The following is a 115,343-nucleotide window of genomic DNA, read 5'->3' as shown; positions in this document are numbered from 1 at the left end:
AGATCGATACCAAAGCTGAGCAAGAGATCTCGCTGCGCTGTAGCAACTTGCTGCTGCATGTCGCTGACTTTTAGCGAAAGCGGAACGAGCAGTGGCTGCATTCTCAGTGGCTGACCTTTCGGATCCAACTGAGCAAACAGCTTATAAAACTCCGCCCTGCGCAATGACACCAGTGCGCAGCACGGCTCTGCTTTCACCAATACGTATGTCGCATCCACCATAGTGATTGCTTTACCAATGCGCTCAATCTCAATCGATACAGGGGCGGCATCTTGCTTGAGTGGCGAGACCTCCGCTATTCCCGCTTCCGGCTCTACTATATCGGGTGTTTGCATCAGCTCTTGGTACACGCGAACTTCTTCTGCCGTCGGCGCCGCTTCTTGTGCTTGCGGCTTGGCTTTCGATGCACTAGCTTTTCGACTCGAGTTCCATTCATTACGAGCGTATGGCTCTTCTACTCTGTGGGAAGAGCCATTCGGCTCACTGTATTCACGTTGAGTGCGCTCGCTTGCTGACTGAGTACTTGGCGAAAGAGTACTTGGTGAATCCGTATTTGTTGAACGTGTATTTGGTGAATGATAATCAGCACGTCCCGGATAAGCGGGGATGCTCTCCACCGCATGTATCAATGACTCGGACACACTCGCACCACCAGAAGTCGCCGAAGACACTGGCGGCTGCGCTTGTGTCATTTCAGTAGGCACATAAGAAGAAGCTGATTCGACTTGGTCTGACGCAGTTATCGGCTCAACATGACTGAATGCCGAGTTAGACGTCACCGGCGCATCAATGGATTTCGCTTGCACCAGTGCGTCGCTCAGCGCCTGATAAATAAAGTCATGCACTAATCTTGCTTGATGAAAACGCACCTCGTGTTTGGCTGGGTGCACATTCACGTCAACCTGATGTGGGTCGATATCGATAAACAAGATATACGCTGCGTACTGATCGGCTGCCAAACTGTTCTCATAGCTCTGGCGAATTGCGTGGTTGATGAGCTTATCCTTCATCATACGACCATTCACATAACAGTATTGCAGATCACTCTGCGCGCGTGCGCCTTCTGGCGTAGTGATCCAGCCATGCAGCTTAAGGTCATTGTGCTCAAGCTCAATTTTAAGCATATGACGAACAAACCCGGCTCCACATACTGCGGCTATGCGTTTTTCTAACTGAGGTTCTGTTTTCGCTGCGCGGTACTGACGCACCAGTTTGCCGTTGTGTTTGAGATTGATCGACACGTCAAAGCGGCTCAGCGCGATACGCTTCAACAGCTCATCAATATGATTAAACTCCGTCTTTTCTGTTCGCAAAAACTTACGGCGTGCTGGGGTATTAAAAAACAGATCCAACACTTCAAGCGTGGTACCAATCGGATGGGCAGCAGGGTTTAGCTTCACCGCCATGTCGCGTCCTTCCGCGTATGCACTCCAAGCTTGTTCTTGAGTTGCAGGACGAGACGTCAGTGTGAGTCTTGCTACCGAGCTAATACTCGCCAGCGCCTCACCACGAAAGCCCAAACTCATGATGGCTTCTAGGTCATCAAGGGTATGAATTTTCGACGTCGCATGTCGGCTTAACGCCAATTGCAACTCGTCTTTAGGAATGCCCTTACCGTTATCTCGAACACGGATAAGCTTGGCGCCCCCCTTTTCGATATCAATATCGATACGAGTGGCACCTGAGTCTAGGCTATTTTCAACCAGCTCTTTGACTACGGACGCTGGCCTCTCAACCACTTCACCTGCGGCGATTTGGTTCGCCAATCTTGCAGGTAAGATCTTAATCGTCACAACGCTTCTCCGAATCCATCAATTTGAACATCCATCACTTGTGCGGGATCAGCAGCACTTGCCCCACTGCAAGTGAATCAGAGCGCAGCTTGTTAGCTTCACGAATACTACTGACGCTCACGCCATATCGAGAGGCAATTTTGCCTAGGTACTCTCCGCGCTGAACTTTGTGCTTACGCAGAGGCAGATCTTTTAAGCTGACGGTTATCTTCAGCTTTTGACCCAACTTAAGTACGTCCGATTTTAAGCGGTTCTCACGCTTAATATCCGCCACCGACACTTTGTATTTACTCGCCACTTTCCCTAAGTAGTCACCTTTGACCACGGTGTGTGTAAGCGTCTTGGTTTCTACCGTGTTTACTTTAGAGCTCACTTGAATCGGGGCACTATTTCCCGGAATAACCAAGGTCTGGCCCACAGCCAGAGACGTACTTTTAAGGCTGTTCGCACTCTTAATAGCCGAAACCGACGAGCCATATTTCTGAGCAATCACCGATAAAGATTCGCCACGTTTCACGGTGTGCTTACGCTGCTGACCACGATTAGCAAATAAGGTGCCTTCTGGTGGGTTCGCTTCGAAGTATTGAACAATCGCTTTTGCCAACGCGCGCGCTAATTTGTCTTGGTGACTTCTTGTCGTTAGTAGACGCTCTTCGCTTGGGTTAGAAATAAAGCCCGTTTCGACTAACACGGACGGAATATCTGGCGACTTCAATACCGCAAGACTGGCATTCACTGGCTCTTTCTTATGTAGGTGTGCGACCTTACCCATCTCTTTGAGGATCTTGGTTGCAACCTTATAGCCTTCTTTTTGTGAATGGCTAAACTGCAAATCGAGTAGCGTTTGGCTTACGTTTCTATCGTTAGTGTTTTTAGCGAGCACTTCTCCCGCGCCACCAAGCAGTTCCGATTGCTGTTCATGATTCTCAACCCAGCGGGCAATTTCAGTATTTGCACGGCGTGTGTTCAATACAAACACAGAGCCACCACGAGGCTGCGGCGTTCTAAATGCATCAGCGTGAACAGAGACCAAAAGGTGCGCACCATTCTTACGAGCGATGTTGGAGCGCTTGTTGAGGTTAACAAAGTAGTCACCGCTACGGGTTAATACTGCCTTCATTCCTGGAATCGCATTAATTTGAGCTGCCAGCTTTTTCGACACGCTCAATGTAACGTGTTTTTCGTATTTCTTAGTCGGGCCAATTGAGCCTGGATCTTCACCGCCGTGGCCGGCATCAATTGCCACAACAATATCGGCATTACCCCGTAGCTGGGAAGCATCACGGCTGACCTCCGTTTTGCTCTTCGGTGTACTCGATGTCGCTTGACTGGTTGCTTTGCCATGTGGCAGGTCAATCACCAATCGATGGCCGTACTGACCACCTGGAGTAGGATTGAGCTTAAAAAGCTGTGGAGTCGCGGACTTCTTTAACTCAAACACGAGGCGATAAGTACCTTTGTTAGGAGGTGAGCTCTTGCGGATCTTACTCAACACGGGGCTATCAGATACGCCGATAGGTAGTTTTGTGTTTAGCGAGGTGTTTTTAAGGTCAACGACAATTCGCGAGGGACCACTCAATGAGAAATAACTGTAATCCGCTTCGGACTTGAGGTCGATCACCACGCGCGTTTCATCCGGAGAAGGCCAAACACGAATACCCTCTAGCGCATTAGCAAGAGTGACGGCAGGAAACAGTAAACACAAAGGCAGCATGATTTTCATCATGCTGCTAAGAAAACGACTGATCAATTTAACTCCAACTGACTAATTAACTCTTTTCCATAATCGCTATTTGCCGTGAAGGCGATTTCCCTTGCGTCTCCAACGTACCGGATATCAATATCTAGATCAGCAGAAGGCAGAATGCCTTGCCCCTTCTCTGGCCACTCTACCAAGCAGATGGCATCTTCAGAGAAGTAGTCGCGAATACCCATAAACTCCAGCTCTTCTGGATCCGCTAAACGATACAAATCAAAATGATAGACGTTCCATCCTTCAAGTTGGTACGGTTCAACCAAGGTATAAGTTGGGCTTTTTACGTTGCCTTGATGGCCAAGACTTTGAATAAAGCCGCGACTAAAGGTGGTTTTCCCCGCTCCAAGGTCACCGTGCAAATAGATTGTTGTTTGTTTTGAACAAAGATTTGCTAGTTTAGTTCCAATTAAAATCGTTGCTGATTCATCTGCTAAGGAAAATTTTTTAGTACTCATCACATTTTTCTCTGAGTGGTGCCTTTGAGAGCCGAAATAGTAAACTGTGTCGCTTTTCACAGACAAGTGATCTTCTGTAAGTAATCAGAAAATTTACCATTATTTTCAATTTATCCCTACTGTGAAAGTACAAAATAGTCGTCGAAAGTTTATACAAAGCAATGAGACGCTTTTCTGGCCAAGTGGATCCACGCTTTTTTAGCGTTCATACTTGGGTCGCATTGCATTTGAGTATAGAATACGCGTCCTTTTCTACTTGGGTAATCGTGATGGACTTAGACAAGCTGGCCAGCGACATTAAAGTTTGGGCACAAGAACTCGGTTTTCAGAAGGCTGGTATCAGTGATATCGATCTTCTCGATCAAGAGGCGATACTCAAGCAGTGGTTAGAAGCGGGTTATCACGGCGACATGGCTTGGATGGAAACTCACCAAGACCTACGCATCCATCCCGACAAGCTACACCCTAATACCTGTCGCATCATTAGCGTTCGTATGGATTACCTTCCTGAAGAAGCAGGCTTTGCATCCAATTTAGAAAACCAGCATGCGGGTTACATTAGCCGCTATGCGTTAGGTCGCGACTATCATAAGTTGATTCGCAATCAACTCAAAAAGCTTGGACAGCGAATCGAGAAAGAAGTCTCGGAGCTAGGCTACCGACCTTTTGTCGACTCTGCTCCTGTGCTTGAGCGCCCTATTGCTGAAAAGGCTGGCCTGGGTTGGACAGGTAAACACTCACTTCTACTAGATAAAAACGCCGGCTCTTGGTTTTTTCTTGGTGAACTGTTTGTCGATCTGCCGCTACCTGTTGATACGCCGCTAGAGAATCAGTGTGGTAAGTGCAGCGCATGTATCACGTCATGCCCAACAGGTGCCATACTTGAAAATGGTGTTGTCGATGCGAGACGCTGTATTTCCTATCTCACGATTGAATACAAAGGCGTGATACCCGAATCCCTTCGCGCAGCGATGGGGAATCGCATTTATGGCTGTGATGATTGTCAGTTGGTTTGTCCGTGGAATCGCTTTGCCGAACTTGGCCAGCAACCAGATTTTCAAAGGCGCCAGGCTTTCAACGATACCGATCTGTGTGTTTTGCTTAATTGGGATGAAACGACATTTCTTAAGAACATGGAAGGGTCTGCTATTCGACGTATTGGGCATGAGCAGTGGCAGCGCAACATCATTATCGCAATCGGTAATGCGCCCTATTCTCTGCGCTACATCGATGCACTAGAACAAGTGCAAGGCCAGTCTGTACTGCTTGATGAACATATACACTGGGCTCTTCAGCAACAAACAAGCCAATTGCCCAACTTTTCAGATCACACACTAACATCCAAAAACCAGCGTTTGATTCGAATCGTTCAGAAAGGCTTACCTCGTGATGCCTAGTCGCCAATGGACTCAGAAAAATCAAATTAATTTTCTTGACTGACATCCCAAAATTGAATTTGTGGAAAAACTACATTTTCATCGACTGTTAGTCGTTGAGAAAACAGGTTAAACACAGATTGAATATATGACTAGGATCAAATAAATGTCACTTGGTGATCATTTTATTGTCAAGTAAAAAGTAAAAACAAAATGATATATCCGATAAAAAACAACAACTTAAAGCCATTCGACTCATGAGTCGACTGTGTGTATTGATGTAAAGATCTTTCAGTTTATTCTCTTCATACCTATTCAAAAACAATTTATCAACCAACTTATCCACAATTTAGCAATGTGGATAACTCTGTTAATTTAAGTGTAACTGACCCTCAGCTAAGGCAATAACCTACTGCGTTGGCGGCGTGTAGAAAATAGAGTACACAGCAAAAAATTCGACGATGTAATCCAATGATATCGACGATGATTTAGCTTTAAATTTTAGGGAGTGATGCTTCTCAGCATTAGGAAAGAGCATGCGGTAGTGGGACTAAGTTTCTCAACTTTGCTATCTCTACGAGATGACCGCGTCTTTGTCCATTTCTAGGGGAAAATGGAGCGACACACGAGGTTCGAACTCGTGACCTCAACCTTGGCAAGGTTGCGCTCTACCAACTGAGCTAGTGTCGCATATCAACAGCAAGTGCTATTGACTAAATTTGGTTGCGGGGGCCGGATTTGAACCGACGACCTTCGGGTTATGAGCCCGACGAGCTACCAAGCTGCTCCACCCCGCGTCCGTATTGTGTCACCGTTAAGTACGATGAAAACTATMTTTTCCACCTTGAAGAAAAGTGGAGCGACACACGAGGTTCGAACTCGTGACCTCAACCTTGGCAAGGTTGCGCTCTACCAACTGAGCTAGTGTCGCATATCAACAGCAAACGCTATTGATGAAATTTGGTTGCGGGGGCCGGATTTGAACCGACGACCTTCGGGTTATGAGCCCGACGAGCTACCAAGCTGCTCCACCCCGCGTCCGTATTGTGTCACCGTTAAGTACGATGAAAACTATTTATTTGGAGCGACACACGAGGTTCGAACTCGTGACCTCAACCTTGGCAAGGTTGCGCTCTACCAACTGAGCTAGTGTCGCATTGAACGTCTTTCGTCGTTCAGGGCTGCGAATTATAAGAGCATTTTTTTGTGATGCAAGTCCTTATCAGTAAAAAAATGATCTTTTTTCTCGTTTGATGAAAAAGCACACAATTTTTCGATAATCTTCTCTCTATCGCAGCCCAAAGTCCTTGTTTTTAACAAGTATTCAACGATCAAATCGTGAAAATAGTTTCACGGTAGTACTTGAGTTCGGCAATCGACTCACGAATGTCATCCAAAGCTAGGTGCGTACCCTGCTTGGAAAAACCATCCAGAACTTCCGGTTTCCAACGACGAGTCAGCTCTTTAATCGTGCTGACATCAACGTAACGGTAGTGGAAGTACTCTTCAAGCTCAGGCATATGCTTGTATAAGAAACGGCGATCCTGACCAATACTATTACCACAAATAGGCGACTTACCCTTAGGCACCCACTTCTCCAAAAACGCGATAGTCTCACGAATGGCGCTCTCTTCATTGTGCTCACTCGTTTGAACACGTGCCACCAGCCCGCTTGCGGTATGGGTGTTCGTGCACCAATCATCCATTTTCGCTAGTTCCGTTTCAGGTTGATGGATGGCAATAACCGGTCCTTCAGCCAAGATATTCAACTCGCTATCGGTCACAATGCTCGCGATCTCGATGATTTTGTGTGTCTCAGGATCCAGTCCAGTCATCTCTAGATCGACCCAGATCAAATTGTCATCGCTGAAAGACATAACGCCCTCGTCTATTTGTTTTCTGTCAAAAGAGGTACTATACCGAAATTAAATTCAGTAACCAAAATGGTTTGATGCGATTCGCATCAATGAAATATCGTGGCGAAAAAGAAAAAACTGACCAAAGGTCAAGTGCGTCGAGTACGCAGTAATCAAAAGAAGAAACTAGCAAAAGAAGAATCCATCCAGTGGGATGAGACTATGCTTGGCGGTGTTAAGCAGGGGCTAGTGATCACTCGATTCGGCCAACATGCGGATATCGAGGACTTAGAAACCAAAGAAATCCACCGCTGTAACCTGCGCCGTGGTATCGAATCTTTGGTGTCTGGCGACCGCGTAAAATGGCGCATTGGTCTGGAATCAATGCATGGCATATCTGGTGTTGTTGAAGTAGTAGAGCCTAGAACATCGATGCTAACTCGCCCTGATTATTACGATGGCTTAAAACCTGTTGCTGCCAACGTTGATCAAATGGTGATTGTGTCTTCGGTTGTGCCAGAGCTTTCACTAAACATTATCGATCGTTACCTGATCGCATCAGAAACCCTGCAAATTGCACCATTAGTGGTACTTAACAAAATCGACTTGATACCAGAAGACGAGCGTGACGTCTTCTATCAGATCCTCGATGTATATAAGAACATCGGCTATACGGTGCTTATGGTAAGCAAGGAGTCGGGCGAAGGCATTGCCGAGCTAGAGGCGCACCTCAAAGACAAGATCAACATCTTCGTAGGGCAGTCCGGCGTGGGTAAATCCAGCTTAGTGAATGCGTTGATGCCAGAACTCGACGTAGAAGAAGGCGCAGTCTCCGAAAACTCAGGTTTGGGTCAGCACACCACGACCGCAGCAAGACTGTATCACTTCCCATCGGGTGGCGATCTGATTGACTCGCCGGGAGTACGTGAATTCGGCCTTTGGCACTTAGAGCCAAGCGAAGTCACGGAAGCGTTTGTTGAATTCAAGCCCTACCTTGGCGGCTGTAAGTTCCGTGACTGCAAACACCTAGATGACCCAGGCTGTCTACTGCGTGAAGCCGTGGAAGAAGGAAAAATCGATCCAGTTCGATTCGATAACTATCACCGCATCATCGAGAGTATGGGTGAAGGTAAAGCCAACCGTCAGTACTCACGCAGCAAAAAAGCCGATCTGTAATTCTTAGAACGTTCTGCCATTCTGACAGAGTCGGACAGGTTTAACAGTCTGTCCGTCTGCTTGTCACAATTTGCTGACATTTGAAGCGATTTCCATTAGTATCTCGCGCCCTGAAGTAATATCAATCAATTAACGTTGGAATTTTAGACAATGGATAAAATTAAAGTTGGACTGCAATACTGGATACCTCAACACGGCCTAACACGCCTAGTAGGTAAACTGGCATCAGCAAAAGCAGGCGGTCTAACAACAGCGATCATTCGTTGGTTTATCAAACAATATAACGTCAACATGGATGAAGCGCTGCACAGCGACCCAAAGCACTTCAAAACGTTTAACGAGTTTTTCGTTCGTGAGTTAAAGCCGGGTATGCGCCCTATCGCCGAAGGCGAGTCTGTTATCGCTCACCCAGCGGATGCATGTGTTAGCCAATTTGGTCCTATCACTGACGGCAAGCTTATCCAAGCGAAAAACCATGACTACACCGCTCAAGAACTGCTTGGTGGCAGCCCTGAGCTTGCAGCAGAGTTTGTAGAAGGTGAATTTGCGACTCTGTACCTATCACCTCGTGACTACCACCGTGTTCACATGCCATGTGATGGTACTCTGCGTCAGATGATTTACGTACCAGGTGACCTATTCTCTGTAAACCCACTGACGGCTGAGAATGTTCCAAACCTATTCGCACGTAACGAGCGTGTGGTTTGCATCTTCGATACCGAGTTTGGTCCTATGGCACAAGTGCTGGTAGGCGCAACCATTGTTGGTGCTATTGAGCTAGTTTGGGCAGGTACTGTGACGCCACCACGTGGTAACACCGTATACACTTGGGATTACCCTGCAGAAGGCGATAAGGCTATCATCCTTAAGAAGGGTGAAGAGATGGGCCGCTTTAAGCTAGGTTCAACGGTTATCAACCTGTTTGCTAAAGACAGCATTCGTTTTGATGACAGTATGAAAAACAATGCGCCAACGGTAATGGGTACGCCTTTCGCGCACGCTCTAGGCCTTGAATCTGAAGCTTCTGAGACTGAAGCTTCTGAGACTGAAACCGACTCTAATAGCTAATCAACTTAGCAAGCTTAATCATTGAGAACGGCGCCACGGCGCCGTTTTTTTTGCCTGTAACACATCCACCAGCAGCATCACGTCATGATTACCGTATTGATTCTTGACGCAAAACAAAACACGCTCCAAATCTTCCCTCGACTTTTCAAAACTTTAACGCCTGTCCAAGACCGAGCGGCGTTTATATTTTAACCTATGCGGCAGTCTCACTTTTAACCCAGGTGCCGCCCCATGCCAAAAATGAATAGCGGGACACTAATTAGGCTGCTTATCTGCTTTTTAGTGCCCTTTGGCGTCTTGATGATGCCGATTGATTGGATACCCATCGACGATCTCACGCTGATCCAACACCGTTTGTTGGCCATTTTCCTGCTCGCTGCCTTACTTTGGGTGCTGGAACCCGTACCTGTCTTTGCTACGTCAATATTGATTATCGCCCTTGAACTAGTGATGATTTCAGACAAAGGGCTGCATCTGTTCCGTACGCCACCTGCAGGCCATGATATCGGTGAGCTCCTGGTGTATACCGACATCTTCAGCGCCTTTTCCTCGCCGATAATCATTCTATTTATGGGCGGATTTGCACTGGCGATTGCGGCCTCCAAGTATGAGCTTGATAACAACCTAGCTCGAGTCCTGCTGCGCCCTTTTGGCAACCAACCTCGCTTTATCATGCTTGGTTTAATGCTGATTACTGCTGTGTTCTCGATGTTCATGTCCAATACTGCCACTACAGTAATGATGCTGGCGCTGCTTGGTCCCATTGTGGCCTCTGCGCCAAAGGGAGACTTAGGTATTAAAGCCTTGGTACTATGTATTCCTATCGCTGCCAATACGGGTGGTATTGCGACCCCTATCGGAACCCCTCCCAATGCCATTGCTCTGCAGTACCTAACTGGTGAGAACAGCATCGACTTCCTGCAGTGGATGATGATGGGTCTACCCTTTGTGATCATTCAGCTCACTATCGCTTGGTTCCTGCTGCAAAAGCTATTCCCTTCTTCAGAAGACAAAATGGTGCTCAAGCTGGAAGGGAAATTCCAGCGTAACTGGCGTGCTATGGTGGTGTATGCCACTTTCGCAGCGACCATCTTGTTGTGGATGACCACCAAACTGCACGGCATGAACACCTACGTGGTCTCTATCATCCCACTTGCAGTGTTTACCCTAACCGGCATCATGGGTAAAGAAGAGCTCAAACTGATCAACTGGGATGTGTTATGGCTGGTTGCCGGTGGTATTGCCATTGGTATCGGCCTCGATAAAACTGGACTCGCCGAAGCGCTTGCTCATGCCATTGACTATGAGTCTTTGTCACCGGTCGCGGTCGTCATTACTCTGTCGATTGTTTGCTGGTTGATGGCCAACTTTATGTCCAACACCGCGACCGCCAACCTACTTATGCCCATTGCCGCCGCCATTGGTGCCTCTATGGAGAGTTTGGCCGCCATAGGTGGCTTACAAGGCCTATTGGTTGTTGTCGCGTTCTCAGCCTCTCTCGGCATGATTCTGCCCGTCTCTACCCCACCTAACTCATTGGCCTATTCAACTGGGCTTATTGAAAGTAAAGACATGGCGAAAACCGGACTTATCATCGGTCTTATTGGCCTAGTTCTCGTCTACGCGGCGATGCTGATCTTTACCTAGTCCCCGAAGTGGAATCCTCTTGCTAAGGTGAGAGGATTTCAATTGCACTTTCTAAGACCTCATAGTAAAACCTAGTTAAATCATCGAATAATCAATGGTGCTCGCATCGCAGCACTGAGCAAGGACTAGGGATAGCAATGGGATTTGAATGGCTGGCACTGATCGCTGCCTTTTTGTGGGCGGTTTCAAGCATTATCTCGGTTAAGCCAGCCAAACATTTGGGCTCATTTTCCTATAGTCGATGGCGAATGGGCTGCACTGCCCTAATACTGTCTTCAATGGCCGCCATCACTGGAGGCTGGACAAGCGTCGAATCCGCTCACATCACACCAATGATGCTCTCGGGTTTAATCGGCATCTTTATTGGTGATACTGCACTGTTCGCGTGTTTGAATCGAATGGGACCAAGACAGGCAGGACTGCTGTTTTCTTGTCACGCAGTATTCTCTGCCGTACTAGGTTATTTTCTTTTCTCAGAGACCATGTCACCCATTGAGCTTGTAGGATCTGCATTGGTTTTCTCTGGCGTCGCTACCGCAATTTTCTTTGGCCGCAGAGGCTCAAACAACAGTAAAACGAGTGAGCTTGAAACCATCAAAGGCAATGTTTGGTTTGGAGTGGGTTTGGGGGTCACTGCCGCACTGTGTCAGGCGCTAGGCGGCATTATTGCCAAGCCTGTGATGCAAACCAGTATCGACCCCGTCGCGGCCTCAGCGATTCGTATGATCACCGCATTTGTCGCCCATAGCCTGTTCTTATTGACCGGCGCTAAGCACGCAAAAAGTTTGAACCCTATTAACTGGTCCATTTTTGGTATTACCGCGCTCAATGGCTTTCTCGCCATGGCAGTCGGCATGACGCTTATTCTGTTTGCTTTGCAGACAGGCAATGTGGGCATGGTCGCGCTGCTCTCATCAACCACACCGATTATGGTATTGCCGCTACTTTGGATTTACACCAAGCAAAGACCCAATAAGTACGCCTGGCTTGGTGCCGCGTTTGCTGTCATCGGCACCAGTATTTTGGTGAGTTAGGCTCTCGGGAAAGGAAAAGCGACAACCTCATCAATATGACTTGCTCCCAGAGCGAGCATAATTAGCCTATCGATCCCCAGCGCTACACCAGCGCAAGCAGGCAGACCCGCTCTTAACGCCTCTATCAAATGATGATCGATCGGCTGAGGTGCAAGACCCATTTGTCCCCGCTTTTGATTGTCTTCTTCAAAGCGCGCTAATTGCTCTTCCGGGTTGTCCAGCTCATGAAACCCGTTCGCCAGTTCAATACCTTTAAAATAGACTTCAAAGCGGTCAGCAACGCGCTCATCTTCTGGGTTCACTTTGGCTAGTGCGGCTTGTGAGGCTGGAAAATCGTAAACAAAGGCAGGCGCGTCTTTGCCGATTTGAGTCTCAACTCCCATGCTAAACAGCAGCTGTAATAGCGTATCGCGATCTTGCTCTTTATCAGCGATATCACTCAAGCCTAGCGGTGCTGCAGCTTCTCGTAGCGCAGACATCTCTGCACTCAAAGGACAAACGCTAAGGTGCGTGATAAACGCCTGCTGATAAGTCATACGCTCAGCACGACCACAGCCGAGAACCATCATCAGTAACTCGTCCATCTCATCCATCAACTGATGGTGATCAAACCCAACGCGATACCACTCAAGCATGGTGAACTCTGGATTGTGATGACGACCGCTCTCTTCATTACGAAATGCTTTGTTTATCTGATAGATAGACCCACTTCCTGCGGCAAGCAGTCGCTTCATATGAAATTCGGGGCTGGTCATAAAATAAAGCTGGCGTCCATCAGCATAACCCGGACCAACAAACTCGGTTTTAAAGGTATGTAGATGCACATCGGTCACCGTGGCATGACTCATTGCAGGAGTGTCGACTTCCATTACCTCTCTTGTCATAAAGAAGCTACGAATAGACTGAATCAGCTTGGCACGTTTTTTAAGTAACGCTATAGACGCTGTGGGCTGCCACTGGTTGGTAATCATTATCAAACTCATTAGTTAATGTTATTAATTATTGTAAGTGCGGACTCAAAAGTTCTCAATCACAAGTGATATTAATCACACATCATAGAAATACTATGCCTCGCCATGCATTACCGGAGAAAAAACCTAACTCAGTCAATTTTTTTGCCACGACGCTTATCTAAACTGATTGCCTTGATAAAAAAGCTTTCAAGCCTTTAACTATAACTCGCGAGCAAAACTCGCTCTCACACACTGGAGGATAACTGTGAAAACAATTACCACAGATATCGCAGTCATCGGCGCAGGCGGCGCTGGTCTTCGTACTGCCATTGCAGCAGCAGAAGCTAACCCAGAAATGGAAGTAGCTCTGATTTCTAAAGTCTACCCTATGCGTTCACATACCGTGGCAGCTGAAGGTGGTTCTGCGGCTGTAATTAAGGATGAAGATAGCCTAGATAACCACTTCAACGATACCGTTGGCGGTGGTGACTGGCTTTGTGAACAGGATGTTGTTGAATATTTCGTTGAAAATGCCACACGTGAAATGATCCAGATGGAACAATGGGGTTGTCCATGGAGCCGTAAAGAAAACGGTGAAGTGAATGTCCGTCGTTTCGGTGGTATGAAAGTAGAACGCACATGGTTTGCAGCGGATAAAACCGGCTTCCATATGCTACATACTCTGTTCCAAACGTCGATGAAGTACGAGCAAATCAAACGATTTGATGAGTATTTTGTGGTTGACCTACTTGTGGTTGAAGGCGAGGTTCAGGGCCTGATTGCAATTCATATGTCTGAAGGTGAACTGGTCACTATCAAGGCAAAATCAGTTGTCCTAGCAACCGGCGGCGCGGGTCGTGTTTATCACTGTAATACTAACGGCGGCATCGTGACTGGCGACGGTATGGCGATGGCGTATCGTCACGGTGTTCCACTACGTGATATGGAGTTTGTTCAGTACCACCCAACAGGTCTGCCTGGCACAGGTATTCTAATGACCGAAGGTTGTCGTGGTGAAGGCGGCATCATCGTTAACAAGAACGGCTACCGTTACCTACAAGACTATGGCATGGGCCCTGAAACACCGGTTGGCCAGCCAAAAAACAAATACATGGAACTGGGTCCTCGTGACAAAGTTTCTCAAGCATTCTGGCATGAGCAGCAAAAAGGCAACACCATCAAGCACCCACTGGGTGATGTGGTGCACCTTGACCTTCGCCACCTTGGTGAAGAGTACCTACAAGAGCGTCTACCGTTCATCTGTGAGCTCGCAAAAGCGTACGTCAACGTTGACCCTGCAAAAGAGCCAATCCCAATTCGTCCAACCGTGCACTACACCATGGGTGGTATTGAAACCAACGGTACTTGTGAAACTCGTATTCAAGGTCTATTCGCTGTTGGTGAATGTGCGTCCGTCGGTCTTCACGGTGCGAACCGCCTAGGTTCTAACTCTCTCGCTGAATTTGTCGTCTTCGGCCGCGTTGCCGGTGAGCAAGCGGTTGAGCGCGCTAAAGCGTTCAAGGGCTGGGATGACAGCGCTATCGAAGAGCAAGTGAAGGCAGTAGAAGCACGCATTGCTGCACTGATGAATCAAGAAGGCGATGAAAACTGGGCAGAAATTCGCACCGAAATGGGCCACACCATGGAAGCAGGCTGTGGTATCTACCGCCAAGAAGATCTGATGCAAGCGACGCTTGATAAGATTGCGGAGCTGAAACAGCGCTATAAGAAAATCAGCATTAAAGACAAAGGTAAAGTATTCAACACTGACCTGCTGTACGCCATTGAGGTGGGTTACGGCCTAGAAGTGGCTGAAGCTATGGTTCACTCTGCAATCTTGCGTAAAGAGTCTCGTGGTGCGCACCAACGTCTCGATGACGGTTGCACTGAGCGTGATGATGAGAACTACCTAAAACACTCGCTAGCCTTCTTTAACGAAGACAGTGCGCCAAGCATTGACTACGGCAACGTCACCATCACTAAGTCGCAGCCTAAAGCGCGTCTATACGGTGAAGCAGCAGAAAAAGCAGCAGCAGAAGAAGCGGCGAAGCAAGCTAACAAAGATCAAAATGCGGAGGAGCAAGCATAATGTCAGCAAACCGTATTCAGAAAGTGGAAATCCTGCGCTACGACCCAGAGAAAGACGCAGAACCGTATTTCCAAACCTTCGAAGTACCGTTCGATGAGACCATGTCTGTGCTCGATGCGATTGGTTACATTAAAGACCACCTAGACAAAGACCTGTCTTACCGCTGGTCTTGTCGTATGGCGATTTGTGGCTCTTGCGGCATCATGGTGAACGGCGTGCCAAAACTGGCGTGTAAGAGCTTCCTCCGTGATCATCAAAATGGTCTGAAGATTGAGCCTCTTGCAAACTTCCCAATCGAGAAAGACTTGATTGTCGACATGACGCCGTTTATCGAGCGCCTAGAAGCCATCAAGCCATACATCATTGGTAACGACCGTAAGCCAGAAGATGGCACTAACATCCAAACCCCGGAGCAAATGGCGAAGTACAAGCAGTTTGCTGGTTGTATCAACTGTGGTCTTTGCTACGCGGCATGCCCTCAGTTTGGTCTAAACCCTGAGTTTATTGGTCCTGCTGCACTGACACTGGCGCATCGTTATAACCTCGACAGCCGTGACAATGGTGCGGCTGAACGTATGAAGATGATCAACGGCGAGAATGGCGCTTGGGGCTGTACGTTTGTGGGCTACTGCTCTGAAGTGTGTCCGAAGAACGTTGACCCAGCAGCGGCAGTAAACCAAGGCAAAGTGGCGTCTTCACAAGACTTCGTTATTGCCATGCTTAAACCACAGGAGGCATAGAATGAGTAACAGAAAACCTTATGTTCGTGAGATGAAGCGAACTTGGTGGAAAGATCACCCATTTTATCGCTTCTACATGCTACGTGAAGCCACCGTACTGCCACTGATCCTATTCACTGTCTTCCTGACATTTGGTCTAGGTTCGCTAGTGAAAGGCCCAGAAGCTTGGCAAGGCTGGCTGGACTTTATGGCTAACCCAATTGTTATCGCGATCAACATCGTGGCGCTTGCGGGAAGCCTGTTCCACGCGCAAACCTTCTTCAGCATGATGCCACAGGTCATGCCAATCAAACTGAAAGGCAAGCCAGTAGAGAAGAAGACCATTGTCCTAGCACAGTGGGCAGCTGTTGCAGCTATCTCACTAGTTGTTCTCATCATTGTATAAGGAGTGAATCGTGATTAATCAAAACCCAAAACGCTCTGACGAACCCGTATGGTGGGGACTGTTTGGTGCCGGTGGTACATGGTTTGCCATGATCACCCCTGTCACTGTACTTGTGCTGGGTATCTTAGTACCAATGGGCATTATTAGCCCAGAGGCGATGAGCTATGAGCGAGTGGCAGACTTTGCGACTAGCATCATCGGTGCTCTATTTATTATCGCTACGCTAGCACTGCCAATGTGGCATGCAATGCACCGCCTACACCACGGCATGCACGATCTTAAGATCCATGCGGGTGTGGTTGGTAAGATTATTTGCTACTTTTTTGCAGCACTCATCAGCGCACTATCGATTATCTTCATCTTTATGATCTAGTCATACTCGAGCAAACAAAAAGGCAGCGAACTCGCTGCCTTTTTTAATGTGACCTGTTCAGAAATCGGACACACCCTTACATTGTCGCCCTCTCTCTATCGATAGAATCATCAGCAATAAATAACAACAAGAGATGTAACAATGAAAAAGTCTATTTGCGTACTCATGATTTCCGGTGCGCTATTTGGGTGTGGTTCTACCGTAACAATGGAAAAGTCACAAGCGGTTTCTCAGCAGCCTGAATTGCTGCTTAAAACCGATGGCACTTTTTGGGGCTTTGGTCCTGAGGGAACGTTCGATATCGCAGGTCGCTACCACGGTAAATACTCGCGCAGTGCTTCTACTAGCTCTTGGTTCAATACCATCAATACCAAAGACGGAGAGATGGTTGCTGAGGTGACGCGTAATGATAATGGCGAGACTTGGACGCTAGTATGCAGCGGTGGTGGCACCAGCGTCGATATCGGCAGTTTCTCATTTGGCGGTAATGACCCGTATATTTGCCAAATCAGTGAGGCTGGTAAGAGTGTTGGCGAGTACAAAATGGAACGTAAATCGGAAGCCATCAGCTTATCGACCGCCAAAAAAGAACAAGGCTTTATCCGCTTGAACAGCACTCACTTCAACGTCGCTTCCGTGCACGATGGTGAAGGGCTGATGATGAGTGTTGATAACCCACTGGGGTACAGCTTTAGTCGCGGCAGTGTCGAAGTCGCAGCTGCACAAACCAATGGCGGTATCACGCTACAAACGTTAGCCGATTTGCCAGAAGCAGAAATGGACACTCTAGCATTAGGTACTGTTGCCAGCGCACTTAGTTGGCGTCCTGAAGAGTAACCCCTACTCCCACACCAGAAACAAAAAAGGTCGCCATTTGGCGACCTTTAGAATTTTTCAGTTTAAGATGATTACTTAACGCGACCTACGTATTCCGCAGTACGAGTATCAACTTTGATCACTTCACCAATCTGGATAAATAGTGGTACACGTACCACAGCGCCAGTTGTTAGTGTTGCAGGCTTACCACCAGTACCTTGTGTATCACCTTTCAGACCTGGATCCGTTTCTGTTACTTCCAGCTCAACAAAGTTAGGCGGAGTCACAGTAATTGGGTTACCATTCCAAAGAGTAATCATACAAGTGTTGTTTTCTACCAACCATTTCGCGTTGTCGCCAACCGCTTTAACGTCCGCAGCGATTTGTTCGAATGTTTCGCTGTTCATAAAGTGGTAGAATTCACCATCTGTATATAGGTAGTCTAGGTCGATGTCCATCACGTCAGCAACTTCAACAGTTTCGCCAGACTTGAAGGTTTTCTCTAGAACTTTACCAGACAGTAGCTTACGAATTTTAACGCGGTTGAACGCTTGACCTTTACCTGGCTTCACGTATTCGTTTTCTAGAATTACGCAAGGCTCGTTGTCCAGCATTAGTTTAAGACCGCCTTTAAATTCATTGGTGCTAACAGTAGCCATTGTATCCTCTTAGTGTTCTTCGAGTTAAATTTAATGTCGCCTATCATAACCCGAAATCTTGTTTCTGTTGAGCAAAACTGGCTCAAACAGCTATCGAATGCGATCTCAGACCCTTACAAACTGCTTGAGCAGTTAGAAATTGAGGCGACCCCTTGGGAAAACGGACTCAAAGCAAGACGCTTGTTTCCCATGCGCGTTCCTCAAAGCTTTGTCGATCGCATGGAAAAAGGCAACCCGTACGATCCTTTGCTAAGACAGGTACTGCCTCTTAGCCAGGAGTTTGAAATCCATGATGGCTATTCAACCGACCCACTCGAAGAACAAGATAGTGCTGTACCAGGCCTTCTGCACAAATACCGCAATCGCGCTTTGATGATTGTAAAAGGTGGCTGTGCGGTGAACTGTCGCTACTGCTTTCGCCGCCATTTTCCGTACGATGAGAACAAAGGTGGCAAAAGCAACTGGCAACTGGCTCTCGACTACATCGCAAATAAACCTGAGATTGATGAGATCATCTTATCTGGCGGCGATCCATTGATGGCCAAAGATAGTGAACTTGCTTGGCTGATTGAACGTGCTGAACAGATCCCACACCTCAAAACACTTCGCATTCATTCTCGCCTTCCGGTCGTGATACCAGCGCGAATTACTGAGCAGCTTTGTCACTTGCTCGCAAACACTCGTCTTAACACTGTGCTGGTTACTCATATCAACCATGCCAACGAGATAGATAATGAGCTCAAGCTAGCAATGGCGCGTATTAAAGCTAGCGGTACGACACTTCTCAACCAAGGCGTACTGCTTAAAGGAGTCAACGATAGCGTGGATGCTCAGTTCGAGCTCAGCCACGCGCTGTTTGGCGCAGGAATTCTGCCGTATTACCTGCATGTACTCGATAAGGTACAAGGTGCAGCGCATTTCTACATCAGTGATGAACAAGCGAAAACGATCATCCAAGGTTTGATTGCTCGCGTGTCGGGCTACCTTGTGCCTAAGCTCACGCGAGAAGAAGGCGGTAAGGCGAGTAAAACGCCGCTTGATCTGCATCTCGAGTAATTTTTTCCGTCTCGACAAAATGATTTTGTTCGATCAGGCGGTCTTTTAGTCAGATACTGCGCTTTTTAGGAGGCAATGTGGAACTGACACAACTACTCGATATGGGGCCGTTCTCATGGCAAGCGTTGGGGGCCTGTGTCCTCAACGGCGCCCTGGTTGGTCTTGAACGACAGACTCGTGGTAAGCCGGTAGGTATTCGCACCGCTATCTTAATCGTATCAGGTACTTACCTGTTTATGTCCATGGCGGTATCACTATCCCCTAACACGCTAGATCAAGCGCGAGTACTCGGGCAAATCATTACTGGTGTTGGCTTTTTGGGTGCAGGGGTGATGATGACTCAAGATGGCAAGATCCATGGGGTGACGTCAGCTGCGGTGATCTGGGTGTTGGCCGGTCTCGGCATGATGATAGGGCTGGGGCATCACAAAGAATCGGTGATCTTAACGGTTTTAGCGCTAACGGTACTCCTTGGCGTGGACAAGATTGAAAGCAGCTTTAAGAGCTTGCGACGTGGTGTGCACCAAACCATGCAAAACCGCAACCGAACGCGCAAATAAAAAGCCCTGCTTAGCAGGGCTTTGTCGCATTTCTACTCTTTAAATCAGAGTGCTCATTACTTCGCAAAGTTGATGATAGGGAAGCACTTAAAGAAACCGTTGTCAGCACAGTTGATAAGACCAATCTGTACGCCATCGATGTTGTTTGTCTTGTTGAAAAGACCAAACTGGAAGTTAGACTTGTTTGAGAAGCTCGCAATACCAATGTCTGCCATTGTGTAGCCTTCAGAGTAGTTCACCGCACTCCAGTTGAGACCTTTCACATCGTTAGTCACGTTCACCGCTGCAAGGTTCACACCCGTCGTTTTACCTGTGTTCCAGTTGAAGATACCTAGAGAAGCACCTTTCATTTCTTGAGTTACTTTAGAAGCACCAAAGAACAGACCGAAGTTCACACCCGTTGTACGCTGAGTTTCAGACATACCTAGTACAGAGAAATCCACACCTTTTACTTCGTTCACTTGGCCGTGAAGAACTGCTAGACGTACGCCACCGACTGCGTTTGCATCCGGTGCGTTGAAACCGTTTAGTGATGAGAACATCACTGGCGTGCTTTCTGCTAGCGCCAATGGTGATGCCATTGCTGCTGCCACTGCTAATACTGCTACTGCCTTTTTCATAATAGTCTCCACTGACTTTTTTTGTTATCAACTGATAAGTGTAGGTGATGCTAGTGACGCTGACTATAGGCTTTGTCAGAGTTTTGTCATATTCTGCAACACTCTCACAGAATATTGGTTAATTATGAAACAGGTACAAAAAAGCCGAAGGTTTCCCTTCGGCTTTGTCAGAATCCTCTGATGGATTACATCATACCTGGCATACCGCCCATGCCGCCCATATCAGGCATTGCTGGAGCGTCTTTCTGAGGTGCGTCAGTCACCATCGCTTCTGTTGTGATCATCAGACCAGCAACTGATGCCGCGAACTGAAGTGCAGAGCGAGTTACTTTAGTAGGATCTAGGATACCCATTGCGATCATATCGCCGTACTCACCTGTTGCAGCGTTGTAGCCGTAGCTGCCTTCGCCTGCTTTCACGTTATTTGCAACTACAGACTCTTCGTCGCCTGCGTTTGCTGTGATTTGACGAATTGGCGCTTCCATTGCGCGAAGTGCAACGCGGATACCAACAGTTTGCTCTTCGTTGTCACCTTCAAGACCAGCAACTTTAGAAGCAGCGCGGATAAGGGCAACACCACCACCGGCAACTACGCCTTCTTCAACCGCTGCGCGAGTTGCGTGTAGTGCATCTTCAACGCGGTCTTTCTTCTCTTTCATCTCAACTTCAGTTGCTGCGCCAACTTTGATGACCGCAACACCGCCAGCTAGCTTAGCTACGCGCTCTTGAAGTTTCTCTTTATCGTAGTCAGACGTCGCTTCTTCGATTTGCTGACGAATTTGAGCAACACGGCCTTGAATCATCGCTTCTTCACCCGCACCATCGATGATAGTTGAGTTTTCTTTAGTGATGGTTACACGCTTAGCCTGACCTAGGTCTTCTAGCGTTACTTTTTCAAGGTCTAGACCGATTTCTTCAGAGATTACCGTACCACCTGTTAGGATAGCGATATCTTGAAGCATAGACTTGCGACGGTCACCGAAACCAGGAGCTTTAACAGCTGCTACTTTCACGATACCGCGCATGTTGTTCACAACAAGAGTTGCTAGCGCTTCGCCTTCTACATCTTCTGCAATGATAAGCAGTGGACGAGATGCTTTAGCTACTGCTTCTAGAGTTGGTAGAAGCTCACGGATGTTCGACACTTTTTTGTCGATAAGCAGAATGAACGGGCTCTCTAGATCAACGCTACCAGCTTCTTGGTTGTTGATGAAGTAAGGAGATAGGTAACCGCGATCGAATTGCATACCTTCTACTACGTCTAGCTCGTCTTGTAGAGCCTGACCTTCTTCAACAGTGATAACACCATCACGACCAACTTTCTCCATTGCTTCAGCAATGATGTTACCAACAGTAGAGTCAGAGTTTGCAGAGATAGTACCAACCTGAGCAATTGCCTTAGTGTCTTCACAAGGAACAGACAGCGCTTTTAGCTCTTCAACCGCAGCAGCAACTGCTTTGTCGATGCCGCGCTTAAGATCCATTGGGTTCATGCCAGCAGCAACCGCTTTTAGGCCTTCAGAAATAATAGATTGGGCCAGTACAGTCGCTGTCGTAGTACCGTCACCAGCAGCATCGTTCGCTTGAGATGCTACTTCTTTAACCATTTGTGCGCCCATGTTTTGGAACTTGTCTTCAAGCTCGATTTCGCGCGCTACAGATACACCATCTTTAGTGATAGTTGGTGCACCGAAAGATTTGTCTAGAACTACATTACGGCCTTTAGGACCTAGTGTTACTTTTACTGCATCCGCTAGAACGTTTACACCTTCTAGCATTTTAACTCGTGCGTCATTACCAAACTTAACGTCTTTAGCAGCCATTGTTTATTCCTTATCTAAATTCAGTGGATAGCTTGTTTAGAGTAAAAAATTACTCAACGTCTACTTAATTATTCAACGATAGCCATGATGTCATTTTCAGACATGATCAGAACTTCTTTACCGTCGATCTTTTCTGTCTTAGTGCCGTAGCCTTCAGCAAAGATCACCGTATCACCTACTTTCACATCTAGCGGCTGTACAGTGCCGTTTTCTAGGATGCGGCCTTTGCCCACAGCCAGAACTTTACCACGTGTTGATTTTTCTGCCGCAGAACCAGTTAAAACGATGCCACCAGCAGATTTAGATTCAACTTCTTGGCGCTCAACGATAACTCGGTCGTGTAGAGGACGGATATTCATCGGTCGATTCTCCTGATTATTTTCCATTTAGCTTATAGGGTTGCCTTCAAGGCCTTGTGTTGAATATGTTGGGGGCATTTCTGACGATCCCAAGGGCTAATTGCCAAAAAATTGTGACAAAAATAACGAAATTTAAGATTGGCACGCGAAACCTAAGCTACTGAGAGTCGGTTGTCGCGCCAACTGGTTAATTACTGTATTCTAGCCTCCTGTTAACCAAGCTTAGAATGCCATGCAAGACAAACACGGCCTGCTGTCCGCGCCGATATCCACTGTGCTTAGAAATATGACCGTGCCTATGGTCTTTGGCATGGTGGCGATACTGGCATTCAATCTTGTCGATACCTTCTTTATTTCGTTACTTGGTACTAAAGCGCTCGCGGCCATCAGTTTCACCTTTCCAGTAACCTTTGGTGTTAACTGCATCACCATGGGTATTGGCATGGGATTGTCGACCAATATTGGTCGCTTGCTCGGCCAAGGGAATACTCAGCACGCAGCGCGTTTCTCCACACACGGCCTATTGCTTGCCGTGGTTTTGGTTGTGCTGGCTTCAACATTGGGTTTGTACACCATAGAGCCCCTGTTTAAGCTACTGGGCGCCAGTGATGACATCATTCCACTGATCCGCGAATACATGGTGATTTGGTACTTTACCGTGCCTCTTTTGGTGATCCCTATGGCGGGCAACAGTGCCATTCGCGCAACAGGCGACACCAAAACACCCGCAAAAATAATGATGCTTTCAGGCTTTATTAATGGTCTGCTCGACCCGTTGCTTATCTTCGGTATTGGGCCGTTTCCTGAGCTTGGCATTCAAGGCGCAGCCATTGCGAGCGGCATTGCGTGGCTTGGGGCTCTAACTGGCTCATTGTACGTCCTGACCAAACGAGAAAAGCTGCTTGGTCAGCTCAAACCTTCTCAGCTATGGCAAGATTGGATTGCTATCCTACGTATCGGCACACCTTCAGGGCTCTCTACCGCAATGTCGCCTATCTCAGGGGCGATCTTAATGAAGATGCTCTCCGTACACGGTACCGCCGCCGTGGCAGCTTATGGCGCAGCGCAGCGTGTAGAGTCGATTTTGATCTTAGTGTTAATTTCTTTAAGCTCAGCTTTAACGCCATTTATGTCGCAAAACTTCGGTGCCAAGCAGCCAGAGCGCAGCTTTGCTGGCCTATTCCTCAGCATGCGTTTTTCGCTGGTGTTTCAAATGCTGGTCTTTGTGATGATGGTGCCGCTCAGCATTCCTATCTCAGCCCTGTTCTCACAGGAACAAGCGGTTCGCGACATCCTATGGCACTATCTGCTCGTGGTGCCATTTAGCTATGGTTTTCAAGGCATTATTATGATGTTAGGCAGCGGTATGAATGCACTGCATGAGCCTAGTAAAGCCTTTATCTGGAGCGCGATGAGGCTGTTTGTGTTTACTCTGCCTGCTGCGGCATTGGGAAGCCTGTGGTTTGGCATCGAAGGGATGTTTATTGGCGTGGCTCTGGGTAATGTTATTGGCGGCGTCCTCGCCTACCTGTATGCGCTGTCGGTCAGGCGCAAGCACCTTCCCATGACGACAAGATAGACGAAAAAGAAAAGCCAAGGCGCTGCCTTGGCTTTTTAGTATTCGCTGTACGCTTATTTAACCGAGTAAGCGCTAGATACCATCACCACCCATAAAGGTCTGTGACTTACCATTAAATTGCTGATCCATATCCAGCGATGGCATATCGGTTTTCGGCTTGCCTACGATCTTCGCAGGAACGCCCGCAGCCGTGGTATGCGGTGGTACTGGCTGAAGCACTACTGAGCAAGAACCAATTTTAGCCCCTTTGCCCACTTCAATGTTGCCGAGGATCTTAGCTCCAGCGCCAATCATGACCCCTTCACGGATCTTAGGATGTCGGTCACCGCACTCTTTACCGGTACCACCCAGTGTTACGTTCTGTAGGATAGAGACATCGTTCTCCACCACAGCCGTCTCACCAATAACGATGCCTGTCGCATGGTCGAGCATGATACCTTTTCCGATACGAGCCGCGGGGTGGATGTCCACCTGACACGCAACTGAAATTTGGTTTTGAAGGTACGTTGCCAATGCGTTACGGCCTTGCGACCACAGCCAGTTGGCGACACGATACCCTTGCAGAGCATGATAGCCCTTCAAGTACAGTAATGGCATTGAATACAGAGAGACCGCAGGATCTCGATTCACCGTGGCACAAATGTCACACGCCGCCGCATCGGTAATGGTAGGGTCAGCGTTAAACGCTTGCTCCACTACTTCACGCACTGCCATAGCAGGCATAGAGGCCGTCTTTAGCTTATTGGCTAGGATATAGCTCAGCGCTGCACCAAAGCTTTCGTGGTTAATAATGGTGGCATGATAGAAGCTTGCCAGCATCGGCTCTTGTTCGGCCTGCTCTCGGGCTTCTCTGACAATGCACTCCCAAACATTTTGTTTTTCACAGTGTTTCATTTTTGATCCTACGATGGATAGTCAATTATCCGTCGAGCGATTATTGTTGCTCGGCTTTCTTGTCCCTTGCAAGGAGGTCTTGCGCGGCTAAACGCGCATCCTTCCCTTGATACAATACTTGATAGATTTGGTCAACAATTGGCATTTCTACGCCCATGCGTTGTGACAGTAGCCACACCTCTTTGGTGTTGCGATAGCCCTCAACCACCTGACCGATTTCAATTTGTGCAGTATCAACGTCTTTACCTTCACCCAAAGCAAGGCCAAAACGGCGGTTGCGCGATTGGTTATCAGTACAGGTCAGTACCAAATCACCCAACCCTGCCATGCCCATAAAGGTATCTTGCTTCGCACCCAGAGCAGCGCCAAGACGAGTCATTTCCGCAAGACCACGAGTGATCAAAGCTGTACGAGCATTGGCACCAAAGCCGATGCCATCAGACATACCAGCGCCAATGGCGATAACATTCTTCACGGCCCCACCAAGCTGCATACCAGTAAAGTCATCGTTGGCATACACGCGGAAGGTCTTACTGCAGTGGATTTTCTCTTGTAGATCCGCGACAAACTGCGCATCAGGCGAGGCAACGGCGATCGCCGTTGGTAGGCCAGCCGCTAGCTCTTTAGCAAACGTTGGACCCGACAATACCGCTAGCGGGTACTCTTCACCAATGATGTCGTGAGCGACATCTTTAAGCAGGCGACCCGTTTCAGGTTCTAACCCTTTGGTTGCCCAGCAAATGCGGCTGTCATCTCGCAAGTGTGGTTTGACACTGTTTAAAACGATACCAAATACGTGGCTTGGTACCACGACCAGCAAATCACGGCTCGCTTGTACGGCTTTGTTGAGGTCGGATTCAACAATCAGAGACTCAGGAAAATCAATGCCCGGTAGGAACTCGTGGTTAGCACGATCCGCTTCTAGCTTCGCCATGTGCTCTGGTTCGTGTCCCCAAATCACCACATTCGCGCCATTTCTCGCAAGCGAAATCGCCAAAGACGTGCCGTAAGAGCCTGCGCCCAATACAGTCATTGCGATTTCTTTTCCATATGCGTTATTCATAACACCACCCAATTTGTCGGTATGATTGCGTTTCGTTGTTATACCCAAGTGACCCTAACAGTGTAGCCACTCAAGACGACTTGGGTATAAGTTGCTGTATGCCAATAAAAAATGCACATCGCGATGCGCTGTGCATTTTCAAAAACATCCACTCTTTCTCGCAGAGTTACTCTGCAAGTGAGATTAAGCTTCCGCTTGACCTTCTTGCTGAGCTTGCTGCTGTAGGTAGTTCATGAACAATGCGTCAAAGTTAACTGGCGCAAGGTTCAGTTGTGGGAACGTACCTTTCATCGTTAGGCTTGAGATAGTTTCGCGAGCGTACGGGAATAGAATGTTCGGGCAGAATGCACCTAGGCAGTGTGCAAGTTGACCAGCTTCCATTTGCTCAGCAGTGAAGATACCACCTTGCTGAACTTCACATAGGAATGCAGTTTCTTCTGCGTTTTTCACTGTCACTGTCAGGCGAAGAACAACTTCGTATACGCCTTGGCCTAGTTCACGGCTTTGAGTGTCAAGATCTAGCTTAACATCTGGGTTCCAGTCTTTCTGGAACATATCTGGCGAGTTTGGCGCCTCAAATGATACGTCTTTTAGAAAGATGCGTTGGATTGTGAAGTTTTGTTGTGCTTCTTGTGGAGCTGCTTCAGCCATGATGATTTCCTTAAATACGTCTAAATTTGTCAAAACGTTAATGAGTTTTCATGCAGACTAGCCGAGCCGATGTTTGATGACTAGGCGAGCCGTGAATTCCGTGGCATTTATCACATCCCTTAGTCATAACTGCCGCGAAATTACTCAAAATTCTGTATTACTTTTTGCCTTTGATCAGCGGAAGGTTTGCTTCGCTCCAAGCCGCTAGGCCATTTTTCAGCAAGTACACTTTTTCAAACCCTGCTTTTGCAAGCAAGTTCGCGCTCTCTTGCGCCGTTTGACCAGTCTTACATACCACAATGATTGGGTCTGATTTGTGGTTTTCAAGGCTACCGAAAGAACCGTCTTTAATATCAGAAGGTAAAACGTGAAGTGCGTCAGTAATATGACCACGCTTGAATTCGTCTTTTGAACGAATATCCACCACGATGCCGTTCTCACGGTTCATCATGTGTGTCACTTGTGCTGCAGTCACTTCTTTATAGGCTGCGTTCGCTGATTTAAAGATGTTAGCGATCAGAGCAACAAATAGTGCAACCCACACTAGCGCCATGATCATGTTCTGTTGGAAAAATTCTAAATACTCTTGCATCACTTGTGCTCTTAGATAGTTGAACATTAAATCAGTCGAGGAGTATAGCGGCTTAGCCTCGCCGTGGCGAGAGGGGAAAATGTTTCGAACAGAGAATTGGGATCCTTCTCCTTGCCTTGCTTCACGCCAACACGCTAAACGCTATCACAGAGATAGAAAAAACCGATTAGTCAAAGCGACCAAACTCGGCGTATTAATAGAAATAAAGCCGAGGTACCTGACGAAAATAGCGTCTATGATTACCTCACGCAGAGAACAAACAGACGAATCAGCTAGATAAAACTGTAACCCAGCAACGGTAATCACAAACATTATTTGATCTGCCACTACAGTTATGGGTAAAAAGTGTAGTAAAATTACGCTAATTTGTTTTCTGTAAAGTTACTATCGATTTGATGAGGTTATAACTATGTCAGCTAAGAAGCCAATGGCTCTAGTGATTCTTGACGGTTGGGGTTACCGTGAAGACAACGCAAGCAACGCAATCAACAACGCAAAAACTCCAGTAATGGATAGCTTGTGGGCAAACAACCCACGTACTCTTATTTCGGCTTCTGGTATGGACGTAGGTCTGCCAGACGGTCAAATGGGTAATTCAGAAGTAGGTCACACTAACATCGGCGCTGGTCGTGTTGTTTATCAAGACCTAACTCGCATCACTAAATCAATCGCTGACGGTGAGTTCACTCAGAACGAAGCGCTGGTTGCTGCTATCGATAAAGCAGTAGCAGCGGGTAAAGCGGTTCACCTAATGGGTCTTATGTCTCCAGGTGGCGTTCACTCTCACGAAGACCACATCTACGCAGCAGTTAAAATGGCTGCAGAACGTGGCGCTGAGAAAATCTACCTACACTGCTTCCTAGACGGCCGTGACACGCCACCACGCAGCGCTGAAGGTTCACTAAAGCGTTTCGAAGAACTATTCGCTGAGCTTGGTAAAGGTCGCGTAGCGTCTCTTGTTGGCCGTTACTACGCAATGGATCGTGATAACAACTGGGATCGCGTACAAGTCGCTTACGATCTACTGACTCAAGGTAAAGCAGAGTTCACTTTCGACACTGCAGTGGCTGGCCTTGAAGCGGCTTACGCTCGTGAAGAGAACGATGAGTTCGTTAAAGCAACGGCTATCAAAGCAGAAGGTCAAGAAGATGCAGCGATCCAAGATGGCGACGCAGTTATCTTCATGAACTACCGTGCTGACCGTGCACGTCAAATCACTCGTACTTTCGTGCCTGAGTTTGATGGCTTTGAGCGCGCAGTATTCCCAGCGATCGACTTCGTAATGCTAACGCAATACGCAGCTGACATCCCACTATCTATCGCTTTCCCACCTGCGTCTCTAGAGAACACATACGGTGAGTGGCTATCTAAAGAAGGCAAAACTCAGCTACGTATCTCTGAAACAGAGAAATACGCACACGTGACTTTCTTCTTCAACGGTGGTGTTGAGAGCGAATTTGACGGCGAAGAGCGCCAACTTGTTGCTTCACCAAAAGTTGCGACTTACGACCTACAACCAGAAATGAGCTCAGAAGAGCTCACTGAAAAGATGGTTGCGGCTATCAAGTCTGGTAAGTACGACACTATCATCTGTAACTATCCAAACGCAGACATGGTTGGTCACACGGGTGTTTACGAAGCAGCTGAGCAAGCTATCGAAGCTCTAGATGCAAGCGTTGGCCAAGTAGTAGACGCTATTAAAGAAGTTGGCGGTCAAATGCTGATCACGGCTGACCACGGTAACGCAGAGATGATGGTAGACCCAGTGACTGGCGGTACGCACACTGCTCACACTAACCTACCAGTACCTCTAATCTACGTAGGTGACAAAGCGGTTGAGTTCAAAGAAGGCGGTAAACTGTCTGACCTTGCTCCAACGATGCTAGCAATGACTGACATGAAAATTCCAGCAGAGATGTCTGGTGACATTCTTGTTAAGTAATCACTCTTGCTGAGATGATTCAAACGCCGGTGCCTGTGCATCGGCGTTTTTGTTTGTACCTTTTTTATTTTGCGCTTTTTTTGCCTGAAAGGTGTCATGTATGGATATAATGGCAACATCGCTTTGAAGGCACACATTTTGGTCTGTCGTAGTGAACTATCAATCAGTTATAGTTACTATGTTCCAGTATATAGAGCAAACTCTGTCGCTGCGTTTAGTGGAATTAGGATGAAACCAAACAAATTTAAGCTTTTTAACTCTCATTCGTCAGCCCTACCCCGCTTGTCGGCACTGATGATGTGTTTAGGGCTGGCGCTGCCAAGCGCACATAGTTTTGCCAACCAAAATGAACTCACTGGCGTTAAAAGTGAAATTAGCCGGCAACAAAAGTCGCTCTTCACGCAACAAAAAGAGCTCGATAACCTGCAAAAGTCGCTGCGTGAGCAAGAGATCGGCATTTCGAATGCCGAGAAACAGATAAAAGCCACGACGCAAGCGCTCGCTCAAGCCAACAAAAATCTCGATGGCTTCCATAAACAAGTGGAAGCGCTGACCAAGCAGAAAAAGCAGCAGCAAGAGATCCTGGCTCAACTCGTACAAACCTATTACGTCACCAAGCAGAATAACTCCGCTTCTGGCGTACTGAGCACCGACCCAGATCAAGACCGCATTAGCCAGTATTATCAGTACCTGGCTAAAGCGCGTGCACAAACTTTAGAAGAGCTTGCAGACACCGAACTAAAACTGGCCGAAAGCGAGCGAGCCCTAGAGCTTGAGCGCAATCAAATCGCCCAGTTACTTGAGCAGCAAAAAGCGAAACGCGATGCGCTGGCGAAAAATCGCACCAGTCGACAAAGTACCGTTTCGAAAATCCATCGTAGTATTTCCAGCGATAAGAACTATCTCGCCGAACTACAGCGCAATGAAACTCGCCTTAAAGCCGAAATCGCCAAAGCCGCCAAAGCCGCCAAGCTCAATCAAGTACCGATGGATGGCCTTGGTCGCCAGAAAGGACGTTTACCGTGGCCGATCAAAGGCAAAGTGCTGCACAACTTCGGCACCAAGCAAACAGGACAAGTTAATTGGAAAGGGATGGTCATTGCTGCTAACTATGGCACATCGGTGAAATCCGTTTATTCCGGCACTGTGGTGTTTGCCGATTATCTGCGTGGCTACGGGTTAGTCGTGTTACTTGACCATGGCAAAGGCGACATGACCCTATACGGCTACAACCAAACCCTACTGAAAAAAGAAGGCGATAAAGTCGCGGCAGGCGAAACCATTGCCCTGGCTGGAGACACTGGAGGTCAAGACACCTCATCTCTCTACTTCGAGATCCGCCGCAACAGTAAAGTACAAAACCCTAAGAGCTGGTTAAAACGCTAATCGCAGGCCGCTACTCATCATTATGAGTAGCGCGCTTCTGTCACTTCAATAAGCCTTGTAAGCTCGCTCTCTGGCAGGCCGTTGATTCCGCCTGCCGCTTCTCGTCCGCCACCGGTTGCAAACTGACTACATATTTCGCCCGCCCCTTGCTTATTGTTCAGCGGTGCTCTAACCGAGACGGTATAACAAGCTTCACCACTCGTATCCGTTCTAGGCACCAAAGAAACATGCGCTTGATTAGGGGATTCATTAGCAAGCCGATTGATCCAAGTACCCGACATTCGCCTCGCAGCAGCGCTATCCGGAAGTAATACCACTTTAAGTCGCGCGGACTCATGACGAGTTTGCGCCACACTCAGTGCTTTTTCATCCTGATCGAAAGCGGCTTTTAGCTCATGATAAGGCGAGTTTGGATCACTTAAACAATCAAAAGGATCATGGTAAGCCAAAAGCTTCTGATACAGATCCATCGGGTCAAAATGCAAATCTTCTAAGCTCTCACCATAGCCATTGTAATTGACCAAGGTGCCCAACTCTTTCAGTGCTTCGCGCTGCTCGCGGCTAAGTCCTAAATCAGACGCCAAGCTCTCAGCGCTTGCGAGCATATTGTCACCATACGCGGCCACGATTGCCCAGAGCCTGAACTGCCCTTGTAACTGCTGGTCAACAATCAGCGCAGTACAAGTGTTAGCATCGAGGTCAATATGGGCCTCAAGATGAGGGCTATCAGGAATAGCAGAGGCTTTGTGGTGATCGATATAGGTAATAGCAACATGATGATCCAAAAGCTCATTGAGCGCGGCTTGGTTCTTATCCATGGAGATATCCAGCACAGTCACCGAGCTTGCCTGCTCAACGGGCACACGCTGAAGTAAGGCGATATCACGCTTGATACCGGAGATGAGTATCGCGGTTTTAGGCTGCGCTAAACGCAATTGCAGTAGGGCTAATATGCCATCGGCATCGCCATTAAATACGTCATAGTGCACAGTCACACTCATCCTTTCATCGTCCCTGAAACCACAAACCCTACTAATAAAGTAGGGTTTGTAACAATACGAATTGGCTATATATCATGCCGTTAGCGAGTTTAACTCGTAGTCGAGCCCATCATACGCACGCCATCTTCGAGTAACGTCAGTTGCTCTTTGCCTCTTGAGGTCGCCAGTGGTTTCACCACATGAATCATCTGCAGCATGCCTTGTTGGATCACTTCTTCCGTAATCTTGGTGCGTGGTGACATTGCCGACTGATAGCTTAGCCAACCGACTGCCATCATGTGTAATGTCGTGACTAAAGACTTCAGCTCTTTCTCATTTAGCGTCAGTAACTCCAACTCAACAAAAGCACGTAAGATGTTAATAAGATTACCTTGTAGGCGTTCTTGTACATCAATGTACTCTTCGTGCAATTTGGGGTCGCGCTGAAGAATTTCCGGCAAGTTAGCGTAGAAGAAACGGTACTTCCACATCAGCGTGAAAATGGAATCTAGGTAGTGCTTTAGTAGCGCTAAGCTCTCTTGCTGACCTTGTACCGGAGTGAAGCGCTCAATAAGCTCTTGCGAATAGAGGGCAAAAATCTCACGAACGATCTCTTGTTTGTTTCGGAAATGATAGTAGAGATTGCCTGGGCTGATCTCAATGTGCGCCGCAATATGGTTGGTTGTCACGTTGCGCTCGCCATCTGAATTGAACAAGTCGAGGGCGGCGTAGACGATTTTGTCACGTGTTTTCATTCTAACTTTTCCTTTCCCTAGTTAGACTTAGTATACGTCTTGAACTAGTACACGAAAAGTTAATAGATTGTGAGATTCACTGGTTAGACCAACGGACACAAAAAAAGCACTCAATTTGAGTGCTTTTCAGTCATGCATATTGGCTAAGTAGACAATTACTCTACTTCGTCCATTTTACCTAGTAGGTTGCGAATGCGCTCTTGCCATTGGCTGTGCTCACGTTGCATCTGCTCAGACTTTTGCTCAAGTTCTTCACGGCTGCTGCGTAGTTCTTCAGCTTGCGATGCAAGTTGTGCTTTCTCTTCTTTCAATTCCTCAACTTCCATCTGAAGAAGAGCGATTGTGTCCACTGCAGTTTGAATTTTTGCTTCTAGTTGTTCCAGTACTTCAAAAGACATCTCGGCCTACCCTTGTTTAATCCTGTGAAATGAAAATGCTTCATCCTATAGTGCCCCATTCTACTCAGCCTAGAGAAGATAGACACGCTCTATATTGCAGATTTTTCACTATTCGGTCAAAAAAGCGCCGCAAACTCACCCAAGCTTTACCTACCAAGCACAACAGAGCAAAGTTTTGTTTGTCACGATGCTCAATCATTCAAGATTTTAGCGACAAGATCGCGTCCGAACAGAGAAAAAGGCAAACGTTTCCCTTTTGATATGCTAGAATTCGCGCCGTAAATCATTTGTCAATTTTCATTAGATTGGAGTCAGTATGAAGCGCGATTTAGCAATGGCTTTTTCACGAGTTACCGAAGGTGCCGCCCTAGCAGGCTATAAGTGGCTAGGCCGAGGCGACAAAAATGCTGCCGATGGTGCAGCGGTGGAGGTCATGCGCAGCCTACTGAACAAGACCGATATCGAAGGCGAAATCGTTATTGGTGAGGGTGAAATCGATGACGCACCTATGCTGTACATCGGTGAACAAGTGGGTATTGGCGGTGATGCTGTCGACATCGCTGTTGATCCTATCGAAGGAACTCGCATGACGGCGATGGGTCAATCCAATGCCCTTGCAGTGCTTGCCGCTGGTGAAAAAGGCAGCTTCTTGAAAGCGCCAGACATGTACATGGAAAAACTCGTGGTAGGGCCTGGCGCGAAAGGCGTGATTGACCTTAATAAACCACTGACTGAAAACCTAAAAAATATCGCAGCTGCACTAGGTAAAACCTTAGATACGCTAGTAGTGACAACGCTTGCTAAGCCACGCCACGACGCCGTCATTGCCGAGATGCAAGCGATGGGTGTTCGCGTTTTCGCTGTGCCAGATGGTGATGTTGCCGCTTCTATCCTTACTTGTATGCCAGATAGCGAAGTGGATGTCATGTACTGTATTGGTGGCGCGCCAGAGGGCGTAGTCTCTGCTGCGGTTATCCGCGCACTAGACGGCGACATGAATGGCCGACTACTGCCACGCCACGTTGTTAAAGGCGATACTGAAGAAAACCGTGCCGCAGGTGAAGAAGAGCTAGCTCGCTGCGCTGAAATGGGTGTTGAAGCAAACATCGTACTGCGTATGGAAGATATGGCTCGTAGCGACAACGTCGTCTTCTCAGCGACCGGCATTACCAAAGGTGACCTACTTGAAGGCATCACTCGTCAAGGCAACATCGCAACGACTGAGACCTTGCTGATCCGTGGACGTTGCCGCACGATTCGTCGCATCAAGTCTACGCACTATCTAGAGCGTAAGGATCCGGAAATCCGCGACATCATCCTATAAGTCAATAAAACTTTGTCAAAGGCGCTGATGGTTATCAGCGCTTTTTTTATATCTATGCAAGTCGATACTGCTGGAATGCCAACCTCAAGATTGTAAATCATTTGCTTTATTAACCTTATCCGCCATAATACCCCGACTATCTTTACCTCAGGCTGAACAAACGAACGGATTCACTGATGAAAGCCACCGACCACATCATAGACATCATAAAACGCGAAGGCGCTGTCACTGCCAAACGTATTGCGGAACGTTTAGGCATTACCACCATGGGCGCGAGACAACACCTACAAAGCCTTGAAGAAGAAGGCTTCTTAAAGTTTGAAGATGTCAAAGTCAAAGTCGGCCGCCCAAATAGGCATTGGTCACTCACAGCCAAAGGGCATGCTCGTTTCTCCGATCGTCACAGCGATCTCACCATTCAGTTTATCGATGCCATTGAAACCGTATTCGGCTCCGAAGGATTGGACAAAGTGGCTAAAGAACGCGAACAAAACACACTTGCGACCTATCGCCAACACTTTGAAACGCTGACGGATTTGCACAGCAAGGTCACCAAATTAGCTGAGCTAAGAGAAAAAGATGGCTACATGGCAGAGTGTGAGGAAGCCGGTGATGGCTACCGATTGATTGAGAATCACTGCCCCATCTGTATCGCCGCCACTCGATGTGAAGCGTTATGCCAGTCAGAACTTAATGTGTTTCAATCACTTGTTGGTGAAGATGTTGCTGTTAAGCGCGATGAACATATCGTCAAAGGTGAAAGACGCTGCGTCTACACCTTCCAAACAAAAGGCGAATAAGCTGTCTCACTACTGAGACATTGAAAGCTTTTTATTTTGTCTTCTGTCATTAGCTCCTAGGCTAACTATACAAACCAACTCAGGATCGGGTTAGGCAGTACCGTTAGTTAGCAGAGGAATGCAGACATGGCAGAGTCGATCTCACTCCCTTCATTTGAAGAGCTGGCAGCAATGGCCAAAGACAACCCAGAGCAGCTTAGCCAGCTTCGACATCAGTTGTGTGAGCAGTTCATTGCTGGTTGCTCCAGTGATATGCAGCCAAGACTGCACGCCCAACAGTCTCACATTGAACGGGTACTACAACGCGCCAAAAACCCGATACATGCCAATGTGCTCTTGAGAGAAGAGCTACATAAACAAATCGTCAAATTTGCCGATGCGCTACAAGGAGACTCGCAAACATCTCAATGCAGTGCAGACATCGTTCCTTTTGAGCGTGGGCAAAAGTGGCGCTGAACGATTGATACACCTTCTGTCATGTAGACATGGGGCACAAAAAAGGGAAGCCAATGCTTCCCTTTCGCCATTTTGAGCCGCTTATTGCTGAGGCTCATCACCGTATTGATTTTGACCGTCAGTGCCTTTCAAGAAACCACACTCCACCAAGATCCAGGCGCCACAGGCCAACGCAGCCAATGAAATCACACTTTGAACCAGTGAAGGCTGAGCAGCCGTTGCCGGATCCAGCGTTGGCAAACTCATGCGTCCAAACACGAGCGGCACATTTAATAGCAGCCACCAGCTTGATTTGTTGCGGTCGTGCCAACGTTTAGCAGTAATCGCCAAGTCAGGTATCAGCAGTACCACCAAGAGTACCGGCAGTAATAAGTGCACCACGTTTGGGAATAGATAGTTCAACCCCTGCGCACACACCATAATGGCTAGGTAATAACAGACATTCCACATCCAGAACGTCTTACGACCAATGCGGCCATTAAAAGAAAACAGTAACGACTTTAACGACATCAAATCACTCTCATATTAATTGGTAACCTTTTGAAAGCAGGCTTTGTCCATATCGCGGATATTCACCGTCAAGCTCTTAATATGGCTCGCCTGCTCTCTAAGTACTTCCATCAGCTTACGCGACAACTCGCGCTTTTGCTCGTCCGTTCGTCCAGACAGCAGCTCAAAGCTGATGTGCACAAAATCTTCGCTATCCCCGTACTCGCCAATCAACCAGTTATGACTGCGCAGTGAACGAGACTTCACCGAGTCAGCATCAAACAGCCCACAGTTGAGTGTTACACGGTGCAGATCTTCCAGTAGCCCTTGTACATTCAACCTTTCGTCGGCTGTATTCGAATATTCTAAAACCAGATTCGGCATACGACTTCCTTTTTTTGGCCAATAGCCGACAAGGTATAGCAAGCCGCGAGTAAAATGCCGAGAAGTATTCTATTATTCTGTTTACTGGATCACTTGGGCACGCCATTCTGAGCTCTCTAAATGGGGCAATTGTTAGGATAAGATACCAAAGCGATAAAGAAATGACCCCAATCATGATCTACGTGAATTAATCTGTTATATTCTTTCGTAATCACGTTTATTTTTTACATTCGTTTATTACAAACACTGATTTTGGAGAAAATCTCATGCGTCAACCTGTAGTTATGGGTAACTGGAAACTCAACGGCAGCAAAGCAATGGTAACTGAGCTGTTAACTGGTCTAAACGCTGAACTTGAAGGCGTAACTGGTGTAGACGTGGCGGTAGCTCCACCAGCACTTTACATCGACCTAGCTGAGCGTGTTATCGCAGAAGGCGGCAACAAGATCATCCTTGGTGCACAAAACACTGACCTAAACAACAGCGGTGCTTTCACTGGCGACATGTCTCCAGAAATGCTGAAAGATTTTGGTGCAACTCACATCATCATCGGTCACTCTGAGCGTCGTGAATACCACAACGAATCAGACGAGTTCATCGCTAAGAAATTCGCATTCCTAAAAGAGAACGGCCTGAAGCCAGTTTTCTGTATCGGTGAATCTGAAGCTCAAAACGAAGCTGGCGAAACTGAAGCAGTATGTGCACGCCAAATCAACGCAGTGATCGACGCTTACGGTGTTGAAGCACTAAACGACGCAATTATCGCATACGAGCCAATCTGGGCTATCGGTACTGGTAAAGCAGCAACTGCAGACGACGCACAGCGTATCCACGCTTCTATCCGTGCTCTAATCGCAGCAAAAGACGAAGCAGTAGCTGAGCAAGTAATCATCCAGTACGGTGGTTCTGTTAAGCCAGAGAACGCAGAAGCTTACTTCTCACAGCCAGACATCGACGGTGCTCTAGTTGGTGGCGCATCTCTAGACGCTAAGAGCTTCGCAGCAATCGCTAAAGCAGCGGCAGCAGCAAAAGCTAAGTAATCGAACCGATTACCAAAAGCCGGCTCCATTGAGCCGGCTTTTTTGTTTCTATGTGTCCGTCACTTTACTGCGGACAAACAAAAACCGCTGCCAAGGCAGCGGTTTTTCTATGCTCGAGAGAAGGCCGAATTAGAACAGCTCTTCCGCTACTTTGAATAGGTCAGTGCGCACTGGACGCTTCATGTTTTCGATAGCATCGATGATATCATGGTGAACCAGTTGCTCTTTCTGGATGCCCACACAACGGCCACCGTGACCTTCTAGAAGTAGGTGAACCGCGTAGTTACCCATGCGAGATGCTAGAACACGGTCGAAAGCTGTCGGACGACCACCACGCTGGATGTGGCCCAGTACTGTCGCGCGAGTTTCACGACCAGTACCTTCTTCAATCTCTTTCGCTAGCTCGTTCGCATCCATCATTAGTTCAGTAAGCGCGATGATCGCGTGTTTCTTACCTTTCGCAATACCATCTTGAATGTTGCTGATTAGCTGGTCTTTATTCAGACCAGTCTCTGGAGTAATGATGTACTCACAGCCGCCTGCAATTGCTGACATTAGGGTTAGGTCACCACAGTGACGACCCATGATCTCAACGATAGAGATACGTTGGTGAGAAGATGAGGTGTCACGTAGACGGTCAATCGCATCGATAACTGTGTTTAGTGCCGTTAGGTAGCCGATTGTGTAATCAGTACCTGCAATATCGTTATCGATAGTGCCTGGAAGACCGATACATGGGTAACCCATTTCAGTTAGCTTCTTCGCGCCCATGTAAGAGCCGTCACCACCAACAACAACCAATGCGTCGATGCCGTGCTTTTTCAAGTTCTCAATGGCTTTCTCACGAACTTCCACTTCTTTAAACTCTGGGAAACGCGCAGAACCTAGGAATGTACCACCACGGTTGATCACATCAGAAACGCTTGAACGGTCAAGAGGCTTGATGCGGTCTTCGTACAGACCAAGATAGCCGTCGTATACGCCGTACACTTCCAAACCCTCTGACAGAGCAGTACGTACCACGCCGCGTACCGCAGCATTCATACCCGGTGCGTCACCACCACTTGTCAAAACACCAATTTTCTTAATCATGCTCACCCTCGATTTGGCAATCTAATTTTAAATTGTAAGTATGTCGCCTTCGGCGGCGACATACCGAAATCTTTGTTATCGTTACACTAAACTCAGCGTGTTCCCCAAAACATCACTGACGTAACTTTATTACTTATGTAAGAGTATTACAGTTTATACTGGCTCGTACGTTGATTCACATCAGAATCGCACTTTTTTATCACGCGCATTGATAATAGACAATGGAATTTAACATTGCCATTACGGCAAAACCTCCTCCCACTGCATGTCACCATCTACGCCCAGGCTACTAAAAATCCTGCTGCTTTTGCTCAGCTTCTTCGCGAAGCACCACAGAATACGGGTCTTGGTGAATGATCACGTCCGCGCCAGGAAACGCCTTAATCACTTCTTCTTCCGCTTTGTCAGCAATGCGGTGCGCCTCGATAAGGGGCAGATGGTCATCTAACTCTAAGTGTAACTGAATGAAACGAACTGGCCCTGACGTACGAGTTCTTAGCTGATGCACACCAATCACCCCTTCCACGTCATTACACACCTGACGAATCACAACTAACTCTTCTTCCGGCAATTGACGGTCAAGCAGTGACTGTACCGACTCGTAAGCCATTTTTATCGCGCTGACTAAGATAAACACACCAATACCAATCGCAAACACCGAGTCCGCTTGCCCAACGCCATACCAACTCAATCCAAGAGCGACCATAATCGCCACGTTCATATATAAGTCAGTTTGATAATGCAGTGAATCAGCAGCAATGGCCTGACTGCCCGTTTTACGAACCACATATTTTTGAAACGCAACCAAGCCCGACGTCACGATTAAGGCAAAGAAACTGACATAGATACCCAGCTCAGGCGATTGGAGATCATGCGGCCTGAAGAAACGATCGATACCGTTAAGAATGAGAAAACAAGCAGAACCGGTTATGAACATCGACTGTGCCAACGCGGCCAGAGATTCGGCCTTGCCATGGCCAAAAGTATGTTCTTTATCAGCAGGTTGAAGTGAGTATCGAACAACAATCAAGTTGATCAATGATGCGGCAATATCAAGCAGTGAGTCGATCAAAGAAGCCAGTAAGCTCACCGAGCCGGTGACCCACCAAGTGATCAGTTTCGCTATTAACAGGATGGTTGCTACCGTGGTCGCTGCCCATGCAGCCGTAGTAACCAATTTCGCGTAGTTGTCCTTCATGCGCTGTGTGGTTTTTCCTTGAAGATATTTCTAAACACAAAGCAAGTATACTGATAAATGATGACAAAAATAGAAAAAGCGACCAAAAAAGGTCGCTTAGTATTCGCTATCGTTATCATGAAAGCTAGGAGTCTAGCTTCATGATACGCTAGATATTCCGATTACTCAGAAGCACGTTTTTCTGCACGCTTTTCCACTTTCGCGAAGCATTTTTCCATGCGCTCTTGGGACAGCTCTTTAAACGTCTCTTTCTGCTCTGGCGTTAAGATGCTCATCAGTTCATGTTGCTTCTCAAGCATCTTCACGCGGCGCTCGGCTTGCTTCTCAACCATTTGCGTTGCCAGTGCGTTCGCCGCATCCGCATCAAACGTATCGGCTAATACTAGATCTTGCATTTGCTGCTGACGTGCTTGCATTTCTGCTTTCTTAGCAGTGAAATCGCCATCAAACTTCTGTTTCATTTGCGCTTTAGTCGATTCACGTAGCTGCTTCATCTGCTCTTTTTGTGCGTCAGTCAAGTCTAGCTCGCGGAACATGCGTTTGCCGTCAAAACCGCCACACATGCCTTCGCCACCTTTACCGTGATGACCGCCTTTACCGCCACCGTATGCTAAGACACTTGCAGAGCCAAGCGCGAGTGGAAGAACAGTTGCAGCGATAACCCATTTTTTTGAAAATTTCATAATCTTTACCCTTATGTGATTCATGCCATGGCTGCCTCTGCAGCGCTTGAGTATAGAATAGAAGCTGAGGCGTAAAGCAACGTACAGCGAGCGTAAAGAATCGTAAAGATCGCTTTTTTGAGCCGCGAACGCTTTATTATTACAGGGCACAACAATACCGAGGTAAATCATGGCACACATTCTTCTTATCGATGACGACACCGAGCTAACCAGTCTTCTCAAAGACATCTTAAGCTATGAAGGCTTTGAGGTTTCAGAGGCCAACGATGGGTTTGCTGGCTTAGAGGCAATGTGCGAGGCCATTGATTTAGTGTTGATGGATGTGATGATGCCACGCCTCAATGGTATGGATACCCTCAAAAAGCTACGCGAAAATTGGGATACCCCAGTACTGATGCTTACGGCAAAAGGTGAGGAGATAGACCGTGTTATTGGTCTTGAGCTTGGCGCCGATGACTATCTTCCTAAGCCATTTAGCGACCGAGAGCTGCTCGCGCGTATCAAGGCCATATTAAGGCGCACCAGTAACAAGTCAGAATCGAGCTCATCCGATGGAATACGTTTTGACGACATTCAGGTCTTCCCAGCAAAACAAGAAGCGACGTGCCAAAGCCAGACTCTCGACCTAACCACCACTGAATTTGCGCTGCTGCACTATTTTGTCCAACACCCTGGGGAGACGCTGACCAAAGAAGCGCTGAGCCTTGAAGTGCTCGGCAAGCGCCTGTCAGCATTCGACCGAGCGGTGGATATGCACGTCTCTAACTTACGTAAAAAGCTGCCAGAAAAGAGCGATGGTAAACCAAGGATTAAAACCTTGCGCGGTCGTGGCTACTTATTGGTGAAGGAGTAAACATGAAACTGCCAAAAATTAGCAGCCTCTACGGACGAATTTTTGCGATATTTTGGTTTACCATGTTGCTGGTGCTGATCGCGGTACTAGCACTGCCCCACCTCGATCCTCGCGTTGCAAGAGAAGTCTCCACCGAGACACTCGGCCAAATCAGTGCTAATCGTGACAGAATTGAACGTCAATTTGCCAACGAGCCAAGTATTGGTCGCATAGTCTATCAGCTTGATAAGTCTGAACGCATGCACAATAAAGACCGCAAGACAAAAGGACCAAGCTTCTTCATTGTCGATAAGACCGGCAACATCTTAAGCACTCAAAAGCATGTCGATTTCAAAGAGCGCATGCTCAAAAACTTCATTACTTCGGTTGATACGTTCGACAAGCCGATGCAAAAACTCTACGGCCGCTACATGCTGGTTGGCCCTGTTTCGATTAACTTAGCCAAGCAAGAGTATGACCTTTATATCGGTATGCGCTGGAATCAACCTCCGCCGTTTCTACTCAGAATGTTTGATAAGCCATTCCAGCTATTGTTAGTAGTGATGGCCGTCAGCACACCGCTTCTGCTTTGGCTAGCATGGGCACTGAGCCAACCTGCTCGCCGTCTTGAGCGCGCCGCCAAGCGTGTTGCCAAGGGAGAGTTCAATCCAGATCCGACCCTCGAAACCGGCACGACAGAGTTTAAGCAAGCAGGACAAAGTTTCAATCAAATGGTACTGGCGGTAAATCAAATGATTTCCGGTCAGCAAAGACTGCTGTCAGACATCTCCCACGAGCTGCGTTCACCATTGACAAGGCTTCGCATGGCGACAGGCCTCGCGACCCGTAAACAAGGTGAGAGCGCAGAGTTGACCCGTATTGATACCGAAGCCCAGCGCCTTGAGCAAATGATTGCTGAGCTTTTGGAACTGTCTCGCATGAACACCGACAGCCATGTCACCCGAGAAAGTCAGCCAGCAAGCAGCCTTTGGGAGGAGATCTTTAGTGATGCTCAGTTTGAGGCCGAGCAAGTGGGCAAAACTTTGCACTTCTCAACGATTCCTGAGATCTCTATCGTCGGCAACCCTAAGCTGCTCATGAGTGCAATTGAAAATATCGTACGTAATGCGATCCGCTATGGTGAATCCGAGATCAATATCGCGCTGTATCAGCACGATGACATGCTGCACATTATTGTCGAAGATGATGGTCCTGGAGTACCTGATGATGAACTTGACGACATTTTTAGACCGTTTTATCGCGTCTCCACCGCTCGCGATCGCGACTCAGGTGGCACCGGTTTAGGACTGGCAATCACGCAAAGTGCCATCCTCCAGCATCGCGGCCAAATCATGGCGTCACGCAGTGAACTTGGCGGTCTAAAAATGCACGTAGAGCTGCCATTATAAATCAGGCAACGAAGCGATATTGATTCTACACTCTTTGTGGTAGCCTTCCGGCTCATGCTCAACACAATAAGAGAACCAAGTAGATGAAGATCTTCAGCAATTTCGAAAGTGGCAACATTGAAGTTGTCAGCATTGAGAATAAAGACGATATCCAGCTAAAGATACAAAACGACCATCAGTCTGAGTTTTATCAGTGGTTTCATTTCCGCCTAGAAACTCAGGCTGAACAATCCCACACCATCAAGATCCTTGATTTGGCTAAGTCAGCCTACCCTGAAGGTTGGAAAGGCTATGATGTGGTCGCTTCTTACGATCGCGAAGAATGGTTCCGTATTCCATCTGAGTTCGATGGCGACACACTGAGCTTCAACGTGCTGCCTGAGCGCGGCTCCATGTATTTCGCTTACTTCGCACCCTACTCCTATGACCGCCACCTCGATCTCTTACACATGGCGCAAACCGAGCACCACTGCACTCTTGAGACCCTAGGCCACACGTTAGACAACAACGATATGTCGCTGCTGACTTTTGGCGAGCCAGAAGAAGGTAAGAAGAACATTTGGGTGATTGCTCGTCAGCACCCGGGTGAGACTATGGCGGAATGGTTTATGGAAGGCCTGATCCAGCGCCTTGTCGATGAAACCGACACCACAGCGCAAGCGTTGCTAGAAAAAGCTGTGCTCTACGTAGTGCCAAACATGAACCCAGATGGCGCAAACCGCGGCCACCTGCGCACCAATGCGGTTGGCGTCAACCTAAACCGTGAGTGGCAAACACCTTCTATGGAGAAAAGCCCAGAGGTGTTCCTAGTACGCGAGAAGATGCTGCAAACGGGCGTCGACATGTTCTTGGACATTCATGGTGATGAAGCGATCCCATACAACTTTGCAGCTGGCTCTGAGGGCATTCCTTCTTACGATGAGAGACACGCCGGTCTTGAGCATGCGTTCAAACAAGCACTACTCACTATTACGCCTGAGTTCCAAGACGACTATGGCTACGACAAAGACGAGCCGGGTAAGGCAAATCTAACCGTCGGCTCAAACTGGGTTGCAGAGCAGTTCCGCTGCCTGTCATACACCATTGAGATGCCTTTTAAGGACAATAACAACTATCCAGATCCTTTGTATGGTTGGTCGCCTGAGCGCAGTATTAAGTTTGGTCATGACATGGTAGCGGCGACGCTAGCTGTGACGGATAAGCTTTAATCTCAAAGGACACGCAATTAGAGTGTCTCGTCATTCCGCTAGCCGCGCGCCTGCGCGGGGATGACAATAATTTTAGTTACGACCTACTCTATAATGTCGTCATTCCTGTGTAGACAGGAATCTTCTTGAGGCTTGGCGCTCACTTTGAGTAGATCCCCGCCTGCGCGGGGATGACGATAGCCTTGGGGATAACGTTCTTTTTACGCTTCAGGTATACTCATTCCATTATTTAGTATGAGTCGACAGCCAATATGTTTGATATCGCCCTCTACGAGCCAGAAATTGCTCCAAACACCGGAAACATCATCCGTCTTTGTGCCAACTGCGGTGCAAACCTACACCTTATTGAACCGCTGGGTTTTGATTTAGAAGAGAAGAAAGTACGCCGTGCGGGTCTCGACTATCACGATCTTGCGCGCGTAAAACGTCATAAAGACTACGCGGCGTTTCTTGCTTACTTAGAAGAACACAACCCGAACTACCGCTTGTTTGCTTGTACCACAAAAACCACCGGCCATCATACCGATGCGAAATACCAGCAAGGTGATGTGCTGTTATTTGGTCCAGAAACTCGCGGCTTACCTGCAGAAGTGATTGAAAGCCTACCAATGGAGCAACGCATTCGCATTCCTATGATGCCAGATGCGCGCAGTCTAAACCTATCCAATGCGGTAGCGATTATTGCCTATGAAGCGTGGCGACAGTTGGGTTTTGAAGGGGCAGTTTAAGCCCTTTTTAACGAGAGCATTAACCGAGCCTGAATTTCAGGCAATAAAAAACCCAGCCGAAGCTGGGTTTTCAATACTTACAAGTAGAAACTTATCAATTACTTGATTTTAGCTTCTTTGTACATAACGTGTTGGCGAACAACTGGATCAAACTTTTTGATCTCAAATTTGCCTGGCATGTTACGCTTGTTCTTGTCAGTTGTGTAGAAGTGACCAGTACCTGCAGAAGATACTAGACGAATTTTCTCACGAATGCCTTTAGCCATTGCTTAATTCCTCTTATACGTTCTCGCCACGAGCGCGAATATCAACAAGAACAGCATCGATGCCTTTCTTATCAATAATACGCATACCCTTAGCGGTTAGACGTAGTTTAACAAAGCGTTTTTCGCTTTCTACCCAGAAACGATGAGTTTGTAGGTTCGGCAGAAAACGACGCTTGGTAGCATTTCGTGCGTGTGAACGGTTGTTACCCGTTACAGGACGCTTACCAGTTACTTGGCATACTCGGGACATGAATGTCTTCTCCAAATCGTTTCAGCTCGATATCAACCTTGGTGGCCGAACCTCAATTATAAGAGGCCATAACCATTATGGAATACCCATACAAGGCTATCAAAGGTCGCGCATTATACTAACTTGACATGCATTGCTCAAGACCCGAACAGATCCTTTTTTAAGGATTTGCTGATCTTTTTCACTTTGAGCTGATGTTGGTTGATAATTTAGTGCGCGAATCATAGCAGAAAATCACCAAAACAAAAGCTCTGTATCACAGTTATTACAATAAAAAACGCTTTCTACTGTTTAAGAGGCTAAATCCAGCCTCTTTCGGCAAACGAGACCACTTCCCCATCACCAACCACAAAATGGTCGAGCACACGAATATCCACTAGTCCAAGTGCATCGCTCAATCTTCTGGTGATCCTTCTGTCGGCCTGACTCGGCTCAGCAATCCCCGATGGGTGGTTATGCGCCAGTATTAGCGCCGCCGCGTTATGCTCTAATGCACGCTTAACGACTTCTCTGGGATATACAGAGGCCGCATCTATGGTGCCTTCAAACATCACTTCATCGGCAATCACTCGATTTTGGTTATCCAAAAACAGTATATAGAAGGCTTCTCGCTGGCGATCGCGCAGTATCGACATCAAATAGTATTTGGTGTGTTCCGGACTATTTAAGCTGTCTCCACGCTGCAAAGTTTCCGATAGATAGCGCTGACTCATTTCCAGTACCGCTTGAAGCTGCACATACTTGGCGACACCAAGCCCCTTGTGTCGGCAGAACTCGTCATTGGTGGCAGAAAACAGTGCCCGCAATGAACCAAAATCGGCAAGCAAATCGTCCGCAAGCTGAATCACATTCTTGCCTTTTATCCCGGTTCGTAAAAATATCGCCAATAACTCAGCATCGGAAAGCGCGTGGCTACCGCGGCTAAGTAACTTTTCTCGCGGCATCGAGTCTTTGGGGAGCTGATGTAATGTCATAAGCCTATGTATATTCGTGTGGATAGTGTCATAACTATATAGAGGGAAAATTAAACCTTAGGGAAGTTATGACGCATAACATCAAAAGCTGCAGTGAACAGGTGACACACTGCGAGCCTAGAGGTGGCTTTGTGTAACTGTTCAGTTTATTAGTGAGGGCTCATTGCAAAGGTGGAAAAAGCTTGTGCCAGTGGTACGACAGTAGCGGCGGAGCAAGGCTTTTGCTATCTTAGCCGCAGAAAATTGTAAGGAGCAAGCTATGCAAACTTTAGCGGGTAAGAAAATACTGCTTGGTATTAGCGGTGGCATCGCCGCCTATAAATGTGCCGAACTAACCAGACGCCTAATTGAACGTGGTGCCGAAGTTCAAGTCGTGATGACCAAAGCGGCAAAAGAGTTTATCACACCACTAACGATGCAAGCTGTTTCGGGAAGACCGGTATCTGATAGCTTGCTCGACCCTGCCGCTGAAGCCTCGATGGGACATATAGAACTAGCAAAATGGGCAGACTTAGTCCTGCTTGCTCCTGCTACTGCCGATCTCATCGGTCGCATGGCTGCCGGAATGGGCAACGACTTACTGACTACGTTAGTGCTCGCCACAGACGCCCCAATTGCCGTTTCGCCTGCGATGAATCAGCAGATGTATCGCAATGTCGCTACCCAAGAGAACATCTCGACGCTTTCCCGTCGTGGCATGATGATTTGGGGGCCAGCCGCCGGTGAACAGGCTTGTGGTGATATCGGCCCTGGCCGTATGCTAGAGCCGATGCAACTGGTTGAGCGCTGTGAGCAGTTCTTTGGTCCAAAACCCTTAGTGGGAAAATCGGTAGTGATTACCGCAGGTCCAACGCGTGAAGCGATTGACCCTGTGCGCTATATCTCCAACCACAGCTCTGGAAAAATGGGCTTCGCTCTTGCCGAAGCGGCCAGTCAAATGGGGGCTGATGTCACACTGATTGCCGGCCCTGTTGCGCTTACTACGCCAGTTGGCGTTAAACGTGTCAATGTGACCAGTGCACAAGAGATGCATCAGGCAGCATTAGACGCGGCAATCTCACACGATATCTTTATTGGCTGTGCAGCGGTCGCAGACTATCGTCCAACCGATGTCGCGACGCAAAAAATCAAAAAGACCGCGGACAACGATGATATGCAGATAGTGATGGTTAAAAACCCAGACATTATCGCTGATGTCGCTTCGCTAAGCACATCTCGTCCATTTACTGTTGGCTTTGCGGCAGAAACGCAAGATGTGGAAACTTACGCACTGGATAAGCTATCTCGTAAGAATCTGGACATGATTTGTGCAAATGATGTCTCTGTTGCAGGTCAAGGCTTTAACAGCGATTCAAATGCGATTACCGTGTACTGGCAAGACGGACAGCAAGCACTTGGTAGTGCAAAGAAAACCGAGTTAGGCCGCGCCATTCTCGAGTGCATCAGCGCCAAGCTCAATAACGTATAGTTCACTACCGCATAACCAGCTAACGCTAAGCAAGTAAAGGCCGCGTGGTGCGAACGCTGCGCCGCCTCACTCCCTCTGCTCGCCCACCTTGCGAGATAGATTGTTACACACTTCAACCATTTAGCACGTTGAACTGTGTGGATAAAACGCGCTTAGGTACACTAACAGATTCACCTATGGGCGTTATCGTGCTGATTTCGGCATGCAGTAATCAAAAGGAATAGGATTTATGTCCGCTACGAGAAAGTCGAACCGAAAAGAGGAGATCCTTCAGGCTCTTGCTCAGATGCTAGAGTCCAATGAAGGAACCTCTCGCATCACGACCGCAAAACTTGCCAAGCAAGTGGGTGTGTCTGAAGCGGCACTCTATCGTCATTTTCCAAGCAAAGCGCGTATGTTTGAAGGACTGATTGAGTTCATAGAAGAGTCGCTCATGTCTCGCATCAACCGCATCTTAGATGAAGAAAAAGACACCCTGACTCGCATTCGTCTAGTGTTGCAATTGATTTTGGCGTTTTCTGAGCGCAATCCAGGTTTGAGTCGCATTCTCTCTGGTCATGCTCTAATGTTTGAGAATGAACGATTACGTGACCGAATTAATCAGCTGTATGAAAGAATAGAGACATCTCTGCGTCAAATTTTGCGCGAGCGCAAAATTCGTGAAGGCAAAAGCTTTCCTGTAGATGAGAAGATCCTCGCCGCACAACTACTCGGTCAAGTAGAAGGCAGTTTGAACCGCTTTGTTCGTTCTGATTTTAAATACACCCCTACGTCCACCTTTGACGAGTACTGGGCGCTGCTAAAACTACAACTGCAATAACGCTAATGAAAACTGACAAAAAACCGGACTTCAGCTTATCACTGCTACATCCCAAACACTGGGGCGTGTGGGTAGGCTTCGGCCTGTTGGCGTTGATCGTCAACTTATTGCCATACGCACTGCTGTATAAACTCGGTCGTGGCCTTGGCAAATTCGCCATGCGCTTTGGCGGCAAACGCGCTCAAATCGCGCGTCGTAACCTAGAGTTGGCCTTTCCAGAAAAAAGCCAACAAGAGATCGACGCCTTTGTGGAAGAGAACTTTAAGAACTCAGGCATGGCGCTGATCGAAACAGGTATTACTTGGTTTTGGCCAACCTGGCGCTTTAAGCGCATTCTAGTAGAAAAAGACATCAGCGCGCTTAAGCAGCACGAAGCCAATAACAAAGGCGTACTACTGTGCTGCGTGCATGCACTTAACCTTGAGATTACCGCACGCGCTTTTGCTGTGCTGGGGCTCCCAGGATACGGCGCCTATCGTCCACACAGCAATCCTGCTTACGAGTTCATCCAGTACCGTGGTCGTACTCGCAACGGCAACAAACTGATTTATCGTACCGATTTAAAATCGATGATCCGCGTCATGCGCCAAGGTCACCGTTTGTTCTATCTTCCGGATCAAGATTATGGCCACAATAAGTCTGTGTTCGTGCCTTTCTTTGCCGTAGAAGAAGCCTGCACCACTACGGGCACCAGTATTCTGGCTTACACCAGTAAGTGCGCGATCGTTCCGGGCTCTGGTTTTAGAAATGCCGATGGTAAATATGAGATCATGGCTGACATCTCCATTGAAGATGAATATCCAAAGAAAGACGAAGTCGCCGCAGCCGCACTAATGAATCACTACGTAGAAAAAATCATTTTGCGCGCGCCAGAACAGTGGCTTTGGATGCACAAGCGATTCAAGTCGGTTCCTGACGAAACCAAAACTAACTCTCGCTATCTGTAACGAGTAGGCATTATGAGCAATCAAGAACATATCGATAAAAACCTCTATGATCCTCGTTTCCAGTGGGCATTTTTACACCCCAAACACTGGGGCACTTGGCTTGGCATCCTACTGGCGGTATTCCTAGCCTTTGTTCCCGCTAAGCCTCGCGATCGTTTTGCGCGCTATATTTCCGGGATCATTGTCGGTAAAAATGGTCGCGTCGTCAGACGTACCCGCCTCAACCTTGAAAAATGCTTTCCGGAGAAGTCAGAGCAAGAGATCCAACACATTGTTGAAGAGACCTTTGCCAAGGCAGGCCAATACCTACTGGGCTACTCTGAGTTTTTGGTACGCTCAACCAAGCACAACCAAAATCGCGGTGTGATGATTGGTGAAGAGAACCTGATGCCGCTACTGGATGCTGGAGAGAACGTGATCATCTTGGCGCCGCACGCATGGGCTGTGGACTACCCTGCGGTCATGTTAGCAGCTCAAGGCCACAAAGTGGCAACCATCATGAAACCGCAAAACAACCCAATCGGTGACTGGCTGATGCACGTCCAGCGTATGCAGTATGGTGGACGCATCTTTGCCCGTAGCGCCGGCGTGAAGCCGTTTGTTCGCTCTATCAAGGATGGTTACATCGGTTACTGGCTGCCGGATGAAGATCACGGCCCACAAAACTCTGTGTTTGTGCCCTTTTTTGCTGCAGAAAAGGCGACTCTAAAAGGGTTTGGTAAAATGTCTCGCCTATCTCGAGCCAAAGTCGTGCCAGTACTGCCCGCCTACAATGATCAAACCAGCAAATACGAAGTGCATATTCTGCCAGCTATCGACAACTTCCCGACGGGAGATGAAGAGCAAGACGCACGCGCGATGAACGCCGCAATTGAAGCGCTGTTACGTGACAAGCCTGAGCAGTACATGTGGAACTTATATCTACTTGAAACTCAGCGCGATGGTAAACGTATTTACGACAACATCTAGCCTGAGCTAAGTATTATCGCTCACCTCCCAAAGAGGCGGATAACAACCACTAAAAAAGCGCTTGCCGAGGCAAGCGCTTTTTTGTTCATCCATTAGTTAACATCACTACTTCTGGCAAACATCGCAAAAGAAGGTGTTTCGCTGACCTATCTTCATCTCTTTGATTGGCTCACCGCAGCTATGGCAAGGTTGTTTCGCTCGCCCATACACGTGCAGCTCCTGGGCAAAGTAGCCAGGCTTACCATCCGTTTGCGAAAAGTCTTTAAGCGTGGTTCCACCTTGAGTGATCGCTTGTGCTAGCACCTGCTTGATTTCCGTCACCAGCGTTTGCCACTGACCAAGCGTCACTTTATAAGTTGGTGTCGTTGGAAGAATGCCAGCGCTAAATAGCGACTCACAAGCGTAGATGTTCCCCACCCCGACAACATTAGCGTTATTCATAATGAAGGTTTTAATCGCGACCCGTTTGTTATTGGCGCGAGAGAGCATCCAATCGGCATTAAATTCGTCCGTAAGAGGTTCTGGACCACAGTTGTCCAAAAGCTCATGAGACTCTCCCGGAGCACACCACAACCAAGCCCCAAAGCGGCGTGGGTCGTTGTAGCGCATGACCTTACCGTTGCTAAGCACTAAGTCAACGTGGTCATGCTTTTCAGCCGGGGGTGGGTTTTCCAGTACTCGTAGACTGCCCGACATCCCCAAGTGGACGATGGCGGTGCCTTTTGGCGTGTCGAGTAGCAGATACTTAGCCCGCCTGCGAATCGCCGTGATGGGCTGACCATGTAAACCGTGGATCTCTTCAGGGATCCACCAGCGCAGCTGACGCTGACGCACCACGATTTCTTGAATGGTTTGTTCTAATAGATGCGGGCTAATCCCGAGGCGAGAAACTTCTACTTCTGGCAATTCTGGCATGATGTCTACGCTTAACTGGTCATGGACTGAGTGAACAAGAAATGGATGCGTTTATCTCGCATCCTGTGGCAGTAATTCACTGCCTTCAAAGCTTACCGCTACCCATAAGCCATTGTAGGTGTTGAGCAGCCAAAACTGATCCAACGGGTAAGCGGTAATGCGCTGCGGCTCTTCAACTTCTTGATACCAAACCTCGATTGTCATCGGATGCTCAAACGCAGGTTTGAGTTTCTGATACGTTTCGTCGTCAACTGGCGTGCCCTGCATCGCTTTCCAGCGCAATACCACGCTTTCAGCATCTTGATTCCACTTCTTAGGAATCGCGCGCCAGTTATCGCCTTGCTGATAAAATTGGATCCCAGCGTAGTTGATTTCTATTGGCTCAGCACTTGGGTCAAGCACCAAGCCTTCACTCGCCTGCGCTGCTGGCTCCAGCAAATATTGCTTTATCAGAGTCGGTGCGGCCATCATCAGCATAAAAAAAGCGATGCCGATAATAAGCACGTTGTTCCAACTGCGCCTCGAAAGCTTGATGCGGTTGAATATCATTAGTTCAGCTTGTTACGGTCATCATCGTCTTTACGTTCATACTCACCTTCAAAGGTGTTGCCATCGCGCTGATGGTCGCGATGGGAATCAAACGGCCCTTGCTGGAAGTCACCTTGATGAAAACCGCCTTGATGGAATCCTCCAGAAACGCTCTTCACCACCACTTTACTCATAAGATATTTAGCAATAGCCGCACGGGGTGCTGGCAGCAGTACCAACATACCCATCGCATCAGTCATAAAGCCCGGAGTGAGAAGTAGTACACCAGAAACCGCCAACATAACGCCTTCAACAATTTGTTGCGCTGGCATTTCACCTTGCTGCAGCTTCGACTGTACTGACATTAGGGTTTGCAGGCCTTGGCTACGCACCAGCGAGGCACCCACCACCGCCGTCAATAGCACTAAGCCAATAGTAGGCCATAAGCCCAAAAAGCCGCCGACTTGGATAAATAGCCCAATCTCAATGATTGGAACAAAAATAAATAGCAATAACAGTATCGGAAACACACGCTCCTCCTTGGTTTGCTGTCAGTTTACGCCTACCCTTTACTAAACCACAAATAAATTACTCGGATTCAACCGCTAAGCGCACAAAATGAGTTTTTCAAAATATAAATCGACTCAGTTAATGATGCGAATTTTATGAGGGAAATCTCATCTCACGAGGACTTTGCTGGCCTTTGCAATAATTAAGTGAAAAAGGTGATCTGGCTACTATTTTTATGTGCCACTTTGAGTAATATGTACCCCATAAGTCAGGACGTAATAACTAGCCAATTATTCTGGCGAATGGATTCTTAAAACAGATTTGGCAAAATAACTGTAATTAACGCAGAATTATTCTCTAAGGATCCAAAATATGGCGACAACTACTCTTGAGCAAACAGTTGCGACTCAAGCCACTCGTATTGAAGAAGATCTATTAGGCCAACGTCATGTCCCGGCCGATGCTTACTACGGCATCCACACACTACGCGCTATCGAAAACTTTAATATCTCCAATGTGACCATTTCTGATGTACCCGATTTTGTTCGCGGTATGGTCATGACCAAGAAAGCCGCTGCGCTCGCTAACAAAGAGCTTGGCGTGATTCCAAAAGACATCGCTCAATATATTATCCAAGCTTGTGATGTGATCCTTGAAACAGGCAAGTGCATGGATCAGTTCCCATCAGATGTGTTCCAAGGCGGTGCTGGCACCTCTGTGAACATGAACACCAACGAAGTGATCGCTAACGTGGCACTTGAACTGATGGGCAAAGAGAAAGGCCAATATGAGTTCATTAACCCAAATGATCACGTTAACAAAAGCCAATCAACAAACTGTGCTTACCCAACGGGTTTCCGTATCGCAGTCTACAACAGCGTACAAAAGCTAATCGATGCGATTGAATATCTAAAAGGTTCGTTCGAAGCGAAGAGCCAAGAGTTCTCGACTATTTTGAAAATGGGTCGTACTCAGCTTCAAGATGCGGTACCAATGACAGTTGGCCAAGAGTTCCACGCCTGGGCGGTAACTCTGAACGAAGAGATTCGTGCCCTTGAGTACACCTCAAAGCTACTACTAGAAGTGAACATCGGCGCAACAGCAATCGGTACTGGCCTAAACGCAGCTCAAGGCTATCAAGAGCTTGCAGTTAAGCACCTATCTGAAGTAACAGGCCTTGAATGTGTACCAGCAGAGGATCTTATCGAAGCGACCTCTGACTGTGGCGCGTATGTAATGACTCACGGTGCACTTAAGCGCCTAGCTGTGAAACTGTCTAAGATTTGTAATGACCTGCGCCTGCTTTCTTCTGGTCCTCGCGCGGGTCTTAACGAGCTCAACCTGCCGGAACTGCAAGCCGGCTCTTCTATCATGCCAGCGAAAGTGAACCCAGTGGTTCCTGAAGTAGTTAACCAAGTGTGCTTTAAAGTGCTTGGTAACGACAACACAGTATCCTTCGCAGCGGAAGGTGGTCAGCTGCAACTGAACGTTATGGAGCCAGTAATTGCGCAAAGCATGTTTGAATCTCTTGAAATTCTGAAAAATGCTTGTATCAACCTGCGCGACAAATGCATCGATGGCATTAGCGTTAATAAAGAAGTGTGTGAAAGCTACGTTTACAACTCAATTGGTATCGTTACTTATCTCAACCCTTACATCGGTCACCATGAAGGCGACATCGTCGGTAAGATCTGTGCTGAGACCGGTAAGAGCGTAAAAGAAGTGGTACTTGAACGCGGCCTTCTATCTGAAGAAGAGTTAGATGACATTTTCTCAGTAGACAATCTGATGAAACCTCAGTATAAAGCCAAACGCTACGAGTAATGATGCCTAAAGGCTCCCCTGTATGGGGGAGCCTTTTTAGTGCCTATTTCTCATTGGTAAAACTTATTCCCTAATATTATCTACAACGTCCGCTTGTCATCATGGTTGATAACGGACAATCGAAACAAGGATTGACTATGGTTGCTATAGAGCTTGCCGTCGTACTGCTGTTTATTTATTTAGGTGCACGTATTGGCGGTATTGGAATCGGTCTGGCTGGCGGTGCTGGTGTCATTGCCCTCTCACTGGTACTCGGCGTACCAACAAGCCAAGCTTACATCCCTGTGGATGTGATCTTAATTATTATGTCAGTAATCACTGCGATTGCTGCGATGCAAGTAGCTGGTGGTATGGACTGGCTGGTGCAAATTGCTGAAGACTTCCTTCGCAAACATCCAGAAAGAATCACCTTTTATGCTCCCATTGTAACTTTCTTGATGACGCTTATGGCAGGTACAGGTCACACCGCGTTTTCAACGCTTCCTGTTATCGCTGAAGTTGCAAAAGGCCAAGGGGTGCGACCATCACGCCCATTGTCGATTGCCGTTGTTGCTTCGCAAATCGCTATCACAGCTTCTCCTATCTCCGCCGCGGTTGTTGCTTTCGCGGCAATGCTAGCGCCAATGGGGGTCGATTATTTAACGCTACTTGCTGTGTGTATCCCAACCACCTTTATCGCCTGTATGGTCGGCGCCTTTGTCGCTAACTTCATGGGCAGCGAGCTGAAAGACGATCCTGTGTACCAAGAGCGTCTAGCTCAAGGCCTTATCAAGCTGAGTACCACTCAAGAGCGCAACATTCTGCCGACAGCAAAAACGGCGACCTATATTTTCTTAGGTGCAATTGCATTCGTAGTTTGCTACGCAGCAGCGATCTCTGGCTCTATCGGCCTGATTGAAGATCCTGCGCTTGGCCGTAACGAAGCAATCATGACCGTCATGTTGGCAGCAGCGGCAGCGATCACGCTAGTGACCAAGATCGATGCATCTAAAATTCCTTCTGCAGCAACGTTCCGCTCAGGTATGACCGCTTGTGTCTGCGTACTTGGCGTAGCATGGCTTGGTTCAACGTTTGTGAACGCGCACGTTGACGGCATTAAAGAGCTAGCGGGCGCGCTACTGGAAGACTACCCATGGATGCTAGCGATGGTTCTGTTCTTTGCCTCTATGCTGCTTTACTCGCAAGGCGCGACAACCGTTGCTCTAATGCCAGCAGCGCTAGCAATTGGTGTAGCACCACTGACAGCGGTTGCTTCATTTGCTGCAGTAAGTGCTCTGTTTGTACTGCCAACCTACCCAACCCTGCTTGCTGCGGTTGAAATGGATGACACTGGCTCAACACGGATCGGCAATTATGTGTTCAACCACCCATTCTTCATTCCGGGTGTGACCACTATCGCGACAGCCGTTGCGCTTGGTTTTGCATTTGGCGGCCTACTGATCGGCTAATCGCCAGCAAATGGATTGCAAAAAGAATTGAGAGCTGCGTTGTATCGCAGCTCTTTTTTTATCTTTAATGAAACATTTCTCGCTATCTTCCTGTCTTAACATCATATAACCTCATTATATTGTTAAACCTTGGTTGCATAGCGTTCATGACTCGACTACTTTCCCAATTTTTGCTGCTTTCCCTGACCACGTTGGCGTTGCCTAGCTGGGCTCTATTTGGAGACAACAACACCAGTAATGCCTTTACCCCGACTGGCACCAATACCTTTGTTCCTGTTGATCAAGCATTTCCAATGAACGCCTATCAGCAGGGCGATCGAGTCTATATCGACTGGCAAGTCAAACCTGACTACTACCTCTATCAAGACCGATTAAACTTCAGCGGTGAAAACGTCACCCTGGGTAATATTGAACTGCAACAAGGTGAGCCGTACACCGATGAGTTTTTTGGGGATGTGACGATTTACACCCAACCGCTGTTTGTTGAAGTGCCATTAAGCCAATATCAAGCCGGCGCAAAACTGATTGTGCAATATCAAGGCTGCGCCAAAGCAGGATTCTGTTACCCACCAGAAACGCGCGTTATCGACATTACGCCATTTAGCTTTGATGCCGTTTCCGATACCACTACTGACGTCCAACCGGCAGCGACAACTGCCGCAGACAACAGCAAGCCTGCAGAGTCACCACAGTCAGCGACGACAGGTACAAACACCTCGAACAGCAACAACGACTTAACCGACAAACTCGGGCAAAACTGGTGGACGCCAGCGCTGTTTTTACTGCTCGGTATTGGCCTCGCTTTCACGCCTTGTGTATTACCAATGTATCCAATCCTCACCAGTATTGTGCTGGGTGGCGGCAAGCGCAGTCATAAACAAGCGTTGCTGTTATCTATGGTCTATGTGCAAGGCATGGCGCTTACCTACACCTTGCTTGGCCTTGTCGTGGCTTCAGCGGGGATGCAATTTCAAGCCGCGATGCAGCACCCGTATGTACTTATTGGTTTGAGTGTCCTGTTTGTAGCACTGGCACTGTCGATGTTTGGCCTCTATACCTTACAGCTGCCAAGCAATGTACAAACTTGGCTCAATAACCTCAGCAATCAACAAAAAGGTGGCAACCTGTTAGGCGTGTTTGCCATGGGAGCCATATCCGGTCTAGTGTGCTCACCTTGCACGACCGCTCCGTTGTCCGGCGCCTTGCTGTACGTGGCACAAAGTGGCGACTTGCTGACTGGTGGTGTCGCGCTGTATGCGTTGGCGCTTGGTATGGGTATCCCATTGATTGCCGCTGCGGTCTTTGGCAACAAGCTACTACCAAAAGCGGGAAATTGGATGGAACGCGTAAAAATCCTGTTTGGCTTTGTACTACTCGCTGCACCTATTTTCTTACTTGAGCGTTTACTGCCAGAATTTTGGAGTAGCGTACTATGGTCTGGTTTGGGTATTGCCGCCTTTAGCTGGCTGTATCATCAAAAGAATGCATTACCATTTGGTGGCTGGAAGCAAAGCTGTGTCGGCATTATTGCAATTCTAGGTCTATTTGCGTCAGCGCAGCCACTACTCAATCACTGGCTTGGCGCACCGACAAGTAGCGAGTCCGAGATCAGCGTTAGCTTCACTCGAATCAACAACCTTGCCGAGCTCAATGCTGAGCTAAACAAAGCTAAACTTGCCGGTAAACCTGTGATGCTCGATTTTTACGCCGATTGGTGTGTTGCATGTAAAGAGTTCGAAAAGTACACCTTCCACGATGCCAATGTTGAACCTGTGCTGGCCAACTTTGTTTTGCTGCAAGCGGATGTCACGCGCAATCAAGTACAGGATATCGAAATGCTCAAAGCGATGGATGTACTAGGATTGCCGACCATTGAGTTTTGGGATGCCAATGGCACGCAACTTCCAAGTGCGCGTTTAACCGGATTTGTTAGCGCTGAAGATTTTCTAGAGCATTTAAACCAATACACCCTACTCAATGAATAACGGATGAGGTTTTGCGTCCGCGTTCAGTAAAAAGTCGATTCTGCTCAGAGTTTTGTATTGATTCATTTGTCCAAACTCGACGCAGAATCAATAATAACGTTAACACTTTTGCAAAATAACTGAGACGCTATGGAACCGAGCTATACCATCATTATTGCTGATGATCACCCACTGTTTAGGAACGCGCTGTTTCAGTCTGTTCACATGGCGATCAGTGGTGCAAATCTGCTGGAAGCGGACTCATTGGAATCTTTGCTCAGTCTTCTAGAGAAAAGCGAAGAACCAGATCTGATATTGCTCGATCTAAAAATGCCAGGCGCTAATGGTATGTCCGGCCTTATCCACCTGCGTGCTGATTATCCCGATATTCCTATTGTGGTCATCTCCGCCAGCGAAGAGCCAAGTATCGTTTCACAGGTTAAGATGCATGGCGCGTTTGGATTTATTCCCAAGTCCAGTGATATGCGGGTGCTTATTAGCGCCCTAAACAAAGTGCTTGAAGGTGAACCTTATTTCCCCGCAGAGCTGCTCATTGATAACAGCGAAAGTAATGATTTAGCTGAGAAAATATCAACGCTGACACCACAACAATACAAGGTGCTAGGCATGCTCTCCGACGGTCTTCTCAATAAACAAATCGCTTATGATCTCAATGTGTCAGAAGCGACCATCAAAGCGCACATGACCGCCATCTTTAGAAAGCTTGGCGTTAAAAACCGAACCCAAGCCGTGATCCTATTACAACAAATGGAATCAGAAGGTTAGCTTTAAACTCGCCGACAGTTCATGCCCAAGCTGCTATTATGTAACTGGGCGTGAATAGGTTTATTAAAACATTGATACCAGCCACAATACGTTAAATAATAGCGCCGCCAGTTGTTACCGCTTTGGTTATCAATATTGAAAGTGCGGTTCTCCGTCACTGGCTCATGTTATCCCTCTGTTTCACCAAACTCTGGGAGGTTCGCTTTGCTCAGTATTCTCGTTACTCAATTCGTCGTGCTTTGGGCTGTCATTGACCCTATTGGCTCGGTACCCGTTTATCTTTCTCAAACCCAACATCTTGACGTCAAACATCGTCGTATCGTCGCACTAAAAGCAGTCGCGATAGCCTTTGGTGTGCTGTTATTCTTTCTTGTCGCCGGTCAGTTACTGCTTGAAGCGATGCAGATCCCTCTACCCGCGTTCCAAGCTGCGGGCGGATTAGTCCTTCTACTGTTCGCACTGACAATGATATTTGGTGAGAGCAAACCAGAAGAAGAAACCAAACTGAGCCAAGAAGTAAACCGAGATCAACTCGCCGACCTCGCCGTTTATCCGCTGGCGATCCCATCTATTGCTTCGCCGGGTGCAATGATGGCTATTGTACTTCTCACTGACAACCATCGACACTCCTTTATGGATCAAGGACTTACAGCTCTTGTGATGCTTGCCGTACTCCTTATTACTTTGCTGCTGCTACTCGGCGCCACCACGATTCAAAAGTGGATCGGCAATGTGGGTGCTGCCATCATCAGCAGAGTGATGGGATTGATCCTCGCTGCGGTGGCGGTGAGCAACTTATTGCAAGGTATCAAAGACTTTTATATCTAAGTTTATCGATAAACGTTAGACCTTTGGCTAATTTAACATTAGATTAACATCACACTTTCATTCCCCCTCAAGCTCAAGCGCCTGTTTTTAAGGCGCTTTTCTTATTTTTACAGTCGACTAAAGTTGCACTGAGTTATTGCCAGCAGCCTGCTACCTTATTAAACGTAACAATACGTTAACGCAAACATGACAAAGGAGAAGGCCATGGCGTTCGAATCATCAGAACAAGCTCAAGCCTATTGGAAGGAAAATCTAGGAATCATGGGTTCCCTACTCGCAGTGTGGTTTATTGTCTCATACGGCGCGGGAATTCTATTTGTTGACGCGCTTAATGCCATCCAGTTTGGAGGGTTCAAATTGGGCTTCTGGTTCGCACAGCAAGGATCGATATACACCTTTGTTGCGCTGATTTTCGTCTACGTCGCTCGCATGAACGCGCTCGACAAAAAGTACAATGTACAAGAAGACTAAGAGGCGCAAATAATGGATATTCAAACTTGGACGTTTATTCTGGTCGGTATCACCTTTGCGTTGTATATCGGTATCGCAATTTGGGCACGCGCAGGCTCCACTAGTGAGTTCTATGTCGCAGGCGGCGGCGTACACCCGGTAGCAAATGGTATGGCGACCGCAGCAGACTGGATGTCGGCAGCGTCGTTTATTTCGATGGCAGGTATCATCTCATTCATCGGTTACGATGGTGCGGTATACCTAATGGGTTGGACTGGCGGTTACGTACTCCTTGCACTTTGCTTAGCCCCTTATTTACGTAAGTTCGGTAAGTTCACCGTGCCAGATTTCATTGGCGATCGTTACTACTCTAAGACAGCACGTATGGTTGCGGTATTCTGTGCCATTTTTGTCTCGTTCACTTATGTGGCCGGTCAGATGCGTGGTGTAGGCGTGGTATTCTCTCGCTTCCTAGAAGTCGATATTAACCTTGGTATCGTCATCGGTATGGCCATTGTATTCTTCTACGCGGTTATGGGTGGTATGAAAGGGATTACCTATACTCAGGTAGCGCAATATTGTGTTCTTATCTTCGCTTTCCTAGTACCTGCAGTATTCACATCTCTGATGATGACAGGCTCAGTCTTCCCACAAGTTGGCTTTGGTTCTACCGTCACCGGTTCTGAAACTTACCTGCTTGATAAACTTGATGGACTCACTGAGGAATTAGGTTTCACCGCCTATACCGATGGGTCGAAGAGTATGGTTGACGTGTTCTTTATCTGTGCAGCACTTATGGTAGGTACAGCAGGTCTTCCACACGTAATCATTCGCTTCTTCACCGTTCCACGCGTAAAAGATGCGCGTATCTCAGCAGGTTGGGCATTGGTCTTTATCTCTCTACTTTACACAACTGCTCCTGCGGTAGCAGCGTTTGCTCGCGTTAACATGATTGACACCATTAATGGTCCAGACATGAAAGGCGTTCAAGCGACAGAAGCACCAAGCTGGTATAAGAACTGGGAAAGCACAGGTCTTGTTAGCTGGGAAGATAAGAACGGTGATGGTCGTATGTTCTACTCAGGTGATGAGCGTAACGAAATGAAGATCAACCGCGATATCATCGTACTGGCTTCACCTGAGCTGGCTCAACTTCCAAACTGGGTAGTAGCACTACTTGCAGCGGGTGGTTTGGCAGCGGCACTATCAACGGCAGCGGGTTTATTATTGGTTATCTCGACGGCGGTCTCCCATGACCTGCTCAAGAAAGGCTTTAAACCCGATATGACCGATAAACAGGAGCTCATGTACGCTCGGATAGGCGCGGCAGCAGCGGTTATCGGTGCGGGTTACCTTGGTATTAACCCACCAGGCTTCGTGGCTCAGGTTGTTGCCTTTGCCTTCGGTCTGGCTGCTGCATCCTTCTTCCCTGCGATTATCCTGGGCATCTTCTATAAGAAGATGAACAAAGAAGGCGCCATCGCCGGTATGCTTTCAGGTATTTTGTTCACAGCGGCTTACATCATTTACTTCAAGTTTGTAAACCCTGCAGCAAACACACCAGACAACTGGCTTTTTGGTATCAGTCCAGAGGGCATTGGTACTCTAGGTATGTGTCTAAACTTCACAGTGTCTATTGTGGTCAACAAGTTTACGGCTGAAGTACCACAAGACGTACAAGAAATGGTTGAGTCTATCCGCTACCCGAAAGGTGCTGGCGCGGCACACGACCACTAATATTACCAATACGACAATAGAAAAAGCCGCTGCAATTGCAGCGGCTTTATTTCGTGCTAGCGAAAATTAAAATTAGTCGTAACGTGAGAAACGGTACTCAACATCAACGAAACCTTGATACATTGATGCGCCGTCAGCCGCTGCAACCGTTTTGACTTTCACATCTGCATCGTAAATTTCTACGCTGTTATGTTTCAAACTCTTGTGCGGTGTACGCAATATATGCACTAGCTCATGAGATGGAGTACTGGATAACGTCTCCATAATTTGATTGCCTTCTGCAATGGCCTCTGCTTCTGTCGCGTATACGCCTGTATGTACACCGCCGTTACCGTAAATGTTATCATACTGCGCGTACGATACTGCTGGAACCATCGCGAATACTGCTGCAAGAGATAATAGTTTTTTCATAATGACACCTCATAAATAGCACCCTAAAGTGCTCAACAATCAGGTGAACGCACCACAACCTAACGCTCAACCAACTCCTTCGTTACTACGAAGACCTACCTAAAAAACATTAAAAGCAATAGCAATAAAACCAATAGTCATAACGATTTTCATTCCTATCAAAGATTGCATTTGATTGCTTCTGCTACTTCACTGTTACTCAATACGACCCGACATAGGTCACATAAATTTCAAAAAAAATGTCGACTTAAGTACTAGAACCTTAAATTTCCTTGGTTAACAGGCACCTAAACACGCCAAATTAATTGACTCAAGTCTCAGTGTAAATGTAACGATATGAAACTCTCTTTCCTTATGAATAAGAATAATTGGAAATTCGTAAAGCGTCTGTCAAGTAAGGTAAAGATACGGTGATATTACGTAAAGACATCAGAGGTGCCCCCCCTCATAAGCCAGAGAAATAACCCTAACAACAATGACGGCACACCTCTGAAACATAGAGAGGCTATGACTGATTGAGAATAGCACGCAGCTTAAGCGGCTTAACTGGCTTAGCAATAAAGGCAAAACCATTGGACTTAATACCTTCAAGCATCGACTCGGTGCGATCAGCACTGATGATCACCCCTTTAAACGAGTCACCTACCCGCAATCTAAATTGCTGAAGCACTTCAAGCCCGGTACGACCATTATCAAGTCGGTAATCCGAGAGAATAACGTCTGGCTCCCACCCTTGGTCTAAGTGTTTAAGACTGCCAACCAAATCAAGCGCAGTACGCACATCACAGCCCCAACGAGCGAGTAAGGTTTCCATGCCCACCAAGATATCAGGCTCATTATCGACGCAAAGCACTTTCAGATGTTTCAGTCCGGCGTCACTGGTTGCGGCTACTTTCACCGGCTCTGCTGCGACTTCCCTAGCCAAGTCGAGCGTAATCGAAAAGACACTGCCGCGATCTGGCCAAGAGCGCATTGAGATTTGATGATTGAGCACACGGGCAATACCTCGAGAAATCGCGAGCCCAAGCCCCAAGCCCCTATCAGCTCTCGCTTGGTCAACACGTGTAAACTCGTTAAAGATCTCTTTCTGCTTGTCTTCTGGGATACCAATACCGTCATCCCATACATCGATTCGTACTCGACCATTAACACGCCGCGCACCAAGCAAAACCTTGCCCTCAGGGTTGTAGCGAAACGCATTGGTCAAAAAGTTCTGCAATACACGGCGCAGCAACTTAGGATCGGATTTAACGATAAGCGAGCTAGAAACCACGGAGAAATCTATCTGCTTGCCTTTCGAGATAGCACTAAACTCAGCTTGTAATGTCTCAAATACTTCAGAGAGATGAAAACCGCGAACATTGGTTTGCAGCTTACCTGACTCCAAACGTGAAATATCTAATAGGTCACCAATCAGCTCTTCCGCAGCGCCAAGGGCACTTTCGATATGCCCTGATAGCTTTCGCCCTTCCTCATCTTTACTGACCTCTGACAACGAGGAAGCAAACAGACGCGCAGCATTAAGTGGCTGCATCAAATCGTGGCTCACTGCGGCCAAAAAGCGCATTTTCGATTGCGATTCCGATTCTGAGCGACGTGTTGCCAATACCAAACGTTGGTTGAGTTGCTCAAGCTCGTGTGTTCGCTCTACGACACGTTCTTCTAACCGCTCGTTGGCATCACGCAACGCCATTTCCGCCTCTCTAAACACGGTAATGTCAGTAAAACTCATCACAAAACCGCCACCTGGCATTGGGTTGCCTTGCACTTCAATCACGCTGCCATCCGACCGAACGCGCGATGAGGTATGCGGGGATCCTTGCTCAAGGTAAAAGATACGCTTTCGTACATGTTCATTGGGATCGCCCGGACCACATAGGCCTTGTTCAGCGTTGTGACGAATCACATCCGCAATGGGTCGCCCGACTTGGATAAGTCCAGAAGGAAAGCTAAACAACTCCAAATATCGACGGTTCCAAGCGACTAACCTTAGTTGTTTATCCACTACGGCAATGCCTTGACCAATATGCTCAATCGCCCCCTGAAGCAGACCACGGCTAAAGTGGTAGAGCTCCGAGGCCTCATCGACAATCGTCGCTACTTCTTCCAACTGCATATTGCGTCCTTGCAGCGCCGAAGTCAGTACCAACTTTGCAGACGATGCACCAAATACCCCGGCGAGGACACGCTCGGTATGCCTAATAAGCTCGGCGGATGCTTGCTGGTTCGGCAGTGGCTGATTGTCTTGCTGCTTCCAGTAATGGCGAAATGCACTGCGCACCCGCGTGCGCCCTACAAAACGTGAGGCAAGCATTTCGAGCTCAGCCACGGTCACGCGGCTTTGATACAGGCTGAGGTTTTCACTTTCAGGTAGCGGCGTACCCACAAATGAGGCCGACTGCAGACGCTCGGTCAGACTAGAGCGCGTCGCCAGCGAAATCACCACAAAACAAATCGCGTTCAATACCACAGAGATCAGCATTCCCCAGTCGGAGCTAGCGATGCCCCAGGAGATCAGCATTTCAGGCGGGGTGATAATACGCAGTAGTAAATTGGTACTCGCATCCCCCGCTAGAAGACCGGTTTCACTCATCAAGGTAATTAACCAAATGGCGAAACCGACAAACAGACCAACATAAACACCCTTACGATTACCTAAACGCCAATACATGCCACCAATCAACGCTGGCGCGAACTGGGTGATGGCAGAAAAGGAGAGAAAGCCAATCGCAGATAACGAGTGAATGGTATCGAGCGCCTGATAAAACAGCCAAGCGCCAAATAACAACACACAAATGAGGGCACGGCGAATGATCAGTAGTAGCCCAGAGAGATGTCGATGAGAACGGTGCGCCAGCTTGATGCGGCGCAGTAGCAATGGCATCACCAGATCATTAGACACCATAATAGCCAGTGCAATGGTTGATACTATCACCATACCACTCGCCGCCGAGGTGCCCCCCAAAAAGGCTAGCAAAGCAATATTGTTTGCTTCGGCAAATTTGGGAATACTGATCACGAACGTATCAGGTGAGGTGCCCATTAATAGCCCTTGCCCTACCCAAGCAATCGGCAGTACGAATAGCCCCATCAATACTAAATAAGCTGGGAATAACCAACGAGCAGTATGCAAGTCCTGCGCGCGCTCATTCTCGACCACCATGGTGTGAAACTGGCGCGGCAAACAGACGATCGCCATCATGGTCAAACCCGTGTGGATCAATAAGGTGGGAATATTGGGAGATTGATAGGTACTCGAGGCAAGCTCGGTCAGCTTGATGTCGGGGCGCTCCCAAGCGAGATAAAGAATGAAAAACCCAACCACCAAAAAAGCCACTAACTTAACGATAGACTCAAACGCCACTGCCATCATCATGCCGCGGTGATGCTCAGTGTTATCAATATGGCGAGTACCAAACAGCATGGTGAAGATCGCCAGCGCACCAACCACAAACCAAGAGATATGCTTATCTTGATAACCCAGCTCAGACGCTAAGTCCGGGGCAACGACTTCAAGCCCCATGGTGATGCCGCGCAACTGCAGTGCGATATAAGGTAAGATTCCCGCAACTGCAATTAAGGTAACCACAACCGCTAAGCCTTGAGATTTGCCATAGCGAGCCGCGATAAAGTCTGCGATTGAGGTGATGTGCTCACGCTTAGCGATAAGGATAAGGCGAGCAATGACGCGCCAACCTAAGGTAAAAACGATGATTGGCGCGATATAAATAGGCAAGAAGGCCCAGGGGTTACTGCTGGCCTGACCGACAGTGCCGTAAAAGGTCCAAGAGGTACAGTAAACAGCAATGGATAGGCTATAAACCCAAGGCCGCCAGTTGGATAACCACTTTTTTTGTCTATCCCCGTACCATGCAATAAGAAATAAGATGCCCAAATAGGCCAATGACACGGGGACGACGATCCATCCTTGCATAAGTGATATCCCTTTAAAATCGTTAACTATTATTTAAAGGGTTATCACAAGTTTTCTCAAACTCCGTAACTCAATTCTGTGGCTCAGGCTGAGATTTTTCCTGGATATCTTTCACGCCATTTTTGCCTGGCTCGACTTTGATAAACAGCGCCAATACACCCATCGCCGCCATACCCCAGAACACATTCGCGCCCCAATTCTCATAGCCCCAACCACTCACAGCCATCATCAGAGCAATGAACGCGCCTAATGGGATCGCATTATACAGAGCCTGCAGCGCGACCATTTTGTTCGCTTCTGATTTCTGGATATACTGGATCGCCGCAATATGTGCGATGGCAAACGTCACGCCATGCAAAAGCTGAATCACCACCAATGCACCGACAGCGGTCGTCGAAGCCGTCAAACCCCAACGCACAATCACGCCCACTGATGAAATCACAAACAAAGTGCGTAGCGACCAGCCAGCAAACCATTTCTTGCTAAAAGCGAACAGCATCACTTCCGATACCACGCCCAAGCTCCACAGGTAACCAATCAGACTCTCTGGGTGACCTGCTTCTTTCCAATAAATAGAGCTAAAACTGTAGTACGCGGCGTGACTACCTTGAATAAGAGCAATCAAAACCAAAAAGCGAATCACTGACGCCTCTTTCAGTAGCGCGCTAAGCTTCGGTCTTACCTCATCATCATGGCTTTGCGATACCGGCATGGTCGCAGGATTACGCATCACTAGTAGCATTGAGATAACAAAGCCAGCCAACGCGGTGTAAACAATCATGTTGGCACCGAATTGAGAAGCAAGATAACCCACCACAGAAGAGCCTGCGATAAATGCCACCGAGCCCCAGAGACGTGTGCGACCATAATCAAGCATATTCCGGTTCGCATAATGGTTCGCTGCAGCATCCGACAACGGAACCACCGGACCAAAGCTCAAATTAAACAGCACAGTGACTAGCGCCAGCATGGCGAAGCTTGGTCCTGCAGCTAGGTGAGCGGCAACAAACAAAGTACACGCCAACGTCGCCCAGCGAAGTGCCGGCAATAGACTTTCTGCTTTATGGATTCGCGGCGTGATAAGAAGATTGGCCACACATCGAGTGGCAAAGCCCAATCCCATCAATAAGCCAACATCGGCAGCTGACACCCCTTGGTCTTCAAACCACAACGCCCAAAACGGTAGATACACACCGTAGGCAAAAAAGAAACCAGATAAATATTGGGAAACCCAAGCAAAAGGGGAAGGCGTTAACATGTCAATGAACCTTGCTACAACAGGATAGGCGGATTAAAAGTGGCGCTATTATGCAACGAGACCTTGCTCATAAAAAGGGAATTAATCTATAGCGTAAATTTCCCCCTATCCTGCGCAGTTAAGGCCTTCAGAAAAACACCGCTAACTGTGTTCGACTAAAGTCGTCTGGAGCTTGGCGACGAATTTGCCAGACTATAGCCATGATGGGAGAAAATGGAGCGCTCTGGTATGCCTGATAAATTCAATATGTCGTCACCACCTTTCGATCGACTCAGTGACAGTCAACAAACCGAGCTTCGTTCCGCACTCGATGTCGCCTATTATCGAGACAAAGACACCATCCTAAAGGCAGGTAGCAATGCCGACCATCTGTATATCATTATCAAAGGCTCCGTCGAGGAACGCGATAGCGAACAAAAAGAAGTCTACGCTCACTATACTTATGACGATATGTTTGATGTCAGAGCAATACTCAGTGAGACCGTCAAACATGATTACCTCGCCTTAGAAGACACGCTGGTTTACCTGCTTCCTAAAGAGGTATTTCTCTCGCTTTATCACAGCAACGGTCAGTTCGCCGCCTACTTCGACACTAGCCTGGCGACACGCCAACAATTGATTGAAGAGGCACAAAAGCAGCAAAATTTAGGCGAGTTTATCCTCACCAAAGTCGATGAAGACATCTACCATCCGCCCTTGATTTTGCCAGCAGATATGCCGATCACCACGGTGACCGAAACCTTACTCAGCCAAGGCGTGGATGCTGCGCTGATCGAACTTACCAGCGATGACCCTCGCGTCACAAAGAATGCCACGCCTTATGGCATCGTCACTCGCACTAACATGCTCCACGCCGTGGTACTCGACAAACTGAGCAGCGACACCGCCATTGGCAACATTGCCACCTATCCAGTGCATCAGGTGGAAAAACACGAGTTTTTGTTCAACGCTATGGTGACCATGACTCGCCAACGGGTGAAGCGCTTAATGGTGTGTGAAGGCAGCCAAGCCGTTGGCATGCTCGATATGACGCAAATTCTTAGTGCGTTCTCCACCCACTCTCACGTGCTATCACTCAGCATTGCCCGAGCAAATAGTATTGATGAATTGGCGTTGGCGTCCAATCGTCAGCAGCAATTGGTCGATAGCCTTGTGACCAACGGTATTCGCACCCGATTTATGATGGAGTTGGTTTCAGCCGTTAACGAGCAAATCATTGAGCGTGCCTTTGAGCTTGTGGTGCCACCCGCGATGCACAATCACTGCTGCTTAGTCGTCATGGGCTCTGAAGGGCGCGGAGAACAAATTCTCAAAACCGATCAAGACAATGCCCTCATTTTTGAGCCAGGTCTGGAATGGCCGAATCAACAAAAAGTGCTTGATGAGCTCAACCACACGCTCGCGCGCCTTGGCTATCCACTCTGTCCTGGCAAAGTCATGGTCAGCAACCCTCATTGGGTACGCACGACTGACGCATGGCAACAGCGCATTGATGAGTTGGTCGCTAGTGCCAATAGCGAAAGCGTCATGGAGATTGCCATTCTTGCCGATGCCAGAGCGGTGGCGGGCAACGAAGCTTTACTCACGCCGGTCAAGCAGCACTTGCAGCAAAAAATGGCAGGACAAGAGTTGATCCTAACCGAGTTCACTCGCCCTGCCCTCAACTTTGCGGTGCCACTGACCTTATTTGGCAACGTGAAAAGCTCCAAGCAAGGCGTGGATCTCAAACAAGGGGGGATCTTCCCTATCGTACATGGCGTCAGAGCACTCAGCATGGAATACGCCATTGATGCGACCAACACCTTTGATCGCATCGACCAGCTGGTGGCAAAACGAGTCTTAGAGCAGGCGACTGCAGAGAACTTATCTGAGGCACTCAAACACCTGTTTAAACTGCGTCTTCAGCAGCAGCTCTCCCACCATGACATTAGTAACGCCATACAGTTGGATGTTCTGGAGCGGCCCGAGCGAGATCTACTTAGACATGGTTTACATGTGGTGAAGAAGTTCAAGCAGTGGTTGGGTTATCACTATCAAATTCGCCACTAAAGTAGTGAGGTGAAACATGAATATTATCACCAGAGCCTATTGGCGCTATCGGACAAAAGGCACGCCTTACCAAGGTTTGTTCAGCAAACCCGAACCCGATGAGTTTGTATCGCTCGATTGTGAGACCACCAGTCTCGACCCCAATGTGGCCGACATTGTCACCATTGCAGCAACAAAAATCATCGATAATCGCATCATTACCAGTGCCCCATTTGAAGTACGTCTGTCAGCGCCAAAGACCCTCGATGAGGATTCAATCAAAATTCATCATATTCGCCATGACGACCTCAAGCACGGCATCAGCGAGCAGCAAGCGATCAAGGCGCTGATACAGTTTATTGGCAATCGCCCTCTCGTTGGCTACCACATCCGTTACGACAAAAAGATCCTCGATCGCGCCTGCAAAAAGCACTTAGGATTTCCATTGCCAAACGCGCTGGTTGAGGTCAGTCAGATCTATAACGATCAACTGCTGAAATTGCTACCCAATGGCTACTTTGACTTGAGCCTAGAAGCCATCTGCCGTCATTTACAGATCCCCACTTATCACAAACACGACGCATTGGAAGATGCTAAAGCGGCCGCCATGGTGTACCTAAAACTGACCCGAGGCACATTGCCGCCATTTCGACCTCAGAACTAAAATCGCGAGAACTGCGACCAAGATCTCATTACATAACCAATCTAAGCCATTAATTTAGTTCGATTTTTATTCAATACGCCTAAAGTCTAATTGCTCATTGCAGCGAACTAGCCGAGAGTTAATACACGACCTAGTTCAGCCCTAGCCCGCTAAGCTCAATTCAAAGGAGAGAAGCAATGAGTGAAGTTCATGTCTATCCGGTAAAAGAAAACATTAAAACCAACACCCACGCGGATAACGACACTTATCTATCCATGTATCAACAGTCTGTCTCGGATCCAGAAGGGTTCTGGGGCGAACACGGCAAAATCGTTGACTGGATTAAACCATTCACTAAGGTCAAGCAAACTTCTTTTGACACTGGCCACGTCGACATTCGCTGGTTTGAAGATGGCACCCTAAACGTCTCTGCCAACTGTATTGACCGCCACCTCGCAGAGCGCGGCGACGACGTTGCCATCATTTGGGAAGGCGATGATCCAGCTGACGACAAAACTCTAACCTTTAACGAACTGCACAAAGAAGTGTGTAAGTTCTCCAATGCGCTTAAAGCTCAAGGCGTAAACAAAGGTGATGTGGTTTGTCTTTACATGCCCATGGTGCCAGAAGCGGCAGTCGCGATGCTCGCGTGTACCCGTATTGGCGCAGTGCATACTGTGGTATTTGGCGGTTTCTCTCCTGAAGCACTGTCTGGCCGTATTATCGATTCAGACGCTAAGGTCGTTATCACTGCCGATGAAGGCGTTCGCGGCGGCCGTGCGGTACCGCTGAAAAAGAATGTCGATGAAGCACTAACCAACCCAGAAGTGAAAACCATCTCTAAAGTCATGGTGCTTAAGCGCACTGGTGGCGATGTGGCTTGGCATGAGCATCGTGATGTGTGGTGGCATGAAGCGACAGCAAATGCATCTGAAGTATGTCCTCCAGAAGAAATGAACGCTGAAGATCCATTATTCATTCTTTATACATCAGGCTCGACAGGTAAACCTAAAGGGGTGATGCACACCACCGGTGGTTACCTAGTTTATGCGACCATGACCTTCAAGTACGTGTTCGATTACCAGCCGGGTGAAACCTTCTGGTGTACCGCGGACGTGGGTTGGATCACCGGCCACACTTACCTCATATACGGGCCACTTGCCAATGGTGCTAAGACCATCTTGTTTGAAGGTGTGCCAAATTACCCAAATACTAGCCGTATGAGCGAAGTGGTCGACAAACACCAAGTGAATATCCTTTACACTGCACCGACGGCAATTCGCGCTTTAATGGCGAAGGGCGATGAAGCGGTTAAAGGCACTTCTCGCGACAGCCTACGCATCATGGGTTCAGTTGGCGAACCTATCAACCCAGAAGCTTGGGAATGGTATTACAAAACTATCGGTAATGAGCAATCACCTATCGTTGACACCTGGTGGCAGACAGAGACAGGCGGTATCTTGATTACTCCGCTTCCGGGAGCCACAGAGCTCAAACCAGGTTCGGCAACTCGCCCATTCTTCGGTGTACAACCTGCACTGGTCGATAATATGGGCAACATTGTCGATGGTGCGACAGAAGGTAACCTCGTCATCCTTGATTCATGGCCAGGGCAAATGCGCACCGTTTATGGTGACCATGAGCGCTTTGAGCAGACTTACTTCTCTACCTTCAAAGGCATGTACTTTACCGGTGACGGCGCACGCCGCGATGAAGATGGCTACTACTGGATCACAGGCCGTGTCGATGACGTACTGAATGTGTCTGGTCACCGTATGGGTACCGCTGAGATTGAATCGGCATTAGTAGCATTCGATAAAATAGCGGAAGCGGCTATCGTCGGTATCCCACACGATATTAAAGGTCAGGCCATCTATGCCTACATCACGCTAAATGATGGTGAGTTCCCATCTGCGGAGCTACATAAAGAAGTGAAAGATTGGGTTCGCAAAGAAATCGGCCCTATCGCCACACCAGACGTGCTGCACTGGACCGATGCGCTGCCGAAGACTCGTTCAGGCAAAATCATGCGTCGTATCCTACGTAAGATTGCAACCGGTGATACGAGCAATCTAGGCGATACGTCAACACTGGCTGACCCAAGCGTGGTCGACAAGCTGATTGCCGAAAAAGCCGAACTCGCTTAATGACTCTTTTGCAACTTGATAACAAGCCGCCCTGGATTGGGCGGCTTTTTTGTTTCAGGTTTTTTCAGCAGCTTGTCAAAATGTGCTCTGTGCTGCAAATTTTCTGCCAGACTACAGGTGATTAGACCAGTAAATTGCTGCTAAATGTTGTGAATTAGCTATAATCTTGGTCAATTTTTAAAAATACGAGCTAAATGAGCTTCTCAGCCGCTCCTATTTTTATGTAAACTTGGGATAAACCCCGTTTATTTCACGTTAACCGAAGATGGCGACAATATGACAGCAAAGTCTCGAATTCTAGTTTTAAATGGCCCAAATCTTAACCTTTTAGGTGTCAGAGAGCCGGGACATTACGGCAGTGAAACACTCTCACAAATTGTTGATAACTTAGAAAAGCAAGCGGCAAAAGCCGACATCGAGCTGTCCCATCTTCAATCTAACCGTGAATATGAACTGATTGAGGCCATCCACGCGGCATTTGGGAATACCGATTTTATCATCATCAACCCAGCAGCGTTTACTCATACTAGCGTGGCACTGCGTGATGCTTTGCTGGGAGTCTCAATCCCGTTTATCGAAGTGCACTTATCAAACGTTCATGCCAGAGAGGCCTTTCGTCATCACTCTTATCTGTCCGATGTGGCGCAAGGGGTGATTTGCGGATTAGGTCCACAAGGCTATGAATTTGCGCTTTCAGCGGCCATCAAGGCACTAAAAGCAAACTAACCAAATACTCTACGGCTTAATGCAAAGCCGTCTTACTCACAAGACGAAGAGAAAGAAACATGGATATTCGTAAAATTAAGAAGCTAATTGAACTGGTTGAAGAATCTGGCATCGCTGAGCTAGAAATTTCTGAAGGTGAAGAATCAGTACGCATCAGCCGAAACAGCCCAGCTACCGCACCAGCACCTGTTCACTACGCAGCAGCGCCTGCTCCAGTAGCAGCTCCAGCCACGGCACCAGTTGCAGCTGAAGAAGCAGCACCGGCAGTACCAGCGGGTCACCAAGTTCTTTCTCCAATGGTTGGTAGCTTCTACCGTGCGCCAAGCCCTGACTCAAAACCATTTGTTGAAGTTGGCCAATCAGTAAGCGCTGGCGACACTATCTGTATCGTTGAAGCAATGAAAATGATGAACCAGATTGAAGCAGACAAGTCTGGTGTTGTTACCGCTATCCTAGCTGAAGATGGTCAAGCTGTAGAATTCGATCAACCGCTAGTTATCATCGAATAAGCGGGGCTTTGACTATGTTAGATAAAATCGTTATCGCAAACCGAGGTGAGATTGCACTTCGTATTTTGCGCGCTTGTAAAGAGCTAGGTATTAAGACGGTCGCTGTTCACTCAACAGCGGATCGCGACCTTAAGCACGTACTGCTTGCTGATGAAGCCATCTGTATTGGTCCAGCTCGTGGTATCGATAGCTACCTAAACATCCCACGCATCATCTCAGCAGCTGAAGTAACAGGTGCTGTGGCGATCCACCCGGGTTACGGTTTCTTGTCTGAGAACGCAGATTTTGCTGAGCAAGTTGAGCGTTCTGGATTCATCTTCATCGGTCCAAAAGCAGACACGATTCGCATGATGGGCGACAAAGTATCAGCTATCACAGCAATGAAAAAAGCAGGTGTACCATGTGTACCTGGCTCTGACGGCCCACTAGACAACGATGAAGCGAAGAACAAAGCGCATGCCAAGCGCATTGGCTACCCAGTTATCATCAAAGCCTCTGGTGGTGGCGGTGGTCGTGGTATGCGTGTGGTTCGCAGTGAAGCAGAGCTGGTCGAATCCATTGCCATGACACGTGCAGAAGCAAAAGCTGCCTTCAACAATGACATTGTTTACATGGAGAAATTCCTAGAAAACCCTCGTCATGTTGAAGTTCAGGTCATCGCAGACGGTCAAGGCGGCGCAATCCACCTTGGCGAACGTGACTGTTCAATGCAGCGTCGTCACCAAAAGGTTGTCGAAGAAGCACCTGCACCAGGCATCACTGAAGAGATGCGTAAGTACATCGGTGAACGCTGTACTCGTGCATGTATCGAAATCGGTTACCGCGGCGCAGGTACGTTTGAGTTCCTATACGAAAACGGCGAGTTCTACTTCATCGAAATGAACACGCGTATTCAGGTAGAGCACCCAGTAACAGAGATGGTGACTGGCGTTGACCTAATCAAAGAGCAACTACGCGTTGCAGCAGGCCAACCACTGTCGTTCACTCAGGATGACATCAAACTGCGTGGTCATGCGATTGAATGTCGTATCAACGCGGAAGATCCTGAGCGCTTCCTACCATGTCCAGGTACCATCACGCGCTTCCACGCGCCGGGCGGTATGGGCGTTCGTTGGGAATCGCACATCTACACGGGCTACACAGTACCACCGCACTACGATTCAATGGTCGGTAAGCTGATTACTTTCGGTGAGAACCGTGATGTAGCGATTGCTCGAATGAAGAATGCACTGGGTGAGATGTTCATTGAAGGCATCAAGACCAACATTCCTCTACAAGAAGCGATCATGAATGATGAGAACTTCCAACACGGCGGTGCTAACATTCATTACCTAGAGAAGAAGCTTGGCCTGAGCTAATCACTTCCCTCTTGAGAAAAACCCGCCACGGCGGGTTTTTTTATGCTGAGTGTCAGTGAATCTGCTACACTCTGCGCAAAATTCACCTTGCTAGGACCCAACTTATGCCTTGGATTCAAATTAAACTCAACGCGACCAATGAAAATGCAGAGCAAATCGGCGACATGCTGATGGAAGAAACGGGCGCACTGTCTGTCACTTTCCTAGATGCGCACGATACGCCTGTATTTGAGCCGCTGCCTGGTGAGACCCGTTTATGGGGCGATACTGATATCGTCGCACTATACGATGCCGAAGCAGACACCAAATGGGTGGTTGAGACAATTAAAGGCAGCAATATGCTACCGGAAGGTTTCGCTCATAAAGTCGAGCAGCTAGAAGACAAGGACTGGGAACGTGAGTGGATGGAGAACTTCCACCCAATGAAGTTTGGTGAACGTTTGTGGATCTGCCCAAGCTGGCGCGATGTGCCAGAACCCGATGCCGTCAATGTGATGCTTGACCCTGGTCTAGCATTCGGTACCGGCACTCACCCAACGACAGCGCTTTGTCTAGAGTGGCTTGAGTCGCTCAACCTTGAGGGAAAAACGGTCATCGATTTTGGCTGTGGCTCAGGGATCCTAGCGATTGCCGCGATCAAACTTGGCGCTGCAAAAGTCATCGGGATCGACATTGATCCTCAAGCTCTGGTTGCGTCAAAAGACAACGCGCAGCGCAATGGCGTAGCAGACCAGTTAGAGCTATTCCTGCCACAAGATCAGCCAGAAGGCCTGATTGCCGATGTTGTCGTTGCCAACATTCTTGCAGGCCCGCTTCGCGACCTGTCTGGCATCATCAAAGGGCTCATTAAGCCAGGTGGTGAACTCGCGATGTCAGGCGTGCTAGATACCCAAGCAGAAGACGTGGCGAACTACTACCGCGATGATATGAGCATTGACCCTATCGTTGAACTGAACGAGTGGTGTCGCATCTCGGGCAAAAAATAACCACTCTCGTTTAAATAGCAGTGTTTTAGGAGGCAAAAACACTGCTATTTTTGCTCTAAAAGGAATACTTTTAGTACTAAGCGACTGAAAATGCGACAATTTGCAGAAACAAATTGTAAATGCTCAAATATTAGTCTTTTCACGCACCGAAAAAATGCGTAAAATGCGCGCCCTTGCTTGTGTAAACCTGTGGCGATGTTTTGAAAATCGGACAATACCAACTTAAGAACAACCTCATTGTCGCACCCATGGCGGGTGTTACCGATAGACCGTTCCGTGAGTTGTGCCTTCGTTACGGTGCCGGTATGGCCGTCAGTGAAATGATGTCCTCAAACCCGAAACTGTGGAAAACAGCCAAGTCACAGCAGCGCATGGTGCACGAGGGCGAATCAGGTATTCGTTCAGTGCAAATAGCAGGTGCCGATCCAACACTTATGGCGGAAGCGGCACAGTTCAGTGTTGAAAACGGTGCACAAATCATCGACATCAACATGGGCTGCCCTGCTAAAAAAGTGAATAAAAAACTGGCGGGTTCTGCTCTGCTTAAGTACCCAGATATCATTGAAGATATTCTGCGCACCGTAGTCGATGCTGTCGATGTCCCTGTGACATTAAAAACCCGTACAGGTTGGGATACAGACAATAAAAACTGTGTCCAAATTGCAAAACTAGCCGAAGACTGCGGCATACAGGCGCTCGCCCTTCATGGTCGAACTCGTACCTGCATGTACAAAGGCGAGGCAGAATACGACAGCATCAAAGCGGTAAAAGAAGCTGTCTCTATACCGGTTATCGCTAACGGTGATATCGATAGCCCAGAGAAAGCGAAATATGTACTGGATTACACTGGTGCAGACGCTTTGATGATTGGACGTCCGGCCCAAGGACGGCCATGGATTTTCGAGGAAATCCAACATTACTTGGAAAACGGCACACTGATGCCTGAGCGCCCGACTTCGGATGTGCAGGGTATTTTGCTTGGTCATGTTCAAGCACTTCACCAGTTTTATGGTGAGTTTTTAGGTCCACGCATCGCGCGTAAGCATGTTGGCTGGTATCTAAAGGAACATGAACAGGCGAGTGAGTTCCGCCGTACCTTCAACGCGATTGAGGCTGCAAATGAACAGCTCGACGCATTGCAAGGTTATTTTGACAACGTTGCATCATAATTACGAGAAGAGCTAAACCGATTATGTTCGAACAAAATTTGACTTCAGAACCATTGACAGTTACTACAGTAACATCTTCAGACCAAATCACACAGAAGCCGCTACGTGACTCTGTAAAAGCGTCTTTAAAGAACTACCTTGCTCAATTAAATGGTCAAGACGTCACTGAATTGTATGAACTAGTTCTAGCGGAAGTTGAACAGCCGCTACTAGACACCATCATGCAGTACACTCGCGGTAACCAAACTCGCGCAGCAACAATGATGGGTATCAACCGCGGTACTCTTCGTAAGAAGCTTAAGAAATACGGCATGAACTAATTCGCCTCTAGCGAACTATTTGAGATTAAAGGGTCTGGAGCACACGCTTCAGACCCTTTTCTTTGTCCGAATCTCGCTCAAATCCCCCTCAACAACTAATCTTAGATTCCCTCTTGACCTCAACTTAACTTGAGGATTTACCGTTAACGTCAGCGATTGTTTTTATTCAAACACAAACAAGGAGACGTTATGAAAAGCTACGTAGAACACGCCAATATTACCGTAATAGATGCCGAGCACAGTGTTGGACTGCTACTTGCTGCACTACCTGACTGGTCGATCCGAGGAGAAGGTCGAACCGATGATTGGTTTGGTAAACCGATGCGCTGGTATCACGTTGGAACAGAAGAGAGTTACATCACTATCCAAGATGGCGGCGAAGGAGAGGCCGGAACATGGCAGCAGCCTTGGATTGGAGTTAAACACATTGGCATTGTGGTCGACGATCTAAAAAAGACCATTTCACGACTTGAAGACGCTGGTTACCCGCTTGATCACATGGGTGGCGAACACCCCTATCGTCAAAGTGCCTATTTTCAAGACAAGCATCATGTCCAGTTTGAGTTTGTCGAATATTTTTCTGAACTTGCCACTGAGCGCAATGACTATCAGTTATAGCTTTCGATTTGAGTCAACTTCAAAAGGAAGTGGGTTGTAATAAGTGGTTCTATACATAAGCAACCATGCCCACAAATGCAAAGCTGGGCTCAAACCCAGCTTTGTGACCCGCTTAATAATTAGACGATAGTGGCATAGAGTCAGCGCAGAACATGGCATAGGGTATAGCTATAACAACAATCAGCATGCCGAATGACTAAAGGTGATGCACTCTTTTTCCAAGAAAGGAATTCTTGCTATGACTACTCCGCTTCTGCGCCGCATTTCGATTCAACATCGACTGTTTCTGCTCATTGGACTCGTTTCCGTTGCTCTATTTATTCCACTCATTTTGGCACTGCTCGATTATCAGCAGTCATTAATGACCAACAAACAAAACAAGACCCAACACTTAGTGCAAACGGCTTATACCTTAGTGGAGCACTACCACCAGCAACACATCAAAGGAGAGATAAGTCTAGAACAAGCTAAGACAGGGGCAGCCAATGCCGTTCAAAGTCTTCGCTATGATGCCAATGATTACTTTTGGATCAACGATCTCACTCCCACCATGGTCATGCACCCAATGAAGCCAGCCCTCAATGGACAAGATCTTAGCCAAATTGCCGATCCCAACGGGAAGAAACTGTTTGTCGACATGGTTACCCTCGCTAAACAGCAGCAGTCAGGTCTGGTACATTACATGTGGCCAAAGCCAGGCTCTGAGTCTCCCGTCGAGAAAGTCTCATACATCAAACTATTTAAGCCCTGGGGCTGGGTAATTGGCTCAGGTGTTTATGTCGATGATGTGAATGCGCTCACTTGGCAAGCCATCCAAAAGGTATTGATGAGTGTCATTGCCGCTCTGGCTGTTATGTTGGCAATTGCCTATATCATTGGCCGCAGCATCATCAAACCATGCCGTGATACATTGGCGGCATTAGACGATATTGCCAGTGGCGATGGCGATTTGTCGCAGACCCTACCCGAAACCGGAAGTGATGAGCTGAGCCATATTGCGAAAGCGTTCAATCAATTCACCCACAAGCTCGAGAGCATCATTCGTGATATCAAGCCTGTCACCGAGGACATTACTCAAGCGGCCATCGCGCTAAATACCGTTGCTCAGCAAGGCGCAGCTCAATCAGAGCAACAGCAGCAAGCGGTCGATACTGTTGCCTCTGCGATGAATGAGCTTCATGCCAGTAACAGAGAAGTCGCGAATTCCGCCCAGCAGGCTGCTGAGGCCGCTCAGGAAGCGAGCTCTCAAGGTCAACACGGCGGTGAAGTGATTGAGCGTGCCACCTCACATATGCAGGCATTATCGATGCAGCTCACTGAAACGGACCAAAACATTCAGATGCTAGCAACAGAAACGCAGGAAGTGGGCTCTGTGCTTGAGGTCATTCGCGGCGTCGCCGAGCAAACCAATCTATTGGCACTCAACGCTGCTATAGAAGCCGCTCGAGCAGGTGAACAAGGGCGTGGATTTGCCGTAGTCGCGGACGAAGTAAGAACGCTTGCGACTCGAACTCAGAGCAGTACCGATGAGATTGAGCAGATCATTCAAAAGCTGCAAACCCAAGCGGCAGAGGTCAGCCAGTCAATGACGTTGACGCAACAGCAATCCACGGCAACTATCGAGCACACGGAACAAGCAAGACAAGCACTGCAGCAAATCGACCAACGCATCAGTGCCATTGCCTCTCTCAATGAGCTAATTGCCGCAGCGAGTTCTCAGCAAACCTTAGCGACCGATGAAATCAGTCAAAATCTGACGCAAATTGCCGATCATGGCAGCCAGTCGGCCAATGAGGCGAAAAAGCTGGCCGAAGCCAGTGAGCAATTGATGGAAAATGGCAACACTTTAAGTGTCGGTGTGGGCGCATTTAAAGTGCAATCGTAAGCCGCACTCAGTAATAAGGGAGGCAATGTCTCCCTTGTCTTCTCTTCGTCACGATTTTTCATCTGCGACTTCTAGAGCCGCGAGTATTGAGCAGTGGCTCGCGTCATGGTCATGTCCACAACAGGCATCATTGATCTTCTTAAGCGCGGCACGAATCCTGGTAAGTTCAGCGATTTTGTCATCAATGAGTTCAAGCTTGCTAGAGGTAATGGCTTTTACTTCAGAGCAGCTGTGCTCGGTGGCCTCAAGCTTAATTCCAAGCAGCTCTTTAATTTCATCTAAGCTCAGACCAACCTCTTTCGCCTTAAGAATAAAACGAACTTGCCTTTGACTCTCTTCATTATAAAGACGGTAACCCGAGTCACTGCGACCAACAGGAGCAATCAATTGGTTCTTTTCATAAAAACGCAACGTATCTGACGTCACCTTGCAGCGTTTTGCTAACTCACCTATTTGAAACATAACCGTTTAAATTAACCTCTTTGTTACAAAAGTGTTCTTTAGTAGGCTTTTTTGCACTTTTTTTGCCTATGCCAAACGATTGCGCGAGCTTTTTTGTAATAGATTGGTTAGAATACGCGCCATCGCCACCCCGGTGGTAAAAATACCAAGGGTATTTGCCCAACAGACGACTGGGTCGCCTCAATCATGAAAGAACCCGTCCTGTTTGGCAACTATCTTTAAATCCGCAGAGCAAACCAATCGTTTGCCCTGTACACAGCAACACAATCTGTGACTTTGAGGAAACAGAAGCATGAGTAACGCTCGTCCAATTCGCCGCGCTTTAATCAGCGTATCTGACAAAACTGGTATCGTTGAGTTCGCACAAGCACTAGCACAACGCGGTGTTGATATCCTTTCTACTGGTGGTACTGCTCGCCTTCTTGCTGAGCAAGGCATCGCAGTAACTGAAGTATCTGACTACACTGGCTTCCCAGAGATGATGGATGGTCGTGTTAAGACGCTACACCCGAAAGTACACGGTGGTGTGCTAGGTCGTCGCGGTCAAGACGACGACGTGATGGCGACTCACGGCATCAACCCAATCGATATGGTTGTGGTAAACCTATACCCATTTGCTGCAACCGTAGCAAAAGAGGGCTGTACGCTAGAAGACGCAGTGGAAAACATTGATATCGGTGGTCCAACTATGGTTCGCTCCGCAGCGAAAAACCACAAAGACGTAACTATCGTTGTTAACGCACACGACTACGAGCGCGTTATTGCTGAAATGGACGCAAACGACAAATCTCTTACTCTAGAGACACGTTTCGACCTCGCTATCGCAGCTTTTGAGCACACAGCCTCTTACGACGGCATGATCGCTAACTACTTCGGTACTATGGTTCCATCTTACGGTGAGAACAAAGAGGGTGATGCTGAATCTAAGTTCCCGCGCACGTTTAACCAACAGTTCGTGAAAAAGCAAGACATGCGCTACGGTGAGAACAGCCACCAAGACGCTGCGTTCTACGTAGAAGCAAACCCAGAAGAAGCGTCTGTATCTACCGCTCGCCAAATCCAAGGTAAAGCTCTGTCTTACAACAACATCGCCGACACTGACGCAGCACTTGAGTGTGTGAAAGAGTTTGATGAGCCAGCTTGCGTTATCGTTAAGCACGCCAACCCATGTGGCGTTGCGCTAGGTAAAGACATCCTTGAGGCGTATGACCGCGCTTACAAAACTGACCCAACGTCAGCGTTTGGTGGCATCATCGCCTTCAACCAAGAGCTAGATGCAGAAACAGCGAAAGCAATTGTTGAGCGTCAGTTCGTTGAAGTCATCATCGCACCTTCTGTTTCTGCTGAAGCAGTAGAAGTGGTTGCGGCGAAGAAAAACGTTCGCCTGCTAGAGTGTGGCGAGTGGACAACTAAGACGACGGGTTTTGACGTTAAGCGCGTTAACGGTGGTCTTCTGGTTCAAGACCGCGACCAAGGCATGGTATCGCTAGATGACCTTAAAGTGGTTTCTAAGCGTCAACCAACAGAAGAAGAGCTAAAAGACGCACTATTCTGCTGGAAAGTGGCTAAGTACGTTAAGTCAAACGCGATCGTTTACTCGAAAGGCGACATGACTATCGGTGTAGGCGCAGGTCAAATGAGCCGCGTGTACTCTGCAAAAATCGCTGGCATCAAAGCGGCTGACGAAGGTCTACAGGTTGAAGGCTGCGTAATGGCATCCGATGCATTCTTCCCATTCCGTGATGGCATTGACGCTGCAGCAGAAGCTGGCATTAAGTGCGTTATCCAACCAGGTGGCTCTATGCGTGATGACGAAGTTATCGCAGCAGCGGACGAGCATGGCATGGCGATGATCTTTACAGGCATGCGCCACTTCCGTCACTAATTCGTTTTTGGTTCTCCCCCTTGCTAAGGGGGAGTTAGAGGGGGTCAGTTTGCGAGATCGCTATTTACCCCTCCCAGCCTCCCCTTATTAAGGGGAGGAGCAAAATCAAAGGATATATTATGAACGTTCTAATTATTGGTGCTGGTGGTCGTGAGCACGCTCTGGGTTGGAAAGTGGCTCAGAATCCAAATGTTGAAACTGTTTTCGTCGCACCAGGTAACGCAGGTTCTGCGCTTGAGCCAAAGCTTGAAAACGTTGCTATTGACGTTGAAGACATTCAAGGCCTGGTAGCGTTTGCAAAAGAGAAAAACATCGAGCTAACGATTGTAGGTCCTGAAGCACCGCTTGTAATTGGTGTTGTGGATGCATTCCAAGAGGCCGGCCTAGCGATCTTTGGCCCGACTCAAGCAGCCGCTCAGCTAGAAGGCTCTAAAGCGTTCACCAAAGACTTCCTAGCTCGTCACACTATCCCAACTGGCGCTTACGCTAACTTCACTGAAATTGAGCCTGCATTGGCTTACGTTCGCGAGCAAGGTGCTCCGATCGTAGTTAAGGCTGACGGTCTTGCGGCTGGTAAAGGTGTGATCGTTGCGATGACGCTAGAAGAAGCAGAAGACGCAATCAAAGACATGCTGGCTGGCAACGCATTTGGCGACGCTGGTAGCCGCGTGGTTATCGAAGAATTCCTAGACGGCGAAGAAGCAAGCTTCATCGTGATGGTTGATGGTGAAAACGTATTGCCAATGGCAACCAGCCAAGACCACAAACGCGTTGGTGATAAGGACACAGGGCCTAACACTGGCGGCATGGGCGCTTACTCTCCGGCTCCAGTTGTCACGCAAGAAATCCACAACCGCATTATGGAAGAGGTTATCTACCCAACCGTTCGCGGCATGGCTTCAGAAGGTAACCCATATACAGGTTTCCTATACGCGGGTCTGATGATCGACAAAGATGGTACGCCTAAGGTTATCGAATATAACTGCCGTTTCGGTGACCCAGAAACTCAACCTATCATGATGCGTATGCAATCTGACATGGTTGAGCTTTGCCAAGCTGCGATCGACAAGAAGCTAGACCAAGTTGAGTCTAAGTGGGATCCACGTGCTTCTATCGGTATCGTTCTAGCTGCAGGTGGCTACCCAGCGTCTTACAACAAAGGTGATGTTATCTCTGGCCTACCAACAACAGAAGTGGAAGGCGAGAAGGTATTCCACGCAGGTACAGCAGACAAAGACGGCAATGTTGTGACTAACGGTGGTCGCGTACTATGCGCAACCGCACTAGGCAACACGGTATCTGAGGCTCAAGCGCGCGCTTATGAGCTGACTAAGAAGATCAGCTGGGACGGCATGTTCCACCGCAACGACATCGGCTATCGTGCGATTGCTCGCGAGCAAAAGTAATTGAGCCAAGTTCAAAATGACAAAGGGTGCCAATCGGCACCCTTTTTTAATTTGTTCTGGGAAATGTATTAAATCAGTTCAGGTCTTGGAATGCAGTCTTTGGCGCCATCGGCCAACATCAGTAACTGCTCTACCCTTGCGCCAGTCAACCGTGTGCTGCCCAAGAACGCCACATAGCTTTCCACTTCAGCCAAACGAGAAACCACAAAACTTGGTAAGCTCTGCTCAAACTTAATGTTATTGAATTCTATACCGCTGCACGTTTCTAGTGTCTCACCATCCCAGTGGCCTTGAACAAGCTCTAAGCCGTCACTGTCTTGCTCTTTTACTCGTTCAACTAACAGCGAAGCTTCACGTTGGTAATTTTCAAGCTGAGCTTTTTTCACTGGTAGCACTTTACCATTACGGCGGTACTGCTGATAAATCGCCTCACCCTCTTTGTTAAATCGTACGTGGATGCGGTAAGTCACGGATCCCGTTTCCAAGTCATTTTGTACCCCTTCACGTACAAACTCTCTCAGAGTATCGCCGCTCCAGCGATAATTTGATTGATACCAGCCGTAGTCATTCATGTTGACGTAATCAGCAGCACTATGAGGGCGAGTGAGTTTTTCGGTATACCAATAAAAACTGGTCGCATCACCCAATGTCTGGCCACCGGTATAGTCTGAAAATTGATTGATACTCGGAGAAGGAGAAGACGAACAGCCAAGCAAGCTAGCTGCGAGAAGCGAAACCAACAGTATTCTTTTCATAGTTGCGAGGCACCTCTATTGAACGCGCGATAAACGAATTACACCGAGTGACACAGTTAAGACAGTAAATGGTGCGTCGCGTTCAGTTAAATGAAGCTTAAAGTGAGGAGACAGATAGGTAATCGCGCTGATTCAAAACACGCTTAACAATCGATCCTGGGGAAGAATAAGATGGAGAGAACAGCACCGATGAAGCCATCGGTGCTGTAAAAATTATTTCACTGCGTCTTTCAGTGCTTTACCAGCAACGAATGCTGGAACGTTAGCAGCAGCGATTTGGATCTCTTCACCAGTCTTTGGATTACGACCAGTGCGAGCTGCACGGTGGTTTACTTTGAACGTACCAAAACCAATTAGTTGAACTTGGTCACCTTCAGTTAGCGCTTCAGATACGCCTGAAAGCGTCGCTTCTAGCGCTGCTTTAGCTTGTGCTTTAGATAGGTCAGCTTTTTCAGCGATAAAATCGATTAATTGGGTCTTGTTCATTAGGTTTCCCTTCTTCATGTTATCGAGTTAAAGCCCACTCTAAATCATAAAGCCCCCATCTGGCAAAGGTTTGTAGCGCTTCTTTATCGCTTATGACGTAGATTTAACCGTTTTATGAGCAATAACTCACAATTTGTTACCCAAAGATTAAGTTTGAAACCTTGTAATTTATTGCATAAAGTCCCATAAATGCACTGCGACTCAACTGATAAGCCTGATAAATTGGTCTGTCGCTACTGTTTTTAAGCACTCACCAACAATGCACAGGCTCATTTTTGCAGCAAAGTTAGGTTGATGTGTGCACTTACCTAGGAAATGAATGTTTCTTTTAACGGTTTATATTACTGTCGCTATTGGTGTCTCTTTTATCTGTTCGGTATTAGAGGCGGTACTTTTAAGTATCACCCCAAGCTATCTTGCTCAGTTGAGACAAAAGGGTCACCCTGCGGCAGAAAAGCTAACCAAGCTCAAAGCAGAGCTAGATAGACCCCTAGCGTCTATTTTGACCCTAAACACCATCGCCCACACTATCGGTGCGGCGAGTGCCGGTGCGCAAGCGGCAAAAGTGTTCGGTAGCCAATGGCTAGGCGTCTTCTCAGCAGTATTAACGCTGGCTATTCTGGTGTTGTCAGAAATCGTACCGAAAACCATTGGTGCGACCTACTGGCGTCAACTCGCTCCGGTTTCAGCCACTATCCTACGTTGGATGGTGTGGGCACTGACGCCATTTGTTTGGTTCTCAGAGCAAATTACAAAACGCCTAGCGCGCGGCCATGAAACGCCGAAAATGCGTGATGAGCTATCAGCAATGGCAATGCTAGCTAAAGAAAGCGGCGAGTTTGCGGAAGGCGAATCGAACATCTTGAATAACATTTTGAATATTCAAGACATCCCAGTAACGCAAGTAATGACGCCTCGTCCAGTGGTGTTCCGCGTACCGGCTGAGATGACCATCAATGAATTTTTGACTGAGCATAAAGAGACGCCGTTCTCACGCCCATTGGTGTACAGCCAGCAGAAAGACAACATTCTCGGCTTTGTACACCGCTTGGAGCTATTTAAGCTTCAACAGCAAGGCAGCGGCGAGAAGCAACTAGGATCGGTGATGCGCCCAATCCAGGTGTTGTTTAACACCATCATGTTGCCGAAAGCGTTTGAACAGATGATGGCGGCGCGCCTGCAAATCGCGATGATTGTCGACGAGTACGGCACCATTCAAGGCATCATCACTCTAGAAGACATCTTCGAGCACTTGTTGGGGCAAGAGATTGTCGATGAGGTGGACAAAACCACCGACATGCAAGAACTGGCTTATCAGCGCTGGGAAAACTGGAAAGAAAAACACAGCATCGTTGATAACTCAGACGATGATGACGAAGAAGCACCAGTCGAAAAGCCTGAGCCTCAAGCCCAAACGCCACAAAAAGCTGAAGAGACGAAAGACGAAACTAACTCTCAGGATAAGAAAGAGTCTTAAGCGCTCAATCTCAAAAAGCTCTGAATCTCTACAAGCACTCAAAATAAAATGGCCGCGAAGTTCGCGGCCATTTTTTTATATCCAGCAGGCTGTCGTTAGTGACTGCCTATCTCGTTGCCCAACAGGAAGTTCTCATCACTACTGACCACAACGCCATACTTGAGGAAGTTCTTACCGAGAATCATACTGTAGTGGAAACGAGAGCGGTCTTGCAGGTTCACACGTACTGTTTTCTCAACATCGCCAAGTTTCACGCGCATATTGACCACAGGGCGAACATTGGCCTTCTCCCCAGCTTTAGCACGAATGCGCATCACATCCACCACTTCGCGGGTAAATTCTTGCTTCATACCCATGTCATTGGTGTAGGTGAAGGTCACCATTTTCTTGCCATCTTTTTCAAACTGCTTGATGTTGGTCGCGTTCATTGAGCTGACGTCGGCACCCGTATCCAGTTTCACTGGGAAAGAGAGCCCTTCCACCGTGGCATTTTCAATATGCCCTGCCGTAAACACAGGGTAGGCATCGAGTAGGTTCTCACTGCGAGTATTCACCAGTACACCCGCCTTTGTGGCTTTCTTACCGATGATAAAGTATGGCTTATCCCCTTCATCGCTATCGAGTGCTTCAAGTGCAAACTCTACAGTAACGGTGCGATCACCAACGATGAACTCACCATCGACCACCGGCCTTACCGTATCGCCCACTTTGATGCGGCGTAAAATAGTTTTGCGGATCTTCTCTTCATTGCCTAAATCACTCGACAAGTAGTACTCCACTTTGTCGCGACCCTTAGCTTCAATGATTTCGAAACTGCTGACTTTCAGAAGCGGCGTGTTTACCGCAAACGACGGTTCGGCATCAAGCTGAACACCATCGAGGATCAAGCTTTCCGTTGGTGAGACCACCAGCGGCTTGTCTTTCATGCGAGCTGCAAAGCTCTGCTTTTTCTTCTCAAGCTTTCCTTTAGCGCCGGTATCGACAATAAAGTTCTTGTTAAGCGTATTCAGACCTAGACGAAGCTGAGTGCTCTGCTTCGAGCGATCTTTAAGGTAAACCTGAATCGTACCTTCAAAGTCTTTACCACCTTTAAATGGTACAAAGATCATTGGGTACTCATTGCCTGACACTGAAAGCATTTTCACTAACGGATAAGTGACACGTTTTTGTGCGCCTTCCTTGCCAACCAAATCGAAGCTTACTGAATTGGCTTTTTTGTCTACCTCAATATTTTGCGCATTGAGAATGCTGTAGTTGTTCGACAAAGAGATGCTGACGTCTACCGGCACATCTGTCACCGAGCCGGATTCTCGGCGACCAATCACTTGCGCGTCTTTTTGTTCTTGCAGGTAGTCGTATCCAGCCATAACCCAAGCGTTGTTGGCTAGGAAGGTCTTACCGATCAAAATTGGGGCGCTAAAGCCGCTTCGGTCGGTAAGGTTCACTTCCGTGTCCACGGTCTTGCCAGCAATGGTCATTGGCAAAGTGACAACTGGGCGGTAGATAGGCGTCGAACTGGTGCGGCTTCGAATGACACTGGTGCGCGTCAATGGGCGCTCCATTTCAATCTTTTCACCCGTGTAAGGGTGGCGCAAAGTGAAGTTCACTACGCCTTGGAAGTTGCGCTCGTCATTATCGAACTCTTTTAGCCACCAGTCACTCGCTGAGCCACCATACTCATCGACGATGGTTTGCATCAGCTTCTCGTCACTGAGTCCTTGGTACTTAGGATTGTTACTGATGACCTTAATGTCTTCAGCGTGCATTGATGTAGTATCAGCGCCCGTATCGATTTTACCGACAAATGGAATGCCTTCGAGCGCTTCAATATCTTGGTAGTAAACACTTTCAACGCGTCCAAGGACAATCTTATCCTCAATAGAAAGAACCGGTGCTTGTGTAGTAGAGAGATCTGGTGCAGCCATAGCCCACCCGCTTGTCATTGTGGCTAGAATTAACGCCAATTTAGTTGCTGTAGTTTTCATTTTAATACATCCATTCATCGACTGGCTCTAAATACGCATGAGTTCCTAAGACAACGGTCGACTCACTACGTTTACCGACTCCCTTAAACTTTACAGAAAATCAACGGAATATCCACGCGATTATCAATAAATTAGCAATTCCTCGTTTGGTTTCACCTTTCTCCATAGCAGAAACGTGTATCAGAAACGTGGCGCAGAAAAATGACCAGGGAATTGCAAATCACTGCTGATGCCCTTATATCCTATGGATATCTAGGAGTGCCCGCGCACTCCCCACACAACAAAAAAGAGAATACACGGATGAGCCAAGCTATCTGTCAACTGATTGCTAAAGAGCTGAACGTCAGTCACAAGCAAGTTGAAGCCGCCGTTACCCTAATTGATGACGGTAACACAGTTCCATTTATCGCTCGCTATCGAAAAGAGGTCACTGGGGGGCTGGATGATACTCAACTTCGCACCTTAGACTCACGTTTAAGCTACCTGCGTGAATTGGACGACCGACGTCAGACGATTCTGAAATCCATCGACGATCAGGGCAAGCTTACAGCAGAGCTGCGCAGTGAAATTGAGAATGCGGACAACAAAACTCGTCTTGAAGATCTGTACCTACCTTACAAACCTAAACGTCGCACCAAAGGTCAAATTGCTATTGAGGCCGGCCTTGAGCCTTTAGCCGACTTGTTGTGGACAAATCCAAGCAATGAACCTGAAACTGCTGCGTCGAGTTACATCGACAGTGAAAAAGGCATTGCCGACAGCAAAGCGGCTTTGGATGGCGCGCGTGCCATCATTATGGAGCGCATCGCAGAAGATGCCGACCTACTCGAAAAAGTGCGTCAATACCTAAATCGCCACGCTGAACTGCGCTCACGCGTTGTGACTGGCAAAGAGCAAGACGGTGAAAAGTTCAAAGACTACTTTGAACACGATGAGGCAATGAGCAAAGTGCCGTCTCACCGTGCACTGGCGATGCTTCGCGGCCGTAATGAAGGCTTCTTGCAGCTATCGGTTAACGCCGACCCTGCCAACGAAGAAAACGCTCGTGAGTCCTACTGCGAAACTCTGATTGCTGAGCACTACGGCATTCATCTTAGCCAGGCACCGGCAGATGCATGGCGCAAACAAGTCATCAGCTGGGCATGGCGCATTAAAGTCTCCATGCACATGGAAACCGAACTGATGGGCGCACTCAAAGAGCGCTCTGAAGTCGACGCGATTACGGTATTTGCCACCAACTTGAAAGATCTGTTGATGGCCGCGCCCGCCGGTCCAAAAGCCACGCTTGGCCTCGACCCAGGTCTGCGCACCGGTTGTAAGGTCGCGGTGGTAGATGCCACTGGTAAAGTGCTCGCAACCGACACCATTTACCCGCATGTTCCTCAAAAACAGTACGACAAAGCCGCCCATGCAGTGGATAAATTAGTTCGCCAATTTAACGTCGATTTGATTGCCATCGGTAACGGCACGGCATCGCGCGAGACCGATAGTTTTGCAGCAGATGTCATCAAACGCGGTAACTTAAAAGTGCAGAAGATCATCGTCAGTGAAGCCGGCGCGTCTGTGTATTCAGCATCTGAACTGGCAGCAAAAGAGTTCCCAAATATGGACGTATCCCTGCGCGGTGCGGTTTCTATTGCGAGACGTTTGCAAGATCCACTGGCGGAGCTTGTGAAGATCGACCCTAAATCCATCGGTGTGGGTCAGTATCAGCATGATGTAAGCCAGACCATGCTGGCTAAGCGTCTCGATGCCGTTGTGGAAGACTGTGTAAACGCTGTCGGTGTTGATGTAAACACCGCTTCTGCTGCGCTACTAACTCGTGTCGCGGGCTTATCTTCCACGCTGGCACAAAACATTGTCGACTACCGTGATGAAAACGGTCGCTTCGAAGCTCGTACCACACTTAAAAAAGTGGCGCGACTTGGCCCTAAAGCGTTTGAGCAGTGTGCTGGATTCCTACGTATCATGGATGGTAAGAACCCGCTTGATGCATCAGCCGTGCACCCAGAAGCTTACCCTGTGGTCAAAACCATTGCGGAGAAAACCGGTCGCGCAATGAAATCTATCATCGGTGACAGCAGCTTCCTTCGCACCGTCAATGCGGTTGATTACACCGATGAGACCTTCGGTCTACCAACGGTCACCGACATCATCCGAGAGCTAGATAAGCCTGGTCGAGACCCTCGCCCAGAGTTTAAAACGGCAACCTTCGCTGAAGGTGTCAACACTATCAACGATCTTGAGCCAGGCATGGTTCTCGAAGGCGTCGTTTCGAATGTGGCTAACTTCGGTGCGTTTGTGGATATCGGTGTTCACCAAGATGGTTTGGTGCACATCTCTGCGCTAACTGACAAGTTTGTCGCTGACCCGCGTGAAGTGGTGAAAGCCGGTGATATCGTAAAAGTGAAAGTCATGGAAGTGGATGCAGGCCGCAAGCGTATTGGTTTATCAATGCGCCTCAACGATGAACCTGGTGCGGATAACCGCCCCGCTCGTTCAAACAAACCCGCCCGTGGCAACCAGCGTGACAATCAGTGTGGCGGTCAACGTCAACGTTCAAATCACCAAGAAACAGGCAGCAGTGCGATGGGTGGGGCATTCGCTGCCGCCTTCGCGAAAGCGAAAAAGTAACCTGCCCAAAAAAGCAAAAAGAGCACCTTGAGTGCTCTTTTTGCTTTCTAATAGTAAGCGTTATCCAACGGCAATAATATCCGAGGGCGTATTCGGTGCCACCGAGTGTCCATAGTGATAGCGAATCACCGTACGTCGCTTGGCCATTTTTCCTGCCATCAACGCTTCTTGAAGCACTTTGGCAGGCAAGCGAAAACGCATCGCATATCCCTTACCTTGAGACTGACTGTAACTGCTCAGTGACAGCAAATAAAACAGGCGCTCAATCGGGTCTTCACGTTCGAGGGACGCTTCTTCAGCATCATAGTCTGGATGCTCAGCAGGATCCCATGCCGAACGTTTACGGCGTTTTTCTTCCTCATTAATTCGGCGCTCAGCATTCGTCCTTGCCAGTTCAACCGTAGGCACGATCGGTTCACGCACTTTGTTGTCACGCGCCGCCTGCTCAGTTTGTGGATTGACCGACGGGGCTATAACTGGGGCACTAACACTGTTGGGCGACACTATCATAGGTCACGCTCCTCTGCTGTGAGTGATTTTCGCCAAACCTCAACAACTAACCTAGACCGACGAGCAATCTATCTATTAGATTATCGGAAAAACAGTGCCAACCTTTACCTATTTGTGCAAAAAAACCGCAAAAATTAGCGATCTAACTCACGAACCCGCGCGATAAATTCAGCGGTTTCAGTAATAAAGGGAGCGTGGGAAGACGCGGTAAAAATATGACTTTGATGAGCCTCCATCTGTCTATCTAACAAACTGGCGACTCGCACCGGCACCAAACCGTCTAAGCGCCCATACCAGCGATGCACAGGCATGGTTAGCGCAGCAAGCTCACTGCGGTAATCAAGTTTATCTAACCACTGTAAACCTAACATCAATGCATCGGGGCAAGGCATAGGCCTAGAAAGCACCGCTTGTTTGAGTTGCTTAATATCTTGGCGTGCACTTGGACTACCCATGGCTTGCAGCGCCATAAAACGCTCAATCGTCACCGTGAAATTATCACTGAGCTGAGTCATAAACGCCGCGAGTACGTCTTGTTTAATCCCGCGCCACCCCTCTCCTTGGGAAAATTTTGGTGAACTCGCCAAGGTAACTAACTGACTGACACGCGCTGGATACTCATGGGCAATGTGTGTCGCAATCAACCCACCTAGTGACCAGCCAAGCCAAATGGCACGCTCTGGTGCTCCTGCTAGCAATGCGTTCACCAGCTCAGTCAAAGATTCGTAGCCAATTTGATGACTGTAGCCATAGCCAGGTAAATCAACCGTATGCACGGTGAAGTGCTCAGCCAGCTCACTAACGCATGCAGACCATACCGCGCCGTTCATGCCCCAACCGTGTACTAGCACCAAATCAGGTCCTTGCCCTTCCACCTGCCAATGTACTTTTGCCGAACTGCTCACACGATCTCCTACTGATTTGGTTCTTTTTCTGCTTCGAATTGTTCCATGCTAATAGGATTCCTTTACACGTCAACTCAGACCAATGCGATTTTTATCTCGGCTACCAAAACAATGTCATGTCTGCGGATTCACCATTAACCGCTCTCTTGGTCACAATCTATGGTGTGAGCACTGCCAGTCATTGTTTAACTTTGAACGTCATCGCTGCAGACGCTGTGGCCTGACTATGGACAATACCGCCGAGATCTGCGGCACATGCCTCACCACACCGCCTCCGTGGCAAACGCTGATTTGTCTTGGCGATTACCGGCCACCTCTATCATCTTTTATCCAGCGCATAAAACAACATAGGGAGCCTTGGTTATTGCCACCGCTGAGTAAATTGCTCGCAGAACGTATCAACGATGAACCCGCACCACTGCTGATTTGTGTCCCGACGCTGCTTCATGTCGAATTAAAACGAGGCTTTAACCTTAGTGAGCTTCTGATGCTGCAACTCGCACAGCAGTTGCCAGAGGTCGAAACCGCAGACAGCGTTTTTCGCAAACACCACCACACCGCAACTCAAAAAAACCTGAATCGGCAACAAAGACTGGAGAATGTACGCCAAGCGTTCTCTCTCCAACAAAGACCAACATCAAAACACGTCGCCATTATTGATGATGTGGTCACAACCGGCGCAACCGTTCGGCATCTGAGTGAATTATTACTTGAAGTGAACGTAGAAAAAATCGATATTTATTGTTTATGCCGTACCCCAAAGTAAGCCCACTGCTGGGTTATCAGCCAGATTGCGCAGAGGATGTGCAAAATTTTTTGGCATCTACTCGTGACAAGAGTAGAATGGGGGCAATAACCTACAATCTTACTCAGGTATTCGTCGTGTCAAATCCAATTACTATTACAGAAAGTGCTCAAAGCCACTTCGCTAAACTGCTGGCTCAACAGCCAGAGGGAACGAACATCCGTGTTTTTGTCGTTAACCCAGGCACTCAAAACGCTGAGTGTGGTGTGTCTTACTGCCCACCAGAAGCGGTTGAGTCGAACGACACCGAATTCAAGTATGAAATACTATCAGCCTACGTTGATGAGCTATCTCTACCATTTCTAGAAGATGCAGAGATCGACTTCGTTACCGACAAAATGGGTTCACAGCTAACGCTAAAAGCGCCAAACGCAAAAATGCGTAAAGTTTCCGATGATGCGCCACTGATGGAGCGTGTTGAGTACGCTATCCAAACTCAGGTTAACCCTCAGCTAGCGGGTCACGGTGGTCACGTAAGTTTGATGGAAATTACTGAAGAAGGGATCGCTATCGTCCAATTCGGCGGTGGCTGTAACGGTTGCTCAATGGTGGATGTAACACTAAAAGAAGGCATCGAGAAACAGCTTCTTCAAGAATTCTCTGGTGAGCTAACCGCAGTCAGAGATATGACAGAGCACGATCGCGGCGAGCATTCTTACTACTAGCAAGGATGGCTCATTGCCAAATTTGTTTTCGAATCGAGCGCCAAGGTAAACCTTTGCGCTCTTTTTTTTAGCACTACCATTTGGCGCGCGTCCAAATCCTATATATATTGATCACTAACTACTATTCGAGTGCCAAGTGCTTAATGTTTCAAACGATCAAGCGTTTCAGAAAACACTGGCACCCAGCGGAGGAGAACGCCCATGCCATCCAAAAAAGGACCTGAGATCTTAGCCCAAAAGACAGTAGCTGAATCTAGGCTATTTAAAATTGAGGCTTTAGACTTAGCGTTTTCGAACGGCGAAAAGCGCACGTATGAGCGCATGAAACCGAGTGGTCGCAATGCGGTCATGATGGTGCCGATCACTGAGCATGGGGATATCTTGCTGGTTCGCGAATATGCAGCAGGCACCGAGCGCTACGAACTGGGTTTTCCAAAAGGACTCATCGATCTAGGCGAGAGTGCTGAGCAAGCGGCGGTACGTGAACTCAAAGAAGAAATTGGTTTTGGCGCCAACACGCTAACACCACTCAAAGAGGTGATTCTCGCGCCATCGTACTTCTCCAGTCGCATGACTTTGTTTGTTGCTCAAGACCTCTATCCAGAGCAACTCGAAGGGGACGAACCAGAGCCTCTAGAAATCGTGAAATGGCCATTGGCACAAGCCGATGAGCTACTTACTCATCTCGACTTCTCAGAAGCACGCAGTATTACCGCATTGCTACTAATGCTAAGAATGAAGTCAGAGTTGGGGTTATAACGTGGCAACAAGACATTTAGATTTATCGCATCACCTTCCTGCTGTCATCGACATCGCGCGTCAGGCTGGCCAGCTTATTCTCGACATCTATGAGAACAAAGACTACGAAGCCTTTATCAAGGATGACGAAACCCCAGTGACCAGCGCTGACTTAGCTGCGCATAAACTGATTATGGAAAAGCTCTCTGAGCTGACGCCAGATATCCCTGTTTTGTCTGAAGAAGCAGCGGATATTAGTTTAGAGCAGCGCTCACAATGGAGCACTTATTGGCTAGTAGACCCGCTTGATGGCACTCAAGAGTTCATCGCCCGCAGCGGCGACTTTGCGACCATCATTGCATTAGTGAGCAACAACAAGCCAATCATGGGAGTCGTGTACGCACCGGTGTCCGGCGTGACCTATCACGCTTATGAAGGCAAAGGGGCATGGAAAATTCCAAGCCTAGGAGAAAGCCTGCGCATCAAAATACTCAAACATGAGATGCCACAGCAATCTATCGCTATTGCCATTAGCCGCCGTCAGAATATCAATCGCATCACAAAGCGAATGAGCTCTGCCTGGAACTATGACTTAGTGCCTCTTGGTTCTGCCGCGCTCAAAGCCTGCTTGGTCGCGGAAGGCGCTGTCGATTGCTATCTGCGCCTAGGACCCACTGGCGAGTGGGACACAGCGGCGACACAATGCATTGTTGAAGAAGCCGGTGGTACCATTGTTGATACCGAGCTAGAGCCACTCTCTTACAACGAGCGCGAAACACTCGAGAACCCTAATTTTATTGTGATTGGTGATCGAGATCTGCCGTGGGATCAGATCCTAGTACAAAGCTAACACGTCGCTGTAAACCACTCAAATACAGAAAAGGAGGCTTAGCCTCCTTTTCTGTTTAAACTAGCGCTCGCTTAAAAGCGCCCTTGATAATTAAACAAATACCGTCCTTCGCCATCTGGATTGCCAAGCCATTTCAACTGCTGACGCATGTTAGTCGGAAACTCAGATTCAGGCTTAAACCACGCCTGTGATTGATACTGTCTATTCGGCGTTACACTCGCAGAGAACTCACTCGACACCTGATTACTGTTTTGGCTACCCGCAGCTGAAAGCACACTGTCGTCACAAGATAAGTCTACAATTGTCGGCCCCAGTCCTAAGCTACCGATAGGCGACTCAATGTACCCAGCATTCCACGACAAACTCCCGTCACCACTGCCACACCATGGCGATGCATAATTGAGAGACTTAATGGCAAGCTCTAACTGCCCCCCCGCTTTAATCGGCACTGGAATAGGCGCGTACTGAACCACGGTATCTGCAGGTATTGAAGCAAGAACATTCTCAAGGTAAGCACCAGACATGCTCACACCAAAATTTCCCCGCCCCGATAAACCCAACGAGCTGCCGCGACCAAAGCGTAATGAATACTCCGGAGAGAGCGTCATAAGACTAGACCAACTAAACTGCCATGACACATCACCAATGGAATATTGCTGGAATCGAACATTCTGCGCATTGCCCTGCCAAATAGTGCCTGTAGTGCCATCCAGAGCGAGCTCTCTAGGCATAGGGGCATAGCTCATCACAACACTGGCAGGCAGGTGGTAAATCGCGCTAACGGCAAAAACTGTGGTACACAATAAGCTGTATTTGATGACTTTTTTTACCACTTAGCCACCTCTTTTAAATTGCAATCGGTTGACGTCAATAACGCCATTTTTATCGGTCTTGTCGATATCCAGGATCTCAACCGTCACACCGTGATTGTCTTGTAAGTAAAACAGCCAATTAACAAAGAACTCAAACGGAATCGGCTTAATCCATACCTGCAACTGATCGTTGCGTGGTTGCATACGAATGAGTTCAATACTGAATCGATTGGTCGACGAGGTAATCACGCGGTTAAGCGGATCCTTAGAGACAACCACCCCACCCGCTTGTCTCTGCTGAGATATATCATCCGCTTTTTGCTTCACCCATGTAAGCAGTTGCCTCTCCGACTGGATACGCGACTGCGCAAGCTCAGTACGCTGAGCAAAAGGGGCTAAGATTCCCCAATAAACAATGCCAAGCAAGATCACCAGTGAGCAAGCCACGACCAGTCGCTGCTCTCGCTGGCTGATACTCAGCCACCAGCTTTGTAGGTTCAGTAATAATCCTTTCATTACACTCTACTTCTTCTTAAGTACAAAGTTACCCATGACCACCTCGCCGTTACGGTTAAGTGGCCCTTGGGATACTTCAAATTGCGTTTCTAACTTCACTCGCGCCGCCTCGAAACTGTCAAAGTCGCGACTGGTGACATTCATGCGAACTTCATTACGGTTGCCATCGAAAGTAAAACTCTGCACTTGCATGCCATTCACTTGCCCTACCGTGTCGGGAAGTTTCGACAGCCACTCCAACACAGAGGCACTCGACAGGTCACTGCCTCCCAAGCTCTTCAGCTCATCATCCAGCTGGCGCTTAAGGTAGCTCACCGTAGGGATACGCTTTTTGTCTGGCAGAACCGCTCGGAAAATTCGTTCGCTTTCGGCTCGATAGGCCTCCGCTTGTGCCTCGTATTGATTCACCAGCACCACTTGCTGTGCGACTAATGCAACAATAAGCACTGAGGCCGCAATGGCGACTTTCTGCCAAACTTTCCAATGCCTTAAGAACGATGCTTTCGGCTTAAACTCACCGGTCATTAAGTTAGCACTCGCTTCTACGGTGCCTTTTGAAAGCAGAGCCATCGCAGGCTCTGGCGGCATGCTTTGCCAATCGATATGCAAAGATCGCTCAGCCAGCGACTTGGCAACCGGAGAGTAGCTCTCTATCACCACTTTGCTGTCATCGTCACTCGTCGATTGAACCAGGTAGTCGGAATCAATAACCGCATCCATCCAATCCTCATCGACAACGAGACCGCTTTGATTGCCCGTACGAAACAGCCACTGACCATCGAGATGAATCGCGCTCACATGCTCTGTTTGCGGCAATGCCAAGACATCGGGGATCACTTTTTTGATTTCTATGCCTTGCTCTGCAAAGCGGTCAATGACATGCGTTAGGTATTGTCGATCCATTGCAGCAATAGAAGCGCGGCCACCTTGTTTACTGAAAATAGTAAAGTGCAGTTCATCGACATCTTGTGCGATGTCATCTTCGACAATAAACGGCAACATCGACTCAAACTGACGCGCGCCACCTGCTGGGATCTCGACATCAGCAAAGTGCACATCCTGTCCACTCAGCATCAGCAACGTCACGCGCTGCTGCGCATATTCTTTTATGTCAGCGAGCTGGTCGAGGTTATTAAGCTCTCCGCTGGCTATCACTTCTTGCTGACTAGTTGACCATACCGCCCAATGTATTTGGCTATCTGGTTGGCTATTCAGGCGAACGGTTAAGAACTCGCTCACTAAATCCTCCAAATCGACGACGAACGACCGTCACTTCCTGCCTATCTTGGCTATAAATCAGGCTGCGAAGACGCATCCGCGACTCTCCAACAACAACCTGAGTGTCCATTTCAAAATAGGCACTGTCTACAGCAAGGTACTGTTGCGCTTGCTGTTTAGTATTATCATCCACGCTGGCCATCTGCGACTCAGCGAGAAACTTATCAATTCCGGACCAACCATCAAATGGACGGTTCTCTATCATTTGTCTCGCATTTTCGAGCGAGAGATTCGGCGCAAACAACGCTGATAACAGTCCAGCCTGCTCTTCAACCAGCGTATTTACATTGAGGCGCCAATCGCTTGTTGGCAACGCACATACAAGAGGGCTTATACTGAGCATCGCCTCACCGCTCATCTGATTAATCGCTCTAAGCTCTGAGCTATCAGCAATCAAACCATTGGCCGCCACATAGGCAGGAGAAAGCGATTCATAGTAGCTGTCTCCGACACCGGATACCGAGCGCACACTGGTCTCTTTATTGACAAACTCCCATGTGGAGTCCGCCACCTGCTCTGCTTGGTAGTTTTCGACCCCGCTTTCCTCGAGCAGCTTTTGGAAAAAGCGCACTAAAAATGGCTTGGTTGCGCTGTTTTGATTAGGCTGTACTGTCGATAAAGCATTAATATTAAAACAGGCCTGCATATCACGAATGTAGCCCGTCGCCTCACCATAATCGAGTGGATAAGTACGCTCTTCAATCGCCCAAGGCTGATTGAGGTTGACGCTGTCTTTATTGTCTTTGTAGCTCTCTTTTATCGCTACTGAAGCCAATGCTTCGACGCCAATCGCATACCAATAAGCTTGCTGATAATTCACCTGATTAGACGCGCGAGTAAATTGACTAAATAGGCGCTCCGACATCGTAGCTGCAATAGATACCATAATGGCAAGTAACAGAAGAATCACAATCAAGGCGACCCCTTTTTGGGATTTAACCGTCACTCTTGTCATGAGTTACCGCCTTGGTTGTTGCCCTGGTTATTACCTTGGTTATTGCCACCCTCTGAGCCATTGTTGTTGCCACCAGATGTCGCATTGAGCGTACCCGCTGGGGTCAGATAAATACGGTTAATTTCATCAAAATCCTCAAAACGGATTTTTACTTCCACTGCAACCGGCAGTGTCATGTCAGTTTGCCATTCATTAGTCCAAGATTCGCCATTGTAAAAACGCATATCAAACGCTTCCACCTTGGTAAATATGGGGAGCACCACAGGAGGCTCGCCCACACTAGTATCCGGATAACGCCACCACAAACGCTCAAGCTTACCTTCTTGAAGGCGGTAGCCTATCTTAGCCACTTCACCTCGTGGGAATTGGTTTTGCGGGTTAAGCCAACCTAGACGAGCAAACAGTAAACCGCGCCCTTCAGACTCCAATAACCCTTCTTGCCAAAGCATCAGACGAGACAAAGGCTCTTCCCCTTCATGACGAAACTGACGCAGCGCCAACTGCTTAAAGTCACTATCTAGATAAACAAAGCCACGCTGAATTTCTTGTAGTCGAGTGCTGCGCTCTAGAGAAAGCTCATTGCTGCGCTGCACCTGATTCACCACTTGATAGGCCGCTACGCTTAAGCTGGCAAAAATTGCAATGGCCACCAGAACTTCGATGAGGGTAAAGCCTTTAACACGGTTACTTGTCGACATAGCTTCTCACCGTCACTATCGGGCTCGCTTTCGCATCAGTGGCAACGCTCACATCCACCGCCGAGAGTAAGTTATCTGCCGTTTCAACCGGTTGAATGCTCCAATACCACTCGCGCCCCGCCAGTTTCTCTTTGCCTTTCTTAGCTTTAGGCTTTGCAGTGTCGAGCATAAGCTTAGCCATCTGATTGTCGACCACCATGCTGGCAAACGCCTTCTCTTCCAGATAGCTCAGAGTGTTAATATGCTGACTGACCGCTCGGATGATGGAGATGGCCGCCGTGGCAAATATCGCCAGCGCTATCAGCACCTCAAGCAGAGTCATGCCTCTAACGGTCTTTTTCATTCCAGTCTTTCACATCCATAAGCGCCAACTGCCCATTTTCTTTGACTTCGACGTACCAGGTTTGATCTTGCAATGCTCGATTCACCGGCGCGACAACAAATGCGCCTTCGGTAATCTCTCCGCTAGAGAGAATAAAGACTTGTGGTGGCTTTTCCGGCTTTTTCTCTTTTTCCACATCGTCAAACATGTCTTCATCGAACAAAGAGCCGGGCTCAAATAACCTGTCACTCTCGCCCCAGATACCCGTGCTTAAATCGAGTTTGATCGACAAGGTTTCTGGCAAGGTCGTCTCTTCTGGGACTTTACTGAGTGACACGCGCTGCCAACCTTCAGAAGTCAATTCGAGAAACACGTATTGCTTTTTGGCTTCATCAACACGTATACCAAAGTCTTTGCCTGCCAACATCGCTTCTTCATTGAACAGTTGTAGCCTTTGGTATAAACGCTGCGCTTGCTGTTTGGTGTCGTCACTTTGACTCTGAGGCAGGGTCGAAATCACCGCTACCGCACTGATAGAAAGCAGCACCAGTACCAGCATAATTTCGAGTAACGTAAAACCTAATTGACGACGTTTTGAGTGCAACAACATGGAGATTCACTTTGAACAAAGGAGAGGCGAACCACCTCTCCTATCATGTTTACTGGAAGTCTTGAATATTCCAGTTACCGATATCAGCCGCTGGGCCTTCACCGCCCTCTTGGCCGTCAGCACCTAGGGTAAAGATGTCGATAGTGCCTTTATCACCTGGGCTTAGATATTGATATTCGTTGCCCCATGGATCAGCTGGTAGACGACGAATGTAACCACCATCGCGGTAGTTACGCGGCTCTGGGTTGGTTGGTTTGGTGACCAGCGCTTCTAGGCCTTGATCCGTCGTTGGATAAACACTGTTATCCAGTTTGTACATATCAAGCGCATTCTCCAAAGCAACGATATCCGTCACTGCTTTCTGTTGGTCTGCCTTCTCTTTGTTACCCAGCAAGTTAGGTACGACAAAGCTTGCCAAAATACCCAAAATAACAACCACTACCATTACCTCTAGCAAGGTAAAGCCGGATTGTTTTTTCATTGTTTTTTTCATCTCTAACTCCAAATAAACGCCCTCAAATTGAGGGCAATTCTAACCATCTGACTGATTGGATTAACCAGACATCAAATTGTTCATTTCCAAAATCGGCATTAGGGTCGCCATCACAATAAACAGTACTAAACCTGCCATTAAGGCAATCAGTGCTGGGGTGAAAATGCCAAGGGCAATGTTCACTGTCGATTCAAAGTTTTGGTCTTGGTTGTCTGCCGCACGCGTCAGCATGCTCTCTAGCTCACCACTTTGCTCACCACTGGCGATCATGTGTAGCATCATAGGTGGGAATAGCTTGGTTTGCTCGAGTGCTTTACGAAGGCTAGCCCCTTCTCGCACATTATCAGCCGCCGTGGACACTTGCTTCTTAGCAAAATGGTTGGTCATCACATCCACAGAGACTTTCATCCCTTCTAGGATAGGAATGGCACTCGAGGTACAAATCGCTAAGGTACGTGCAAAACGCGATGTATTCAGGCCTCGGGCAATCTTACCAATAAGAGGAAGCCCTAACACTTTGGTGTCCCAACTCATACGGATAGACGGCTTACGAAGTGCGACTTTGATTAAATACAACGTCAGTGTAAAACCACCAAGCAGCAATAAGCCCCACTCTTGGATAAAGTCACTAGAAGAGAGCAAAAACTGTGTCGATGCTGGCAGCTCCTGCCCCATTTGGACAAACTGACCGACAATTTTGGGCACCACGGCTGCTAGCAAAAACGCCACAATCGATACCGCAAATACCACCAGCACGACTGGGTAAATCATCGCTTGTTGCAGCTTAGAGCGCATTTTCTGACGATTTTCAGCGTAATCCGCAAGACGCTCCAAAATAGAATCTAGGTGACCTGACTTTTCACCGGCTGCCACCATGGAGCGAAACAGCTCATCGAAGACATGTGAATAGTCAGCAAGACTGTCAGACAGCGTGTAACCTTCGGTGACTTTAGAGCGAATGGCCGCCAACATAGTGCGAATGCGTGGCTTTTCTGACTGCTCAGACACCGCTCGCAAACACTCTTCCAATGGCATGCCAGATTGAACCAGGGTAGATAACTGTCGCGTAATCAGTGCCAAATCAGGAGTACTTAAACCACGCTTAAACATCGGTGTTGCGTTGACGGTACCCGATGAATTTGACGATGCTTTGCCCTTGGCTTCAACAATATCAACCGGGATAAAGCCTTGCTCTTTTAGACGCTGGCGCGCTTGGCGAGCATTATCACCTTCTATCAACCCTTTGACTTGCTTACCTTTGGCATTGAGTGCCTTATATTCGAATGCCGCCACTTACGCTTCCTTAGTCACGCGCATGACTTCTTCAAGCGAGGTCACACCAAGTTTGACTTTATGGAAGCCATCATCACGGATACTTGGGGTATGAGAGCGCACTGCTTTTTCAATCGCCTGCTCACCTGCTTCGTCATGGATCAGCGATTGAACCTTGTCATTAACCATCAGCAGCTCATGAATACCCGTTCGGCCGCGATACCCTTTATGATTACAACGTTCACAGCCAACCGCTTTGTGCAGCGTTAACGGCTCAGGCTCAGCTAAACCAAACAGTTGCTTAGTGGCTGCATCCGCCTCGTAAGGTTGTTTACAGTCATTACACAGGGTACGTACCAAGCGCTGTGCCAATACACCCAGCAGTGATGAGGAGATCAAAAATGGCTCAATACCCATATCACGCATACGTGTGATCGCACCTACGGCCGTATTGGTATGCAATGTCGACATAACCAAGTGACCGGTCAATGAAGCTTGAACGGCAATTTGTGCCGTTTCTAGGTCACGGATCTCACCCACCATCACCACATCGGGGTCTTGACGCAAGATAGCACGCAAGCCTCGAGCGAAAGTCATATCAACTTTAGGATTCACCTGAGTTTGACCGATGCCATCGATATCAAATTCAATCGGGTCTTCAACGGTGAGGATATTGCGCTCATTGCTGTTGATCTCTTGTAAGCCAGCATACAGCGTGGTCGACTTACCCGAGCCAGTTGGACCTGTGACCAAAATGATGCCGTGAGGACGGCCGATAAGATGTCTAAAGTTGACATGGTTATCTGCCGTCATACCTAAGCTGTGTAGATCAAGACGAGTGGCGTTTTTGTCTAAAAGACGCATTACTACTCGCTCGCCGTGCGATGACGGCATCGTCGAAACACGCACATCCACTGCTCGGCCACCGATACGCAGCGAAATACGACCATCTTGTGGTACGCGTTTTTCAGCGATATCCAGCTTAGCCATAACCTTTACGCGCGAAACCAATAGCGGTGCCAATTTGCGGCTTGGTGCCAGAACGTCTCGCAGCACACCATCAATACGAAAACGGATCGACAGCACTTTCTCGAAGGTTTCGATATGGATATCAGATGCGCCTTCTTTGATCGCTTCGCCAAGCATGGCATTGATCAATTTAATGATTGGCGCATCATCATCGGACTCTAACAGGTCTTCATCTTGAGGCAGCTCTTCTGCCAGCGAGAAAAAGTCATCACTGTCCGCACCAATATCTTCCATCAGCTGTCTAGCTTCAGAGGAGTCACGCTGGTAAGCCTGGGTCAACTTGGCATCAAACTCGCTCGACGGCAGTGCATGCAAAGAAAACGGCTTTCGAAATACTCGCTTTACTTCCTGCAAGGCATTGAGCGCCAGTGGTTCTACATAATAGAGAATCGACTGCGACTCCTGCGCTTCAAACACTACTTTAAAGCGATTAGCAAAGCTAAACGGTAAGCGGTTAGCTAGCGGGCGATGCTCTGGGCTTTCCATCATTACTTCGCTTCCACTTGATCAATAAACGCTTGGATCTCTGATGGGTAACGCGCTGTCTCATTAAATTCAGGCAATACAGGAATGAAGCCATCATCCATCAGCTTAAGACCTTTGTCCGCCTTAAACAGCTGCTCAGCGCGAATGTAGTTGTACTTACGCTGCGTAATACCGTCTGATGTCATGCCGTCGCGAATGATGGTTGGCTTAATGAAGACCATCAAATTCTTCTTCTCAACCGTGGTCGAGGTCGACGTAAACAAGCGACCAAGGTAAGGAATATCACCTAAGAACGGCACTTTCGATTCACTCTCTGCCGCACGCTCATCAATCAAGCCACCAAGCACCAGCATTTGGCCATCTTGGATCATGACTGAAGTATTGAGCTGACGCTTAGCGAAACGCACGTCAACGGCACCGTTTGCACCTAGGACGTTAGAGACTTCTTGCTCAATGTTAAGCTGAACTGAGTTACCTTCGTTGATCTGTGGCACCACTTTTAGTTTGATACCAACCTCTTTACGATCAACGGTTTGGAATGGGTTGCTATTGTTTGAGCCCGCTGTCGACCCCGTCAGAACAGGGACTTCTTCACCGACGATAAACGAAGCTTCACCGTTATCCATTACGGTAATGCTTGGCGATGACAAAATGTTCGAATTTGACTGACTAGAAACCGCCGTGATGAGTGCTGTCCAGTCACCTAAGGCGATACCAACAGCTGCACCTTGTACACCGCTCAGTGCGCTTGCCAACTTACTAAAATCACCCGTCGTTGTCGTTTCAACGTTGTATGGGTTGCCATCAGCATCAACACGAGTTTCTGTAGTCTTCTTGTCTTTGGCTTCTTCCATACCAACCATCACGCTGCCGATAGACGCACCAGTGTTGCTAAACTGCACCACACTGCCGCCGTTGACCGAGCCCCACTGAACACCGAGGTTAGCACCATCTACGTCAGCCAGTTCAACAATTAGAGCTTCAATCAATACCTGCGCGCGGCGAATATCCAGCTGAGAAATCACCTCAAGTAGCGCCTTCATAATATCTGGCGGTGCGGTCAGTACTAACGCATTGGTATCTTGGTGCGCGGCAATCATGACTTCACTGCGATTGGCTGTAGAGCCTGATTTTGTTCCTGCTTGTTTCTCTTTTTGCAGATTGTCCGACACGCCTTTTAGCACATCGACCAAATCTTCCGCTTTGGCATATTTTAGGTATTGAACACGGTTATTGCCTTTGGTGGCCATTTCGATGTCCAGTTGACCAATCAAACGGCGCAAGCGCTGGCGCACTTTAGGGTCGCCAGAAATAAGAATTGAGTTGGTACGCTCGTCCGCCACCAGCTTAGGCTGTAAGAATGCAGGGGTATTTTTGGCATCCGTAGTTTTATTTAGCGCGTCGACAATACGCACCATTTCTGCTGCAGACGCGTTTTTCAGCTCCACCACTTCCACTTCTTTATCACCGGCTTGGTCAACACGCTTGATAATTTCCGCTAAACGGTTCACCACCGCAGCGCGGCCTGTGATCAGAATGATATTCGCCGGGTCATAATGCACTACGTTACCTGCACCAGCGTTATCATTAAGCTGCCTTAGTAGTGGTGACAACTCACGTACCGAGACGTTTTTAACCGCAACCACACGAGTGACCACTGTATCGCCTACGGCAATATCAGTATCTCCCACAACCGGAATCGCGGATGTTTTGGCGTCTTTGGCTTTGATGACTTTTAGAATGCCGTTATCCATCTCAACCACCGCGAAGCCATACACTTCGAGAACGTTGAGGAAAAAGCTGTAATACTGCTCTTCATTCAGCACGTCATAACTTCGCACATCGACTTTACCGCGTACGGAAGGATCTACGATGATGGTTTTGTCGAGGTTACGCCCAACAATATTGATAAACTCATGAAGGTCAGTGCCTTTAAAACTGGCGCTAAATTCATTGGCTGATACCGCGGGTACCGCCATCAGGCTCCCCATCAATAACCAGGTACTTGTTTTAAGCCAACTTTTCACTTATTGCTCCCTTGTAATACGGTCGACATGACTAAAACTGAATGAAGATGTCATGTTGCTGTCCATCGCGTTCAACGGTGAGGTTCAACTCGGTTAGGTCGGTGATGGATTGATAAATCTGCCCCATCGCAGCAGGGTCAGTTAGGTCAGCACCATTGAGTGCGATGGCGATATCGCCATTTTGTAAACCAACCGAATTGAACAGCTCAGGGTCGCGCCCTGGGCTTACTCGATAACCTGCTACCTTGCCATCACGCTTTACTTGAGAAAGCCTGACGTATTGGAATATTTGCTGTGGGTCTTGGGTAATGGTGCGACGGATCGCCGCTAACTTCTCTTCGGAGTCGATGGGATTGTTGCCAGCGATATTAGAAGCGGCGGCTTTCGGGCGCTGGTTCAACTCCAGCTTTTTATATTCGACCCCCTCAAGCATCACGGTTTCATCACGACCAGAGTTGGAAATGATAATCCGATCGATAAAAACTGCATTCACAGTCGCACGGGTACCATCAATCTGCTCACCGATGCCATAGGTACCTTGCTTACCTCGATGAGCAACCACCGCAAGGCTGCGCTCAGGGTTTGAGCTCACCACCGAACCAACGAGCACCACATTAAGGCGAGTCTTCGGAGCATCAGTCACCACTGGTGCTTGCACCACTTTTTGCTCTTTGCTGTAACGACCAAAGATATTGGCATTATTGATATCTGACGATTGCAACTTAGCCGTTTGCACATTATTCGTGGCAGTCACCGTCGTTGGTGCGACCCAGCGTGTTACGGAGTGCGATTGCGGAAACAACTGCCACAACAAAGCACCCGCGATCCAGCAGGAGATAACAAGTAACACTAAGGTGACAATAAGGCTAATTTGAGGCTGGTACTGCGTACAACGTCGTAAAAATGAAGTCAAAGAGGCAGCGGTAATGCCATTCGCCGATATAGATATTCCTTTCACCCTTTTAACTTCCTGCTAGATAATGAACTTTCCGATATTTCACTATGTTATAAATCTCGAAGATATAAGCAACTTTTTGCTCTTTGCTAACCGACAGACTATAGCATATCTGCTGTGACAGTAATGCTATTGCAACTCCGGGGTTGAATTTTTTAGACCTAAGCACCATTTAGTACACCAATAGCAAGATAAATCTATCACTAGTTCAGTTTGGCTTACCAATACTGACTTAGAAAGTAGGATTGACAATGAGTTCCGAGAATAATTCCGTTCGTTTGGACAAATGGTTATGGGCTGCTCGCTTCTATAAAACCAGAAGTATCGCACGAAATATGGTCGACGGCGGCAAAGTCCACTACAATGGACAGCGCTCGAAGCCGAGCAAAATAGTGGAATTGGGAGCAGTGATCGCCCTGCGCCAAGGTAATGAAGAGAAAACCGTGGTCATTGAGCGAATCTCCGATCAACGTCGAGGTGCACCGGAAGCCCAGACTCTCTACAGCGAGACAACTGAGAGTATCGCCAAGCGAGAAGACAACGCGTTGAAAAGAAAGCTGCACGCTCACAACCCAAGTCCAGAGCGTCGACCTGACAAGAAACAGCGTCGCGACATCATTAAATTTAAACACCAATAAGCTGGAGCTTCCTCAATGGCTAACAACATACTTAACCGCTACCTTTTTGAAGAACTGTCTGTGCGTGGCGAACTCGTACAACTGGATACAACTTATCAAGAAATTCTATCAAGCAAGGACTACCCAGCTCCGCTACAAAAGCTACTTGGTGACCTACTCGTGTCCACCAGCCTTTTAACTGCGACACTAAAGTTTGAAGGCTCTATTACTATGCAGCTTCAAGGTGACGGTCCGGTATCACTTGCTGTCATTAACGGTGACCACAACCAAAAGCTTCGCGGTGTAGCGCGTTGGGAAGGTGACATTGCCGACGATGCCAACATCCATGACATGATGGGTAAAGGCTACCTAGTGATCACCATCACTCCAGATAAGGGCGAGCGCTACCAAGGTGTCGTTGGCCTAGAAGGTGACACTCTTGCTGAAGTTCTTGAAGGTTACTTCGAACGTTCTGAGCAGCTAAAAACACGCTTGTGGATCCGCTCAGGTGAGTTTGAAGGTAAACCACATGCGGCAGGTATGATGCTTCAGGTGATGCCTGATGGTACAGGTTCAGCAGAAGACTTCGAACATCTAGAGCAACTGACCAATACCGTAAAAGACGAAGAATTGTTTGGCTTAGAAGCCAACTCGCTACTTTATCGTTTGTACAACCAAGATAAAGTACAAGTATTCGAGCCGAAACAGGTTGAGTTTTTCTGTGGCTGTTCACGTGAGCGCAGCGCGGGTGCTATTTCAACGGTGGCACAAGAAGAGATCATGGATATTCTTGCACAAGATGGCGAAGTAGCGCTTCACTGTGATTACTGTGGTACCACGTACGCTTTTGACGAACCAGAAATCAAAGCGATTTTTGCGGACGCTCAATCCGCACCAGGTGATAGCACCGTGCACTAAAATCTGAACGTGTTCAGCCCAAAAAGCCAGTTCGTTAACGAACTGGCTTTTTTTGTTCGTTTTTTTTAACAATGTTGCAAAAAACATGAACAGAACATCTAACTAGAGGTGGTTTTAATGTGTTACATTTGATCTAGCGCAAAGGTTTGCTTTGAGGAGAAATCACCTAAATTCAATATGTGACAAAACACTTAAAACCATCAATAACTGATGACTAATTTTTGAACTACCTCCCTGTTTTCTCGGATATCCATTGCTAGCATGGAGTTCAAAATAAAAAACAAAATAACAACTAAACAATTATTACTACAATTTTAAAATCCCTACAAAAAATCCAATAAGGAGCACCTATGACCGTTATGGACATTAACAAGGCTGCACAAATCGATCTAACCAAGTACGGAATCACTGGCGTAACTGACATCGTTCGCAACCCAAGCTACGAACAGTTATTTGAAGAGGAAACTCGCGAAGGTCTAGAAGGCTACGAGAAAGGCGTAGTTACTGAGCTTGGCGCCGTTGCTGTAGATACGGGAATCTTTACTGGACGCTCTCCAAAAGACAAATTTATTGTTAAAGACGCTACAACTGAAGAAAACATGTGGTGGACAAACGATAAGGTTAAAAATGACAACAAACCTATGTCCCAAGAGGCATGGAACGACCTTAAAACTCTAGTTACTGGTCAACTATCCAATAAACGTTTATTTGTGATCGACGGATTCTGCGGCACCAACCCAGATACTCGTCTATGCATTCGTATTATCACTGAAGTAGCGTGGCAAGCGCACTTCGTTAAAAACATGTTCATTCGTCCAACAGAAGAAGAGCTTGCAACCTTCGAGCCTGATTTCGTTGTTATGAATGGTGCTAAATGCACCAACCAGAAATGGGAAGAGCAAGGTCTTAACTCTGAAAACTTCACTGTCTTCAACCTAACAGAAAGAATGCAGCTTATCGGTGGTACTTGGTACGGCGGCGAAATGAAGAAAGGTATGTTCGCGATGATGAACTACTTCTTACCACTTCGTGATATCGCTTCTATGCACTGTTCTGCAAACATGGGTGAAGAAGGTGATGTTGCAGTCTTCTTCGGTCTCTCTGGTACGGGTAAAACCACACTATCAACCGATCCTAAACGCGCGCTAATCGGTGACGATGAACACGGCTGGGATGATGACGGTATCTTCAACTACGAAGGTGGCTGCTACGCGAAGACTATCAACCTATCGAAAGAAGCGGAGCCAGACATCTACAATGCGATCCGCAGAGATGCGCTACTAGAGAACGTGACTGTTCGCAATGATGGCTCTATCGACTTTGATGATGGTTCGAAAACAGAAAATACTCGTGTTTCGTACCCACTTCACCACATTGACAATATTGTGAAGCCAGTATCAAAAGGCGGTCACGCGAATAAAGTGATCTTCCTATCTGCTGATGCGTTCGGTGTTCTACCACCAGTATCTAAGCTAACACCAGAGCAAACTAAGTACCACTTCCTATCAGGCTTTACGGCTAAGCTAGCTGGTACCGAGCGTGGTATCACAGAGCCAACGCCAACCTTCTCTGCGTGTTTTGGTGCCGCGTTCCTAACGCTACACCCAACTAAGTATGCTGAAGTACTGGTTAAACGTATGGAAGCTGCTGGCGCTGAAGCTTACCTAGTTAACACCGGTTGGAACGGTACGGGTAAACGTATCTCTATCCAAGATACTCGCGGCATTATCGATGCGATCCTTGATGGCTCTATCGAAAAAACGGAAACCACGAATATCCCTGTATTCAACCTAGAAGTACCAACTTCACTTCCAGGTGTGGATCCATCAATCTTAGATCCTCGTGAAACCTATGTTGACCCTCTACAGTGGGAAAGCAAAGCGGAAGATCTTGCTAAGCGTTTCATCGCGAACTTTGACAAGTATACCGACAACGCAGAAGGCCAAGCATTGGTTGCGGCAGGCCCACAGCTAGACTAATAAGTTAGATAGAAATCCAACTTTTTAACCCCAGCCCCTCATTTAGAGGGGCTTTTTTCATCTATACACGCTAAATTATTGTTTATGTTGAACGATTAGGCTTTGTCACTGTGGTAAGAAAGATTGTTGCACTGTTAGTTGCACTCATGGCACTGGGTCTGCTTTCCATTTTGTTGGTATTTGGTGTATTGCATACTCAATACGCAAAGCCAGTGGTGAGCTACGCACTAGAGAAAGTACTTGATATCCATGTCACTAGTGAAGCCTTTCACTATCACTACCCTAATCAGGTCACGTTTGAAAACGCTCGATTCGAGATTGCGGAGCAGCCACCAGTCGAAGTCGCGAAGCTCTCTGTTTGGCTGGCAGGTAATTTATCGACCAAGCAACCCCTCACTGTTCAAGAATTGTTGATTGATGGCACGACCCTTAATGGCAGAGACCCATTACCTTTAGAACTGATTGAGCGCTGGCAGATCGAAAACCTGGCGATTGATCATTTAGATTACAGTGATAATGAACTGATCATCAACGATCTGCGCCTGCAAGTTAAAGGGCTTGTCGCTGGTGACTCACTCATGTCATCTCAAGGCGAAGTCCAACTAGAGGCTTCTCAGCTCAATTATCAAGGCTCTGCGCTGCACGATGTATTACTTGACGGCGTGTTTGCGAGAGATAACAGCAAGCTGTACGGCGTTTCCTTCACATGGAGCGGCGCAAGTATCTCTACACAAGCGCAGAAACTCGAACGCGGATGGTCATTGGTTAACACCACCATCAATCGCTTAAGCCTTGAGCAAACTCATCTTGATGACCCTTGGTTTTCTTTGTTTCAGAAGTATGTTAATCACATCAACAGCCTAGATATTCTTAACTCATCGCTAAGTTATAACGGCAGTAAGATCAGCAACATCAACGCCTCTGTTGAGGGCATAGAGCTCGATAAACAGCTATGGTCTCAGCAGCAAGCTTATCTCTCCATCGATGCAGATCAAGTTGTCTGGCAAGGGTTTGAGTTTATCGAGCCGACGATAGAACTCTATGCCAGTAAAGATAAGATCCAAATAGCCGACTTAGATACACGGCTTGAGCAAGGGCGCGTACAAGTGTCGGGAGAACTCACCCCCAACACAGTTAAGCTGGATAAGGTTAATATTGATGGCATCAAGTTTATCCAAGAGTCTGGTGATGCCTCTTTACTGACTCTGTTTAATGATATCAACGCCGACGATATCAAGACGATCACTATTGATAATGCGACCTTCAATCGCTCTCAGTGGATTCAACTGGCCAACAAGCCATTTTGGCAAGTCACTGGGTTCAATATGAAGGCCAATGACCTAGTCCTTAAAAAGGACTACCAGTGGGGATTGTGGCAAGGAAAAGCAACGGCATCTGCCAATAGTGCCAGTATCGACAAAGTGCTCGCAAATCAGATCATTATTGAAACCGAAAGCAAGCAGGGTAAATGGCAGTTAAATCGCTTATTTATTCCATTTGACCAAGGTTACCTAACGGCCAATGCTGAGCTCGACTTTACTGCGCCAAGCCAACCACTCAAAGTTAGTGCTAACGCTTTCTCACTACCTGTACAGCTTACCCAATACCTAAGTAGCCCTGCTGCGCTAGGATTCACCGGTGCAGCCGATGTCGAGCTAGAGATGAGCGCTTTGATTGCTGATAAACACGCTTTCTCTCAAACAGTGTCTGGAGCGCTCAACGCAAGCTTCTACAATACTACAGCCGTTACAGAACATTCGCAGACGCCGTTTTCAGTCGATATTACACCGCTGAAATTAACCGCAGATAGAGGGAGAGTGGAGTTGGTACCATTTAAGATCTCTAGCGAAAACCTTAACGGTGAAGCGAAGCAGAGTATTGATTTGAGCTCGCAGCCTCTTGAAGCGCTCAACATAGAATTAACCGAGCCCTGTAAAAGCATCTACACGCTACACATCCTCACAGGCGTGATCACCGCTACACCAATAGAGGGCTGCCGATAAAAGTAGCCCCCACCATGAGATGAGGGCTAATCTGTTAACTCGACAGTAGCTTGTCGTGATAATTAGGTAACAGCATGTAGGTACCAACAAACTCGACCGCTGGTGTATCACCACTATAGATGGTCACGTTGATCACGATTCGTGCTTTCTTACCTGCGGCAAGTCTGTCCAAATCACCACTAATGCCATCTAATGATGTGACAGATACTGGGCTGGACTCCACGGGATGTCGATAGCGAATTCGACTATCTGCCAGCACGATATCCGCTACCAAACCACGTTCGCGCATCAGTAACCAAGTCATGCCCCAACCCGTTAACGTTGCCAACGTAAACGCTGAGCCAGCAAACATCGTATTGTGTGGGTTGAGGTTAGGATTCAACTGCGCACTGCATTCAAAGCGATAGCCAGTGTACTGGTTAATCTTGATACCCATCTTGTCACTAATAGGTATCTGCTGCTCCCAGCGCTCTTGTAGCTCTGCACACCATTCAGGTCTGCGAAGGACTTTGGCTAAAGGATCGAGCGGTTTCACCATTTGTTGGTGACGAACCGGCCCTTTTTGGTCATTAAGCTCACCCTGGCTGTTAAAGCCATTTTTCTCATAGAAAGAGATTGCATCTTCTCGGGCATTACATACCAAGCGCTTAACGCCTTCTTGACGAGCAAAGGACTCGAGTGCAACCAGCACTAATGACCCCATGCCTTTGTCACGACGACTACTCTTTACCGCCATGTAGCGGATTTGGCCTTCATTATCAGGCGTAATATACAAGCGTCCAATCGCCATGGGTCTTCCTCGCCCATCGACAATCATGCGGTGATGACTCATTTCGTCATACTCATCACGCTCAGATCCTACCGGCAGTCGCCACGGCTCACGCAACATCTGCCATCGAAAATGATAGTACTTACTGAGCTGATTTTCTGTCTTAGGAGTAATGAGTTTAAACATAGATATCCTTTCGCATGTAAACTTAACGCGTTACTCGTTTATACCTGCAACCAGAACGTCACAGGACCATCGTTAATGAGTGATACTTTCATATCAGCTGCAAACTGGCCGCGTTCTGTTGGTAATACCTGCTGACAATGGTCAGCAAAATAGTCATAGAGACGCTCAGCATCCGCCGGATGTGCGCCTTTAGAAAAGCCCGCTCGAGTCCCTTTCTTGGTATCCGCTGGTAGCGTAAATTGTGAAACCACAAGAACGCTGCCATCCACATCCTTGACGTTTAGATTCATTTTGCCGGCTTCATCTTCAAAAACACGGTAGGTAGTGACGCGCTCAACCAAGCGCTTTGCTTTGGCTTCATCATCGTCCTTTTCAACACCTAATAAGACCAACAGACCTTTACCGATTTCGCCGACCGTTTTTCCGTCAACCTTAACAGCAGACTCACTCACTCTTTGTATCAGTGCTATCACGCGGTTGTTCCTTTTGGGTCAATTGCTTCTTTTCGGCTGTCGATTGTATCACGGGGCTTTTCAGTCGCCAGTGTTCTTTCTCTCCTAGTGCTGCTGTGAACTCGGCACCAATCAAAACGATAAACCAGCACAAATAGATCCAGAGAAAGAGGATTGGAATGGCCGCTAGCGCCCCATAAATCAACTGATAAGAAGGGAACTGAGTTATGTAGTACGCGAAACCTTTCTTACTCACCTCAAACAACAATGTCGCTACGGCAGCGCCGATAATGGCATGGCTCAAATAGACTTTCTTATTAGGAACGAGAACATAAAGCCCAGTGAAAGCTAACAGTGCAAGAAAAGCGGGCAACCAGCCTAAAAAGAAACTAAATGCACCACTGAGTAGCTCATGCTCCAAGATCTTTAATGACGTGAGGTATGAGGTTCCTACAATACTGGCACCAACCAAAATTGGACCTAGAGTCAATATCATCCAATACATAGAGAAGGAAAACACCGGACGTCGCTTTACTTTGACTCGCCAGATGTAGTTGAGATTGTTATCGATATTGGAGATGAGCATCAAGGCAGCAACAAACAAAAAACCACTACCAATTGCTGTCATTCGACCTGTATTAGCGACAAACTCAGTGAGAGCTGTATAAACAGCATCACCAGCTGCGGGTACAAAATGTTGAATGATGAAGTTTTGTAGCACTTCACCAACATTGGCAAATATTGAAAACGAGGACAACACTGACAGCAGAACCGTCAACATAGGCACGATAGAGAGTAACGTAATATACGTTAGATAGCCCGCGTTGACATTCACTCGGTCATGAGACATGCGCTGAACCAAGTAGCGAACAAAGCACAGTAAGTTAGAAACAGGTTCTATGAGGTGACGAGGCAATTTGTCGTGCATTGTTCCTTAGCTCTCCTTGCTAATAGTGGTTGCTGTATGAGTTTGACACAATTCAACAACAAACTCGACCCGCTGTTGTACAGTCATTAACGGGATCTCAATAACTTGAAATCCTAGCCCTTGATACTGCATACGCAACGCTTGATGAATCGACAGTGCTTCCTCAAATGGATAAGGACGTACCTCATCTTGCACATAAGTCTCACGCGTTGGTTTACAGAATAAGACAGTCTGCTGATATTCTTTGTTAGCCTCGCTGAAGATATTGTCTGATACAGACAGGTTTCCAAATTCCAAATAAGCACACACATCAGGAATAGCCCGGTCGAGAAAGCTAAGCTGCTTTGATTGTTGAGCAAGACCTCTTTGAATAACCATTTCCTGGAAACACATTTCAGCAAAGCGTCCAAGTTGCGTCCACGGCAATACACCATCATTGAGTCTAGATTGTTGTTCTATGAGCAGCCTAGGAACCTCAGGAAATACCTGAAAACCCAATTCACCAAGTGCTTCTAGTAATGTGGTTTTCCCAGATCCCGGCCCACCCGAGATAATAAATGGAAATTGTAAGCTCATAATAGATAACTAGTTTAGAAACATGATTAAAGTGTAACTGAATCAGTAGCAAAATCATGCTAATAGTATTAAATAGAAGGGCTAGGAAACTTGATCGTGGTATTAATGTAATATTGATACACATACCGTAGATACGAAAACGCCCCAGCTTATGCTGAGGCGTGAAATTAAAGCTTGGCGATGTCCTACTCTCACATGGGGAAGCCCCACACTACCATCGGCGCTATTGCGTTTCACTTCTGAGTTCGGCATGGAATCAGGTGGGTCCACAATGCTATGGTCGCCAAACAAAATCTTGCTTGGGTGCACCTTGCGCAGCAAGATGACTCTAAATACTGGTGCTGATACCCAGACTCGAACTGGGGACCTCATCCTTACCAAGGATGCGCTCTACCACCTGAGCTATATCAGCATCGTGGTTGTCCTTCAGGACTAAAAAAGCCCGTCTTTTAAAACGGGCTCTTTAAAATTTAAAGCCTGGCGATGTCCTACTCTCACATGGGGAAACCCCACACTACCATCGGCGCTATTGCGTTTCACTTCTGAGTTCGGCATGGAAATCAGGTGGGTCCACAACGCTATGGTCGCCAAGCAAATTCTGTTTTGCCTTCAGATTTTCTGAAAATCTGAAAACAATAAATCCGGAAAGCTGTTAATGCGTTCTCTACACATTCAATTTGTTCTTGCTTTGAGTCCATCAAAACCCTTTGGGTGTTGTATGGTTAAGCCTCACGGGCAATTAGTAC

The 115,343-nt window shown here is 47.8% G+C and carries 110 protein-coding genes, 6 tRNA genes and 2 rRNA genes (1 of these 118 running past the window's edge); 58 read left to right on the top strand and 60 right to left on the bottom strand.

Annotated features, from left to right (window positions below):
* The 3 genes in view from mutL to tsaE are tightly spaced (at most 34 nt apart) and all read right to left on the bottom strand, a layout consistent with a single transcriptional unit that may run on beyond the window.
* Nucleotides 1–1,793 carry the 5' portion of a DNA mismatch repair endonuclease MutL gene (mutL, locus tag L4C42_RS08915; protein ID WP_429760133.1) on the bottom strand. It extends 313 nt beyond the left edge of the window, so only the first 1,793 of its 2,106 coding nucleotides appear in the window; it begins with the start codon at nt 1,791–1,793; the stop codon falls past the left edge of the window.
* 34 nt (nt 1,794–1,827) lie between these two features.
* The gene (locus L4C42_RS08910; RefSeq protein WP_353498740.1) at nt 1,828–3,519 is read right to left on the bottom strand and encodes a LysM peptidoglycan-binding domain-containing protein; all 1,692 of its coding nucleotides are present in this window, start codon (nt 3,517–3,519) and stop codon (nt 1,828–1,830) included.
* 20 nt (nt 3,520–3,539) lie between these two features.
* A complete protein-coding gene (gene tsaE, locus L4C42_RS08905) occupies nt 3,540–4,004 on the bottom strand; it encodes a tRNA (adenosine(37)-N6)-threonylcarbamoyltransferase complex ATPase subunit type 1 TsaE (RefSeq protein ID WP_353497284.1) in 465 nt (154 codons plus the stop codon).
* Between the two features lie 269 nt (nt 4,005–4,273).
* On the opposite strand from tsaE, the gene queG reads away from it, so the two are divergent.
* The gene (gene queG / locus L4C42_RS08900) at nt 4,274–5,401 is read left to right on the top strand and encodes a tRNA epoxyqueuosine(34) reductase QueG (RefSeq protein WP_353497285.1); all 1,128 of its coding nucleotides are present in this window, start codon (nt 4,274–4,276) and stop codon (nt 5,399–5,401) included.
* A 593-nt stretch (nt 5,402–5,994) separates the two neighbouring features.
* Here the strand turns inward: queG and L4C42_RS08895 are convergent.
* The 6 genes from L4C42_RS08895 to orn form a co-directional block, all read right to left on the bottom strand.
* Nucleotides 5,995–6,070 (bottom strand) — tRNA-Gly (locus L4C42_RS08895).
* 30 nt (nt 6,071–6,100) lie between these two features.
* Nucleotides 6,101–6,177, bottom strand: a tRNA-Met gene (locus tag L4C42_RS08890).
* Nucleotides 6,178–6,235: 58 nt separating this feature from the next.
* A tRNA-Gly gene (locus tag L4C42_RS08885) sits at nt 6,236–6,311 on the bottom strand.
* Between the two features lie 30 nt (nt 6,312–6,341).
* Nucleotides 6,342–6,418, bottom strand: a tRNA-Met gene (locus L4C42_RS08880).
* A 42-nt stretch (nt 6,419–6,460) separates the two neighbouring features.
* Nucleotides 6,461–6,536, bottom strand: a tRNA-Gly gene (locus L4C42_RS08875).
* Between the two features lie 175 nt (nt 6,537–6,711).
* Nucleotides 6,712–7,257, bottom strand: coding sequence for an oligoribonuclease (orn, locus tag L4C42_RS08870; protein ID WP_353497286.1), 546 nt, complete (start codon nt 7,255–7,257; stop codon nt 6,712–6,714).
* A gap of 99 nt (nt 7,258–7,356) precedes the next feature.
* Here orn and rsgA point away from each other — a divergent pair, with 99 nt between their 5' ends.
* The 4 genes from rsgA (at nt 7,357) to L4C42_RS08850 (ending at nt 12,161) form a co-directional block, all read left to right on the top strand.
* A complete protein-coding gene (rsgA, locus tag L4C42_RS08865; protein ID WP_418641787.1) occupies nt 7,357–8,412 on the top strand; it encodes a small ribosomal subunit biogenesis GTPase RsgA in 1,056 nt (351 codons plus the stop codon).
* A gap of 150 nt (nt 8,413–8,562) precedes the next feature.
* Nucleotides 8,563–9,480, top strand: a complete 918-nt coding sequence (gene asd / locus L4C42_RS08860; RefSeq protein WP_429760129.1) for an archaetidylserine decarboxylase — start codon at nt 8,563–8,565, stop codon at nt 9,478–9,480.
* A 231-nt stretch (nt 9,481–9,711) separates the two neighbouring features.
* A complete protein-coding gene (locus L4C42_RS08855) occupies nt 9,712–11,127 on the top strand; it encodes an SLC13 family permease (RefSeq protein WP_353497289.1) in 1,416 nt (471 codons plus the stop codon).
* Between the two features lie 137 nt (nt 11,128–11,264).
* A complete protein-coding gene (locus L4C42_RS08850) occupies nt 11,265–12,161 on the top strand; it encodes a DMT family transporter (protein ID WP_353497290.1) in 897 nt (298 codons plus the stop codon).
* Here the strand turns inward: L4C42_RS08850 and epmA are convergent.
* Complete coding sequence (epmA, locus tag L4C42_RS08845) at nt 12,158–13,129, bottom strand: elongation factor P--(R)-beta-lysine ligase (RefSeq protein WP_353498741.1); 972 nt, start codon at nt 13,127–13,129, stop codon at nt 12,158–12,160. The genes L4C42_RS08850 and epmA overlap by 4 nt on opposite strands.
* A 250-nt stretch (nt 13,130–13,379) precedes the next feature.
* Here epmA and frdA point away from each other — a divergent pair, with 250 nt between their 5' ends.
* From frdA to L4C42_RS08820, 5 genes are all read left to right on the top strand, one after another.
* Nucleotides 13,380–15,203, top strand: a complete 1,824-nt coding sequence (gene frdA / locus L4C42_RS08840) for a fumarate reductase (quinol) flavoprotein subunit (RefSeq protein WP_353497291.1) — start codon at nt 13,380–13,382, stop codon at nt 15,201–15,203.
* Entirely contained in the window at nt 15,203–15,943 is a 741-nt protein-coding gene (locus L4C42_RS08835) for a succinate dehydrogenase/fumarate reductase iron-sulfur subunit (RefSeq protein WP_042478869.1), read from the top strand. Before frdA ends, L4C42_RS08835 begins: the two co-directional genes overlap by 1 nt.
* Before the next feature lies 1 nt (nt 15,944).
* The gene (gene frdC, locus L4C42_RS08830; protein WP_353497292.1) at nt 15,945–16,328 is read left to right on the top strand and encodes a fumarate reductase subunit FrdC; all 384 of its coding nucleotides are present in this window, start codon (nt 15,945–15,947) and stop codon (nt 16,326–16,328) included.
* A gap of 10 nt (nt 16,329–16,338) precedes the next feature.
* Complete coding sequence (gene frdD / locus L4C42_RS08825) at nt 16,339–16,701, top strand: fumarate reductase subunit FrdD (RefSeq protein ID WP_353497293.1); 363 nt, start codon at nt 16,339–16,341, stop codon at nt 16,699–16,701.
* Nucleotides 16,702–16,842: 141 nt separating this feature from the next.
* Nucleotides 16,843–17,538: a VV20781 family protein gene (locus L4C42_RS08820; protein WP_353497294.1), complete on the top strand. Its 696-nt coding sequence runs from the start codon at nt 16,843–16,845 to the stop codon at nt 17,536–17,538.
* Nucleotides 17,539–17,609: 71 nt separating this feature from the next.
* Here the strand turns inward: L4C42_RS08820 and efp are convergent, their stop codons facing one another.
* Nucleotides 17,610–18,176 (bottom strand): elongation factor P, encoded by a 567-nt coding sequence (gene efp / locus L4C42_RS08815; RefSeq protein ID WP_042478865.1) that lies wholly within the window; start codon nt 18,174–18,176, stop codon nt 17,610–17,612.
* 33 nt (nt 18,177–18,209) lie between these two features.
* Between efp and epmB the strand changes: the two genes are divergently transcribed.
* Nucleotides 18,210–19,232, top strand: a complete 1,023-nt coding sequence (epmB, locus tag L4C42_RS08810; protein WP_353497295.1) for an EF-P beta-lysylation protein EpmB — start codon at nt 18,210–18,212, stop codon at nt 19,230–19,232.
* A 101-nt stretch (nt 19,233–19,333) separates the two neighbouring features.
* A complete protein-coding gene (locus L4C42_RS08805; RefSeq protein ID WP_353498742.1) occupies nt 19,334–19,792 on the top strand; it encodes an MgtC/SapB family protein in 459 nt (152 codons plus the stop codon).
* Nucleotides 19,793–19,848: 56 nt separating this feature from the next.
* On the opposite strand, the gene L4C42_RS08800 is transcribed toward L4C42_RS08805, so the two are convergent.
* The 3 genes from L4C42_RS08800 to L4C42_RS08790 all read right to left on the bottom strand — a co-directional run bounded on the left by L4C42_RS08800 (nt 19,849) and on the right by L4C42_RS08790 (nt 22,594).
* Nucleotides 19,849–20,412 (bottom strand): VC2662 family protein, encoded by a 564-nt coding sequence (locus L4C42_RS08800; protein WP_042502231.1) that lies wholly within the window; start codon nt 20,410–20,412, stop codon nt 19,849–19,851.
* A gap of 185 nt (nt 20,413–20,597) precedes the next feature.
* The gene (groL, locus tag L4C42_RS08795; RefSeq protein ID WP_353497296.1) at nt 20,598–22,235 is read right to left on the bottom strand and encodes a chaperonin GroEL; all 1,638 of its coding nucleotides are present in this window, start codon (nt 22,233–22,235) and stop codon (nt 20,598–20,600) included.
* A 68-nt stretch (nt 22,236–22,303) separates the two neighbouring features.
* Complete coding sequence (locus tag L4C42_RS08790) at nt 22,304–22,594, bottom strand: co-chaperone GroES (protein WP_117235998.1); 291 nt, start codon at nt 22,592–22,594, stop codon at nt 22,304–22,306.
* A 232-nt stretch (nt 22,595–22,826) separates the two neighbouring features.
* Here L4C42_RS08790 and L4C42_RS08785 point away from each other — a divergent pair, with 232 nt between their 5' ends.
* A complete protein-coding gene (locus L4C42_RS08785) occupies nt 22,827–24,173 on the top strand; it encodes an MATE family efflux transporter (RefSeq protein WP_429760123.1) in 1,347 nt (448 codons plus the stop codon).
* Between the two features lie 72 nt (nt 24,174–24,245).
* On the opposite strand, the gene cysE is transcribed toward L4C42_RS08785, so the two are convergent.
* From cysE to L4C42_RS08765, 4 genes are all read right to left on the bottom strand, one after another.
* A complete protein-coding gene (gene cysE / locus L4C42_RS08780; RefSeq protein ID WP_112462392.1) occupies nt 24,246–25,067 on the bottom strand; it encodes a serine O-acetyltransferase in 822 nt (273 codons plus the stop codon).
* A gap of 40 nt (nt 25,068–25,107) precedes the next feature.
* The gene (gene gpsA / locus L4C42_RS08775) at nt 25,108–26,130 is read right to left on the bottom strand and encodes an NAD(P)H-dependent glycerol-3-phosphate dehydrogenase (protein WP_353497298.1); all 1,023 of its coding nucleotides are present in this window, start codon (nt 26,128–26,130) and stop codon (nt 25,108–25,110) included.
* Between the two features lie 183 nt (nt 26,131–26,313).
* Complete coding sequence (gene secB, locus L4C42_RS08770) at nt 26,314–26,781, bottom strand: protein-export chaperone SecB (protein WP_353497299.1); 468 nt, start codon at nt 26,779–26,781, stop codon at nt 26,314–26,316.
* A 157-nt stretch (nt 26,782–26,938) separates the two neighbouring features.
* The gene (locus L4C42_RS08765) at nt 26,939–27,373 is read right to left on the bottom strand and encodes a rhodanese-like domain-containing protein (RefSeq protein ID WP_353497300.1); all 435 of its coding nucleotides are present in this window, start codon (nt 27,371–27,373) and stop codon (nt 26,939–26,941) included.
* Nucleotides 27,374–27,782: 409 nt separating this feature from the next.
* Here L4C42_RS08765 and gpmM point away from each other — a divergent pair, with 409 nt between their 5' ends.
* On the top strand, nt 27,783–29,315 hold the full coding sequence (gene gpmM / locus L4C42_RS08760; RefSeq protein ID WP_353497301.1) for a 2,3-bisphosphoglycerate-independent phosphoglycerate mutase: 1,533 nt from the start codon (nt 27,783–27,785) through the stop codon (nt 29,313–29,315).
* Nucleotides 29,316–29,543: 228 nt separating this feature from the next.
* Nucleotides 29,544–30,701, top strand: a complete 1,158-nt coding sequence (locus tag L4C42_RS08755) for a murein hydrolase activator EnvC family protein (RefSeq protein WP_429760119.1) — start codon at nt 29,544–29,546, stop codon at nt 30,699–30,701.
* A 20-nt stretch (nt 30,702–30,721) separates the two neighbouring features.
* On the opposite strand, the gene L4C42_RS08750 is transcribed toward L4C42_RS08755, so the two are convergent.
* From L4C42_RS08750 to zapB, 3 genes are all read right to left on the bottom strand, one after another.
* Nucleotides 30,722–31,690: a DHH family phosphoesterase gene (locus tag L4C42_RS08750; RefSeq protein ID WP_429760247.1), complete on the bottom strand. Its 969-nt coding sequence runs from the start codon at nt 31,688–31,690 to the stop codon at nt 30,722–30,724.
* Nucleotides 31,691–31,791: 101 nt separating this feature from the next.
* Complete coding sequence (locus L4C42_RS08745) at nt 31,792–32,436, bottom strand: TetR/AcrR family transcriptional regulator (protein WP_353497302.1); 645 nt, start codon at nt 32,434–32,436, stop codon at nt 31,792–31,794.
* 155 nt (nt 32,437–32,591) lie between these two features.
* A complete protein-coding gene (gene zapB / locus L4C42_RS08740) occupies nt 32,592–32,834 on the bottom strand; it encodes a cell division protein ZapB (RefSeq protein ID WP_042502227.1) in 243 nt (80 codons plus the stop codon).
* 316 nt (nt 32,835–33,150) lie between these two features.
* Between zapB and glpX the strand changes: the two genes are divergently transcribed.
* From glpX to L4C42_RS08725, 3 genes are all read left to right on the top strand, one after another.
* Nucleotides 33,151–34,158 carry a class II fructose-bisphosphatase gene (gene glpX, locus L4C42_RS08735; RefSeq protein WP_353497303.1) on the top strand — a complete coding sequence of 336 codons (1,008 nt, stop codon included), beginning with the start codon at nt 33,151–33,153 and terminating at the stop codon, nt 34,156–34,158.
* A 176-nt stretch (nt 34,159–34,334) separates the two neighbouring features.
* Nucleotides 34,335–34,958, top strand: coding sequence for a helix-turn-helix transcriptional regulator (locus L4C42_RS08730; protein WP_353497304.1), 624 nt, complete (start codon nt 34,335–34,337; stop codon nt 34,956–34,958).
* 126 nt (nt 34,959–35,084) lie between these two features.
* On the top strand, nt 35,085–35,414 hold the full coding sequence (locus tag L4C42_RS08725) for a DUF3135 domain-containing protein (RefSeq protein ID WP_353497305.1): 330 nt from the start codon (nt 35,085–35,087) through the stop codon (nt 35,412–35,414).
* A gap of 81 nt (nt 35,415–35,495) precedes the next feature.
* Here the strand turns inward: L4C42_RS08725 and L4C42_RS08720 are convergent, their stop codons facing one another.
* Nucleotides 35,496–35,924 (bottom strand): DUF805 domain-containing protein, encoded by a 429-nt coding sequence (locus L4C42_RS08720; RefSeq protein ID WP_353497306.1) that lies wholly within the window; start codon nt 35,922–35,924, stop codon nt 35,496–35,498.
* 15 nt (nt 35,925–35,939) lie between these two features.
* On the bottom strand, nt 35,940–36,287 hold the full coding sequence (locus L4C42_RS08715) for a 5-carboxymethyl-2-hydroxymuconate Delta-isomerase (protein ID WP_042502220.1): 348 nt from the start codon (nt 36,285–36,287) through the stop codon (nt 35,940–35,942).
* 266 nt (nt 36,288–36,553) lie between these two features.
* On the opposite strand from L4C42_RS08715, the gene tpiA reads away from it, so the two are divergent.
* Complete coding sequence (tpiA, locus tag L4C42_RS08710) at nt 36,554–37,327, top strand: triose-phosphate isomerase (protein ID WP_353497307.1); 774 nt, start codon at nt 36,554–36,556, stop codon at nt 37,325–37,327.
* A 129-nt stretch (nt 37,328–37,456) separates the two neighbouring features.
* Here tpiA and pfkA read toward each other — a convergent pair whose 3' ends face one another.
* The 3 genes from pfkA to L4C42_RS08695 form a co-directional block, all read right to left on the bottom strand.
* The gene (gene pfkA, locus L4C42_RS08705; protein ID WP_112462381.1) at nt 37,457–38,419 is read right to left on the bottom strand and encodes a 6-phosphofructokinase; all 963 of its coding nucleotides are present in this window, start codon (nt 38,417–38,419) and stop codon (nt 37,457–37,459) included.
* Nucleotides 38,420–38,708: 289 nt separating this feature from the next.
* On the bottom strand, nt 38,709–39,617 hold the full coding sequence (fieF, locus tag L4C42_RS08700; protein WP_353497308.1) for a CDF family cation-efflux transporter FieF: 909 nt from the start codon (nt 39,615–39,617) through the stop codon (nt 38,709–38,711).
* A 161-nt stretch (nt 39,618–39,778) separates the two neighbouring features.
* The gene (locus tag L4C42_RS08695) at nt 39,779–40,300 is read right to left on the bottom strand and encodes a CpxP family protein (protein WP_429760114.1); all 522 of its coding nucleotides are present in this window, start codon (nt 40,298–40,300) and stop codon (nt 39,779–39,781) included.
* A gap of 169 nt (nt 40,301–40,469) precedes the next feature.
* Here L4C42_RS08695 and L4C42_RS08690 point away from each other — a divergent pair, with 169 nt between their 5' ends.
* From L4C42_RS08690 to trmL, 4 genes are all read left to right on the top strand, one after another.
* Entirely contained in the window at nt 40,470–41,153 is a 684-nt protein-coding gene (locus L4C42_RS08690) for a response regulator (RefSeq protein ID WP_353497310.1), read from the top strand.
* A 2-nt stretch (nt 41,154–41,155) separates the two neighbouring features.
* Nucleotides 41,156–42,541: an envelope stress sensor histidine kinase CpxA gene (gene cpxA, locus L4C42_RS08685; RefSeq protein WP_353497311.1), complete on the top strand. Its 1,386-nt coding sequence runs from the start codon at nt 41,156–41,158 to the stop codon at nt 42,539–42,541.
* 83 nt (nt 42,542–42,624) lie between these two features.
* On the top strand, nt 42,625–43,749 hold the full coding sequence (locus L4C42_RS08680; protein ID WP_429760112.1) for a M14 family metallopeptidase: 1,125 nt from the start codon (nt 42,625–42,627) through the stop codon (nt 43,747–43,749).
* Nucleotides 43,750–44,000: 251 nt separating this feature from the next.
* Nucleotides 44,001–44,477, top strand: a complete 477-nt coding sequence (gene trmL, locus L4C42_RS08675) for a tRNA (uridine(34)/cytosine(34)/5-carboxymethylaminomethyluridine(34)-2'-O)-methyltransferase TrmL (protein WP_353497313.1) — start codon at nt 44,001–44,003, stop codon at nt 44,475–44,477.
* Nucleotides 44,478–44,575: 98 nt separating this feature from the next.
* Here trmL and rpmG read toward each other — a convergent pair whose 3' ends face one another.
* The 3 genes from rpmG to radC form a co-directional block, all read right to left on the bottom strand.
* Nucleotides 44,576–44,743, bottom strand: a complete 168-nt coding sequence (gene rpmG / locus L4C42_RS08670) for a 50S ribosomal protein L33 (RefSeq protein ID WP_002535344.1) — start codon at nt 44,741–44,743, stop codon at nt 44,576–44,578.
* 13 nt (nt 44,744–44,756) lie between these two features.
* On the bottom strand, nt 44,757–44,993 hold the full coding sequence (rpmB, locus tag L4C42_RS08665) for a 50S ribosomal protein L28 (RefSeq protein WP_004728407.1): 237 nt from the start codon (nt 44,991–44,993) through the stop codon (nt 44,757–44,759).
* A 299-nt stretch (nt 44,994–45,292) separates the two neighbouring features.
* Complete coding sequence (radC, locus tag L4C42_RS08660; RefSeq protein WP_353497314.1) at nt 45,293–45,967, bottom strand: RadC family protein; 675 nt, start codon at nt 45,965–45,967, stop codon at nt 45,293–45,295.
* Between the two features lie 259 nt (nt 45,968–46,226).
* Here radC and coaBC point away from each other — a divergent pair, with 259 nt between their 5' ends.
* From coaBC to lpxM, 4 genes are all read left to right on the top strand, one after another.
* Nucleotides 46,227–47,435 (top strand): bifunctional phosphopantothenoylcysteine decarboxylase/phosphopantothenate--cysteine ligase CoaBC, encoded by a 1,209-nt coding sequence (gene coaBC, locus L4C42_RS08655; RefSeq protein ID WP_429760109.1) that lies wholly within the window; start codon nt 46,227–46,229, stop codon nt 47,433–47,435.
* A 229-nt stretch (nt 47,436–47,664) separates the two neighbouring features.
* Nucleotides 47,665–48,255, top strand: coding sequence for a nucleoid occlusion factor SlmA (slmA, locus tag L4C42_RS08650; protein ID WP_042502207.1), 591 nt, complete (start codon nt 47,665–47,667; stop codon nt 48,253–48,255).
* Between the two features lie 5 nt (nt 48,256–48,260).
* Nucleotides 48,261–49,202, top strand: coding sequence for a Kdo(2)-lipid IV(A) acyltransferase (locus L4C42_RS08645; RefSeq protein ID WP_353497316.1), 942 nt, complete (start codon nt 48,261–48,263; stop codon nt 49,200–49,202).
* A gap of 12 nt (nt 49,203–49,214) precedes the next feature.
* Nucleotides 49,215–50,171 carry a lauroyl-Kdo(2)-lipid IV(A) myristoyltransferase gene (lpxM, locus tag L4C42_RS08640; protein ID WP_353497317.1) on the top strand — a complete coding sequence of 319 codons (957 nt, stop codon included), beginning with the start codon at nt 49,215–49,217 and terminating at the stop codon, nt 50,169–50,171.
* 105 nt (nt 50,172–50,276) lie between these two features.
* Here lpxM and mutM read toward each other — a convergent pair whose 3' ends face one another.
* The 3 genes from mutM to L4C42_RS08625 are packed head-to-tail and all read right to left on the bottom strand — an operon-like array spanning nt 50,277 to nt 52,144.
* Nucleotides 50,277–51,086: a bifunctional DNA-formamidopyrimidine glycosylase/DNA-(apurinic or apyrimidinic site) lyase gene (gene mutM, locus L4C42_RS08635; protein ID WP_353497318.1), complete on the bottom strand. Its 810-nt coding sequence runs from the start codon at nt 51,084–51,086 to the stop codon at nt 50,277–50,279.
* Nucleotides 51,087–51,137: 51 nt separating this feature from the next.
* Nucleotides 51,138–51,635, bottom strand: a complete 498-nt coding sequence (locus tag L4C42_RS08630; protein WP_353497319.1) for a hypothetical protein — start codon at nt 51,633–51,635, stop codon at nt 51,138–51,140.
* Complete coding sequence (locus L4C42_RS08625; protein ID WP_353497320.1) at nt 51,635–52,144, bottom strand: FxsA family protein; 510 nt, start codon at nt 52,142–52,144, stop codon at nt 51,635–51,637. The genes L4C42_RS08630 and L4C42_RS08625 overlap by 1 nt, the downstream gene beginning before the upstream one ends.
* A gap of 352 nt (nt 52,145–52,496) precedes the next feature.
* Here L4C42_RS08625 and aspA point away from each other — a divergent pair, with 352 nt between their 5' ends.
* The 7 genes from aspA (at nt 52,497) to L4C42_RS08590 (ending at nt 61,161) form a co-directional block, all read left to right on the top strand.
* Nucleotides 52,497–53,948, top strand: coding sequence for an aspartate ammonia-lyase (gene aspA, locus L4C42_RS08620; protein ID WP_353497321.1), 1,452 nt, complete (start codon nt 52,497–52,499; stop codon nt 53,946–53,948).
* Between the two features lie 137 nt (nt 53,949–54,085).
* A complete protein-coding gene (locus L4C42_RS08615; protein WP_353497322.1) occupies nt 54,086–55,396 on the top strand; it encodes an anaerobic C4-dicarboxylate transporter in 1,311 nt (436 codons plus the stop codon).
* 146 nt (nt 55,397–55,542) lie between these two features.
* Complete coding sequence (locus tag L4C42_RS08610) at nt 55,543–57,381, top strand: protein-disulfide reductase DsbD (protein ID WP_429760104.1); 1,839 nt, start codon at nt 55,543–55,545, stop codon at nt 57,379–57,381.
* 129 nt (nt 57,382–57,510) lie between these two features.
* On the top strand, nt 57,511–58,146 hold the full coding sequence (locus L4C42_RS08605; RefSeq protein WP_353497324.1) for a response regulator transcription factor: 636 nt from the start codon (nt 57,511–57,513) through the stop codon (nt 58,144–58,146).
* Nucleotides 58,147–58,350: 204 nt separating this feature from the next.
* Nucleotides 58,351–58,974, top strand: a complete 624-nt coding sequence (locus L4C42_RS08600; RefSeq protein WP_353497325.1) for a MarC family protein — start codon at nt 58,351–58,353, stop codon at nt 58,972–58,974.
* Nucleotides 58,975–59,178: 204 nt separating this feature from the next.
* Nucleotides 59,179–59,445, top strand: a complete 267-nt coding sequence (locus L4C42_RS08595; RefSeq protein ID WP_006075415.1) for a DUF4212 domain-containing protein — start codon at nt 59,179–59,181, stop codon at nt 59,443–59,445.
* Nucleotides 59,446–59,457: 12 nt separating this feature from the next.
* Nucleotides 59,458–61,161 (top strand): sodium:solute symporter family protein, encoded by a 1,704-nt coding sequence (locus L4C42_RS08590; RefSeq protein ID WP_429760101.1) that lies wholly within the window; start codon nt 59,458–59,460, stop codon nt 61,159–61,161.
* Between the two features lie 72 nt (nt 61,162–61,233).
* On the opposite strand, the gene L4C42_RS08585 is transcribed toward L4C42_RS08590, so the two are convergent.
* From L4C42_RS08585 to L4C42_RS08575, 3 genes are all read right to left on the bottom strand, one after another.
* Nucleotides 61,234–61,572 (bottom strand): DUF3316 domain-containing protein, encoded by a 339-nt coding sequence (locus L4C42_RS08585; RefSeq protein ID WP_353497327.1) that lies wholly within the window; start codon nt 61,570–61,572, stop codon nt 61,234–61,236.
* A 505-nt stretch (nt 61,573–62,077) separates the two neighbouring features.
* Nucleotides 62,078–65,506, bottom strand: a complete 3,429-nt coding sequence (locus L4C42_RS08580) for a PAS domain-containing hybrid sensor histidine kinase/response regulator (protein ID WP_353497328.1) — start codon at nt 65,504–65,506, stop codon at nt 62,078–62,080.
* Nucleotides 65,507–65,576: 70 nt separating this feature from the next.
* Nucleotides 65,577–66,764 (bottom strand): 3-phenylpropionate MFS transporter, encoded by a 1,188-nt coding sequence (locus tag L4C42_RS08575; RefSeq protein ID WP_353497329.1) that lies wholly within the window; start codon nt 66,762–66,764, stop codon nt 65,577–65,579.
* Nucleotides 66,765–66,992: 228 nt separating this feature from the next.
* Between L4C42_RS08575 and L4C42_RS08570 the strand changes: the two genes are divergently transcribed.
* The 11 genes from L4C42_RS08570 (at nt 66,993) to L4C42_RS08520 (ending at nt 79,153) form a co-directional block, all read left to right on the top strand.
* Nucleotides 66,993–68,813: a DUF294 nucleotidyltransferase-like domain-containing protein gene (locus L4C42_RS08570; RefSeq protein WP_353497330.1), complete on the top strand. Its 1,821-nt coding sequence runs from the start codon at nt 66,993–66,995 to the stop codon at nt 68,811–68,813.
* A gap of 16 nt (nt 68,814–68,829) precedes the next feature.
* Nucleotides 68,830–69,456 carry a 3'-5' exonuclease gene (locus tag L4C42_RS08565; protein ID WP_353497331.1) on the top strand — a complete coding sequence of 209 codons (627 nt, stop codon included), beginning with the start codon at nt 68,830–68,832 and terminating at the stop codon, nt 69,454–69,456.
* A gap of 176 nt (nt 69,457–69,632) precedes the next feature.
* A complete protein-coding gene (gene acs, locus L4C42_RS08560) occupies nt 69,633–71,582 on the top strand; it encodes an acetate--CoA ligase (protein ID WP_418641791.1) in 1,950 nt (649 codons plus the stop codon).
* 276 nt (nt 71,583–71,858) lie between these two features.
* Nucleotides 71,859–72,308, top strand: a complete 450-nt coding sequence (gene aroQ, locus L4C42_RS08555; protein WP_353497333.1) for a type II 3-dehydroquinate dehydratase — start codon at nt 71,859–71,861, stop codon at nt 72,306–72,308.
* Nucleotides 72,309–72,367: 59 nt separating this feature from the next.
* Nucleotides 72,368–72,817, top strand: coding sequence for an acetyl-CoA carboxylase biotin carboxyl carrier protein (gene accB, locus L4C42_RS08550; RefSeq protein ID WP_418641792.1), 450 nt, complete (start codon nt 72,368–72,370; stop codon nt 72,815–72,817).
* A 14-nt stretch (nt 72,818–72,831) separates the two neighbouring features.
* Nucleotides 72,832–74,175 (top strand): acetyl-CoA carboxylase biotin carboxylase subunit, encoded by a 1,344-nt coding sequence (gene accC, locus L4C42_RS08545; RefSeq protein ID WP_353497335.1) that lies wholly within the window; start codon nt 72,832–72,834, stop codon nt 74,173–74,175.
* A 104-nt stretch (nt 74,176–74,279) separates the two neighbouring features.
* The gene (prmA, locus tag L4C42_RS08540; protein WP_353497336.1) at nt 74,280–75,161 is read left to right on the top strand and encodes a 50S ribosomal protein L11 methyltransferase; all 882 of its coding nucleotides are present in this window, start codon (nt 74,280–74,282) and stop codon (nt 75,159–75,161) included.
* Between the two features lie 200 nt (nt 75,162–75,361).
* Nucleotides 75,362–76,330, top strand: a complete 969-nt coding sequence (dusB, locus tag L4C42_RS08535) for a tRNA dihydrouridine synthase DusB (protein ID WP_112462363.1) — start codon at nt 75,362–75,364, stop codon at nt 76,328–76,330.
* Between the two features lie 23 nt (nt 76,331–76,353).
* Nucleotides 76,354–76,650 (top strand): DNA-binding transcriptional regulator Fis, encoded by a 297-nt coding sequence (fis, locus tag L4C42_RS08530; protein WP_042478607.1) that lies wholly within the window; start codon nt 76,354–76,356, stop codon nt 76,648–76,650.
* A 189-nt stretch (nt 76,651–76,839) separates the two neighbouring features.
* Nucleotides 76,840–77,268, top strand: a complete 429-nt coding sequence (locus tag L4C42_RS08525) for a VOC family protein (RefSeq protein ID WP_353497337.1) — start codon at nt 76,840–76,842, stop codon at nt 77,266–77,268.
* Nucleotides 77,269–77,506: 238 nt separating this feature from the next.
* Nucleotides 77,507–79,153 carry a methyl-accepting chemotaxis protein gene (locus L4C42_RS08520; RefSeq protein ID WP_353497338.1) on the top strand — a complete coding sequence of 549 codons (1,647 nt, stop codon included), beginning with the start codon at nt 77,507–77,509 and terminating at the stop codon, nt 79,151–79,153.
* Between the two features lie 48 nt (nt 79,154–79,201).
* Here L4C42_RS08520 and zntR read toward each other — a convergent pair whose 3' ends face one another.
* Complete coding sequence (zntR, locus tag L4C42_RS08515) at nt 79,202–79,615, bottom strand: Zn(2+)-responsive transcriptional regulator (protein ID WP_353497339.1); 414 nt, start codon at nt 79,613–79,615, stop codon at nt 79,202–79,204.
* 10 nt (nt 79,616–79,625) lie between these two features.
* On the opposite strand from zntR, the gene L4C42_RS08510 reads away from it, so the two are divergent.
* From L4C42_RS08510 to purD, 3 genes are all read left to right on the top strand, one after another.
* Complete coding sequence (locus tag L4C42_RS08510) at nt 79,626–79,805, top strand: hypothetical protein (RefSeq protein ID WP_418642301.1); 180 nt, start codon at nt 79,626–79,628, stop codon at nt 79,803–79,805.
* Between the two features lie 102 nt (nt 79,806–79,907).
* Nucleotides 79,908–81,500, top strand: a complete 1,593-nt coding sequence (purH, locus tag L4C42_RS08505; protein ID WP_353497340.1) for a bifunctional phosphoribosylaminoimidazolecarboxamide formyltransferase/IMP cyclohydrolase — start codon at nt 79,908–79,910, stop codon at nt 81,498–81,500.
* A gap of 119 nt (nt 81,501–81,619) precedes the next feature.
* Nucleotides 81,620–82,906 (top strand): phosphoribosylamine--glycine ligase, encoded by a 1,287-nt coding sequence (gene purD / locus L4C42_RS08500; RefSeq protein ID WP_353497341.1) that lies wholly within the window; start codon nt 81,620–81,622, stop codon nt 82,904–82,906.
* Nucleotides 82,907–82,974: 68 nt separating this feature from the next.
* On the opposite strand, the gene L4C42_RS08495 is transcribed toward purD, so the two are convergent.
* Complete coding sequence (locus tag L4C42_RS08495; RefSeq protein WP_353497342.1) at nt 82,975–83,661, bottom strand: DUF1481 domain-containing protein; 687 nt, start codon at nt 83,659–83,661, stop codon at nt 82,975–82,977.
* A gap of 213 nt (nt 83,662–83,874) precedes the next feature.
* Nucleotides 83,875–84,147 carry a nucleoid-associated protein HU-alpha gene (gene hupA, locus L4C42_RS08490; RefSeq protein WP_006073404.1) on the bottom strand — a complete coding sequence of 91 codons (273 nt, stop codon included), beginning with the start codon at nt 84,145–84,147 and terminating at the stop codon, nt 83,875–83,877.
* Nucleotides 84,148–84,466: 319 nt separating this feature from the next.
* On the opposite strand from hupA, the gene L4C42_RS08485 reads away from it, so the two are divergent.
* A complete protein-coding gene (locus L4C42_RS08485) occupies nt 84,467–85,624 on the top strand; it encodes a CNNM domain-containing protein (RefSeq protein ID WP_353497343.1) in 1,158 nt (385 codons plus the stop codon).
* A 95-nt stretch (nt 85,625–85,719) separates the two neighbouring features.
* On the opposite strand, the gene L4C42_RS08480 is transcribed toward L4C42_RS08485, so the two are convergent.
* On the bottom strand, nt 85,720–87,609 hold the full coding sequence (locus tag L4C42_RS08480) for an ATP-dependent zinc protease family protein (protein ID WP_353497344.1): 1,890 nt from the start codon (nt 87,607–87,609) through the stop codon (nt 85,720–85,722).
* A 300-nt stretch (nt 87,610–87,909) separates the two neighbouring features.
* Between L4C42_RS08480 and L4C42_RS08475 the strand changes: the two genes are divergently transcribed.
* On the top strand, nt 87,910–90,243 hold the full coding sequence (locus L4C42_RS08475; RefSeq protein WP_353497345.1) for a Tex family protein: 2,334 nt from the start codon (nt 87,910–87,912) through the stop codon (nt 90,241–90,243).
* 60 nt (nt 90,244–90,303) lie between these two features.
* Here the strand turns inward: L4C42_RS08475 and L4C42_RS08470 are convergent, their stop codons facing one another.
* Both L4C42_RS08470 and bioH read right to left on the bottom strand, forming a co-directional pair.
* Entirely contained in the window at nt 90,304–90,753 is a 450-nt protein-coding gene (locus L4C42_RS08470; RefSeq protein ID WP_353497346.1) for an ATP-dependent Lon protease, read from the bottom strand.
* A 134-nt stretch (nt 90,754–90,887) separates the two neighbouring features.
* Nucleotides 90,888–91,658 carry a pimeloyl-ACP methyl ester esterase BioH gene (gene bioH / locus L4C42_RS08465; RefSeq protein ID WP_429760092.1) on the bottom strand — a complete coding sequence of 257 codons (771 nt, stop codon included), beginning with the start codon at nt 91,656–91,658 and terminating at the stop codon, nt 90,888–90,890.
* Nucleotides 91,659–91,740: 82 nt separating this feature from the next.
* Between bioH and L4C42_RS08460 the strand changes: the two genes are divergently transcribed.
* From L4C42_RS08460 to cysQ, 4 genes are all read left to right on the top strand, one after another.
* Nucleotides 91,741–92,424: a ComFC family protein gene (locus tag L4C42_RS08460; protein WP_353497348.1), complete on the top strand. Its 684-nt coding sequence runs from the start codon at nt 91,741–91,743 to the stop codon at nt 92,422–92,424.
* A gap of 77 nt (nt 92,425–92,501) precedes the next feature.
* Nucleotides 92,502–93,128 (top strand): Fe-S biogenesis protein NfuA, encoded by a 627-nt coding sequence (gene nfuA, locus L4C42_RS08455; RefSeq protein ID WP_418641794.1) that lies wholly within the window; start codon nt 92,502–92,504, stop codon nt 93,126–93,128.
* A gap of 201 nt (nt 93,129–93,329) precedes the next feature.
* Nucleotides 93,330–93,887: an ADP compounds hydrolase NudE gene (nudE, locus tag L4C42_RS08450; RefSeq protein ID WP_112460929.1), complete on the top strand. Its 558-nt coding sequence runs from the start codon at nt 93,330–93,332 to the stop codon at nt 93,885–93,887.
* Between the two features lies 1 nt (nt 93,888).
* Entirely contained in the window at nt 93,889–94,716 is an 828-nt protein-coding gene (gene cysQ / locus L4C42_RS08445) for a 3'(2'),5'-bisphosphate nucleotidase CysQ (RefSeq protein ID WP_353497350.1), read from the top strand.
* Between the two features lie 71 nt (nt 94,717–94,787).
* Here the strand turns inward: cysQ and L4C42_RS08440 are convergent, their stop codons facing one another.
* The 12 genes from L4C42_RS08440 to gspC are packed head-to-tail and all read right to left on the bottom strand — an operon-like array spanning nt 94,788 to nt 106,172.
* Entirely contained in the window at nt 94,788–95,549 is a 762-nt protein-coding gene (locus L4C42_RS08440) for a type II secretion system protein N (protein WP_429760088.1), read from the bottom strand.
* The gene (locus L4C42_RS08435; RefSeq protein WP_353497352.1) at nt 95,550–96,044 is read right to left on the bottom strand and encodes a type II secretion system protein M; all 495 of its coding nucleotides are present in this window, start codon (nt 96,042–96,044) and stop codon (nt 95,550–95,552) included. It abuts the gene before it with no gap.
* A gap of 6 nt (nt 96,045–96,050) precedes the next feature.
* Nucleotides 96,051–97,283 (bottom strand): type II secretion system protein GspL, encoded by a 1,233-nt coding sequence (gene gspL, locus L4C42_RS08430; protein ID WP_353497353.1) that lies wholly within the window; start codon nt 97,281–97,283, stop codon nt 96,051–96,053.
* The gene (gene gspK / locus L4C42_RS08425) at nt 97,252–98,277 is read right to left on the bottom strand and encodes a type II secretion system minor pseudopilin GspK (protein ID WP_353497354.1); all 1,026 of its coding nucleotides are present in this window, start codon (nt 98,275–98,277) and stop codon (nt 97,252–97,254) included. Before gspK ends, gspL begins: the two co-directional genes overlap by 32 nt.
* Nucleotides 98,274–98,975, bottom strand: coding sequence for a type II secretion system minor pseudopilin GspJ (gspJ, locus tag L4C42_RS08420; protein WP_353497355.1), 702 nt, complete (start codon nt 98,973–98,975; stop codon nt 98,274–98,276). Before gspJ ends, gspK begins: the two co-directional genes overlap by 4 nt.
* Entirely contained in the window at nt 98,962–99,318 is a 357-nt protein-coding gene (gspI, locus tag L4C42_RS08415) for a type II secretion system minor pseudopilin GspI (RefSeq protein ID WP_112460933.1), read from the bottom strand. The genes gspJ and gspI overlap by 14 nt, the downstream gene beginning before the upstream one ends.
* The gene (gspH, locus tag L4C42_RS08410; RefSeq protein WP_429760245.1) at nt 99,302–99,901 is read right to left on the bottom strand and encodes a type II secretion system minor pseudopilin GspH; all 600 of its coding nucleotides are present in this window, start codon (nt 99,899–99,901) and stop codon (nt 99,302–99,304) included. The genes gspI and gspH overlap by 17 nt, the downstream gene beginning before the upstream one ends.
* A 55-nt stretch (nt 99,902–99,956) precedes the next feature.
* A complete protein-coding gene (gspG, locus tag L4C42_RS08405; protein ID WP_112460935.1) occupies nt 99,957–100,400 on the bottom strand; it encodes a type II secretion system major pseudopilin GspG in 444 nt (147 codons plus the stop codon).
* 60 nt (nt 100,401–100,460) lie between these two features.
* On the bottom strand, nt 100,461–101,693 hold the full coding sequence (gspF, locus tag L4C42_RS08400) for a type II secretion system inner membrane protein GspF (protein WP_353497356.1): 1,233 nt from the start codon (nt 101,691–101,693) through the stop codon (nt 100,461–100,463).
* Nucleotides 101,694–103,190, bottom strand: coding sequence for a type II secretion system ATPase GspE (gspE, locus tag L4C42_RS08395; protein ID WP_353497357.1), 1,497 nt, complete (start codon nt 103,188–103,190; stop codon nt 101,694–101,696).
* Complete coding sequence (gene gspD / locus L4C42_RS08390) at nt 103,190–105,214, bottom strand: type II secretion system secretin GspD (protein WP_353497358.1); 2,025 nt, start codon at nt 105,212–105,214, stop codon at nt 103,190–103,192. Before gspD ends, gspE begins: the two co-directional genes overlap by 1 nt.
* A gap of 31 nt (nt 105,215–105,245) precedes the next feature.
* Nucleotides 105,246–106,172, bottom strand: a complete 927-nt coding sequence (gene gspC, locus L4C42_RS08385; protein ID WP_418641797.1) for a type II secretion system protein GspC — start codon at nt 106,170–106,172, stop codon at nt 105,246–105,248.
* Nucleotides 106,173–106,420: 248 nt separating this feature from the next.
* Here gspC and hslR point away from each other — a divergent pair, with 248 nt between their 5' ends.
* From hslR to L4C42_RS08365, 4 genes are all read left to right on the top strand, one after another.
* Nucleotides 106,421–106,807 carry a ribosome-associated heat shock protein Hsp15 gene (gene hslR, locus L4C42_RS08380; protein ID WP_353497359.1) on the top strand — a complete coding sequence of 129 codons (387 nt, stop codon included), beginning with the start codon at nt 106,421–106,423 and terminating at the stop codon, nt 106,805–106,807.
* Nucleotides 106,808–106,822: 15 nt separating this feature from the next.
* The gene (gene hslO, locus L4C42_RS08375) at nt 106,823–107,704 is read left to right on the top strand and encodes an Hsp33 family molecular chaperone HslO (protein WP_429760083.1); all 882 of its coding nucleotides are present in this window, start codon (nt 106,823–106,825) and stop codon (nt 107,702–107,704) included.
* A gap of 350 nt (nt 107,705–108,054) precedes the next feature.
* A complete protein-coding gene (pckA, locus tag L4C42_RS08370; RefSeq protein WP_353497361.1) occupies nt 108,055–109,683 on the top strand; it encodes a phosphoenolpyruvate carboxykinase (ATP) in 1,629 nt (542 codons plus the stop codon).
* Between the two features lie 110 nt (nt 109,684–109,793).
* Nucleotides 109,794–111,686, top strand: a complete 1,893-nt coding sequence (locus L4C42_RS08365) for an AsmA family protein (RefSeq protein WP_353497362.1) — start codon at nt 109,794–109,796, stop codon at nt 111,684–111,686.
* Between the two features lie 34 nt (nt 111,687–111,720).
* Here L4C42_RS08365 and L4C42_RS08360 read toward each other — a convergent pair whose 3' ends face one another.
* From L4C42_RS08360 to rrf (L4C42_RS08330), 7 genes are all read right to left on the bottom strand, one after another.
* Entirely contained in the window at nt 111,721–112,641 is a 921-nt protein-coding gene (locus tag L4C42_RS08360) for a bifunctional GNAT family N-acetyltransferase/hotdog fold thioesterase (RefSeq protein ID WP_353497363.1), read from the bottom strand.
* Nucleotides 112,642–112,679: 38 nt separating this feature from the next.
* Complete coding sequence (gene dtd, locus L4C42_RS08355) at nt 112,680–113,114, bottom strand: D-aminoacyl-tRNA deacylase (protein WP_353497364.1); 435 nt, start codon at nt 113,112–113,114, stop codon at nt 112,680–112,682.
* Nucleotides 113,086–114,021 carry a virulence factor BrkB family protein gene (locus L4C42_RS08350; protein WP_353497365.1) on the bottom strand — a complete coding sequence of 312 codons (936 nt, stop codon included), beginning with the start codon at nt 114,019–114,021 and terminating at the stop codon, nt 113,086–113,088. The genes dtd and L4C42_RS08350 overlap by 29 nt, the downstream gene beginning before the upstream one ends.
* A gap of 6 nt (nt 114,022–114,027) precedes the next feature.
* On the bottom strand, nt 114,028–114,597 hold the full coding sequence (locus L4C42_RS08345; protein ID WP_418641799.1) for an AAA family ATPase: 570 nt from the start codon (nt 114,595–114,597) through the stop codon (nt 114,028–114,030).
* Between the two features lie 172 nt (nt 114,598–114,769).
* A 5S ribosomal RNA gene (gene rrf, locus L4C42_RS08340) occupies nt 114,770–114,885 on the bottom strand.
* Between the two features lie 48 nt (nt 114,886–114,933).
* A tRNA-Thr gene (locus L4C42_RS08335) sits at nt 114,934–115,009 on the bottom strand.
* Nucleotides 115,010–115,072: 63 nt separating this feature from the next.
* A 5S ribosomal RNA gene (gene rrf, locus L4C42_RS08330) occupies nt 115,073–115,189 on the bottom strand.
* Nucleotides 115,190–115,343: the final 154 nt, after the last annotated feature.

Source organism: Vibrio wakamikoensis, assembly GCF_050337275.1.
GTDB classification, from domain to species: domain Bacteria; phylum Pseudomonadota; class Gammaproteobacteria; order Enterobacterales; family Vibrionaceae; genus Vibrio; species Vibrio chaetopteri.
Note: the sequence above shows the minus strand (reverse complement) of the source record. Positions and strands in the feature narration are given on the sequence as shown.

What these genes read in the sequence shown, in the direction of transcription:
- L4C42_RS08910 (WP_353498740.1), bottom strand. Translation starts at nt 3,519, where the DNA reads ATGATGAAAATCATGCTGCCTTTGTGTTTACTGTTTCCTGCCGTCACT.
- tsaE (WP_353497284.1), bottom strand. Translation starts at nt 4,004, where the DNA reads ATGAGTACTAAAAAATTTTCCTTAGCAGATGAATCAGCAACGATTTTA.
- queG (WP_353497285.1), top strand. Translation starts at nt 4,274, where the DNA reads ATGGACTTAGACAAGCTGGCCAGCGACATTAAAGTTTGGGCACAAGAA.
- orn (WP_353497286.1), bottom strand. Translation starts at nt 7,257, where the DNA reads ATGTCTTTCAGCGATGACAATTTGATCTGGGTCGATCTAGAGATGACT.
- asd (WP_429760129.1), top strand. Translation starts at nt 8,563, where the DNA reads ATGGATAAAATTAAAGTTGGACTGCAATACTGGATACCTCAACACGGC.
- L4C42_RS08855 (WP_353497289.1), top strand. Translation starts at nt 9,712, where the DNA reads ATGCCAAAAATGAATAGCGGGACACTAATTAGGCTGCTTATCTGCTTT.
- L4C42_RS08850 (WP_353497290.1), top strand. Translation starts at nt 11,265, where the DNA reads ATGGGATTTGAATGGCTGGCACTGATCGCTGCCTTTTTGTGGGCGGTT.
- L4C42_RS08835 (WP_042478869.1), top strand. Translation starts at nt 15,203, where the DNA reads ATGTCAGCAAACCGTATTCAGAAAGTGGAAATCCTGCGCTACGACCCA.
- frdC (WP_353497292.1), top strand. Translation starts at nt 15,945, where the DNA reads ATGAGTAACAGAAAACCTTATGTTCGTGAGATGAAGCGAACTTGGTGG.
- L4C42_RS08820 (WP_353497294.1), top strand. Translation starts at nt 16,843, where the DNA reads ATGAAAAAGTCTATTTGCGTACTCATGATTTCCGGTGCGCTATTTGGG.
- efp (WP_042478865.1), bottom strand. Translation starts at nt 18,176, where the DNA reads ATGGCTACTGTTAGCACCAATGAATTTAAAGGCGGTCTTAAACTAATG.
- epmB (WP_353497295.1), top strand. Translation starts at nt 18,210, where the DNA reads ATGTCGCCTATCATAACCCGAAATCTTGTTTCTGTTGAGCAAAACTGG.
- L4C42_RS08805 (WP_353498742.1), top strand. Translation starts at nt 19,334, where the DNA reads ATGGGGCCGTTCTCATGGCAAGCGTTGGGGGCCTGTGTCCTCAACGGC.
- L4C42_RS08800 (WP_042502231.1), bottom strand. Translation starts at nt 20,412, where the DNA reads ATGAAAAAGGCAGTAGCAGTATTAGCAGTGGCAGCAGCAATGGCATCA.
- groL (WP_353497296.1), bottom strand. Translation starts at nt 22,235, where the DNA reads ATGGCTGCTAAAGACGTTAAGTTTGGTAATGACGCACGAGTTAAAATG.
- L4C42_RS08790 (WP_117235998.1), bottom strand. Translation starts at nt 22,594, where the DNA reads ATGAATATCCGTCCTCTACACGACCGAGTTATCGTTGAGCGCCAAGAA.
- L4C42_RS08785 (WP_429760123.1), top strand. Translation starts at nt 22,827, where the DNA reads ATGCAAGACAAACACGGCCTGCTGTCCGCGCCGATATCCACTGTGCTT.
- cysE (WP_112462392.1), bottom strand. Translation starts at nt 25,067, where the DNA reads ATGAAACACTGTGAAAAACAAAATGTTTGGGAGTGCATTGTCAGAGAA.
- gpsA (WP_353497298.1), bottom strand. Translation starts at nt 26,130, where the DNA reads ATGAATAACGCATATGGAAAAGAAATCGCAATGACTGTATTGGGCGCA.
- secB (WP_353497299.1), bottom strand. Translation starts at nt 26,781, where the DNA reads ATGGCTGAAGCAGCTCCACAAGAAGCACAACAAAACTTCACAATCCAA.
- L4C42_RS08765 (WP_353497300.1), bottom strand. Translation starts at nt 27,373, where the DNA reads ATGCAAGAGTATTTAGAATTTTTCCAACAGAACATGATCATGGCGCTA.
- gpmM (WP_353497301.1), top strand. Translation starts at nt 27,783, where the DNA reads ATGTCAGCTAAGAAGCCAATGGCTCTAGTGATTCTTGACGGTTGGGGT.
- L4C42_RS08755 (WP_429760119.1), top strand. Translation starts at nt 29,544, where the DNA reads ATGAAACCAAACAAATTTAAGCTTTTTAACTCTCATTCGTCAGCCCTA.
- L4C42_RS08745 (WP_353497302.1), bottom strand. Translation starts at nt 32,436, where the DNA reads ATGAAAACACGTGACAAAATCGTCTACGCCGCCCTCGACTTGTTCAAT.
- zapB (WP_042502227.1), bottom strand. Translation starts at nt 32,834, where the DNA reads ATGTCTTTTGAAGTACTGGAACAACTAGAAGCAAAAATTCAAACTGCA.
- glpX (WP_353497303.1), top strand. Translation starts at nt 33,151, where the DNA reads ATGAAGCGCGATTTAGCAATGGCTTTTTCACGAGTTACCGAAGGTGCC.
- L4C42_RS08730 (WP_353497304.1), top strand. Translation starts at nt 34,335, where the DNA reads ATGAAAGCCACCGACCACATCATAGACATCATAAAACGCGAAGGCGCT.
- L4C42_RS08725 (WP_353497305.1), top strand. Translation starts at nt 35,085, where the DNA reads ATGGCAGAGTCGATCTCACTCCCTTCATTTGAAGAGCTGGCAGCAATG.
- L4C42_RS08720 (WP_353497306.1), bottom strand. Translation starts at nt 35,924, where the DNA reads ATGTCGTTAAAGTCGTTACTGTTTTCTTTTAATGGCCGCATTGGTCGT.
- L4C42_RS08715 (WP_042502220.1), bottom strand. Translation starts at nt 36,287, where the DNA reads ATGCCGAATCTGGTTTTAGAATATTCGAATACAGCCGACGAAAGGTTG.
- tpiA (WP_353497307.1), top strand. Translation starts at nt 36,554, where the DNA reads ATGCGTCAACCTGTAGTTATGGGTAACTGGAAACTCAACGGCAGCAAA.
- pfkA (WP_112462381.1), bottom strand. Translation starts at nt 38,419, where the DNA reads ATGATTAAGAAAATTGGTGTTTTGACAAGTGGTGGTGACGCACCGGGT.
- fieF (WP_353497308.1), bottom strand. Translation starts at nt 39,617, where the DNA reads ATGAAGGACAACTACGCGAAATTGGTTACTACGGCTGCATGGGCAGCG.
- L4C42_RS08695 (WP_429760114.1), bottom strand. Translation starts at nt 40,300, where the DNA reads ATGAAATTTTCAAAAAAATGGGTTATCGCTGCAACTGTTCTTCCACTC.
- L4C42_RS08690 (WP_353497310.1), top strand. Translation starts at nt 40,470, where the DNA reads ATGGCACACATTCTTCTTATCGATGACGACACCGAGCTAACCAGTCTT.
- cpxA (WP_353497311.1), top strand. Translation starts at nt 41,156, where the DNA reads ATGAAACTGCCAAAAATTAGCAGCCTCTACGGACGAATTTTTGCGATA.
- L4C42_RS08680 (WP_429760112.1), top strand. Translation starts at nt 42,625, where the DNA reads ATGAAGATCTTCAGCAATTTCGAAAGTGGCAACATTGAAGTTGTCAGC.
- trmL (WP_353497313.1), top strand. Translation starts at nt 44,001, where the DNA reads ATGTTTGATATCGCCCTCTACGAGCCAGAAATTGCTCCAAACACCGGA.
- rpmG (WP_002535344.1), bottom strand. Translation starts at nt 44,743, where the DNA reads ATGGCTAAAGGCATTCGTGAGAAAATTCGTCTAGTATCTTCTGCAGGT.
- rpmB (WP_004728407.1), bottom strand. Translation starts at nt 44,993, where the DNA reads ATGTCCCGAGTATGCCAAGTAACTGGTAAGCGTCCTGTAACGGGTAAC.
- radC (WP_353497314.1), bottom strand. Translation starts at nt 45,967, where the DNA reads ATGACATTACATCAGCTCCCCAAAGACTCGATGCCGCGAGAAAAGTTA.
- coaBC (WP_429760109.1), top strand. Translation starts at nt 46,227, where the DNA reads ATGCAAACTTTAGCGGGTAAGAAAATACTGCTTGGTATTAGCGGTGGC.
- slmA (WP_042502207.1), top strand. Translation starts at nt 47,665, where the DNA reads ATGTCCGCTACGAGAAAGTCGAACCGAAAAGAGGAGATCCTTCAGGCT.
- L4C42_RS08645 (WP_353497316.1), top strand. Translation starts at nt 48,261, where the DNA reads ATGAAAACTGACAAAAAACCGGACTTCAGCTTATCACTGCTACATCCC.
- lpxM (WP_353497317.1), top strand. Translation starts at nt 49,215, where the DNA reads ATGAGCAATCAAGAACATATCGATAAAAACCTCTATGATCCTCGTTTC.
- mutM (WP_353497318.1), bottom strand. Translation starts at nt 51,086, where the DNA reads ATGCCAGAATTGCCAGAAGTAGAAGTTTCTCGCCTCGGGATTAGCCCG.
- L4C42_RS08630 (WP_353497319.1), bottom strand. Translation starts at nt 51,635, where the DNA reads ATGATATTCAACCGCATCAAGCTTTCGAGGCGCAGTTGGAACAACGTG.
- aspA (WP_353497321.1), top strand. Translation starts at nt 52,497, where the DNA reads ATGGCGACAACTACTCTTGAGCAAACAGTTGCGACTCAAGCCACTCGT.
- L4C42_RS08615 (WP_353497322.1), top strand. Translation starts at nt 54,086, where the DNA reads ATGGTTGCTATAGAGCTTGCCGTCGTACTGCTGTTTATTTATTTAGGT.
- L4C42_RS08610 (WP_429760104.1), top strand. Translation starts at nt 55,543, where the DNA reads ATGACTCGACTACTTTCCCAATTTTTGCTGCTTTCCCTGACCACGTTG.
- L4C42_RS08605 (WP_353497324.1), top strand. Translation starts at nt 57,511, where the DNA reads ATGGAACCGAGCTATACCATCATTATTGCTGATGATCACCCACTGTTT.
- L4C42_RS08595 (WP_006075415.1), top strand. Translation starts at nt 59,179, where the DNA reads ATGGCGTTCGAATCATCAGAACAAGCTCAAGCCTATTGGAAGGAAAAT.
- L4C42_RS08590 (WP_429760101.1), top strand. Translation starts at nt 59,458, where the DNA reads ATGGATATTCAAACTTGGACGTTTATTCTGGTCGGTATCACCTTTGCG.
- L4C42_RS08585 (WP_353497327.1), bottom strand. Translation starts at nt 61,572, where the DNA reads ATGAAAAAACTATTATCTCTTGCAGCAGTATTCGCGATGGTTCCAGCA.
- L4C42_RS08580 (WP_353497328.1), bottom strand. Translation starts at nt 65,506, where the DNA reads ATGCAAGGATGGATCGTCGTCCCCGTGTCATTGGCCTATTTGGGCATC.
- L4C42_RS08575 (WP_353497329.1), bottom strand. Translation starts at nt 66,764, where the DNA reads ATGTTAACGCCTTCCCCTTTTGCTTGGGTTTCCCAATATTTATCTGGT.
- L4C42_RS08570 (WP_353497330.1), top strand. Translation starts at nt 66,993, where the DNA reads ATGCCTGATAAATTCAATATGTCGTCACCACCTTTCGATCGACTCAGT.
- L4C42_RS08565 (WP_353497331.1), top strand. Translation starts at nt 68,830, where the DNA reads ATGAATATTATCACCAGAGCCTATTGGCGCTATCGGACAAAAGGCACG.
- acs (WP_418641791.1), top strand. Translation starts at nt 69,633, where the DNA reads ATGAGTGAAGTTCATGTCTATCCGGTAAAAGAAAACATTAAAACCAAC.
- aroQ (WP_353497333.1), top strand. Translation starts at nt 71,859, where the DNA reads ATGACAGCAAAGTCTCGAATTCTAGTTTTAAATGGCCCAAATCTTAAC.
- accB (WP_418641792.1), top strand. Translation starts at nt 72,368, where the DNA reads ATGGATATTCGTAAAATTAAGAAGCTAATTGAACTGGTTGAAGAATCT.
- accC (WP_353497335.1), top strand. Translation starts at nt 72,832, where the DNA reads ATGTTAGATAAAATCGTTATCGCAAACCGAGGTGAGATTGCACTTCGT.
- prmA (WP_353497336.1), top strand. Translation starts at nt 74,280, where the DNA reads ATGCCTTGGATTCAAATTAAACTCAACGCGACCAATGAAAATGCAGAG.
- fis (WP_042478607.1), top strand. Translation starts at nt 76,354, where the DNA reads ATGTTCGAACAAAATTTGACTTCAGAACCATTGACAGTTACTACAGTA.
- L4C42_RS08525 (WP_353497337.1), top strand. Translation starts at nt 76,840, where the DNA reads ATGAAAAGCTACGTAGAACACGCCAATATTACCGTAATAGATGCCGAG.
- L4C42_RS08520 (WP_353497338.1), top strand. Translation starts at nt 77,507, where the DNA reads ATGACTACTCCGCTTCTGCGCCGCATTTCGATTCAACATCGACTGTTT.
- zntR (WP_353497339.1), bottom strand. Translation starts at nt 79,615, where the DNA reads ATGTTTCAAATAGGTGAGTTAGCAAAACGCTGCAAGGTGACGTCAGAT.
- purH (WP_353497340.1), top strand. Translation starts at nt 79,908, where the DNA reads ATGAGTAACGCTCGTCCAATTCGCCGCGCTTTAATCAGCGTATCTGAC.
- purD (WP_353497341.1), top strand. Translation starts at nt 81,620, where the DNA reads ATGAACGTTCTAATTATTGGTGCTGGTGGTCGTGAGCACGCTCTGGGT.
- L4C42_RS08495 (WP_353497342.1), bottom strand. Translation starts at nt 83,661, where the DNA reads ATGAAAAGAATACTGTTGGTTTCGCTTCTCGCAGCTAGCTTGCTTGGC.
- hupA (WP_006073404.1), bottom strand. Translation starts at nt 84,147, where the DNA reads ATGAACAAGACCCAATTAATCGATTTTATCGCTGAAAAAGCTGACCTA.
- L4C42_RS08485 (WP_353497343.1), top strand. Translation starts at nt 84,467, where the DNA reads ATGTTTCTTTTAACGGTTTATATTACTGTCGCTATTGGTGTCTCTTTT.
- L4C42_RS08480 (WP_353497344.1), bottom strand. Translation starts at nt 87,609, where the DNA reads ATGAAAACTACAGCAACTAAATTGGCGTTAATTCTAGCCACAATGACA.
- L4C42_RS08475 (WP_353497345.1), top strand. Translation starts at nt 87,910, where the DNA reads ATGAGCCAAGCTATCTGTCAACTGATTGCTAAAGAGCTGAACGTCAGT.
- L4C42_RS08470 (WP_353497346.1), bottom strand. Translation starts at nt 90,753, where the DNA reads ATGATAGTGTCGCCCAACAGTGTTAGTGCCCCAGTTATAGCCCCGTCG.
- L4C42_RS08460 (WP_353497348.1), top strand. Translation starts at nt 91,741, where the DNA reads ATGCGATTTTTATCTCGGCTACCAAAACAATGTCATGTCTGCGGATTC.
- nfuA (WP_418641794.1), top strand. Translation starts at nt 92,502, where the DNA reads ATGGGGGCAATAACCTACAATCTTACTCAGGTATTCGTCGTGTCAAAT.
- nudE (WP_112460929.1), top strand. Translation starts at nt 93,330, where the DNA reads ATGCCATCCAAAAAAGGACCTGAGATCTTAGCCCAAAAGACAGTAGCT.
- L4C42_RS08435 (WP_353497352.1), bottom strand. Translation starts at nt 96,044, where the DNA reads ATGAAAGGATTATTACTGAACCTACAAAGCTGGTGGCTGAGTATCAGC.
- gspK (WP_353497354.1), bottom strand. Translation starts at nt 98,277, where the DNA reads ATGACAAGAGTGACGGTTAAATCCCAAAAAGGGGTCGCCTTGATTGTG.
- gspJ (WP_353497355.1), bottom strand. Translation starts at nt 98,975, where the DNA reads ATGTCGACAAGTAACCGTGTTAAAGGCTTTACCCTCATCGAAGTTCTG.
- gspI (WP_112460933.1), bottom strand. Translation starts at nt 99,318, where the DNA reads ATGAAAAAGACCGTTAGAGGCATGACTCTGCTTGAGGTGCTGATAGCG.
- gspG (WP_112460935.1), bottom strand. Translation starts at nt 100,400, where the DNA reads ATGAAAAAAACAATGAAAAAACAATCCGGCTTTACCTTGCTAGAGGTA.
- gspE (WP_353497357.1), bottom strand. Translation starts at nt 103,190, where the DNA reads ATGATGGAAAGCCCAGAGCATCGCCCGCTAGCTAACCGCTTACCGTTT.
- hslR (WP_353497359.1), top strand. Translation starts at nt 106,421, where the DNA reads ATGAGTTCCGAGAATAATTCCGTTCGTTTGGACAAATGGTTATGGGCT.
- hslO (WP_429760083.1), top strand. Translation starts at nt 106,823, where the DNA reads ATGGCTAACAACATACTTAACCGCTACCTTTTTGAAGAACTGTCTGTG.
- pckA (WP_353497361.1), top strand. Translation starts at nt 108,055, where the DNA reads ATGACCGTTATGGACATTAACAAGGCTGCACAAATCGATCTAACCAAG.
- L4C42_RS08360 (WP_353497363.1), bottom strand. Translation starts at nt 112,641, where the DNA reads ATGTTTAAACTCATTACTCCTAAGACAGAAAATCAGCTCAGTAAGTAC.
- L4C42_RS08350 (WP_353497365.1), bottom strand. Translation starts at nt 114,021, where the DNA reads ATGCACGACAAATTGCCTCGTCACCTCATAGAACCTGTTTCTAACTTA.
- L4C42_RS08345 (WP_418641799.1), bottom strand. Translation starts at nt 114,597, where the DNA reads ATGAGCTTACAATTTCCATTTATTATCTCGGGTGGGCCGGGATCTGGG.